Below are 114207 nucleotides of genomic sequence, written 5' to 3'. Positions count from 1 at the left end.
CGCCGCGGGCGGGGCAGTCTCGGTGGTCACGGCGCCACGTTACCGGCCAGCACCTGCCGTACGCCGTACCAGTGATATCCCGGTCCGCGTCAACACCGCTTTCGAACACATGTACGATAGCCGGCATGGCGGCAGCAGCGAGTTCCCTCGGCCGGTCCGGCGCTCTCGAGATCACCCGGCGGTTGGCGGCGATCTGCGGTCCGCCGTTCTCCCGGCTCGGCGGCGCGGCCGACGAGGTGGCGGGGCGGCGGGCGCGCTGGGTGGCGGTGCCGGGCGGCCCGCACGCCGCCGCCGAGGTGCTACGCCTGGCTGCCGCGCACGACCTGACGGTGGTTCCCCGGGGTGCCGGCACGAAGATCGACTGGGGTGCCACGCCCGTGCAGGTCGACATCATGCTCGACACCGGTCGGTTGGCCGGCATCGGTCACGAGCCGGCCGGTCCGCCGGTGGCCGAGGTGGGTGCCGGCACCCCGCTTCGAGCGGTGCAGGCCACGCTGGAGCGCACCGGGCAGCGGCTGGCGATGGATGCTCCGTCACCCGGCGCGACCCTGGGCGGGGTGCTCGCCGCCGGCGAGGCCGGCCCGCTGCGCCACCGCCACGGCAGCCCCTGCGACCAACTGCTCGGCGTCCGTTACCTCGCCGCCGACGGTGAGCTGGTCAGCGCCGGGGGTGGCGCACCCGGTCTCGACCTGGCCCGGCTGCTCTGCGGCTCCCAGGGTGCGCTCGGTGTGCTGGTCTCGGCGAGTCTGCGGGTGCAGCCGCTGCCGGCGAGCCGGCTCTGGGTGTCCCGCCCGGTGTGGACGCCGCTGGAGGTGCACGAGCTGATCCGGACGATCCTCGCCGCCCGACTGGAGCCGGCGGCCGTCGAACTGGACCTGCCGGGTGGCGCCCTCCGGCCACGTTCGCCGTACCCGCCCGGCCACCCGTCCGCGACGGCCCGGGAGCGTCACCCGTCGATGTCCGGCCGGGCCGGTGTCCCGTCCCGGGCGGGCAGCCTGGTGGTGCTGCTGGAGGGCGGTCCCGCCGACGTCACCGAACGCGCCGAGCGCCTGGTCGGCCTGCTGGACGGCGAGGCGACGATCGCCCACTCCGCGCCGACGTGGTGGCGTCGCTACCCGTTCGCTCCGGGCGACACGGCGCTGCGTCTGGAGGTGCCGATCGGCGATCTGCACGCCGCCGTCTACGCGCTACGCGACGCCACCGGCGCGCCGGTGCCGGTGCGCGGGTCCGCCGGGCTGGGCGTGGTGCACGCGGCACTGCCCGGAGCGTTGGCTCCCAGCCGCGTGGCGTCCATCCTGGCCGCCGTCCGAGGGGTGTTGCTGGCCCGGCAGGGCCGCTGCGTGGTGGTCTCCGCTCCGGCGGCCGTCCGCCAGGCCGTCGACCTCTGGGGCGACCTGGCCGGCCTGGCCCAGCTGCGTGAGGCCAAGGAGCACCTCGACCCGGAGCACCGGCTCGCCCCCGGGCGTCTCCCGGGCGGCCTCTAGGCAACTCGCCGCAGATCGCGGGTCCAGCTCAGTCCATCCACCACCTGGACCGACCTCGTCACCTGTACCGCAGGGGTGGCAATTCTGGGTGCGAACACAAACGAGACTGAGCGCTGTCTGAGCGGGAAGCGCCAGTGCCTACGTCAATCAGGGCCGCGGATCCGAGCCAGCTTTCAGCACCGCCAAAAACCCAGACCAGGCCGATCCTTCGAAGGCGAGCATCGGCCCACTGCGGTCCTTGGTGTCGCGTACGTCCACCCCATCGGTGGAGAATCGAACCTCGACGCAGGCCGCGTTGTTTGCACTCCGGGACGACTTGAACCAGCCCAGGTCCCGGTTGTCGTTGAGGGGAGTCACGTCATCTCCTTGGCAATCCGCCGGATCAGTGCCAGCGAGTCCGCCGAGCTTAACGCGCACTCCCGCGACTCCTCGAACGTCACCGAGTAGTCCGCCACCCTGGTCGACTGATCGATGATGTCGCTGGATGTCAGGATCTCCTGCCAGACCAGGTCAGGCAGCCGAGGCGATGGAAACGAAAGTATCTGAAACGGACCACCGAGCGCGGGGTGGGCTCCTGCCGTAAACGGGACGACCCGAACCTCAACTTGTTCGGGCCGTTCTGTTGCCAGCTGCGCCAGGTGCTCAAGCTGGGCGCGCATCACCGCAGGCCCGCCGATCTGTTGACGTAGTGCACCTTCGGCGACGATGGTGGTCAACCGCAGTGGATCCGCGGCATTCAACCGCTCCTGCCGAGCCATACGGACGCCGATTCTGCGCTCCATCTCGGTCAGTCTGACGTAGGTGTTGCCGCCACGGATCACGGCCCGTGCATAGTCCTGGGTCTGCAGCAGCCCATCGACCAGTTCGTTGCAGTAGCTGCGGATGTGCTGAGCACCTGCTTCGTAACCGAGGAACCGCAGGAAATCAGCCGGAAAGAGTTGGCCGTACTGGTGCCACCAAGCCCGTCGGCTGGCCGCGACCCGTAGCCCTTCCAACTCGGCCGCATCCGCGGAGTCGATCTCATAGATCTGCACGAGCTGACCCAGACGATTGGCCGGAAGCTTGACTCGCCCGGGTTCGGCCGCTACTACGCCGGGTTGGGCACCCTGGACGAGGATGGCGAGCCGTACAGGGCCACAGCGCACGAGGACATCGACTGGTCTGGCAGTGCGGTCCTGGTTCCGGTCTCGGGTCAGTAGCCCTTGAGCGACGGTGGCTGAGTCGATGACGCGTCAGGGAGACCTGCGGGCTTGGTCACCGCCACTCGGACCCTCGGGGTGCCAGAATGACTCCATGACCAGCGTGCTCGACCGCGAGATGTACACCGAGGCTGAAGCAGCCCGGCTGCTACGCATCCGTCAGTCGACCCTGCACTACTGGCTGGAAGGTGCCCAGGGGCCCAAGAAGGATTACAAACCCATCCTTCGCGACAAACCACGCCGGAGTCGCACCGTCACCTGGGCCGAGTTCGTCGAGGCAGGCTTCCTCCGCGAGTACCGGCGCACCCATAACGTGCCCATGGCAGAGCTACGCAAGTTCATCGAGCTTCTTCGCGAGCAGTTCGGGGTGCCCTACCCACTGGCGGACCGACGTCCCTTCGTGTCGGGCAAGAGCCTCGTCTTTGACGCGCAGACCGCAGCGGGCCTCGGTGTGGACTACTGGATGGTCACTGTCGCCGGTGACCAACTACTACTCACCACACCGGCGGACTCGTTCAGCCGCCGGGTCGATTGGACCGACAACATTGCGGTCGGCTACAGCCCCGACGCCAACTCCGATTCGCCCGTACGGGTGCAGCCTGATATCCGCTTCGGGAAGCCTTCGATCAAGGGGGTGAGCACCGAGGTCATCGGCGAACAACACGACGCGGGCGAGGACGCCGACAGCATCGCGGAGATGTACGCGCTCGATGCGAGCGATGTCGCATGGGCGCTGGCGTACGAGTTCTCGGTCCGAGCGACCACCCAGGCAGCGTGACCCGGGCCAAACCCGCGAGTGTTCGCTTCTATTTCGACGCTGACATTCGTGGCCTGGGAATCCTGCTGTCCACGATCCGGCCCGACGTCACCTACCCGGGCGACCCTGGCGGTGAGGTGCACAAGCGCGTACGACCACAGTGCCTCGTGGCGGATGTAGCGACTCCGGACGACGTCTGGATCCCTCAGGTGACCGAGCAAGGATGGTTGATCGTTACGCGGGACCGGCACATTCGCACCCGCCCTCGTGAGATCGCGGCCGTTCGCGAGTACGGCGCTCGAATGGTTGCCCTCACCGCCGCCGAAGCGACCAACACCTTCAGTCAGCTCGAAGTTGTCATGTGCCGTTGGCGCGACATCCTCAAGTGCCTCGACAGACCGGGTCCCTTCATCTGCACGGCGACCCGATCCACGTTCGACCAGTTGCCGATGTAACTGCTCTCGCCCACGAGAGCCGTCATCCATCGAACCAGCTGCGGCACCCTGCGGCGCTCAGGTCGCGTCGTTGCGGAGCACCAGGATGGCGATGTCGTCCCGGGGCGGCTCCACCGAAAAGTTGATCGCGACGGAGCGCAGCCGGGCGGCCACCACGTCGGCCGAATAGCCGGCCAAAGGTGCGGCCGCGTCCCGCAGGCGGTCCGTGCCGAACAGCTCCCGACCGCGCCGTCGCTCGGTGACACCATCGGTGTAGAAGATCAGCGAGTCGCCCGGCGCGAGCGTGATCTTCGCCGTTGGCGAGGTGATCGTGTCGAGCAGGCCGAGCGCGGTGCCGCCGGTGCCGACGAACCCCGCGCCGCCCGCACCGGCCAGCAGCACCGGCTGGTCGTGCCCGGCCAGGTGCAGCGACACGTCCAACGTGTCGCCCTGGCCCGGCCCGACCGCCGCCAGCGCCAATGTGCAGTATCGTCCGCCACCCCGCTCGACGAGCGTCTCGTTGAGCCGCGCCAACGCCTCCGGCAACGGTTTGCCGTCGCCGACCAGCACCCGGATCACGTCCCGGACCAGCCCGGTCACCGCGGCGGCCTGGACGCCCTTGCCCGAGACGTCACCGATCACCACCAGCCAACGCCCGTCGGGCAGCGGCACCACGTCGTAGAAGTCGCCCCCCACCTCCGCGTCGTCACCGGTCGGGACGTACTCGGCGGCGAAGCCGATCCCGTCCACGAGCGGCAGCACCGGCGGCAACAGGGACTGCTGAAGCGTCTGCGCCACGCGGCGGCGTTCGGCGTGGATGCGGGCGTTCTCGATGGCCAGCGCGGCCCGCCGGGCCACGTCCTCCAACACGGCCACCTCGTCCGGGTCGTGCCGGTGCCGCTGGTGCCGCCCCACCGCCAGGGTGCCGAGCCGCTGCCCCCGCGCGATCAGCGGGACCGCGAAACCCTCCATGGGCCCACCCAGGGGGATCTGCGCCGCGCTGCGGGACGCCTCGCGCAGGCGAGCCTGGATCGAATCCGGCCCGGTCTCGGCCAGCACCTTGTGCAGCTGCGGCAACATCGACTCGTCGGCGTGGCTGGCCGCCGCCAGCCGGAGCCGACCCCACTCGTCGGCGGTGTGCACCGCGCACCACTGGCCGAGCCGGGGCACCACCAACTGCGGCACCAGGGCCATGGTCAGGTCGACGTCCAACGACTGGGCGAGCAGCTCGCTTGCCTCGGCCAGGAACGTCAACCACACCTGCCGGCGGACGTCGGCCCGGCGCAGCCGGTCGTTCTCCAGGTGCAGCGACAGCCGCTCGGCGGTGAGCACCGCCAACGGCTGGGCGTACGCCGACGGCGCGGCGTCCAACTCCAGCTCCCCGGCGTACGGGCGGTGCACCGTGAGCGGCACCCGGAGCAGCTCACTGCCGGCGCGGGGCGGTCGGCCGAAGCGGGCCAGCACCTGGCGGCCCTGCCCGTCGCCCCGGTCCAGGCGGATCGTGCCGCCGGCCGCTCCCACCATCTCGGCGACCCGGCTGAGCAGGCTTGTGGCGAAGTCGGGCAGCGGATCGTCGGCGTACAGGTCGGGGGCGGTTTGCATGAGTTCGCTCATCGCGCTGGCGCTCGGCGCGGACCGGTCGGTGCCCACCTGGGCGCCGCCGGTGGTGTCCCCGGTCGGCGGGTCGGCGCCGGGGCGGTCCAGCCGGAACCAGACGCCCTTGCCGGTGGGCAGGTACGTGGTGCCCCAGCGGCTGGCGAAGTGGTCGACGAGCAGCAGACCGCGCCCCCGCTCGGAGACCTCGTCGATCTCGGTGGAGTCGTTGCGGGCGCCGACGGTCAGCTCGTCGCCCGAGCCGGGCGCGAAGTCGGAGACGGTGACGGTCAGCCCGATCTCGTCGGCGACGACCTCGATGTCCAACTCGGTGCGGGCGTGCTCGACGGCGTTGGTGGTCAACTCGGTGGTGAGCAGCAGGGCCTCGTTGGCCAGCTCGTCCAGGTGTGACTCGGTCAACACCGACCGGACCACGGCGCGGGCGGCGGCCGGCGTACGGCGGTCGGCTGGCAGGCGGACGCGCCGGGTCGCCCCGTCCCGGGCCCCGGCCGTCGCGGGCCCCGCCTCGGCTGACACCCTCGTATCCTCCACCGTTCCCCCACCGGGTGCCAAGCCGATCATCATCCGCGCGTCCTCTCCTCCCCGACCGGGAGAAAGGGTCCCTTGTCGGCGCTAACCGAACACGCTGCGTCGCGTTGCGTCCATGGGTGGCGTTGGCGAACTCTGCGAGGTGTGCGACCCCCGCGGCCAGGCTCGCGTCGATCGGGCGGATCGGACGGCGCTCGGGGTCACCTGGCGGGTCGCGCACCCTGGCACTACGGCGCGCGCGGGCACAATATGGGGTGCCGGTGTGTCCGCACGGACCGGCAGCCCCCGAGTGGAGCGAGGAATGATGACCACGGCGAAGCAGTCGGTGGCGGATCCGTCCGTGCCCGACAACGAGGCGCTCCTCGGTGAGTTGACCGAGGCACTGCGACGGATCGGTCACGGCGACCTGAAGGTCCGGCTTCCCCGCCGCGCGGGCGTGGCCGGTGAGGTGGCCGACGCCTTCAACGAGGTGGTCTCGCTCCAGGAGCGGCAGTATTTGGACCTGCGGCGGATCAGCCGGATCGTCGGTCGCGACGGCCGGCTCACCGAGCGGCTCGACGACGAGGGGTTGGACGGCTCCTGGGCGGAGGGGCAGCGGGCGATCAACTCGCTGATCGACGACCTGGGCCGGCCGACCACCGAGATCGCCCGGGTCATCGTGGCGGTCGCCGACGGTGACCTGTCCCAGCACATGGCGTTGGAGATCGACGGCCGGCCGCTGCGTGGTGAGTACCTGCGCATCGGGCGCACCGTGAACACGATGGTGGACCAGCTGTCGTCGTTCTCCAACGAGGTGACCCGGGTGGCCCGTGAGGTGGGCACCGAGGGCAAACTGGGCGGCCAGGCCAACGTCCGGGGTGTGGCCGGCACCTGGAAGGACCTCACCGACTCGGTGAACACCATGGCGTCGAACCTGACCGGCCAGGTGCGGTCGATCTCGCAGGTGGCGACGGCGGTGGCCAAGGGTGACCTGTCGCAGAAGATCACCGTTGGGGCGCGCGGTGAGGTCGCCGAGTTGGCCGCCACGATGAACTACCTCACCGACACGCTGCGACTCTTCGCCGAGCAGGTGACCCGGGTGGCCCGCGAGGTGGGCACCGAGGGCAAGCTGGGCGGCCAGGCCGAGGTGCCGAACGTGGCCGGCACCTGGAAGGACCTGACCGACAGCGTCAACTCGATGGCGTCGAACCTGACCTCCCAGGTCCGCAACATCGCGCAGGTCTCCACGGCGGTGGCGCGTGGTGACCTGTCGCAGAAGATCACGGTGGCGGCGCAGGGCGAGATCCTGGAGCTGAAGGACACCGTGAACACGATGGTGGACCAGTTGTCGTCGTTCGCCGACGAGGTGACCCGGGTGGCCCGTGAGGTGGGCATCGAGGGCAAGCTCGGCGGTCAGGCCCAGGTGCGCGGTGTCTCCGGCACCTGGCGGGACCTCACCGAGAACGTCAACCAGCTCGCCGGCAACCTGACCAGCCAGGTCCGCAACATCTCCCAGGTCTCCACCGCCGTGGCGAAGGGTGACCTGTCGCAGAAGATCACCGTGGATGCCCAGGGCGAGATCCTGGAGCTGAAGGACACCGTCAACACGATGGTGGACCAGTTGTCGTCGTTCGCCGACGAGGTGACCCGGGTCGCGCGTGAGGTGGGCACCGAGGGCAACCTGGGCGGTCAGGCGCAGGTCAAGGGCGTCAGCGGTACGTGGCGGGACCTGACCGACAACGTCAACTCGATGGCGTCGAACCTGACCAGCCAGGTGCGGAACATCGCCTCGGTGACCACGGCGGTGGCGAAGGGTGACCTGTCGCAGAAGATCACGGTGGACGCGCGGGGCGAGATTTTGGAGCTGAAGTCGACTGTCAACACGATGGTGGACCAGTTGTCGTCGTTCGCCGACGAGGTGACCCGGGTGGCCCGTGAGGTGGGCACCGAGGGCAAGCTCGGCGGTCAGGCGCAGGTGCGCGGTGTGGCCGGCACCTGGCGGGACCTGACCGACAACGTCAACTCGATGGCCTCCAACCTGACCGCCCAGGTCCGCAACATCGCCCAGGTCTCCACGGCGGTGGCGAAGGGTGACCTGTCGCAGAAGATCACGGTGGACGCGCGGGGCGAGATCCTGGAGCTGAAGTCGACTGTCAACACGATGGTGGACCAGTTGTCGTCGTTCGCCGACGAGGTGACCCGGGTCGCGCGTGAGGTGGGCACCGAGGGCAAGCTCGGCGGTCAGGCGCAGGTGCGCGGTGTGGCCGGCACCTGGCGGGACCTGACCGACGACGTCAACTCGATGGCGTCGAACCTGACCAGTCAGGTCCGCAACATCGCCTCGGTGACCACCGCCGTCGCGAAGGGCGACCTCTCCCAGAAGATCACCGTCGACGCCCAGGGCGAGATCCTGGAGCTGAAGTCGACAGTCAACACGATGGTGGACCAGTTGTCGTCGTTCGCCGACGAGGTGACCCGGGTGGCCCGCGAGGTCGGCATCGAGGGCAAGCTCGGCGGTCAGGCCCAGGTGAAGGGCGTGTCCGGCACCTGGCGCGACCTCACCGAGAACGTCAACCAACTCGCCTCGACGCTGACCACGCAGTTGCGGGCCATCGCCCAGGTGTCCACCTCGGTGACCCGGGGCGACCTGACCCAGCGGATCGCGGTCAAGGCCCAGGGTGAGGTCGCCGAGCTGAAGGACAACATCAACCAGATGGTCGTCACCCTCCGGGAGACGACCAAGAAGAACGCCGAGCAGGGCTGGCTGGACTCCAACCTGGCCCGCATCGGCGGTCTGTTGCAGGGTCAGCGCGACCTCGGCGAGGTCTGCCGCATGATCATGACGGAGGTGACCCCGCTCGTCGACGCCCAGCTCGGTGCCTTCTTCCTGGCCGACGACACCGACGGCAGCATGCGGCTGCGGCTGACCTCCTCCTACGGGTACGTGGCGCGGGGCCACGACGTCACCTTCGGGCCGGGTGAGGGGCTGGTCGGGCAGACCGCGCTCTCCCGCCGCACGATCCGGGTCAGCGCCTCCCCGGACAGCCGACTCACGCTGCGGTCCGGTCTGGCCGAGACACCCCCGTCCGACCTGGTGGTGCTCCCCGTGCTCTTCGAGGGCGAACTGCTCGGGGTGATCGAGTTCGCAAGTGTGTCGGCCTTCTCCGAGCTGCACCTCGCGTTCCTGGAGCGGTTGGTGCTCACCATCGGCATCGCGGTCAACACCATCCAGGCCAACCGGCGTACGGAGGAGTTGCTGGCCCAGTCGCAACGGCTGGCGCACGAGATGCAGGAGCAGTCGGCGGAGTTGCAGCGCACCAACGCCGAGCTGGAGGAGAAGGCCACCCTGCTCTCCGAGCAGAAGGGCAACATCGAGACGAAGAACCGGGAGATCGAGCTGGCCCGGTTGGGCCTGGAGGAGAAGGCGCAGCAGCTGACCAGGGCCTCGGCCTACAAGTCGGAGTTCCTGGCCAACATGAGCCACGAGCTGCGTACGCCGTTGAACTCGTTGCTGCTGCTGGCCCGCCTGCTGGCGGAGAACTCGGAGCAGAACCTCAGCCCGAAGCAGATCGAGTTCGCCCGGACCATCCACGGGTCCGGCTCCGACCTGCTGCGGCTGATCGACGACATCCTCGACCTGTCCAAGATCGAGGCGGGCCGGATGGACGTCGAGCCGACCGAGATCCGCTTCGCCGAGCTGCGCAGCTACGTCGAGCAGGCGTTCGCACCGCAGGCCGAGGAGAAGAACCTGGACTTCCAGGTACGGGTGAGCAAGGATCTGCCGCCGGCGTTGGTGACCGACGCGCAGCGGTTGCAGCAGATCCTGCGCAACCTGCTCTCCAACGCGGTGAAGTTCACCGACAACGGCGCGGTGACGCTGCGGATCGCCCCGGCGGCGGACAACGCGGTCTTCGACGTGCCGGCGCTGGCCAATGCCCAGCAGGTGATCGCGTTCACCGTGATCGACACCGGGATCGGCATCTCCGACGACAAGTTGTCGATCATCTTCGAGGCGTTCCAGCAGGCGGACGGCACGACCAGTCGCCGCTACGGCGGCACCGGTCTGGGCCTGTCGATCAGCCGCGACCTGGCCCGGCTGATCGGCGGCACGATCACCGTGTCGTCCGCTCCCGGTCAGGGCTCGACCTTCACGCTGTTCGTGCCGCAGGTGCTGGCCCCGGATGCCGTGGTCGCGCCCCAGCTCCCGTCGCCGCAGCGCGCCGGCCTGCCGTCGTCGCTGCTGATGCCGCCGCTGGAGTTGCTGCCGGAGCGGCCGGAGGCACCGGCGACCCGTCAGCTGGATGGCGCCACGGTGCTGATCGTGGACGACGACGTCCGCAACGTCTTCGCCTTGACCAGCGCGTTGGAGCTGCACGGGATGACCGTGCTGTACTCGGACAACGGGGCGGACGGTGTCCGCCTGTTGGCCGAGCATCCGGAGGTGGACATCGTGCTGATGGATGCCATGATGCCGGACCAGGACGGTTACGAGACCACCCGCCAGATCCGCCGCAACCATCGGTTCGCCGATCTTCCGGTGGTCTTCCTGACCGCGAAGGCCATGCCGGGCGACCGCGAGTCGGCGCTCGCGGCCGGCGGCAGCGACTACATCACCAAGCCGGTCGACCTGGACGACTTGATCGAGTTGATGTCGTCCTGGATCAACGGCAGCCGGACCGAGGAGACTTCGTGACCCAGATCGCCAAGGCGCTGCTCGTGGACGACCGGCGACAGAATCTGACGGCCCTGGAGGCGATCCTCCAGGGCCTGCCGGTCCAGTCCGTGGCGGTGGAGAGCGGTGAGGCGGCGCTCAAGCAGCTCCTCGTGGACGACTTCGCGGTGATCCTGTTGGACGCGCAGATGCCGGACATGGACGGCTTCGAGACGGCGAGCCACATCAAGCGCCGGGAGCGGACCCGGCACGTGCCGATCATCTTCCTCACCGCCGCCGACCGGGACGCCCAGCTCGCCCTGCGGGGCTACCAGGTGGGCGCGGTGGACTACCTGACCAAGCCGTTCGACCCGTGGGTGTTGCGGGCCAAGGTGTCGGTCTTCGTCGAGCTGTGGGTGAAGACCCGGCAGTTGGCCACCCAGTCGGACCTGGTGCGCGAGCGCGACACGCAGTGGCGGCGGCTCACCGACGCGGTCGACGAGGCGACCACGCTGCTCCGGTCCGACAACGTGGAGGCCCACGACCGGGCGGTCCGCATGCTGGAGCAGGCTCGCTGGGGCAACACGGCCTGACCCTCAGACCTCGCCGGGTCGGGTGTGGCCGGTGGCGGCCCGGCGGGCCCGCCAGCGCTCACCCAACGATTCGATCTCCTCCTGGACGAAGAGGAAGAAGTCGCGCATCTCGGCCACTCGTTCGCCGGCCGGGGTCGGTTTCGGGTCGCTCGGCCCGGTGCTCGGCGGGGCACGGAGGGGGAGGGTGCCGGGAGGGGCAGAGCGGGGCCGGGGGTTAGCCGGTGGGTTGGTCGTTGCGGATCATCAGGGCGCTGCGGAGGCCGGTGATGTCCAGGACGCGGATCAGGAAGTCGCCCACGTGGGTCAGCATCAGCAGGCTCTGCGCGTGGCTGGCCTTGCGGCTGAGCACGACCAGGGTGCCCAGGCCCTGCGAGTCGCAGAAGGTGACCCCACCCAGGTCGAGCACGATCCGCGGGGGTGGGTCGGCCAGCACCTCGTTGACGACCGTGGAGAGCTGGGCGGCCGTGAGCATGTCGATCTCACCGGCCAGGCGCAGCACTGCTTCGTCGCCCGTCCGGTGTAGCGTGATGGACAGTTCGGCACGATCCACCCGGTCAGCCTAGCGCGATCTGCCCGGCCCGGCCTGTTGAGGCCACGAGCCGCCGCCCATCGAGGTCACGAGCCCCCCGCGCTGCTGCCGCCGCCGCGACGCCAGCCCGGGGTGAGCCCGGTAACCCCACCGCGGGGTGGCTGCTGGTTGGCCGTGTGGCGCTGACACAATGGCGGCATCGTGACCGACATCTTTCCCGCCGGTTCCGGCCGTTACCCGGCCGACGCACCGGCCTCCGAGGCCCTGTTCGACCGCGCCCGCGCCATCGTGCCGGGCGGGGTGAACTCCCCCGTGCGTGCCTTCCAGGCGGTCGGCGGCACCCCGCGTTTCATGGTTCGTGGCGAGGGCCCGTGGCTGTACGACGCCGACGGTCGCCGCTACGTCGACCTGGTCTGCTCGTGGGGTCCGCTGATCCTCGGGCACGCGCATCCCGAGGTGGTGGCCGCCGTGCAGGCCGCCGCTGCCAGGGGCACCAGCTTCGGCACCCCCACCCCCGGTGAGGTGGAGCTGGCCGCCGAGCTGGTCGACCGGACCCCGATGGAGCAGGTCCGGCTGGTCAACTCCGGCACCGAGGCCACCATGTCGGCGATCCGGTTGGCCCGTGGCTTCACCGGCCGCTCCAAGATCGTCAAGTTCGCGGGCTGCTACCACGGCCACGTCGACGCGCTGCTCGCCTCCGCCGGGTCCGGCGTGGCCACCCTGGGCCTGCCCGACTCGCCCGGCGTCACCGGCGCGGCGGCCAGCGAGACGATCGTCCTGCCGTACAACGACATCCGGGCCGTCGAGGAGGCATTCGCCGCCGAGGGCCCGCACATCGCCGCGGTGATCACCGAGGCCGCCGCCGGCAACATGGGCGTGGTCGCCCCCCGCGACGGCTTCAACCAGCAACTCGCCCGGATCGCGCACGCGCACGGCGCCCTGCTCGTGGTGGACGAGGTGATGACCGGGTTCCGGGTCTCCCGCGCCGGCTGGCACGGCCTCGACGCCTCCGACGCCGACCTGTGGACGTACGGCAAGGTCATGGGTGGTGGCCTGCCCGCCGCCGCCTTCGGCGGGCGGGCGGACATCATGGCGCGACTCGCCCCGGCCGGCCCGGTCTACCAGGCCGGCACCCTCTCCGGTAACCCGCTGGCCTGCGCCGCCGGTCTGGCCACGCTGCGTCTCGCCGACGACGCGCTCTACCGCCGGCTCGACGACACGGCCGCCGTCGTGGGCAAGCTGGCGTCCGACGCGCTGGCCACCGCCGGGGTCCCGCACCGACTGTCGTACGCGGGCAGCATGTTCTCGATCTTCTTCACCGACGCCGACGTGGTCGACTACGACAGCGCCCGCACCCAGCAGGTGCCGGCGTTCAAGGCGTTCTTCCACGCGATGCTCGCCGCCGGCGTCTACCTGCCGCCGAGCGCGTTCGAGTCGTGGTTCGTGTCGGCGGCGATCGACGACGCCGCTCTGGAGCACATCGCCGCGGCGCTGCCCACGGCGGCGAACGCTGCGGCAGCGGCTGGGCTGGTCACGGGGGGTAAGAAACCTTGAGCAAGACAGTGGTCCACGTGCTCCGGCACGGTGAGGTGCACAACCCCGACCAGATCCTCTACGGCCGGCTGCCCGGTTTCCGCCTCTCCGAGTTGGGCGTGCAGATGGCCAAGGCCGCCGCGCAGGGCCTGGCCGAGCGGGAGATCGTGCACGTGGTGGCCAGCCCCCTGGAGCGCGCCCAGCAGACCGCCGAGCCGATCGCCGCCCAGTTCGGGCTGCCGGTCGGGGTGGACGAGCGGCTGATCGAGAGCGCCAACTGGTTCGAGGGCAAGAAGGTGTCCCCGGGTGACGGTTCGTTCCGCGACCCGCGTAACTGGTGGGTGCTGCGCGACCCGGTGACCCCTTCCTGGGGCGAGGCGTACCGGGTGATCGCCGAGCGGATGTTCGCCGCCGTGCACGCCGCGCGGGTCGCCGCCGAGGGGCGCGAGGCGGTGCTGGTGTCGCACCAGCTCCCGATCTGGACGCTGCGCCGCCACGTCGAGCGCAAGCGGCTCTGGCACGACCCGCGCAAGCGGCAGTGCGGGCTGGCGAGCCTCACCTCGTTCCACTTCGACGGCGCGAAGGTGGTGGGCATCGGCTACAGCGAGCCGGCCGCGCACCTGATCGCTCTCTCCGCGACAGCCCGGACGGCCAAGGGGGCCTGATGAACGCCCGGAGGTGGACCGCCGGCCTGCTCGCCACCGTCGCCGCGGTGGCGTTGGTCGGCTGCACGTCGAAGGGGCAGGAGAAGACCTGCGCGACGACCACCGACGGGATCATCGAGTGCGCACCGGACCAGCGCTCGGCACCTCCGAAACTCGCCGGTGAGCTGCTCGCCGGCGGCACCTACGACGTGAGTCAGGCACGCGGTCAGGTGGTGGTGATCAACTTCTGGGGCTCCTGGTGTGCGCCGTGCCGTGCCGAGGCCGACGACCTGGAAGCCGTCTACCAGGCCACCAAGGGTTCCGGGGTGACGTTCCTCGGCGCCAACGTGCAGGACGAGCGGGACAAGGCCAAGGCCTTCGAGGAGGGTCGGGTCACCTATCCGAGCCTGTTCGACCCGTCCAGCCGGACTGCGCTCGCCCTGGACATCCCACCGAACTTCGTCCCGGCGACAGTGGTGCTGGACCGCGAGGGCCGGATCGCGGTGGTGATCCGTCGTGCCGTGACGAAGGACGAGCTGATGCCCTTCGTCGAACGGATCGCCGCCGAGAAGCCGGCGTCGGGCTGATGGGCGAGACCTTCCGGGAGTTGGCCCTCACCGGGCCGCTGCTGCTCGCCATGGGCGCGGCGGCGCTCGCCGGCCTGGTCAGCTTCCTGTCCCCGTGCGTACTCCCGCTCGTCCCCGGTTACCTCTCGTACGTCACAGGTCTCGCCGGCGCCGACCTCGAAGGCCGACGTCCGGCGGCCGATCCCCCACCGCCCACCGGCGGTGTCGCCGTCAAGGAGCGGGTCGCGCGGGTCGGCGCGGTCAAGGGTCGGGTACTCGCCGGCACGCTGCTCTTCATCGGCGGCTTCACAGTCGTCTTCGTGGCCACCGCGATCCTCTTCGCCAGCATCGGCCGGGTCTTCTTCGACTACAAGCGCGAGTTGCAGATCGGCGTCGGCGTGCTGATCATCGTGGCCGGGTTGAGCTACCTCGGGATGATCCCGGCGCTGCAACGCGAGTTCCGGATCTCCCGACTGCCGTCGGCCGGGCTGCTCGGCGCGCCGGTCTTCGGCGCGGTCTTCGCCCTCAGTTGGGTGCCCTGCACCGGCCCCACGCTCGGCGCGGTGATGGGCATGGCCACCGCCAGCGGGCAGAGCGACCGCGCGGTGGTGCTCGCCGTGGCGTACTGCCTCGGGCTGGGGATACCGTTCATCGTCTTCGGGCTGGGCTTCGAGCGCCTGCTCGGGGTCTTCCGCGCCGTCCGGCGCAACAGCCGCTGGGTCACCCGGGTCGGCGGCGCACTGCTCATCCTGATCGGCCTGGCGCTGGTCAGCGGTGGGTGGCAGAGCTTCGTGATCTGGTTGCAGACCACCGTCGGGGTGGGCGAGGTGAGCATCTGATGACTGTCGTCGACGACCGGCCGGAGACCGTGGCGCCAGCGCCACGCCGTCGGCCGAACCGGCTGCTCGCGCTGCTGCGCAACTCGTGGCGACAGCTCACCAGCATGCGTACGGCGCTGATCCTGCTCTTCCTGCTCGCCGTTGCCGCGATCCCCGGCTCGGTGCTGCCGCAGCGGGGGATCAGCCCGGAGAAGGTCAACGAGTACTTCGTCGACCACCCGGACTGGGCCCCCCGACTGGACCGGATCGGCGCGTTCGAGGTCTTCGGCTCGGTCTGGTTCTCCGCGATCTACGTGCTGCTGTTCACCTCCCTGATCGGCTGCATCACGCCCCGCCTGCGCGACCACTTCCGGGCGTTGCGGGCCCGGCCGCCGGCCGCGCCGAAGCGGATGGCCCGGCTGCCGCAGCACACCGTGCTACCCGCGCCGCCGGGTGGCACCGCGGCGATCGTCGAGGTGCTGCGCAAGCGCCGCTGGCGCGTCGAGGTACGCGGCGACGAGGTCTCGGCCGAGAAGGGCTACCTCAAGGAGACCGGCAACCTGCTGTTCCACATCTCGCTGATCGCGGTGCTGATCGGCGTCGGGCTCGGCTCCTGGTACGGCTGGAGCGGCAACCGGCTGCTGGTGGCGGGCAAGGACAACACGTTCTGCAACACCCGCCAGCAGTACGCCGAGGCGAAGCTCGGCCCCCGGGTGGACAGCGCCGACCTGCCCCGCTTCTGCCTGCGGTTGGACGACTTCCAGGCCCGGTTCCTGCCGTCCGGCCAGCCGGAGTCCTTCAATGCCACGGTCACCGTCGACGGCCCGGACGAGCCGACCCGCCGCGCGGACTTCTCGGTCAACTCGCCGCTGCGGTTGAAGGACGCGAGCGTCTACCTGCTCGGCCACGGGTACGCCCCGGTGATCCGCTACACCGACCGGTTCGGCAACAGCCAACTCAGTGACGACCCGTTCCTCACCACCGGCGACATGGGTCTGACCAGCGAGGGGCTGGCGGCCTTCGCGGACGCGAACGTCGACCCGGCCACCGGCCAGCGCGCACCCGATCAGCAGATGGCGTTCACCGGCATCTACCTGCCCACGGCACCCGAGCAGGCACCGTTCGTGCGCTCGCAGTACCCGGCCGAGCGCAACCCGGTGCTGAACCTGGTCGCCTACCGGGGCAACCTCGGCCGGGACGCCGGTATCCCCGGCTCGATCTACCAACTCGACCAGCGGCAGGTGCGGACCGGCAAGGTGAAGGAGGTCGGCACCAAACTGCTCCGCAAGGGCGAGACCTGGACGTTGGACGACGGCTCCACCGTCGAGTTCCTGGGCACCGAGCGGTACGTCACCCTCTCCATCCGGCACGATCCCGGTGCGACCCCGCTGCTGTTCAGCTGCGCTGTCCTGCTGGTCGGGTTGATGGGCTCGCTGTTCGGTCGACGTCGCCGGGTCTTCTTCCGGGTGGTGCCGGGCGACCCCGCGAACGGATCTCCGACGGACGGTAGTAGCTTGATGGAGGCCGGTGGGTTGCCGCGCACCGACTATCCAGGGTTCGCCGACGAGTTCGCCCAGCTCGTGACCGCTGTCAGCGGTGCCGAGCGGGCTGGCACCGACGCTGACTCCAGCGACCGGGCCGGTGTGCGAGAAGGGACCGAGTGATGTCCGCGCTCTCCGACAATCTGGTGACCTTCGCGATCCTGACGTACCTCATCGCGATGATCAGCCACGCCGTCGAGTACGCGCTGGGCAACGCGCGTACCCGGGTCGCCGTGGCGTCGCCCGTCCGCGAGCTGGTGGGTGCGGGAGTCGGCGGTGGTGGCGGCGTCAGCCCGAAGTCACCCGCACCGGTCCCGCCGCCGGCCGGCGCTTCGGCGCGTCGGGCCCGAATCGCCGGCCTGGTCGCGGTGGGAGCCACCGCGCTCGCCGCCGTGCTGCACCTCGCTGCTCTGGTCACCCGCGGTCTCGCGGCGGACCGGATGCCCTGGGGCAACATGTACGAGTTCGTGCTCACGGTGACGTTCATCGGGGTCGCCGCCTGGCTCGTGGTGCTGTGGAAGCGGCCGTCGCTGCGCAAGCTCGGGCTGTTCCTCACCCTGGTGATGGTGCTGCTGGTGGCCACCGCCGAGCTGGTCCTGTACGTGCCGATCGTGCCGCTGGTGCCAGCCCTGAACTCGTACTGGTTCGTCATCCACGTCTCGACAATCGTCTTCGCGTCCGGCATCTTCCTGCTCGGCGCGGTGCCGGCGGTCGGCTTCCTGATGCGCAACGGGTACGAGCAGGGCAAGCGGAGCTTCCCGTACACCCTGGCGAAGCGGCTGCCCGGCGCGGTCGGCCTGGAACGGTTGACCTTCGCGCTGCACGCGTTCGCGTTCCCGGTCTTCACCTTCGCGGTCATCGCCGGCGCGATCTGGGCCGAGGCGGCCTGGGGTCGGCCGTGGGGCTGGGACCCGAAGGAGACCTGGGCGTTCATCTCCTGGGTGGTCTACGCCGGCTACCTGCACGCCCGCGCCACGCCCAGCGTCAAGCGCAACGTGGCCACCTGGCTCGCGGTGCTCGGCTTCCTCACCATGCTGATGAACCTGTTCGGCGTGAACATCTTCTTCACCGGCCTGCACTCGTACGGCGGGCTGGACTGATCCGGTAGGCGGCGGCACTGATCCGGTAGGCGGGCGCGCGGGCCGGTGGGCGGCACGCGGGCCGGTGGGCGGCATGCGGGCCGGCGGGCGACGTGGGCGGTGTGCGGGCCGGTCACGGCTCGCGATCCGGTTGCCAGGTGCGCAGGGCCCGCTCGACCTGGATGGTGATCTGGTAGGACACCTCGGGTAGGTCGGCCAGCTCGATCCGTTCGCCGCGCAGGGCCAATTGGGCGTGCAGCTCCCGGGCGACGGTGTCGCGCAGCTCGACCAGCAGGGGCGACAACCCGTCCGGGTCACCGACGACATAGGCGTCCGACATGCACTCACCCTGCTCTGACGCCCCGTCGATGCGCCAGGATCGGTGAGATGTGTCCGCCGGGCTTGACTCGGCCCAGGTCTGGGCAGTGGGGTGTCTCGCGCCCGGCTGTCCGCCCTTGATCGACTCGGGTTTCAGGAAGGCGCGGTGTCCGGCGGGCCGGATGCAACCGACTTCATGAAACCCGAGTGGATCCTGCCGTGGCGTAGTCGCGGTCAGCCTCCGAGCCAGCCCGGCACGTCGAGCCGGAACCAGTTGGCGGAGGCCATCGTGCGGAGGTCGTCCTCCATGGCGTCGACCCGTTCCGGGCCGAGGGTTTCGGCCCACTGTGCGCGTAGCCGGTCGAAGATCTCGGCCGAGCGACCCAGTCCGTCGGCACCGCGCGGGGTCACCCGGACCAGCCGGCGTCGGGCGTCGGTGGGGTCCTCGACCCGCTCCAGGTAGCCGACGGCGACCAGCCGATCGACGGTCTTGCCCGCGGCCTGTTTGGAGATGCCCAGCCGCTGGCCCAGCTCGGTGGCGGTGGTGCCGCCCGCGCCGACGGCCTGGAGCACGAACCCGTGCAGCGGTCGCAGCTCCGGATGCCCCTCCCGGGCCAGCTCGGCGTGCAGGTCGTCGATAAGCGTCTGGAAGCCGGCCAGCAGCAACAGCGGCAGCGCGAAGCCGGGGCGCGCGGGATCAGTGGTTGCCATGTTCGACAACCACGTTTACTATTTCGTCAACCACGTTGACTATCGTAACGTGCCCCGATCCAGACTCTGGAGAGCAGGTAACCATGTCCGTCTTCACCGCCCACACCGCTGAGACCGCACCCGCCGCCGCCCGTCGGCCCATCGAGGGAGTACGCGGCCGGTTCGGCTGGCTGCCCACCCCGGTGGCGCTGATGGCCGACTCGCCGCAGTTGCTCACCGGGTTCCTCACCGCCAGCACGGGCTTCGAGCAGACCGACCTCGCCCCGCTGGACCGGGAGGTGGTCATCCTGACGGTCTCCACCAGTCACGAGTGCCACTTCTGCGTCGCCCTGCACACCGGCAAGCTCACCCGACTCGGCGCGACCCCCGAGCTGATCACCGCGCTGCGTGCCGGCTCGGTGCTGCCCGAGCCGCGGTTGGAGGCGCTGCGCCGCTTCACGCTGGCCGTGCTCGACCACCGGGGTGCAGTGCCCGACGACAAGCTGGACGACTTCCTGGCCGCCGGCTACCAGCCCCGGCACGCGCTGGACGTGGTGCTCGGCGTCGGCGCGTACACCATGTCCACCTTTGCCAACCGGCTCACCCGGGCACCGCTCGACCCGCCACTGGCCCCCTACGCCTGGACGCCCACTGCCTGACCGAGGGCACCCGCGGACCCCTGCTCAGGCCGCCTGAAGGAAGTCGCGCAGCAGGGCGAGCATCTCGTCCGGGCGCTCCTCGTACAGCCAGTGCCCGCACTCCTCGATCACCTCGCCGCGCACGTCGTCGGCGTACCGGCGGACCTGCTCGGCGACCTGCCCGCCGAGGCTGGCCGCCGCGCCGACGGCCAGGACCGGCATCATCAGCTTCCTGTCTCGGTACGACGCGTTGTCAGCGATGTCCTGCTCGAACGCCCGGAAGTAGGCGAAGCTGGCCCGCAGATGTGCCGGGTCGCGCAGGTGACTCGCGAACTCCTCGATGTCCGGCGCGGCGATGCTGCCCTTGCGCACCATGAGGGCGTCGGTGAACCTGTCCACCCAGAGCGACTCCCGCCCCTTGACAAGTTCCTCCGGGAGCCCGTTGCCGAGAGAGAAGTAGCCGAAGTTCCACACCCCCGGCCCGGCCGCGGTGAGCGCGGGGAACGTGTAGATGCTCTCGTCGGGGATCGGCGCCTCGGTGAGCACCAGCCGACTCACCCGCTGCGGATGGGCGGCGGCATACGCGTACGCCACCATGGTCCCCAGATCGTGCCCGACCAGCCGCAGCTCGCTGACCAGGCCAAGTTGGTCGAGTAGTCCGTGCAGGTCGGCTGCGGCGGTCTTCTTGTCGTAGCCGTCGGCCGGGGCGTCGCTGCCCCCGAAGCCGCGCAGGTCGGGTGCGACCACGTCGAAGGAACGCCCCAACTCGGGCAGCAGGTGCCGCCACATGTACCAGCATTGGGGGTACCCGTGCAGGAGCACCAGTGGCGGGCCGGTGCCGCCCCGAACGTAGTTCATGGCGATCTGGCCGACCCGCGCCCGCTGCTCGCTGAACCCCGCCGGTACCCGCTCACCACTCATCGCCGCCCCCGTCCGCCCCTGCCCTACCCGTTCGACCGCCTGCCATGCCTGCGAGGTCTGGGCCTGGCCCTTGATCCACTCTGCTTTCAGGAAGTCGGGCCATCCCAGGCCATTCGACACCCCGATCTCCTGAACTTGGTCATCGCGAGCGTCACAGCACCCGGCTTGGGTCGCTCGGGAGCCGGTGCGGGAGACTGGGCGGTATGGCGGCTCGTGGCTTCCCGTACACCGATCTCAAGGACTTCCTCGCGGCGCTGGAGCGCGCGGGGGAGTTGCGCCGGGTCGACGTCCCGGTCGACCCCACCCTGGAGATCAGCGAGGTGGTCACTCGCACGGTGCGGGCCGGCGGGCCGGCGTTGCTTTTCGAGCGTCCGACTCGGGGCGAGATGCCGGTGGCGATCAACCTGTTCGGCACCGAGAAGCGGATGGCGATGGCGCTTGGCGTCGACTCGCTGGACGAGATCGGTGCCCGGATCGGCGCGCTGGTCAAGCCTGAGCTGCCGGTCGGCTGGTCCGGCATCCGGGAGGGCCTTGGCAAGGTCATGCAGCTCAAGTCAGTGCCGCCGCGCAAGGTGAAGACCGCACCCTGCCAGGAGGTCGTCTACCGGGGTGACGACGTCGACCTGAACCGGCTGCCGGGGTTGCAGGTCTGGCCCGACGATGGCGGGATCTTCCACAACTACGGGTTGACCCACACCAAGCACCCGGAGACCGGCAAGCGCAACCTGGGCCTGTACCGCCTCCAGCAGCACGGCCGCAACACCCTGGGCATGCACTGGCAGATCCACAAGGACTCGACGGCCCACCACGCGGTCGCCGAGCGGCTCGGGCAGCGTCTCCCGGTCGCGATCGCGATCGGTTGCGACCCGGTCGTCTCGTACGCGGCCAGTGCCCCGCTGCCCGGCGACATCGACGAGTACCTGTTCGCCGGGTTCCTGCGCGGCGAGCGGGTGGAGATGGTCGACTGCCTCACCGTGCCGTTGCAGGTGCCGGCGCACGCGCAGATCGTGCTGGAGGGCTACCTGGAGCCCGGTGAGCGGCTGCCCGAGGGGCCGTTCGGCGACCACACCGGCTTCTACACCCCGGTCGAGCCGTTCCCCGTGCTGCACATCGAGGCGATGACGATGCAGCGCAAGCCGGTCTACCACTCGATCGTCACCTCGAAGCCGCCGCAGGAGGACCACGGCCTCGGCAAGGCCACCGAGCGGATCTTCCAGCCCCTGCTCAAGTTGATGATCCCGGACATCGTCGACTACGACCTGCCGGCCGCCGGTGTCTTCCACAACTGTGCGATCGTCTCGATCCGCAAGCGCTACCCGAAGCACGCGCAGAAGGTCATGAACGCGATCTGGGGCGCGCACCTGATGTCGCTGACCAAGCTGATCGTGATCGTCGACGAGGACTGCGACGTGCACGACTACAACGAGGTCGCCTTCCGGGCCTTCGGCAACGTCGACTACGCCCGCGACCTGCTGCTCACCGAGGGCCCGGTGGACCACCTCGACCACTCGTCGTACCAGCAGTTCTGGGGCGGCAAGGCGGGCGTCGACGCGACCCGCAAGCTGCCCACCGAGGGCTACACCCGCGGTTGGCCGGAGGAGATGAGCATGGCCCCGGAGGTCACGGCCCTGGTCGACAAGCGCTGGAAGGAGTACGGGATCTGATGGCCGCCGCCGACAACCCCCGCGATCTTGCACTTTCGGTCCCCGATTCACCCCCTTCCGCCCCTTCTGCCCCGACAGAAAGTGCAAGATCGCGGGAGCGGGAGCGGGAGCGGGAGCGCGGGCGGGTGCGGGCTTTTCTGGAGCTGGTCAAGATCGAGCACTCGGTGTTCGCGCTGCCGTTCGCGTTTCTCTCCGCGTTGACCGCGATGCAGGTCAACGGTGGGCACGTGCGCTGGTGGGACCTGCTGCTGATCACTGTGGCGATGGTCGGCGCGCGGACGTTCGCGATGGCCGCCAACCGGATCCTCGACCGGCGGATCGACGCGCGGAACCCGCGTACCGCCAACCGGGAACTGGTGACCGGCGCGGTGAGTGTGCGGACGGCCTGGACCGGCGCGGCCGTCGCGGTGGTGGTCTTCCTCGCCGCCGCCGCCCTGCTCAACCCGCTCTGCCTGGTGCTCGCGCCGCTCGCCGTGGTGCCGTTGGTCGTCTACCCCTACGCCAAGCGGTTCACCAACTGGCCGCACGCCATCCTCGGGATCGCCCAGGCGGTCGGCCCGGTCGGCGCGTGGTTGGCGGTCACCGGCACCCTGGACGGCTCCTGGCCCGCGTGGCTGCTCGGCGCCGCGGTCGGGCTGTGGATCGGCGGCTTCGACCTGATCTACGCCTGCCAGGACTCCGAGGTCGACCGGGAGATCGGCGTGCACAGCGTGCCCGCGCGCTACGGTCGCCGCTTCGCGCTGCACGCCTCCACTGTCGCGCACGTGGTGACCTTCGCGCTGTTCATCTGGTTCGGCGGGCTGATCGGCCTGGGCTGGCTCTGGTGGATCGGGCTCGCACTGACCGCTGTGGCGTTCGGCTACCAGCACCTGGTGGTCACCCCGACCGATCTCAGCAAGGTCAACCGGGCGTTCTTCACCGCCAACGGGTTCGTCGGCATCGCGCTGTTCGTCTTCGCCCTGCTCGACCTGGTGATCCGGCTCGACCTGCGGCCCTGAGGAGGCTCGACCTGCGGCCCTGAGGCGGCCCGGACGGTGGATCCCGGGGGTGCGCACCAGCGGACCGGCCGGACCAGGCAGGCTGGGGGCATGCGCGAACCATGGGTGGTCGGGGTCTCCGGGGCCTCCGGCACGCCATACGCGGCGGCCGTTCTCGGGGGCCTGCTCGACGCGGGCGAGTCGGTGGACCTGATCGTGTCCCGGGCGGCACGGCTCACCGTGCTCGACGAGACCGGCCGACCGTTTCGCGACGGGCACTGGGCCGAGGATCTCGCCGGCTGGCTCGACCGGGACCTGACCGGAGCGGACGTGCGGCACTGGCCCGCCGGCGACCTGGCCGCCGGGCCGAGCAGCGGCTCCTACCGGGTACGTGGGATGGCCGTGGTCCCGGCCAGCACGGCAGCCTGCGCGGGCATCGCGATCGGGCTCTCCAAGGACCTGTTGCAGCGCGCCGCCGAGGTCAACCTCAAGGAACGGCGGCCGGTGGTGGTGGTCCCCCGGGAGACACCGGTGACCCGCAGTCACCTGGAGCACCTGATCGCGCTGCACGACGCCGGCGCGGTGGTGCTACCGGCCAGCCCTGGCTTCTACGGGGCGGGTGCGGCGGCCAGCGCCCAGCAGTTGGTCGACTTCGTGGCCGGCAAGGTGCTGGACGCGCTCGGCGTCCCGCACACCCTGTTCCGAAGGTGGGCCGGCCAGCTCGGCGCGGCCCGGAGCTGAGCTGACGCGCTTATCGCGCGTCATGCCGCCCGGTCGACCGAAGTGGGACGCGGACCGGACTGGTGTCCGGTCCGCGTGGCGTTGTCCGCACCAGTTCAGTACATGCCGGCGTTGGCCGGACCCGGCCCGGTGGATGCGGCCGGCCCCACATTGCGTGGCTTTCCGACCTCGTCCACCTCGTCCAGCATGCCCTCCCCCTCAAGCAGGGCCCGCACCTCGGATTCCCGAAACCGGCGATGCCCGCCTGGAGTCCGGATGCTTCCTATCCGGCCGGCCGCCGCCCATCTCGTCACAGTCTTCGGGTCCACCCGAAACAGCGCGGCGACCTCACCCGGTGTCAGCAGGCGATCTCCAGTGTCCACAGCCCCCTCCTCGCGTCGACGAAGCCCCTGGCTGAACACACTGCCCCCGGCTGGTGCGAGCCCAGAGCCGTCATGAGGGACGTATGGCAATTACAGCACCAGGAGACTGGCCTGTCCGCCAAACGCGAAAAATGCACTGACTGGGAAGTTAGTAAATGGTACGGGCGGAACCCCTGCCTTGACTGTCGGTTTGTGAACAGTTACCCACTGCTCCGTCCAACGGATGCCGAAGGCGTCGCGTTACGCGTAACCGGTTAAGGTCACTCTCCGTGGACGCCATCGACCTGAGCCTCGTCGACCTGCTGCGCGGCAACGCCCGCCTGTCGTACGCCGAGTTGGCCCGACAGGTGGGCCTCTCGGCCCCGGCCGTACACGAGCGGGTCGGCAAGCTGGAGAGCAGCGGCGCGATCCGGGGTTACCGCGCGGACGTGGAACCGGAGGCGATCGGGCTGGGCGTCACCGCGCTGATCGGGATCGTCGAAGACTCCGGCGCCGACAGCGACGACATGCTCGAGTCGCTGCGGGTGCTGCCCGAGATCGAGTCCTGCTACTTCATGGCCGGCGTGGAGTCGTTCCTGCTCAAGGCGCGGGTAGGCACGATCGCCGAGTTGGAGCAGCTGATCGTGCGGCTCAACCGGACCCCGGGGGTCGCCTCCACCCGCACCGCCATCGCACTCTCCACCAAATGGGAGAACCGCCCACAGCCGGTCGGTCCACCGGCGGCCTGACCGCCGCGTACCCCTGGGGATGCCGACCCGCGTCACATGCGGTCCGGGCCGCGCCGACCCCCGCTGGCCTGCTTGCTACGTTTCCCGCGTGACACATCACGACCGGTGCGACGCGGCCAGCCGGACCTGGGTGACGGAGGCCATCGCCGCCGTCGAGGCGGACGCGAACCGCTCGGCCGACACCCACCTGCTGCCGTTCCCGCTGCCCCGGGCATGGGGGATCGACCTCTACCTCAAGGACGAGTCCTCCCACCCCACCGGCTCGCTGAAGCACCGGCTGGCCCGCTCGCTGTTCCTCTACGGGCTCTGCAACGGCTGGATCGGGCCACGCACCACGATCGTCGAGGCGTCGTCGGGCTCCACGGCGGTCTCCGAGGCGTACTTCGCCCGGATGCTCGGTCTGCCGTTCATCGCGGTGATGCCCGCCTCCACCTCGCCCGAGAAGATCGCGCAGATCGAGTTCCAGGGCGGCCGGTGCCACCTGGTGGACGACCCCGCGACAGTGGTGGTCGAGGCGCGCTGGCTCGCGGAGGACTCCGGCGGGCACTTCATGGACCAGTTCACCTACGCCGAGCGGGCGACCGACTGGCGGGGCAACAACAACATCGCCGAGTCGATCTACGCGCAGTTGGAGCTGGAGCGGCACCCGATCCCGGCCTGGGTCGTGGTGGGCGCCGGCACCGGGGGCACCAGCGCGACAATCGGCCGGTACGCCAGGTACCGCCGACTCGCCACCAAGCTCTGCGTCGTCGACCCGGAGAACTCGGCGTTCTATCCGGCCTGGCTGGCCGCCGACTGGTCGGTGCGTACCGGAAAGGGGTCCCGGATCGAGGGCATCGGCCGGCCCACCGTGGAGGCGTCCTTCCTGCCCTCGGTGGTGGACCGGATGGTCCAGGTGCCGGACGCGGCGTCACTGGCCGCGATGCGCGCCGGGTCGGCGGTGCTCGGGCGTCGCGTGGGTGGCTCCACCGGCACCAACCTGTGGGGCGCGTTCGGCCTGATCGCCGGGATGCTCGCCGAGGGCCGGACCGGCTCGGTGGTCACCCTGATCTGCGATCCCGGTGACCGGTACACCGACACCTACTACTCCGACGACTGGGTGGCCGCCCAGGGCCTCGACCTGACTGCGCACCTGGCCGCCATCGACCGCTTCCTGGCCGGCGGAGCCTGGCCCGCCTGAACCGCCCAGCGGGGCCGGGCATCGCTCAGCGTGGGTCGATCCGTTCGGCCAGCCCGGGGTAGCGCACCACGTAGCCGCTGTCGTCCAGGTCGATGTCGGCAGTGAAGGTGCCGCTGGCGAACCGCACCCGACCCGGCCCGAGCCCGGTGTAGATCTGCTCGGCCGGCACCACCTCCAGGCCGGGCAGCAGCACCCAGGCGACGGTGATCCGGTGCGCCACGTCGGCCGGCTCGGCCCTCATCCGGAGCCGGTGGACCGGCAGGGTGTTGAACAGCGGTGAGCCGCTCAGGTCGACGTCGAGCGCGTCGGCCAGCCGGTCCGGGTCGTCGGTGCCCGGCAGACCGGCCCGGGGATGACCGGCCGCGACCAGAGCCTTGTCCAGGTCGCCCTGCTCGGCGGTCGTCACCCGCCACCGGCCCGCGGCACGCTCCAGCGTCACCCGGCGCAGCCAGCCGAGCCCTTCGGCCTCGACCTCGACCCGCGTGGTGGCCCAGTCCGGCGTGGTGGTCAGCTGGTAGCGGGCGGTCCAGGGGATCGGGTCCACGGCGAGCAGGGTGCCCCGGGCCGCCAACCCGTGGCCGTCGTCGAGCAGCACCTGCTCGCTGCCGGCGGTGTCCGTCCGGGACCAGAAGATCGACTTCGGCATGGTCGGCATGAGCCGGACGTTACGCGACCGGGCCGACATTGGCAGGGCATGCGCGAACGCCGCCGCGAAGCATGGGCTTCGCGACGGCGTTCGGTGGATCAATTCAGTGGGTACGCGCCGGCGGCCGCCCGCCGAAACCGCGCCGGTCGTCACGCGGGCGCTCGTCACGCGGCCGGTCGTCCCGACCACGGCTCTCCGGACGGAAACCGCCGCGAGTGTCCCGGTCACCGAAGCGCCGCTCACCGGTCGGCCGGTCGCCCCGGCCATCCCGGTCACCGAACTGCGGCCGGTCACCGAACCGACGCTCGCCCTGCGGACGGTCGCCGTAACCCCGGGTGTCCCGGTCGGCGTAGCGGCGCTCACCGGTCGGCCGGTCGCCGTAGCGGCGCTCGCCCTGCGGCCGGTCGCCGTACTGGCGGTCGCCCTGCGGCCGGTCACCGTACTGGCGGTCGCCCTGCGGACGGTCGCCGTAGCGGCGCTCGCCGGTCGGGCGATCGCCGTAGCCCCGGTCGCCGGTCGGCCGGTCGCCGTAGCCCCGGTCGCCGGTCGGGCGGTCGCTGTGGCGCCGCTCGCCGGTCGGGCGGTCGCCGTAGCGGCGCTCGCCCTGGGGACGGTCGCCGTACTGGCGGTCACCCTGGGGACGGTCGCCGTACTGGCGGTCACCCTGGGGACGGTCGCCGTACTGGCGGTCACCCTGGGGACGGTCGCTGTGGCGCCGCTCGCCGGTGGGTCGGTCGCCGTAGCGGCGCTCGCCGCCCGTGCGGTCGCCAAACCGGCGCGGGCCTCCGGACCGGTCGTCGAATCGACGCGAACCGCCGGAGCGGTCGCCAAAGCCCCGCGACTCCACCTCGACGCGAACCGGGACGCCGCTGGGCTCACGGGCACCGACCAGCTCGGCCAGTGCCGCGTCGCCGACCCGCACCCGGGTCTCGGCCGGCGCGACGCCAGCCTTCTCCATCATCGCCAGGGTGGTGCGGCGCTGCTTGGGCAGCACCAGCGTGGCTACCGCGCCGGACTCGCCCGCACGGGCCGTGCGCCCCGCCCGGTGCAGGTAGTCCTTGGGGTCCTTCGGCGGGTCGACGTGCAGCACCAGGGTGACCCCGTCGACGTGGATGCCCCGAGCCGCCACGTCCGTGGCGACCAGCACGTTCATCCGGCCCTCGCGGAACTCGGCCAACGTCTTGGTACGCATCCGCTGGGTCTTGCCGCCGTGCAGCCCGCCGGCGCGGACGCCGACCGCCGCGAGTTGCTCGACCAGCCGGTCCACCCCGAGCTGGGTACGGGCGAAGACCATCGTCCGGCCGTCCCGGGCGGCGATCGAGGCCGCCACCGGGAACTTCTCGTGCGGCGGAATCAACAGCATGTGGTGATCCATGGTGGACACCGACGCGGTGGACGGCGCCGTGGAGTGGGTCACCGGGTCGGTCATGAACCGCTTGACCAACGCGTCGACGTCACCGTCCAGGGTGGCCGAGAAGAGCAGCCGCTGGCCGTTCGCGGGAGTCTTCGCCAGCAGATCGGTCACCTCGGGCAGGAAGCCCATGTCGGCCATCTGGTCGGCCTCGTCGAGCACCGTGACCTCGACGTCGTCGAGCTGGCAGATGCCCCGCTCGATCAGGTCGCCGAGCCGGCCCGGGGTGGCCACGATGATCTCCACGCCGCGGCGCAGAGCGTCGATCTGACGGTCGTACGGAACACCACCGACGGCGGTCTTCAGGAAGATGCCGACGGACTTGCCCAGCGGCACCAGTGCGTCGTTGACCTGCATGGCCAGCTCGCGGGTGGGGACCAGGACCAGGGCGCGCGGACGCATCGGCCGGGCCCGGTTGCGGGTTGCCAGCCGGGCGATCATCGGCAGGCCGAAGGCGAGCGTCTTGCCCGAACCGGTCTGCCCGCGGCCCAGCACGTCGCGGCCGGCCAGCGCGTCCGGAACGGTGGCCCGCTGGATCTCGAACGGGCTGGTGATGCCCTGCTGCGCCAGCGCGCGGACCAGCGGCTCGGGCAGGCCGAGGGACGCGAAGCTGATCGGATCGGCGGTCGCCGTCGGGGCCGGCTCCGCCGGCTGGGCGGCGGTGTCGACCGGTGCGGTGCCGGTCTCGCTCGGGGAGGCGTCGAGCTGCTCCCGGGCGGTGTCGGTCGTCGGGGCCGGGTGGGAAACGGACGGAACAGTGCTGGGGTCAGCAGAGGTGGTCAACAAAAGCCTTTCGAGCGGGGCGCATCTTCGCGATGGCCTGCCGCGGCTGTGCCGCCGGATCGCCCGCAAGACCGCCCAGGGGCGCGCACCACGCGCGCCGGGTCAGTGATCTCCACCAGTGTACGGCGAACCGGCGAAGCCGCCAGCCGGTTGCCGGACGGTAGTGGGCGGACTCACCATCGTTCCCACCCGGCGACTCACCCGTTGAGCACGCTGCCCACCAGACCGTCCAGGGCGTCACCGGCGAGCAGTACGACCATGACGCTGATCGCCACCAGCAGCCCCAGAGCGGCGGCCAGGACGATCATCACCCGGGTGTTTCGGGACCGTTCGGCCGGACTGTCCGCCCAGCCCTGGGCCAGGATGTGCCCGGTCAGCGACCCGGAATTCTCCACCGCGTTGGCGGGCATCGCGATCGTGGCGAAGCCCGGCCCGTCGCCGCTGCCGTAGACGGTGCCGGCCAGGTCGGAGCCGCCGTCGTGCCGTCCCGCGCCGGCGTTGCCCGTGCCCCGCGCGACGAAGCCGCCGTCGTGCCGTCCTCCGCCGGTGCTGCCCGCCCGTTGTCCGGCCGAGTTCCCCGAAGGGCTGCCCGTGGACCCGGTCCCTCGCGAGTTTCCGCTGCCACTCCCACCCGGCTGGGGAGTGCCGGTGGTGGACGGCGGCCAGGTCGGCAGGGCCGGTGCCGGTACCACCGGCGGCGCGGAGACGGGTGCGCCGGCCCACCCGTCGCGGGATGTCGGGTGTGTCGTAGAGGCGGTGGACGCCCACCCGCCTGGCGCCGCGGAAACCGACGCGCTGGGTCGTACGCCGGGCGTGTCGATCATGGCCGGCGGTGGCGGAAACGGCGGTGCCGGCATCGGACCGGGCGGACTCGGTGGCGCGGGCACGGGCGGACCGGGCGGCGGCAGGGGCGGGCTCGGGATGGGCGGTGCCGGCGGGCCCGGGATGGGTGGCATCGGCGGGGGCGGCGGGGTCGGGGGACCCGGAACGGGCGGAACCGGACCGGGTGACGGCGTGGGTCGGGGCCCAGGCGTCGGCATCGGCTCGGGCGGGAACGGGCCCGGGGCTGGCGCGGGCTCCGGCTCGGGAGGCGACGGCTGGGTTGGCCCGGGGCCGGGTGGCGTGGGTGCGGGCTCCGGCTCCGGAGTCGACGGTGCCGACGGCCGGGCGGGATCGGGTGCCGGGTCGGATGATTCGGGACGCACCGGCGCGGCTCGGTATACGGCCGGCACGCTACGGGCGTCCGGGGCACCCGTGGCACCGGGGGTGGCCCGGCTGCTGCCGGGAACCGTGGCGCTGGCCCGGCTGCTGCCGGGCACCGTGGCGCTGGCCCGGGCGGGCCTGGTCGAGTCGTTGCGTTGCCCAGGCAACGAGACCCCGGCGGAGTCGGCCGGGCTGGCCGAGCCGGTCGGGCTGGCCGAGCCGGTCGGGCTGGCCGAGCCGGTCGGGCTGGCCGAGCCGGTCGGGCTGGCCGAGCCGGTCGGGCTGGCCGAACCGGCGGAGCTGGCCGAACTGGCCGAGCCGGTCGGGCTGGCGGCACCGGTCGAGCTGACGGAGCTGGCCGAGCTGGTCGAGCCGACGGACCCGCCCGGGCTGGCAGCACCGGTCAGGCTGGCAGCACCCGTCGGGCTGGCGGCACTGGCGGCACCGGCCGCACGGTAGGTGGTTGCGGTGACCGGGGCGCTGGCCGGCAGGTCACTGCGAAGAGCCCCGGCGGTCGCGACGCTGGCCCGGGCCCGGACGGGTGCGGCAGCCTGGTCCGGGCGGTCTCCGGCGGGTGCCGACTGGCCGGCGCTCGGGACGGTGACAGCGGCCTGTCCGGCACCCAATCTGGTGACTGCCGGCTGCCCGGGGGCCGGTTCTGTGGCGTTCGGTTGTCCGACCTCCGGCTGTCCGGAGTGCGGGCCGGGGACGTCCGCGGCGACGCTGCCGCTGTCGAGAGCAGCGTCGTCGGTGGTGGTGGCGTCGCCACCACCGACGACGGAGGCGTCGCCGGAGACCGGGCCGGCGTGAGGAGCGGCCGGGCTGGCGTCACGAGCGGCCGGACTGGCGTCAGGGGTGACCGGGCCGGCGTCAGTGGTGCCCGGGCCGGCGTGAGCAGTGGCCAGGTCGGCGTCACGAGTGGCCGGGTCGGCGTCAGGGATGGCTGCGGGGGCGTCGGTGCTGGACGCCGGGTCGGCGGTGCCCGGCCCTGACGGGTCGGGTTGGCCGACCACGGGGTCGACAGTCTGCGCCGGATCACTCTGCTCGGCCATCTCCGCCCTCCGTGCCATGCTCGCACCCGGACCCGTGACGTCGAGTCGGATGTGCCTGGTTGTCACGGTGCCACAGATCTTCCCGAGCGGACAGCCGGAGCCGGTCGTGGCGGATCAACCGGTGGCGCTGGGGCTGCCCGGCGAGCTGCCGCTGCCCGTCACGCTCGTGCTGGCCTTCAGTGTGGTCGTCGGTTTGATGCTGCCCGGCGCGCTGGTCGGCGCCGAGGGCAGGGTCGTCGGCGTGTTGTCGGGGGTGGGAGGCGGCGACGCGCTCTCGGTCGGCGTCGGCGACGGCGTCGGCGACGGCGTGGGCGTCGCGCTGCCGGTGGGCGTCGGGGTGGCCGACTCCGTCGGCTTCGTGGTCGGCGTCGTGGTCGGCGTCGGCTTCGTGCTCGGCGTCGGGTTGGGCGTCGGCTTCGTGGTGGGTGGCGTGACCGGCGGGGGCGGAACGGTCACGACCGGTGCCGGCACCGCGCCGATCACCCGGGTCGCGGCATAGAGCCGAGACCAGCTGACCACGGAGATCTTGACGACATCGCCGGTGGTGGGCGCCTGCACCATCTTGCCGTTGCCGATGTACATGGCGACGTGGTGGATCGTCGTCCAGCTGCTGCCGGAAGCGAAGAAGAGCAGGTCACCGGGGAGCAGCGCGCCCTGCGGGACGGTCCGGCCGCGGGTGGCGGCGTACTGGTCGCGGGAGACCCGCGGCAGGTCGAAGTAGTCGGCGCCCGGGGACCGGTACGCCGCCCACATCAGACCGGAGCAGTCGAACTGGTTCGGACCCTCCTCGGACCACTTGTACGGGTCACCGAGCTGGGCCAGCGCGTAGCGGACCGCGGCCATCGCCCGAGGGTGGGCGGCCATCCCGCTGACGTTCTGGTTGCTGACGTAGCCGGCGCCGTACTGCTGCTCGGCGGCCTCCTGCTGGCGTTCGATCTCGATCAGCTGGGCGGAGTTGTCCCGGCGCAGCTTGAGCAGACCCGCCTCGGCCGTGCGGAGTGCCGTCTCGCCCGTGGTGAACTCCGCCTCGGCGGCGGTGAGCAGCTCCTTGGCCTCGGTGTGTTTCTGGTAGGCGGCCTGCTCGGCGGCACGGGCGCGGGCCAACTCTCCGGCCACCCCGGTGGTGCCGCCCTCGACCTTCTCGCCGCGGGTGATCTGCTGCAGGCGGCTCAGCCCGCGGAGGTCCTGCGCGAAATCACCGGGCGGCAGTGCGGCGTCCGCCTTGACGGCGTCCGCGGCGGCGGCGTCGGCGGCCTGCTGGGCTTGGAGCAGGGCGTCCTGCGTGGTCGCGAGCGCCTTGCCGGCGGCATCGAGCTGGGCCTGCGCGTCTGTGCGTTTCTGGCGGCTCTTCAGCAGCGTCTCGCCGAGCGTGCCGACCTGGGTCTGGGCGGCGTAGATCTGGGCGGCCAGCGGGCCGGTGCCGATGGTGCCCACCGGCGGCGACGGAACACCGCCGAGGGGTGGGCCGCCGGGCAGTTGGGGCGCGCCGACGGCCGGCGGGCGGGCGCCGGTGTCCGGGATCGTCGTGGGTATTGCCGGATCGGCGTACGCGGGGGTGGCCATTACGGCGGCGGCGATTGCGCCGAGCAGGGCGGCCCAGAGCTTCGGACGCAGCACTGGCGAGATCACCGGGCTCCGTCGTCGCTGCCGTCGCCCGCGCCCGCTGTAGACCATTCCGCTCCCCGTCCGACTGCTCGTCGCCGCGCTCGGTGGGCGCGGCCGTCGGGACGGTACCAGTGTGTGTGTCCCGCCCCACCTTTGTTACTACCCCACCCTGGGACCGATGTCGATGCGTGGCCGGGTTACGGGAGCCTGAGAGTTCGGTGAGGTGGGTCGCTGTCGCCGACCGTGCCGCCGCGGTGCTCGCCCCTCCGACGTACGCTCGATCCGACCGCAGGTGGAAGGGACGTGCCATGGACGCCGGACTCAAGCGTGAGCTCGAAGCGAAGGTGTACGCCGGTGAGCGGCTGACCCGCGAGGACGGGGTCGCCCTCTACGAGAGCGACGACCTGACCTGGTTGGGGCGGCTCGCCCACCACAAGCGCACCGAGCTCAACGGCGACCGGGTGATGTTCAACGTCAACCGGCACCTCAACCTGACCAACGTCTGCTCGGCGTCCTGTGCGTACTGCTCGTTCCAGCGCAAGCCGGGCGAGAAGGACGCGTACACGATGCGCATCGACGAGGCGGTCCGCAAGGCCAAGGAGATGGAGGACGAGCAGCTCACCGAGCTGCACATCGTCAACGGCCTGCACCCCACGCTGCCCTGGCGCTACTACCCGAAGGTGCTGCGCGAGCTGAAGGCGGCGCTGCCCGACGTCAAGCTCAAGTGCTTCACGGCGACCGAGGTGCAGTGGTTCGAGAAGATCAGCGGTCTGAGCGCCGACGAGATCCTCGACGAGCTGATGGACGCCGGCCTGGAGTCGCTGACCGGCGGTGGCGCGGAGATCTTCGACTGGGAGGTCCGGCAGCACATCGTCGACCACGCCTGCCACTGGGAGGACTGGTCGCGCATCCATGCCCTCGCGCACCGCAAGGGCATGAAGACGCCGGCGACGATGCTGTACGGCCACATCGAGGAGCCCCGGCACCGGGTCGACCACGTGTTGCGGCTGCGTGAGTTGCAGGACGAGACCGGCGGCTTCGCGGTCTTCATCCCGCTGCGCTACCAGCACGACTTCGTGGACTCGGCGGACGGCAAGATCCGTAACCGGATCCAGGCGCGCACCACGATGGCCTCGCCGGCCGAGTCGCTGAAGACGTTCGCCGTGTCCCGGCTGCTCTTCGACAACGTGCCGCACCTGAAGAACTTCTGGGTGATGCACGGGCTGTCGGTGGCCCAGCTCTCGCTGAACTTCGGCGTGGACGACCTGGACGGCTCGGTCGTCGAATACAAGATCACGCACGACGCCGACTCGTACGGCACCCCGAACACGATGCACCGCGACGACCTGCTGCACCTGATCTGGGACGCCGGTTTCCAGCCGGTCGAGCGGGACACCCGCTACAACGTGGTCCGGGAGTACGACAAGGCCCCGTCGCTGGCCGAGCGCCGCGCCGAGCCGCAGCAGGTCTGGGCCTGAGCCACCACGTACCCTCGCAGTCGATGACCGAGAAGACTGGTTCCCAGCAGCAGGGCGGGTCCGAGCAGCAGGGCGGGTTTCCCCGCCGGGACGCCGAGGGGCGCATCCGTACCCTGGGTGATCTGCTCGGGGTGTGCCTGGCCGGCCTGGTCATCGGTGCGCTGGCGCTGGTGTTGTTCGACTGGGGGTTCGCCTCGATCGGCGCCGGCGACTTCGGCCACACCAACGGCTGGCTGGCCGTGATCCTGCCGGCCTGGTTGTTCTGGGACGATTTCCGGGCCTGGGAGTTCGGCGCGGCCCGGGTGGTGTCGGCGGTGGTCGCCGCCACCGTCGGGGTGGTCGTCGGGCTGCTGGTCGCCGGTCTGGTCGCCGGCCTGCCGCCGCTGCTGTCCGGGACGTTGGCGGCGGTGGCGTTCACGGTGGTGTACGCGACGGTCTGGTTCCCCGGTGTCCGCTGGCTGACCCGCCGGACCGGCTGACCGCGACCGCCCGCTGGGCGGATCGACTTTCCCGCCGACAGCGGCGGGCGACGGAGAGAACGGAGTGGTGCAGGTGAGCGCCGCGCTGAAGTACACGCTGGCCCGGATCGGGCTGTTCGTCGCCGTGCTGGCGGCACTCTGGCTCGTCGACCTGAACGTGTTCCTGAAGCTGATGTTGGCGCTGGCCTTCTCCGCGGCGCTCTCCTTCTTCCTGCTGCGCGGTTGGCGGGACGAGCTGGCGGGTGAGATGGCCACCGCCACCGAGCGCCGTCGCGCCGAGAAGGAACGCCTCCGCTCCGCCCTGGCCGGCGAAAACGAAGACCCCACCCCTCCCGCCCCCACCGAAGACCCCGACGCCCGGCGTTGATCATGAGGTTATTGCCACGACACGCCCCCGGGCGGTCGGGCAACAACTCCATGATCAACGGGGCGGGGCGGGTTACCAGTTGGTGGAGTTGGGGGCCTTGGGCCAGGGCTTTGAGAGTGGCTTGATCAGGTACGCGATGCCGCCGGAGCCGCCGGAGACGCCGCCGCTGGCGTTGGTGCGCTTGGTCCGCAGCCAGATCTGCTCGAACTGCGCACGCTTGTAGACGTTGCGCACCACGTCGTTGCTGGACGAGGCGGGGTCGTTGACGATCACGTCGCCGTCGGCGGTGAAGCCGACCACCACGAACAGGTGCCCGGAGGTGCCGTAGTTCGCCCCGTCCAGCTCACTGGCGAGGAAGGACTGGCTGGTCACGACGGGGATGCCGGCGGCGATGAAACGCTCCAGCTCGTCCAGTGAGTGCAGGCGGGTCACCCGACCCTCCAGCCCGGGGAAGCTGGCCGCGTACGCGGTGTTGAACGGCCAGTTGCCGGCCCCGTCGTACGCGTAGTCGAAGGTCATCCGGGCCGCGTGGTTGACCGTCGGGTCGGGGTAGGCCGGGTCCACCCAGGAGGTGTCGGCCGGCGACGGTTTGCGCCCCCAGTACTCGACGACCATCTCGGTGGAGGTGGGCGAGCACCACGCCTCGCCGCCGCCGTCGTACTCGGGGTAGTGCCCGGCGTGCACGTTCTGCGAGTAGCGCGGCACCGGCAACTCGACGCCCCAGGCGATGTGCCCGGCGCTCGGCGGAACGGTGAAGCGGTCCGGCACGGTGGAGCTCATCGCGCCGAGCATCCGGACCACCGGCGCGGCGGTCTGCCCGGGTGCCCGGTAGAGGGTCAGCCGCAGCTGGTACGACCGCAGCAGCACCCCGGCGTCGGCGTCGTCGATGCTGAAGGTGTCGGTCCAGATCGTCGACCAGGGGTCGCCCTGCGGCTCGACGCTTGTCCGCCTGATGTCGGTGTCGCCGGACGCCCAGCGACCCATGACGTACCACGGGGTCTGGTCGCCGCTGGTGTAGCTGCCCTGCATCTCCACCTGGATCCAGGTGCCGGCGGGGGTCTCCGCGTTCCACGAGGCGATCAACTCGGTGGCGTCGAACCCGATCCGGGTCACCGGCGAGGTCCAGGTGCCGTACTCCCAGGTGCGGGTGCTGCCGGTGTGGGGGTCGGCGTACTCGGTGGTGCCGGCGGGGCGGGCCAGGGTGAGGCCCGCTCGGGCGCCGGGCACCACGCGGGTGCCGGCTCGGCTGCCCCGGTGCCAGTCGGCGGGCCCGGACCAGTCCTGGAAGGTGATCTGCTCGTCGTGACCGCTGGCCGGCGGGCGGCCGGCCAGCGCGGGTGCGGTGGTGGCGAGCAGGGTGAGCGCGGTGATGCCGGCGAGGGCGCCCGCGCGCAAGCGGGATCTGGCCATGAGTGCTCCGCGGTGTCGAGAGGGGCATCGTCGCCTGTCAGCTTTCCGCCTGGAAGGAAGTTTCGCCAGATGTTCATGGATGGAAAATCATTGCCGCCATGATGATCCGCCTGGGATGGTCAAGGTAACGATCGATATTGATATGACCATGTGACAGGTGGTGAAGTGTCCTTCACCGAGCGGGATCTCCCGCCCATCGAGGAGGTAGTCCATGGCCCTCCGCACGCCCATCCCTCTCCGCCGCGTCCTGGTGCTCGCCGTCGTCACCGGGCTGGGCATCGTCACCGTCGCCGCGGGCCCGGTCGCCGCCCGCCCGGCACCGGACCGCACTGCCGAGCCGGCCGCCGCCGGCTACCGGGTGCTCGGACCTCGTACCCTCGCCGACCGCAACGCGGTGGCCCGCACCGGAGCCGCCATCGACTACTCCGAGCACGGGGTCCTGCACATCTCGGCGACCGCTGGTGAGGCCGCCGCGATCGGCAGGCTCGGCTTCCGGCTCGAACCGCTCGCCCCGCCGCCCAACGCCGAGCGCGGCGCCGGCGAGATCGGCACGACGGCCTTCCCGCCCGCCGACTCCAACTACCACGACTACGCGGAACTGACAGCCGTCGTGAACCAGGTCGTCGCCGACCATCCGGCGATCGCCCGCAAGATCAGCATCGGTTCGTCGTACGAGGGCCGCGACCTGATGGCGGTGAAGATCTCCGACAACGTCGGCACCGACGAGAGTGAGCCGGAGATCCTGTTCAACTCCCAGCAGCACGCCCGTGAGCACCTGACCGTCGAGATGGCGATCTACCTGCTCAACCTCTTCACCGACAACTACGGCGGCGACTCCCGGATCACCAACGTCGTCAACAGCCGGGAGATCTGGATCGTGCCGACGGTCAACCCGGACGGCAGCGAGTACGACATCGCCACCGGGTCGTACCGGTCCTGGCGCAAGAACCGGCAGCCCAACAGCGGTTCGTCGAACGTCGGCACCGACCTGAACCGCAACTGGGGCTACAACTGGGGCTGCTGCGGCGGCTCGTCCGGCAGCCCCTCGTCGGATACCTACCGGGGGCCGTCGGCGTTCTCCGCGCCCGAGACGCAGGCGCTGCGCAACTTCGTCAACGGCCGGGTGGTCGGCGGCGTGCAGCAGATCAAGGCCAACATCGACTTCCACACGTACTCGCAGTTGGTGCTCTGGCCGTACGGCTACACCACGGCGAACACCGCGGCGGGCATGAGCGCGGACCAGTACAACACCTTCGCCACCATCGGTCAGCAGATGGCGGCCACCAACAACTACACCCCGGAGCAGTCCAGCGACCTCTACATCACCGACGGGGACAGCCTCGACTGGATGTGGGCCACCCACAACATCTGGGCGTACACCTTCGAGATGTACCCCGGCTCGGCCGCCGGCGGCGGCTTCTACCCGCCCGACGAGGTCATCGGAGCGCAGACCTCGCGCAACCGGGAGGCGGTGCTGCTGCTCAGCGAGTACGCCGACTGCCCGTACCGGGCCATCGGCAAGCAGTCGCAGTACTGCGGCGGTGGTGGCGGCACCACGGTCTGGTCGGACACCTTCGAGACCGCCACCGGCTGGACCGTCAACCCGTCCGGCACCGACACCGCCACGCTCGGCGCGTTCGAGTTGGGTGCCGCCCAGGCGACCACGTCCTCCGGCGCCAAGCAGCTCACCCCGTACGCCGGGTCCAACGACCTGGTCACCGGCCGGCTGGCCGGCTCGGCGCCCGGTGACCACGACGTCGACGGTGGCGTGACGAGCGCCAGGTCCCCGGCGGTGACCCTGCCGTCGTCCGGCACCCTGACCCTGTCGCTGGCCTGGTACCTGGCGCACGGGTCGAACGCCTCGTCGGCTGACTACCTGCGAGTGAGCGTGGTGCACAACGGCGGCACCACCGCGCTGCTCACCCAGACCGGCGCGGCCAGTAACCGCAACGGCAGTTGGGCGGTGGCCAACCTCAACCTCTCGCCGTACGCCGGCCAGTCGGTCCGCATCCTCGTCGAGGCGGCGGACGCCTCCGGAGCCAGCCTGGTGGAGGCGGCTGTGGACAACGTCACCATCACGTCCTCCTGATCGGGGTGGGGCCCCGTCCCGCCCGACGGGGCCCCACCACCCGCTCCCGAGCCTCCACATCCGGGACATATGCCTCCCCGCGGCTGCCAGGGTGCCTCCCGAGGGCTGCCGCCGGGATCGACAAGCGCCGTTCGATCCTTGATCGATCCGGCACGTCCCGGCGGTGCGCTACCGTCTTAGCGACCAGTCCGCAGCGAAGCCGGTGCGAAACCCGGCGCTGTCCCGCAACTGTGATGCCCCACCCGGCCGGTGGGGACGAGCCAGGTCGCCTACGGATCGGTCGCGATACGCGCTCTCGAGGAAGGGCGCCTCGTGGGCGGGCGTACGAAAGTCCCTGTCGGCGAAGCACCACACTCCTCGACCGACAGGAGGCCCCCATGTTCAGACGTACCCCTCGGCTCTTCGCCGCGACCCTCGCGGTGGCCGCGCTCGCCCTCGGCGCCTGCGCCGAGAAGGCCGACGACAAGCCCAGTGCCGGCACCGCGGCCGCCACCTACCCGGTCACGGTCGGCGCGCTCACTCTCGACAAGCGCCCGGAGAAGATCGTCGCGCTGTCGCCCACGGCCACCGAGATGCTCTTCGCGATCGGCGCCGGCCCGCAGGTGACAGCCGTCGACGACCAGTCGAACTACCCGGCCGACGCGCCCAAGACCGACCTCTCCGCCTTCCAACCGAACGCCGAGGCGATCGCCGGTAAGAACCCGGACCTCGTGGTGCTCTCCGACGACCGCAACAAGATCGTCGACCAGCTCGCCAAGCTGAAGATCCCGGTCTACCTGACGCCGGCGGCGACCAAGCTCGACGACTCGTACCGGCAGATCACCGAGCTGGGCACGCTGACCGGGCACGCCGACCAGGCCGCCGACGTCGCCACCCGGATGAAGGACGACATCGCCAAACTGGTCAAGGACCTGCCGCAGCGTGCCGAGAAGCTCACCTACTTCCACGAGCTGGGCCCGGAGCTGTACAGCGCGACGAGCAACACCTTCATCGGCTCGATCTACAGCCAGGTCGGTCTGACCAACATCGCCGACCCGGCCGACGCGGACGGCAAGAACGCCGGCTACCCGCAGCTGTCCCAGGAGTTCATCGTCAAGGCCGACCCGGACTTCGTCTTCCTGGCCGACTCCAAGTGCTGCCAGCAGAACGCCGACACGGTCAAGGCGCGCAGCGGCTGGGCGGGGCTCACCGCGGTCAAGAACAACCGGGTGATCGCGTTGGACGACGACATCGCCTCCCGCTGGGGGCCGCGCGTCGTGGACCTGCTCCGGATCATCATCGACGCGGTCGCCAAGGTGCCCGCGTGACAGTCGTCCGTCGGTGACCGGGCCGCTGCCCGCGGCTCGGCCTGCCGGGCTGCGGATGCGCTGGCTGGTCACCGGGGTGCTCGCGGTGCTCGTCGCGCTCGTCGTCGGGGTGTCGCTCGGCCCGGTGAGCCTGCCCCCGGGCAGCGTCGCCGCCGAGCTGCTCAACCTGATCCCGGGGGTGCACCTCGACAGTGGGCTGACCGAGCGGGAGATCGCGATCGTCACCGAGCTGCGGCTGCCCCGGGTGGTGCTGGGCCTGCTCGTCGGCGGCCTGCTCGCCATGGCCGGCGGGTGCTACCAGGGCGTGTTCCGCAACCCGCTGGCCGACCCGTACCTGCTGGGTGTGGCCGCGGGCGCCGGCCTCGCGGTCACCGCGGCGATCGCCCTCGGCGGCGCCGGCCGGCAGGGTGCGATCTCCGGGCTGCCGATGACCATTCCGCTGGCCGCGTTCGCCGGGTCGCTGCTGGCCGTCACGATGACCTACGTGCTCGGCGCGGCCGGCGGGCGGGGCGGCTCGCCCGCGATGCTGATCCTGGCCGGGGTGGCGGTCTCCGCGTTCCTCTCCGCCGGGCAGACGTACCTGCTGCAACGACACTCCGACAGCATCCAGCCGGTCTACTCGTGGCTGCTCGGTCGGCTGGCCACTGCCGGGTGGCACGACGTGCTGCTGGTGTTGCCGTACGCCGCGCTGACCACGGTGGTGGTGCTGCTGCACCGCCGTGAGCTGGACGTCCTCGCCGTCGGTGACGACGAGGCGAGAAGTCTGGGCCTGCACCCGCAGCGCACCCGGTACCTGCTGATCGCCGCCGCCTCCCTGGGCACCGCGGCGGCGGTCTCCGCGACCGGGCTGATCGGCTTCGTCGGCATCATCGTGCCGCACACCGTCCGGCTGCTCGCCGGATCGAGTTACCGGGTGATCCTGCCGATGTCGCTGCTGTTCGGCGGCGCGTTCCTGGCGCTTACCGACGTGGTGGCCCGCACCGCCGCCGCGCCCTCCGAGGTGCCGATCGGAGTGGTGACCGCCCTGCTGGGCGGCCCGTTCTTCGTGCTCGTGCTGCGAACCGCCCGGCGGGCGCTCGCATGAGCCCCGAACCCACCGCTGGGCCGTCCGCCGCTCGGTCGGTCGACGGTGCTCGCTCGGTCGACGGTGCTCGCTCGGTCGACGGCGCTCGCTCGGTCGACGGCGCTCGGTCGGTCGACGGCGCTCGGTCGGTCGACGGTGTCGTGCCGGCCGTCGAGGTGCGCGGGCTGCACGTGAGCCTGGACGGCACGCCGATCCTGACCGGCGTCGACCTCACCGTCGCCGTCGGCGAGTGGGTCACCGTGATCGGTCCGAACGGCGCCGGCAAGTCGACCCTGTTGCGCGCCGTCGGCGGCCTGCTGCCCGCGCCGGGGGCGATCACCCTGTTCGGTACGGCGAGCGCCGCGCTGCGCCGTCGGGACCGCGCCCGGGTGGTGGCCACTGTGGCGCAGTCCCCGGTGGTGCCGCCCGGCATGTCGGTGCTGGACTACGTGCTGCTCGGGCGCACCCCGTACATCCCGGCGCTGGGCCGGGAGTCGACAGCCGACGTCGACGCCGCGTACGACGTGCTGCGGCGGTTGCACCTCACCGCCTTCCAGCGCCGCGAACTGGCCACCCTCTCCGGGGGCGAACGGCAGCGGGTGTTCCTCGCCCGCGCGCTCGCCCAGGGTGCGACGCTGCTCCTGCTCGACGAGCCGACGAGCGCGCTCGACATCGGTCACCAGCAGGAGGTGCTCGAACTCGTCGACCAGTTGCGCCGCGAGCACGGCCTGACCGTCCTCGCCACGATGCACGACCTCTCCCTGGCCGGCGAGTACGCCGACCGGATGGTCATGCTCGACGGCGGTCAGGTGGTGGCCGCCGGAACCCCGCCCGAGGTGCTGACCGAGCACCTGCTCGCCACCCACTACCGGGCCAGCGTCCGGGTCGTCCCCGGCACCCACGGCCCCCTGGTGGTCCCCGTCCGCCCCGCCCGCCCCGCCCGGCCCTGAGCAGGCAGGCGTTGGGTCAGGGGCCCAGGTCGATGACGGAGAAGAGGGCGCCCTGTGGGTCGCGTAGTGCCGCGAAGCGGCCCGCCGGGATGTCGCGGGGTGGGACCAGGATCGTTCCGCCCAGCTCGGAGGCGCGGGCCGCGGCGGCGTCCGCGTCGGTGACCGCGAAGTACACCGTCCAGTACGCCGGCAGGTCGGCCGGGAAGTCGTCGGCCAGCGGCGGCATCATCCCGGCCACGATCTGCGTCCCGAGCCGCCACCCGGTGTACGTCATCGGGCCCACCGCCTGGTCGTCGGGCTGCCAGCCGAACACCAGCTCGTAGAAGACCTTGGCGCCCTCGGGGTCGGGGGTGACCAGTTCGTTCCAGCTCATCGCGCCCGGCACGTTGAACACCTCGGCACCGGCCATCGCCAGCGGCTGCCACACGCTGAACGTGGCGCCCGCCGGGTCGGCGAAGACCGCCATCCAGCCTCGGTCGAAGACCTCGAACGGCGGCACGACCACCTGTCCACCGGCTCGTTCGACCCGGCCGGCGACCAGTTCGGCGTCGTCGGTGGCGAGGTACGTGGACCAGATGGGCACCTGGTCCGGGATCGCCGGCGGCCCGGCCCCGGCCACCGGCCTGCCGTCGAGCAGGAAGACCGTGTAGCCGCCCGCCTCGGGCTCCGGTGTGATCCGGCCGGTCCACCCGAACAGCTCGGGGTAGAAGCGCCGCGCGTCGGTCAGGTCCGGGGTGGCCAGGTCGGCCCAGCAGGGTGTGCCCGGCGGGACGGTGCTCACGGTCGAAGACCCCTCTCGGCCCGGGCGGCCACGGCGACCCCCTGCCGGAATCCTGGCACCGTCCCGCTGCGGCGCGGGGTGGAAACGGACGAATCGTCAGCTGAACCGGCGACCCTCGTCCCGTCGGTACGCCCAGGCGGCGAGCACGGCGAGCAGCACCACCCAGACGCCGAGCATGATCATTGCCAGAGGGTCGACGGTGTAGTCACCGACCGCCGACCACATCAGTTCGGCCGCGCCCCGGGTGGGCAGGAACGGCGCGATCGTCTCGATGAACCCGGGCGCGTCTCCCGGCGCGGAGAGCAGCCCACCGCCGAAGGCGAGCGGGAGGAAGACCACCTGGGCCACCACGATCGCGGCCTTGCTCGGCAGCGAGTAGCCGATGGCGAGCCCCAGCAGCGTGAACGGCACCGAGATGACGGCCACCGTGACGGCCGTCAGCAGGAACGCCGCCGGGGTGATCGTGGCCGCGGTCAGCGTCGCGCCGATGACCACGACCGGGAGCAGCGAGAGGTACGTCAGCGCCAGGCCGGCCAGTACCCGGCCCGCGAAGCGGGGTGCCGGCCCGGCCGCCAAGGTCCGGGTGTACGGGTTCCACGGCTGGTCGCGGTCCTCGGCGACGCCGACCCCGTACTGGAAGATGTTGGCGCTCATCACCGAGAAGGTGATCATCGACGCGGTGGCGAAGGTGGCGCCGGCCGCGTCGTCGCGGGCGAACGGCACCACGAAGAAGATCATGGCGGCGGCCGGGAAGAAGGCGCTGCCGACGACGGCCACCGGGATCCGGATGATCTCCAGAAGCTGGTAGCGGGCGTGGACCAGGGCGAGCTGCACGGTGGCCTCTCAGACGGTGGTGGGTTGGCCGCCGGCAGCGGCGGTGGTGGATTGGCCGCCGGCAGCGGCGGTGGTGGTGGGTGGGCTCGGGCTGGCGGGTTGGTCCCCGCCGGGCGCGCCCCCGCTGGTGATGGCGAGGAACGCCTCCTCCAGCGAGGTCGGCCGTACCTCCAGGTCGCTGAACGGGGTCCGGGCCGTGACCAACGCGCGGACCAGTTCGTCGGCATCTGTGGTGAGCAGGTGCAGCCGCCCGTCGATCCGTTCGCTGCGGACGACCCCGGGCAGGTCGGGCAGTTGGTCGGCGACCAGGCTGACCCGGCGTACGCCGACGATGCCGCGCACCGCGTCCACGGTGTCGTCGGCGAGCACCCGGCCCTGCCCGATGACGACCACCCGGTGTGCCAGCGCCTCCACCTCCTCCAGGTAGTGGCTGCTCAGCAGCACGGTGCCGCCGTCGCTGTGGAACGCGCGGATCGCGTCCCACAGGGTGTGCCGGGCGGCCACGTCCAGGCCGGTGGTCGGTTCGTCGAGCAGCACCAGCCGGGGCCGGCCGACGAACGCCAGTGCCACCGCCAACCGGCGGCGCTGCCCACCGGAGAGCCCACCGGTCTGCCGTCGGGCGAGATCACCCAGGCCGAACTGGTCGAGCAGTTCGCCACGGGGGACCGGGTCCGGGTAGTGCGCCGAGACGAAGTCGACGACCTCACCGACGCGCAGCGTGCCCGGCAGGCCGGTCTCCTGTGGGGTGACCCCGATCTGGCGACGGCTCGCCGGGTCGCGGGGGTCGCCGCCGTTCAGCTCGACCCGCCCCGAGGTGGGGCGGCGCAGACCCACCAGCAGGTTCATCAGGGTGCTCTTGCCGGCGCCGTTCGGCCCGAGGAGGCCGACCAGTTCACCGGCCCGGACTTCCAGGTCGACGCGGTCGAGGGCGAGGACGTCGCCGTACCGGCGGCTGGCCTGGTCGGCGCGAGCGAGGATCATGACTGCTCCTTCGACGGGGTGGGGTCGAGCAGGGCGCGAATGGTCTCCGTGTACTCCTCGAACGCCCGCCGACCCCGTCGGCTGAGCCGGACCAGGGTTGCCGGGGTGCGTCCACGGTGGGTCTTGCTGATCTCCACGTAGCCGGCGTCCTCGAGTTTGCGCAGGTGCACGGAGAGGTTGCCGGCGGTCATGGCGAGCAGTTCCTGCAACCGGGGGAACGCGATCCGGTCGCCGTCGCCGAGGGTGGAGAGGCTGGCGACCACCCGCAGCCGGGCCTGCGCGTGGATGACCGGGTCCAGTTCGGTCATGCCCGGTGCCACTGCCGCCGTCGGGCGATCGCGCCTGCGACTAGCATTCCGCCACCACCGGCCACCGCCACGATCAGCGCGTGCCAGCCCGGTCCGGCAAGGACACCGACCAGGTTGATCACGCTGACCCAGACACCCAGCCGGAACAGGTCCCGGTCCAGCCAGATCGCTCCGCCGGCCATGTGCAGCGCGCCGGTCAGCCCGACGGCGGTGGCCGACCAGAGCAGCGCGGCCAGGTCGTTCGGCAGGTGCTCGGAGATCCGGCCGAGCGCCGCGTAGACGCTCACCGGCCCCAGACCCCAGGCCCAGAGGTACCAGTGTCCGCGCCGGGCGGAGTCGCCGGTCACCTGCCCGTAGGCGCGCGCGCTGGCCGTCGCCTGGATCGCCGCCGCGACCAGGAGCAGTGCGAAGAGGGCGATCAGTGGCAGCCAGCTCGGCAGGTGGACAAGCGACCGCTCGCCGGGGGAGAACCGCAGGAAGAACAGCCCGAAGCCGACCAGCCAGGCGACTCCCCAGGGCCAGTAGAGCAGACGGGCGTCGGGATCGAGCCCGCGTACCGTCATGGACCGCTGCTCCTCGATCAGCCGGAGCGCCGCCGCGGCATCGGCTGGCGGCAGGTCGTCGTCGTGGTTCACGCAAAGAACTTTACGGCGCAAAGCCAAAGCGCGGTGTCCCCCGACGTCGCGCACGGGGTCACCGGCGGCATTGGGAAGTGCCTATGGTGGGGGCCGTGGCGGCTGACCGGTCGCACCGGCCACAGGGGAGGGTCCGTGTCGAGCCCGAGCAGCGAGCCGGAGGTCCTGACGGCGTTCGCCGCGGTGCCCCGAGGCCGGCGGGCGAGCTTTCACCGCTCCTTCGACGACGGGCACGCGCCCCGGCACGACCCGCACCGACCCGGCGGCCACGAGGGGCACCGATGACGCTCGACGGGAGTCACGCACGCCACGTCGAGGGGATCAGCCGACTACTACCGGCCGGAGAACGGGTGCGCGCGGTGGCCCGGGTCCGAGCCGGCGCAGGTCTGACCCCGGCGGCACCTCCGCAGCCGGCGGCGCCACCCGCGCCCGGTGGGCCGGGCATCCTGGGCATCCTGCTCAACGTGCTCTCACCCACCATCACCTTCGGCCGGGCGGACAACGCCGTCGACTGGCTCTTCTTCGGTGTCGGAGGTCGAGGCGCACCGGGTTCGCAGGCATCTCTGCTGCACCACGCCCTGACCGTGGCGACGACGGGGGCCGGCCTCCGGGACATCGTGCTGGGGGTCACCGACAGGCAGTTGCTGCTCGGCGCGACAGCACCGGTCGGGCTGCTGTCCAGCTCGGCGGCGGACGAACGGGCGCAGGCCGACATCGAGCTGCTCGGGTCGGTGCCGCGCACGACCGTCGCCGCCCGGGTCGGCCGGTACCGGTTGAACTGGAAACGGCTGCGGATCGACTTCGCCGACGGTTCGTGGCTGTCGTTCCACGTGCCGCTGGCGGACTCCACCCGCCCCCTGCGGGACGTCGCGGCGGCAGTGTCAGCCGACTGAGTCGCCGGCGAGCGTGCGGGCCGTGGCGGGTGACAGCCCGTCTGAGTCGCCGCCGAGCGGGGCGGGCAGCGGCTCGCGGTGCAGCACCGTCAGTCGGGACACCGCCCGGGTGAGCACCACGTACAGCCGGTGCAGCCCGCGCGGCTCGGCCGCGACGATCGCGGCCGGCTCGACCACCACCACCTGGTCGTACTCCAGGCCCTTGACCAGCGTCGCGGGCACCACGGTGACCCGCTCCGCGGCGGTCACGTCGTCGGCGGTCGCGGTCTCGACGCCGGCGGCGGCCAGCGCCGCGCGCAGCTCGTCGACCGCATCGTCCGCGGCGATCACGCCGACCGAGCCGTCGTAGTCCAGCGCCGCGCGCACCTCGGCCACCGTCTCCGCGACCAGATCAGTCACGGTACGCACATCCAGCCCGCCGTCGTGGCGCAGCGACTCGGCCGGCGGTACGTCCACCGCGAGTGCCGGGAGCAGCAGGTTCGCGAACGCCACCACCGCCGCGGGCACCCGGAAACCAACAGTCAACGGGACCACCACGGCGTCCGGCTTACCCAGGTGGGCGAGGGACTCCCGCCAGTCCGTCGCCGCCCACGGCGAGGTGCCCTGCGCGAGGTCACCGAGGAGGGTGATCGAGCCGTGTTCGCTGCGCCGGGCAATGGCCCGACACTGCATCGGGGACAGGTCCTGTGCCTCGTCCACGACCACGTGCCCGAACCCGGAGGGTCGCTCCAGCAGCCCGGCCGCCTCGTCGATCAACACCACGTCGGCGGCGGTCCAACGGGTCGCCTTCGCGGTGCGAGCCGGCTTCACCCAGCTGAGCAGCGCCTGCTCGGTGTCGCTGAGCAGCCCGTCCGCCGCTGCGGCGAGCCGGACCGGGTCGGCGAGCAGGCCATAGACCAGCCCTTCCGGGGCGAGCGCCGGCCAGACCGCGTCCAGGAAATCGAGCACCGGACGGCAGCGGCCCATCCGACGTAACCAGGCATCGCTTGGCGACTCCGCCCGACGCGCCTCGGCCTGTCGTTGCAGCAGGCTCACCACCCGTGCCCGGACCCGTTCCCGGCCCGTGCCGTACGGCAGCCCTTCCCGGCGGGTCTCCTCGACGATCCGGTGCAACGGCTCCAGCCCGATCCGCCACCGGAACGACCCGTCCGACACAGTGATCGAGTCGGTAGGTGTGCCGATCTGTGCCTGCACCGCGCGCTGCAACACCCGCGCCATCCGTACGTCGTGCTTGAGCACCGCGACCGCCGGTGCGTCGACCGCCCGAACCGGCACCCCGGAGATCAACTCCTCCACCGTGGCCTGCTCGACCTCCACCTCACCGAGCGCCGGCAACACCGCCGCGATGTACGACAGGAACGCCCGGTTCGGTCCGACGATCAACACACCCGCCCGCCGCAGCCGCTCCCGGTGCAGATAGAGCAGGTACGCGGCCCGATGCAGGCCGACCGCCGTCTTCCCGGTGCCCGGCGCTCCCTGCACACAGATCGAGTCGGCAAGGTCGGCTCTGACCAACTCGTCCTGCTCCGGCTGAATCGTGGCGACGATGTCCCGCATCGGCCCGACGCGCGGTCGCTCGATCTCGGCGGTGAGGATCCGGCTCGTCGTACCAAGCTCCTCGCCCCGATCGAGACGCTCATCCTCGAAGCTGGTCAGCACCCCGTTGCTGAACCCGAACCGCCGCCGGACCGCCACTCCCTGCGGATCCCGTGCACTGGCCTGGTAGAACGACCGGGAGACGGGTGCCCGCCAGTCCAGCACCAACGGCTCGCCGCGCTCGTCGGCGACGTGCCGCCGCCCCACGTGATATCGCCGACCGTCATGGCCAAAGGCGCTCGCACCCGCGCCGGGATCCGCACCGGAGCTGCCCTCGCTGCCGTCGGTGTCGGTGCTGTCGGTGTCGGTGCCGCCGGTGTCGGTGCTGTCGGTGTCGCTGCTGTCGGTGTTGGTGCTGCGGTGCGTAATGCTGTCATGGGCGGTGCTGCCTGGGTCCGCGGCGTCAGGGTCTGTGGATTCGGCGAAGTCGAGGCGGCCGAAGAAGAGTGGCGTGGTCGGGTCGTCGGCCAACTCGCTCACCCGTCGGGCCAGGGTGCGGCCGAGCGTCTCCGCCGCGTACGCGTCGCCGGCCACCTGGTCACCGGTGGCGAAGAGGGCTTCGGCGCGCTCCCGCATCCTTCGCAGTGCGGCCCGTGAGGCTGCCAGGTGTGCGCGTTCGGCGGACAGATCCGTGTCGAGGTGGGTGTCGATATCGAGTGCGGGCATGCTGACGTCCCATCGTTCACATCTGCTGCGCGCTCGCGTGTCCGGGGACGGATGGCCGGCCGCCCGGCGCGAAGACGTCCGTGCCGGTGCGGGTCACCTCGGCCGTCAAGCGGCCTGCAACCTTACGCTCTTCTCTCAGTCGCCACTACCGAATTACCCAGGGGGCCACCTGTCGGAGACGGCGTGTTGCCGGGCGGGGCGTCTCGCCCGAGCGGCGAGCCGCGACAGAACGACCTGGCCTTCTGGAGGGCGCCACCTGATGGCTTGGCGGGCGGCGGCTTGATCGCCACGCGGTCACCCAGCAACCCGGCGGCCTGCTGGCCTGGTGGCCTGCTGAGGTGCTGACGTGCTGGCCCGGCGGCCCGGCGGCCCGCCTGCCTGCGCGCGGCCTCGGGTGGTGTCGGCGTGCTCGGCGGCATCAGCATCGCCGGTGGTAGAGGTTGCGACGTGGCCTGCGTAGTGGGTCGAGCCAGCGGGGCGGAAGGAACTCGGGCCGGCCGTCCGCCGCGATGCGGACTGTCCAGTCGCCGCGGTGGACGAACCGGTGGTGGTAGCCGCAGAGCAGCACGGCGTTGCCCAGCGCTGTCGCCCCACCGTCGGCCCAGTGTCGGACGTGGTGACCGTCGCACCATCTCGGCGGTCGATCACAGCCAGGGAAGGCGCACCCGCCGTCTCGCAGCACCAGCGCACGCCTCAGCGGGCCGGTGAAGAGCCTCCGCTGGCGGCCGACGTCCAGGACCTGACTGTTGCCGCCCAGCACGGCCGGCAACAGGCTGGCGTCGCAGGCGAGCCGGCGGACCGCGCCAGGCGTGAGGCGTGCTCCGGTCTCCAATGTGCCGGCGCGTACGCCGTTGACCAGATCGTCGAGCGACACGGTCACCACGAGCTGAGGTCGGTCTCCGCCGCTGTCGGGCAACTGACCTGTGCGCAGCGCCAACCGACAGATCTCGCCCAGCGCGTCGGCACGGCGTTGACCAGGACTGCGATCATCGTGCTCGCCGGCCGGGGCGCAGAGCGGGTCGATCGCCTCACGTAGCAGGCTCGCGGTTTCGGTGTCGAGGTTTCCGCTGAGGCGTACCTGACCGTCTTGCTGCTCGGAGAGCGTGACGTGCCGGCGAGCCTCGGCCCGCTCGGTGGCCCGTTGCAGAGCCTTCAGCTCAGCCTGGTCGGCCAGATCCGGTGCGACGTGCGTGAGGACGCGCTCGCCGAGCCGGCTCAGGATGGTCGGGTCGAACCGGTCGGCCCAGGCGACAAGCAGTTGGGTGGCTCTGCCGGCCACCTCGGGACCGGCCTCCACGGGGAGGGCGGCGACCGTCTCGGCCACGACTCGGCCCTGCTCCACGGTGATGGCGCCGCTGAGCAGCGCGTCACGCACCGCTGCCGGCGCGGCGTCGACGGTGGCGGCGAGCTGGACCAGTTGGCGTGCGGAGCGACTGGAGAGCCGGAGCCGCTCCCGCAGCCAGACCGCGGTGGACGAGGCACCCTGGGCGACCGCCAGACCGCGGCTGTCCAACTCGCGGACCAGCCCGAGCTGAACGGTGGCCAGCCGCTGCGTCAGCACCTGGGTCGCGTCGAGAGCGGCGAGCAGCTCGTCGTCGGAGAGCCCCCACAACGCGGCCTCGGCACAGTCGTCGACCGCACCGCCTGCCTGCGCCAACGCTCCCAACATGACAACAGATTAGAACTGACGTACGACATTTTTCGTCGGCGTTGATCAATGGATAGGAGCCATTCTCCCGCCCATCAACTTGCCGTTGCGGGAGTGGCCGGGCTTCTGGTGGTACGACGCCCGGGCCAGGGCGTGACCCCCGGGGCGGTACGACGTGGGTGGCTGGTCGAGCCTGGCGGGGGTCGTCGACCGGGCGGATGCGGGCTTGGCCACTCCGGGCCGACCCGCCGAGCCGGACCCGAAGGCCGGGGATACGGTCGGGTCATGGCTGAGCGCATCGCACGCCCGCGGGTCGGGCACATCCAGTTCCTGAACTGCTTGCCGATCTACTGGGGTCTGATGCGCTCCGGTGCACTGCTCGACGTCGACCTGCAGAAGGACTCGCCGGACCGGTTGAGCGCGGCACTGGTTGCCGGCGATCTCGACATCGGCCCGATCACCCTGTTGGAGTACCTGAAGCACGCCGACGAACTGCTCCTCCTGCCGGACCTGGCGGTGGGTAGCGACGGACCGGTGCTCTCGGTCAACATGGTCTCCACCCGGCCCCTCGCCGAGTTGGACGGTGCCCGGGTGGCGCTCGGCTCGACCTCGCGGACCGGGGTGATGCTGGCCCAGTTGCTGCTCGCCGAGCGGTACAACGTGCGGCCCGAGTACTTCCGCTGCCCGCCGGACCTGACGCAGATGCTGCTTGAGGCCGACGCCGGGGTGCTGATCGGGGACGTGGCGCTGCGGGCGTACTACGAGGCGCCGCAGCGGGGGCTCATCGTCACCGACCTCGGGCAGGCGTGGCGGGAGTGGACCGGTCTGCCGATGGTCTTCGCCGTCTGGGCGGTGCGCCGCGACTTCGCCGCCGCCCACCCGGGGCTGGTCAAGGAGGTGCACGAGGCGTTCCTGCGCTCGCGGGACCTCTGCCTGGCCGAGCTGGACCAGGTCGCCGAGGCTGCGGCTCGCTGGGAGACGTTCGACGCGGAGACGCTGGCCACGTACTTCCGGACCCTGGACTTTTCTCTCGGTGACCGGCAGGTCGCCGGGCTGCGTGAGTGGGCCCGGCGAGCGGCCGCGATCGGCGAGGCCCCGGAGCTGCCGGACGGCGGCCCCGAGTTCTTCGCCGGCTGACCGGCGGGCCCCAGCCGCCGCGGGCCAACCGGCAGGCCCAGCCGCCGCGCAGAGAGCGCCAGGCTCCGGCTGACCGGCGGCGGGCCCCAGCCGCGGCGGCAGAGAGGCAGCCAGGTGACCTGCTACCGAGCCGGAGTAGCGGCTCAGACGCCGGGGCGCAGGAGTGCCTTGGTGACCTTCTCGCAGTTTTCCATGCCGTAGTCGTAGCCCAGGTTGATCGGGTACTTGAGCATCACGCCCATCGTCCAGGTGTCACCGATGGCCATGCAGTTGATGTGCATCTCCTGCACCTCGATCCGGTCGATCCACCCGTTCTTGATGGCGATCTGCTTCCGCTGGGCGGCCGGGAAGGCCTTGCGGATACCGAAGTCGCCGGCGCCGCGAACCAGCTTCATCTCGTTGAGCAGCCACTTGGTCCATTTCGGCCCCGCGGCCGTGCCGGTGGCGATGCAGTTGCCCATCCGGGCGGCGTCTCGGGGGGAGAGCGCCGTCTCGCTCCAGCCGCGGTCGGGGGCAACCTTGCTGTCGGTCAGCTTGCACATGGAGATCAGGCGCTTGATCGAGGCGGCCCCGCCGACCTGGTTGTAGAACTGCTGGGCCCGGGTGTTGTCGCTGTCTCGGATGATCAGCGTCGCGTCGGCGAGCTTCGCGTTGCTCGGGGTCTGGCCGGCGTCGGCCGCGCGACGGAGGTAGTCGGCGACGACCCAGGCCTTGATCATCGATGCGGTCGTGCTGGTCTCGCCCATGTTCTTGGAACCGATGATCTCCCCGGTGCGGCGATCCAAGACACTCCAGGAATACCAGCCCTCGATGTTCAGGTCGAGGTCCTTGGCGACGAACGGCAGCGGCTCAAGCGTCGGGGTGGGGCTCGGCGACGGCGAGGCCGGCTCGCGGGCGCTGCGGTTGGTGGGGTCACCCGTGGACCGGTCGCTGTCACTCGTGCCGTCACCCCACTTGGCGGCGGCAGTCGACTCGAACGGTGACCCGGGCAACAGCCGCAGCGACACCAGCACCAACCCGATCAGGATGACGGCGATGGCGACCAGCCGCAGCGGGGACGCCTCACCGCCGCGACGTTGGTCGGCCCGGCGACTGCCGGCCATCAGAGCTTCCCTACCGGCTGCTGCGGCACCTTGAGCGCGGCGCCGGGCTGCGGGGTGACCAACTGGGTGGCCACACTGGCGCAGACCTTCGCGCCGTAGTCCAAACCGCTCTTGACTGGATAGCGCAGCATCACCGCGAGACTCCATCTGCCGGTGACGGCGAGGCAGTTGACATGCCAGCTGCCGTCGTAACTGATCCTGGTCCACCCGTTCTTCATGCTGACCGGGCCCTGCTCGGTGATCGACTTCGGTAGACCGTCGATGATCCCCCACCGGCCACCGCCGGACGTGGGCCGCTGGTCCGTGGCCGCGGTGGTGCCCGTGACGTTGCTCATCTGCTCCAACACCCACTTGGTCCATTTCGGGCCGGCGGCCTTACCGTCGGCGATGCAGTCGCCGACCCGGACGGCGTCCCGGGGGGACATCTGGGTGTAGCTCCACCAACCCTCGCGCTTCGGCACGATGCCGGGCCTGGTGTCGGTCAGCCCGCAGATCTTGATGGCCCGCTTGATGACCGGCCCGACCTCCCCCTTTGCCGGCGACCGGTACGAGCCACCCGCGGCGAAGTAGACCTTGTCGGTGGCCCCGTCGTTGCTGTCGACGATGGCGATCCGAGCCAACTCCTTCAACGCTGCCGGCGGCTCCTTGTTGCCGAGCTGCCGGAGGTAGTCGGAGACGATCCAGGCCTTGATCATCGACTCGGTGGAGCTGGTCGCGGCCATGTTCGGCGACCCCGAGATCTTGCCGGTCTGTCGATCCATCAGCGCCCAGGAAAAGAAGTCACCCTGGAAGTTCACCGACACCGGACCGGCCGCGAGGGTGGGCGGCGGTGGTGGGGTGGGTGCGGGCGTGGCGACGCTGGAGGCACCGCCTGCGCCGCTGTCGTCACTGCCGAGCCGTGCGTACGCGGCGGAGCCCAGTAGGACGCCGCTCACAAGGACCGTCGTGACGACGAGCACCAGGGTCACGCGGGATCGCATGAGTGGGTGAGCTCCAGGTGTCAGGGCCGGGGGGGGCCGGCTTGTTGTCCGGACGGATCGGCGGATCGCCAGGGCCGGGGGAGATGGCCGCTGTCTCGGTTGGCAATCATCTGAAGCCGATCGGTGTGCCGGCGAAAGTCTACGTCCGGTTGGCTGACCTGCCAGGTTTCGACACCAGGCAAACTGCGATGAAGGCGGGATATGGGACCGCTATGAGGTTTTTGCAGTGTTTCAACTTTGTTTCGTGGCCTAAGTCACGGCCCTGCGGGGCCAGTCAGGTAGCACAAAGCGTTCATTCGATTACAGATCGGCCGTCCGGATTCCTATTACACCCCCCTGGTGCAACGCGTCGCAAGCTGTAACACTTGACAGCATGTATGGCAACGACTTCTCCGCCGCCGACGGCGCCTTCGACGGCGCACCCGACGGCACCCCGGACGAGGCGCCCGGCGGCCTGCTGGGCGAGGTCGAGGCCGCCGAGGCGGAACTACGCGCGGCAGCGGCGCGCGGGCGGCGTGGCGGTCCCACGCCCGACGAGGACCTTGCGGCGTACTTCGCCGAGGTGGTCGACGCCGAGCAGAAGATCGAGCCGCGCGACTGGATGCCCGACGCGTACCGCCGGACGCTGATCCGGCAGATCGCCCAGCACGCCCACTCCGAGATCATCGGCATGCAGCCGGAGGGCAACTGGATCAGTCGGGCGCCCTCACTCAAGCGCAAGGCGATCCTGCTGGCCAAGGTGCAGGACGAGGCGGGCCACGGCCTCTATCTCTACGCCGCCGCCGAAACCCTCGGCATCAGCCGCGACGAGCTGGTCCGGCTGCTGCTCGACGGCCGCCAGAAGTACAGCTCGATCTTCAACTACCCCACCCTGAGCTGGGCCGATGTTGGTGCGATCGGTTGGCTGGTGGACGGCGCGGCGATCGTCAACCAGGTGCCGCTGTGCCGTTGCTCGTACGGCCCGTACGCCCGAGCGATGATCCGGGTCTGCAAGGAGGAGTCGTTCCACCAGCGGCAGGGCTACGAGATCCTGCACACCCTGGCGCACGGCACCCCGGAGCAGCAGGCGATGGCACAGGACTCGGTGGACCGCTGGTGGTATCCGTCGTTGGCGATGTTCGGCCCGCCGGACGGCGACTCCACGCACTCCGCCCAGTCGATGTCCTGGAAGATCAAGCGTTTCTCGAACGACGACCTGCGGCAGCGTTTCGTCGACATGTGCGTCCAGCAGGCCGAGATCCTCGGGCTGCGCATCCCCGACGCCGACCTGCGCTGGAACGAGGAGCGGCAGGCGTACGACTACACCCAGCCGGACTACGACGAGCTGATGCAGGTCATCAAGGGCAACGGCCCGTGCAATCGGGAGCGGATGGCCCACCGGCGGGCCGCGCACGCCGACGGCGCATGGGTACGCGAGGCCGCCGCGGCGTATGCCGCGAAGCGGGCGCAACAGAAGGAGAAGGTGGCCGCGTGACGACCGAACACTCGCCGCTCTGGGAGGTCTTCGTGCGGGCGCGACGAGGGCTGTCGCACACCCACGTCGGCAGCCTGCACGCCCCTGATGCCGAGCTGGCCCTGCGCAACGCCCGGGACCTGTACACCCGCCGCCAGGAGGGCGTGTCGATCTGGGTGGTGCCGGCCGGTGCGATCACCGCGTCCAGCCCGGACGAGAAGGACGCCTTCTTCGACCCGGCGGCCGACAAGGTCTACCGCCACCCCACCTTCTACGAGGTGCCGGACGGGGTGGCCCACCTGTGAGTGAGCGGAGCGAGCGAACCAGCCAGCTCAGCAGCGGGGCGCTTCGCGTCGCCGCCGAGCGTAGCGAGGTGGTGGCGGGAAGTGAGCGGAGCGAGCGAGCCAGCCAGCTCAGCGGCGGGGCGCTTCGCGTCGCCGCCGAGCGTAGCGAGGTGCCGGCGTGAACGGGCCCTTCGACTTCGCCCTCGCCGTCGGCGACGACGCGCTGATCGCGGCGCAACGACTGGCCGAGTGGACCACCCGTGCGCCCGAGATGGAAGAGGACATCGCGCTTGCCAACATCGCCCTCGACCAGCTCGGCGCGGCGCGCCTGCTGCTGTCGTACGCGGGTGAGTTGGAGGGCGCCGGCCGCGACGAGGACGCGTTGGCGTACCTGCGTGACGACCGCGAGTTCCGCAACGCGCTCCTGGTCGAGCTGCCCAACGGTGACTTCGCGGTGACCATGGCGAAGCTGTTCTTCCTGGCGGCGTACCAGCTACCGCTGTACTCGGCGTTGGCCGGCTGTGCGGACGAGCGGTTGGCCGCGATCGGCGCGAAGGCGCGCAAGGAGTCGGCGTACCACCTGGACCACGGCGCGCTGTGGGTGAAGCGGCTCGGCGACGGCACCGAGGAGTCGCACCGTCGCATGCAGGCGGCCGTCGACCAGGTGTGGCCGTACACCCACGAGTTGTTCGCCGCGGACCCGGCGGCGCCGGTCGACCCGGCGGCCCTGCGGCCGGCGTTCGACGAGACCGTCGGCGCGGTGGTGGCCGAGGCGACGCTCACCCTGCCGGAGAGCGGTTGGGCCCCGGCCGGTGGGCGGGACGGCGTGCACACCGAGCACCTGGCCTACCTGCTCGCCGAGATGCAGGTGCTGCACCGCGCCCATCCCGGAGCGCAGTGGTGAGCGCGCGGACCGCGGGCCCGGCCGTCGTGACCGGCGGCACGGTGAGCGCGCGGACCGCGGGCCCGGCCGTCGTGACCGGCGGCAGGGTGAGCGCGCGGGAGGCCGCGGCCAGCGTCGTGGACCCGGAGATCCGGGTGATCACCATCGACGAGCTGGGCATCCTGCGGGCGGTCGAGGAGGACCCGGCCAGCGGTCGGGTCACCGTCACCATCACGCCGACCTACACCGGTTGCCCGGCGATGGACGTGATCCGTACCGACATCCGCCGCGCGCTGGCGGTCGCCGGCCACGCCGACGCCGAGGTCCGCACCGTCTACAGCCCACCGTGGAGCACCGACTGGATCTCCGCGGGCGGGCGGGCCAAGCTCGCCGCCGCCGGGATCGCCCCGCCGGCCCCGGTGCCCGCCACCGGTGTCGTCCCGTTGACCCTCGCGGTCCGGTGCCCGCAGTGCGGCTCGCCGGAGACCGAGCAGGTCAGCCGGTTCGGCTCCACCGCGTGCAAGGCGCTGTGGCGGTGCCGGTCCTGCTCCGAACCCTTCGACCACCTGAAGGCGCTGTGACTGTCACCATCACCCGCCCGGTCCGCCGGCGGCCGGTCTTCCACCAGTTGTCGGTCGCCGCCGTCGACCGGCTCACCGACGATGCTGTCGCGGTGACCTTCGCCGTACCCGAGGATCTGCGGGAGACCTTCGCGTTCCGCGCGGGCCAGCACCTCACCGTGCGGCGCGTGGCTGAGGACGGCACGGACGTGCGCCGGTCGTACTCGATCTGCTCCACCCCCGACGACCTGGCCCGGAACGGCCGGTTGCGGATCGGGGTGCGGGAGATCCCGGGCGGTGCGTTCTCGGCGTTCGCGTGCGGGGCGCTGCGTGGCGGCGACACGGTCGAGGTGCTGCCGCCGTTGGGCACCTTCACCACGGCGTTCGCGCCGGACCGGGTGCGGCACTACGGCGCGGTCGTCGCCGGCTCCGGCATCACGCCGGTGCTCGCGCTTGTCGCGACCGCCCTGGCCGTCGAGCCGGCCAGCACCTTCACCCTGGTGTACGGCAACCGCACGGCCAACACGGTGATGTTCGCCGAGGAGCTGGCCGATCTGAAGGACCGCTATCCCAGCCGGTTGCACCTGGTGCACGTGCTCTCCCGCGAGCAGGGTGAGTCGGCGCTGCTCTCCGGGCGGATCGACGCCGAGCGGCTGGGGCGGTTGCTGGGCACCATCGTGCCGGGCGACGTGATCGAGGAATGGTTCCTCTGCGGCCCGTACGCCATGGTGATCGACGTCCGGGACGTGCTGACCGCACGCGGCCTGCCCGAGGCGGCGGTGCACACCGAGCTGTTCCACGTCGACGCGCCACCCGAGCCGGTTCGCCGTCCTGTCGACCAGGCGGGTGCCGGGGCCGAGGTCACCGTCGTGCTGGACGGCCGGTCGTCGAGCTTCACGATGGGTCGCGAGGAGCGGGTGCTGGATGCCGCGCTCAAGGTGCGCGGCGAGCTGCCGTACGCGTGCAAGGGCGGTGTCTGCTCGACCTGCAAGGCGAAGGTCGTCGACGGGGCGGTCACGATGGCCCGCAACTACGCCCTGGAGCCCGACGAGCTGGCCGCCGGTTACGTCCTGACCTGCCAGTCCAGCCCGACCACCGACAAGCTCACTGTCGACTACGACGCGTGAGCGCGCCGAACGACCGACGGGCCGAACGGCAGTGGTAGGAGGCGCACGTGCCGGCGTTCGTGGGGCCGGTGCTCGCGGCGGAGCTGCGGGACATGTACGGCATCCGGGTCGAGGTACGTGAGAGCTGAGTAAGCCCGACGTCAGTCGTTGGGGCGGACGTGGGCGGTCCAGTAGGTGAGGTCGGAGCGGTGCTCGACCAGGGCGACCCGTTCGCCGCACGCCTCCTCGATCAGCTTGACCGCCTCGTCGAGGTGGGCCGGGTAGTGGTCCCAGTCGGTGTCGCGGAAGAGTTGCAGGCGGACCTCGCCCCGGTCGTCGCCGAGCGCCACTGCGGCTTCGGGTGGCACCAGCACCACTGTGTATCGACTCGCCTCTCGCTCCGCCTCCGTTGGGGCGGGCTCGTCCTCCCGTCCGCGCCGCCGGAAGCGGTTGATCACCGACGGGATCGGCCCGGGTGAATCGGCGGGATCGTATGGTCGCAGCCAGGCGGGCTGGTGGGTCCGGACGGGCATCGCAACCTTCGGGTAGCGAACGAATGCCAGCAACATTGCTTGCGATGGTTGCGGGTTCCTGAGATCAAGTCAATACTCAACGCGACGAGTCCATGCCGTCAGCGTGACGGCGGGACGGGAATCGACGCGGAGGATCAGGATGCCGAAGGCCAGTCAACCCACTGTCGTCGGTCGTGGACTCGGCGGCGAGCTACGCGACCTGCGGGAGGCGCGCAAACTGCCGCTGCGTCGGGTGGCTATCCGGCTGGGCTGGCAACCGTCCAAATTATCCCGGATGGAGACCGGCATCCAGGGCATCCTGGCCGCGGATGTCGCCTCGCTGCTGGTGATCTACGGCGTCACGGGGGACGAGCGGAAGCGGCTGCTCGGGATGGCCGAGCGGTCGGCCGAGACCGGTTGGTGGGAGGCGATCGGTGGGCTGTCCGACGAGTCCCGGACGCTGATCCGGCTGGAGGCCGAGGCGACAAGCGTCGTGAACTGGCAGCCGCTGCTGGTGCCGGGCCTGTTGCAGATCCCGGATTACACCCAGGCGCTGATGCGCAGTGGTGGCATCCCGGACGACGAGGCGCAGGGGCGTGTTGCCGCCCGGCTGGGCCGGCAGGCGATCCTGAGCCGGGCCACGCCGCCGACGCTGCACGCGCTGCTCGACGAGATGGTGTTGCGCCGGGTGCTCGGTGGCCACCGCGTCATGGCCCGCCAGCTTCGGCACCTGATCGAGGCCGCCGAGCGGCCGAACGTGACGTTGCAGGTGGTGCCGCTGGCGGTGGGTGGGCACACCGGGTTGGACGGGTCGTTCGCGCTCTTCGACTTTCCCCGCAACCGGTCCGTGGTCTATCTGGACCACAAGCTGGCCGGGCTGTTCCTGGAGGAGGCGCCGCAGGTGGCGCACTTCCGACGGGAGGCCGATAGGCTGGCAGAGGTGGCGCTGAGCCCCGTCGATTCGGTGGAGTTCGTTGCGCGGGTCGCAACGGAGCACGAGCGAGAGTGAGTCCCCGATGATCACTACGGAGCTGTCCGGCGCGACCTGGCGCAAGTCCAGCCGCAGCGGCACCAACGCCGACTGCGTCGAGGTCGCCGAGCTGACCCACGCGATCGCCGTCCGCGACTCGAAGGACCCGGCCGGCCCGGTACTGGCCTTCGACCGGGCCGCTTGGTCCCGGTTTGTCGGTCGGATGCCGTCGGAGCGCTCCTCCGGATGAACGGACGCGCGTCGGAGGGCCGGATGGGGCGACGCGGGAGTCGGAGCGCCCCAATTCCTTGTCCGTGAGCGACGGGCAGAGGTAGCCTGGCAAGTGCCAGGGGCAGTAGCTCTTTGGAAGTGGACCCGGCAGCCTTCCGGACGGTGGGTGGGCCGGGTCTCGCGTTTCCCGGACCTGGTCAGACCTGCCGCGTCTCTCTGACGACGCGCTGCACGGACGTCCTCCATCGTCCGCCCTTGGCCCAGCACCAGGCCACTGCGTCGGGAATGGCCAGCAGGCACTCCTCGTGGGCTCTCAGTTGGTCGTAACGCAGGTTGCCAGACGTCCCCGACTTCCTCACCTGCTCGAAGAGCAGACGCCGGTCGGCTTGGAATGTCGAATCGTCGCGCTCCAGGACGAGGCGCGCAGCGTTGATCTTCGCTGCGTGGTCCACGAGTTCGACGAGGCAGCCCTCGCGGGCCGCCCGGGGGTCGCGGTGTCTCCTCGCGTCGAAGATCACCGCATGGGCTGGCAGTGTAACGACAGCAGCGATTATCTGCCGACGTCGATCGTCTTTCTCCTTGTGGAAGTGGATGCGGCGCTGGCCAGGCAGAATCAGAGCGCGAACGGTTCGGCGGGCAGCGGCCAGGTCCGCCGGAAGCACGACCGCAGCCGCGACGAGAAGCCCTCGCTCCTTCGTCTCGTCCACGAAGACGTGCGCGTTCATGGCGTGTGGACCCTTCCTGTGGTGGTCGCTGACCCTGGCCTACGCGTTGAGGATGTCGCGGATTCGATCCAACCTCTGCTGAGGTGTCAGCCCCGCCGGGTTCTTGGTGCCGATGGCGTCGAGTTCCGCGCGTACATCGCAGTCGTCCGGCTGAAGCACGGCATCGATCACTCGTGCCCGCGGCCCGCCATCTCGAACGTAAATCCAGACCGTCTGCCACTGGCGCGGCTCGGCGTTGAGTTCGGCAGCGAGTCGCTCTGGCGGGAAGAAGCCGAGGCCTGCCGCTCTGAGTGTCTCGGCGATCTCCGCGAGGACCCAGCGGCCGAGCTTTCGGTAGCCCAACTCGTCCCGTAACTCGCCGAGAGTTGCTTGCGTTAGTCCGCCGTCGGCTCGACAACGGGCAGCGATGCTCGGAGCGGTATCCGTGTCGCTCATATCGCGCCTCCCTCAACCTCGACAGTATTTTCGGGACCGATGGCATAAGATGTCAACAGATTCTATATATTATATTTTGATCTTCAAAATATATAGCGAACGCCGTTGGGGGTCACATCAGCGTCCCCAGGTCCGCGCGACGAGTTGACGCCGACGTACGCTCGGGATGTGACGGTGAGCCGGGAGATCGACGACATCCTGCAGCGGGGCGCGGACGGCGGGCGGATCACGCCCGAGGAGGCGCTGCTGCTCTACACCGAGGCGCCCTTCCACGCGTTGGGCGAGGCGGCGGACGCGGTGCGTCGGCGGCGCTACCCGGACAACGTCGTCACGTACCTGATCGACCGCAACATCAACTACACGAACGTCTGTGTGACGGCGTGCAAGTTCTGCGCGTTCTACCGGGCGCCCAAGCACCAGGAAGGGTGGACCCACCCGACCGAGGAGATCCTGCGCCGGTGCGGCGAGGCGGTCGAGCTGGGCGCCACCCAGGTGATGCTGCAGGGTGGCCACCACCCGGACTACGGCGTCGAGTACTACGAGGAGCTGTTCTCCTCGGTCAAGCAGGCGTACCCGCAGTTGGTCATCCACTCGATCGGCCCCAGCGAGATCCTGCACATGGCGAAGGTCTCCGGTGTGAGCCTGGACGAGGCCATCGCCCGGATCAAGATCGCCGGTCTGGACTCGATCGCGGGCGCCGGCGCGGAGATGCTGCCGGAGCGTCCGCGGAAGGCCATCGCGCCGCTCAAGGAGTCGGGCGAGCGCTGGCTGGAGGTCATGGAGCTGGCGCACCGGCAGGGCATCGAGTCGACCGCCACCATGATGATGGGCACCGGCGAGACGCACGCCGAGCGGATCGAGCACCTGCGCATGATCCGGGACGTGCAGGACCGCACCCGCGGGTTCCGGTCCTTCATCCCGTGGACGTACCAGCCGGAGAACAACCACCTCAAGGGCCGCACCCAGGCGACCACGCTGGAATACCTGCGCCTCGTCGCGGTGGCCCGACTCTTCTTCGAGACCGTGCCGCACCTGCAGGCGTCCTGGCTGACGACCGGCAAGGACGTCGGGCAGCTCGCGCTGCACATGGGCGTCGACGACCTCGGCTCGATCATGCTGGAGGAGAACGTGATCTCCTCGGCCGGCGCGCGACACCGCTCCAACCTGCACGAGCTGATCGGCATGATCCGCTCGGCGGACCGGATTCCCGCGCAGCGTGACACCCTCTACAACCGGCTCGCCGTGCACCACACGCCGGCCGACGACCCGACCGACGAGCGGGTGGTCTCGCACTTCTCCTCGATCGCGCTCCCCGGCGGTGGCGCGGGCCGGTCCCTGCCACTTGTCGAGGTCAACTGACGCGGCTCGACGCCCGACCGTTCGGCTGATCGAGGCTCATGCTCCCGCCGGCCGGCCCCGGCGGTACGGGTGGTCCCGTCCGCCGCAGCGTCAGGCTGTCCGTCGCGGGGTGGTGGAGATGATCGTCGGCGGCTAGCGTCCCGGCTCATATCCGTCACCACCGGCGACCGGTGATTCAGCGCGATCGTGCTGGTGGCGGGTGGTCTGATGGTCGTTCGTGGGCTGTCCTCCATCGGCCCGTTGCGGGTCGTTCATATAACGCACGGCGGTACGGGCGGGATGGGTGACCATCCCGCCCGTACCGTCTGCCCACCCCGGGCCGGACGGATGAAAAGGGTCTCCGATGCTGGCGTGCGTGATCCACCTTCGATAACGTCCGCTCGTTCCGCAACCACTCTTACTTTCCCTACCCCCGGGGGACCGATGACAGCGTTCCACCGCTCGGCCCTGGCCCGCGCCGGCGTTGTGGCAGTGCTCGCGGCCGGTGGCCTGGCCGCCGTGGCCGCCCCGGCGCAGGCCGCCGACCAGGCCGATCTGGCTCTGACGCCGCTCAGCTTCGAGCTGGCCAAGGGTGTCAAGGCGGCCAAGGCCAAGCCGTTCAAGTTCCTGGTCGACAACACCCGGAGCACGGTCGCCGCCAAGGGCGTCAGCTACACCGTGGACACCAGCAACCTGCGCAAGAGCGTGGTCGGGGTCGTCGTGCCCAAGGGCTGCCAGGTGAAGGGCAAGACGTTCACCTGCCCGCTCGGCGACGTGCCGGCCGGCACCAGCGAGGACTTCGGCATTCCGCTGTTCTCCACCGGTGCGCGCGGCGAGGCCGGCACGCTGGTGGTCACCATCACCTCGGCCACCGCCGACCCCAAGAAGAAGGACAACAGGGTCGAGCACGACATCACCGTCGGCAAGCGCGGCTACGACCTGACCAGTTGGGTGCAGGACGTCCACGCGAACGTCGTGGTGAACGGCGTCCAGGGCGACGACCCCAACCTCCGGCCGGTCAGGCGTGGCGAGACGGTGCCGCTGGACTGGGCGGTCTACAACGACGGCAGCCGCAAGGCCACCGGCCTGTCCTACGTGCTCACGCTCCCGGTCGGGGTCACCTTCGCCACGCTTCCGGACACCTGCGTGTCGCAGACCTTCGCCGACGTCGCCCAGGCGCTCTGCCAGGACGACGGCGCGGTGATCAAGCCCGGTGAGTACTACACGGCGGACGTCAGGGTGACGGTCGGCGCGAACGTCACCGAGCCGGTGCTGCGGGTCGGCGAGCTCGTCGCGCAGGGTCTCGACGCCGCGACGGGTCAGGCCGAGGAGCGGCCCGAGGTGGCGACCAGCGCCCAGCGGAAGGCCTTCACCGAGGTCGACGAGGGAGACAACCAGGCGATCTTCGATGTCTTCGTCGACCTGAGCGCCCAGCCGACCCCGAGCCCCACCGTCACCCCGACGCCCACGGCCACGCCGACCCCGGGCGGGACGGCCACCCCGACGCCGGGCGGCACGCCCACCCCGGGCGGCACGGCGACGCCGGGCACGACCACGTCGCCAACTGCCGGTGGCTCCGGTGGTGGTGGTCTGCCGGTCACCGGTGTGCAGGTCGGCCTGATCGGTGGCATCGGTGGTCTCATCCTGCTGGTGGGCGGTGCGCTGCTGGTGCTCTCCCGTCGGCGCAAGGTCGTCCTGGTCGCCCCGAGCGACGAGAAGTCGACCGACTGACAGGTGACACGCTGACGAGGCGTCGCGACAACCGGTACGACGTGCGGGCGGGGTGGGTGACCACCCTGCCCGTTCGCGTCACCCCATGAGTGCCGGGTGGCGGGCGGCTGGCAGAGTGGAGGGGGTGAGCCGTTCCCCGCAGGGCCAGCGCGCCAGTCTGGACAAGCAGCCGCACGAGGTCGCCGCGATGTTCGATGGCGTGGCGGAGCGCTACGACCTGACCAACACGGTGATCTCCTTCGGCCAGGACCGGTCCTGGCGTCGGGCCACCCGGTCGGCGCTCGGGCTGCGGCCGGGCGAGCGGGTGCTGGACGTGGGCGCGGGCACCGGCGTCTCGACCCGGGAGTTGGCGCAGTCCGGGGCGTACGCGGTGGGGGCTGACCTGTCGCTGGGCATGCTGTACGCCGGCAAGCGGGTCCGTCCCGAGGTGCCGCTGCTGGCCGGCGACGCGTTGCGGCTGCCGTTCGCCGACGCCAGCTTCGACGCGGTGACCATCTCCTTCGCGCTGCGCAACGTCAGCGACACCGACGCGGCCCTGCGCGAGTTGGCGCGGGTCACCCGGCCGGGTGGACGGCTGGTGGTGTGCGAGTTCAGCACCCCGGTCAACCCGGTCTTCCGGACGGTCTACCTGTCGTACCTGATGCGGTCGCTGCCGGTGGTCGCCCGCTCGGTGTCGAGCAACCCCGACGCGTACGTCTACCTCGCCGAGTCGGTCCGGGCCTGGCCGGCGCAGGAGGCGCTGGCCGGACGGGTCGCCGCGGCCGGGTGGGGCCGGGTGGCGTGGCGCAACCTGACCGGTGGCGTGGTGGCCCTGCACCGGGGGATCCGCGAGTAGTCGGAGCGACCGACCCGGACATTGCTCAGGTTTCGTGAATATCGGGTTTTAGTCCACTTTGCCCCGTACGCTCGTTCGCATGACCGGAGTAGACCCGGCGGACCCGGTGGCCGCCACCGACGACGACGCGGCCGAACTCATCGCCCAGTTGCGCGCGTTGGCCGGAGCCGATCCGGTGGAGGTCCGGCAGGTGGTCGCCGAGGTGTTGGCGGCGCTGGACCGGGCAGCGGGTGGGGCACTCCGGGAGCATCTGCCGGAGGCCATCCGGGTCGATGCGGGCCTGGACGCACCCAGCCCGGCCTGACACTCGACCGCTGTGGACGATCATCGGCTGTCACATCGGCGAGTTAGGTACCCCTGATCCTGCGCAGGTATGACGCCGGTCATACACTCGTCCCGTCTGGCTTGTGAAGGATTTCACGAGCGTGCGGGAGGAGGCGCGAATGACCGCGGTGGAACACGACGCCGACGTCATCGTCGTGGGCGCCGGTCCCGGTGGGTCAGCGACCGCGTACCACCTGGCCCGGCACGGCGTACGGGTGCTGTTGTTGGAGAAGACCGAGTTCCCCCGGGAGAAGGTCTGCGGCGACGGGTTGACCCCACGCGCCGTGCGCCAGCTCATTCGGATGGGTGTGGACACCTCGCCCGAGGCGGGCTGGCTGCACAACCGGGGCCTGCGGGTCATCGGCGGCGGCGTCCGCCTGGAGCTGGACTGGCCCGAGCTGGCCAGCTTCCCCAACTACGGGCTGGTCCGCACGCGGCTGGACTTCGACGACCTGCTCGCGCAGCGGGCGGTGGCCGCCGGTGCCAAGCTGCGCACCAACGTCAACGTGTTGGGCCCGGTGCTCGACGGCGACGGCCGGGTCACCGGCGTCGAGGCGGAGGTCGGCCCGGGTAAGGAGCCGACCACCTTCCACGCCCCGCTCGTCGTCGCGGCCGACGGGGTCTCCGGCCGGTTCCCGCTCGCGCTCGGGCTGGCCAAGCGGGAGGACCGGCCGATCGGCGTGGCCGTCCGCCGCTACTACCGCTCGCCGGCCAAGCACGAGGACAACTACCTGGAGTCCTGGCTGGAGTTGCGCAGCAAGGACAGCGGCGACAACCTGCTGCCCGGGTACGGCTGGATCTTCGGCCTCGGTGACGGGCGGGTCAACGTCGGCCTCGGCGTGCTCAACTCGTCCTCGGCGTTCGGCAAGACCAACTACCGCCGGCTGCTCACCGACTGGCTCGCCAACACCCCGCAAGACTGGGGGATGACCGACGAGACGAACGCCGACGGTCCGATCCTCGGCGCCGCGCTGCCGATGGGCTTCAACCGGGTGCCGCACTACACCCGGGGTGTGCTGCTGGTCGGCGACTCGGGTGGCATGGTCAACCCGTTCAACGGCGAGGGCATCGCGTACGCGATGGAGTCCGGTGAGCTGGCCGCGGAGGTCGCGGTCCAGGCGCTCGCCCGGCCCGCCGGCCCGGAACGCGAGCGCGCGCTGCTGGCGTACCCGAACGAGCTGAAGGCCCGGCTCGGCGGCTACTACCGATTGGGTGGCATCTTCGTGAAACTGATCGGCCGCCCCGAGATCATGCGGATCGCCACCAAACACGGCATGCCGCACCCGACGCTGATGCGTTTCGTGCTGAAGCTGTTGGCCAACCTGACCGACCCACGCGGTGGGGATGCGATGGACCGGGTCATCAACGCGATGACGAAGGCCGCGCCAGCTGTCTGAGTAGGACGGCATCGGTGCTGGTCACGGCCCCGACGCTGACAAAGATCGACCCCCGCCGACTGCCACTGCGAGGGACGTGAATAGTGTGATTTTCGTCAAGCACCGAGGGCAGGGAAGGACGAGCAGGAGAAAACGATGTCGCTCTCGCCTTACGCACCGATCATCGGGCTGTTCGCCCTCGCCGCGGCGTTCTCGCTGTTCTCCGTCGGCGCCGCCCGCTTCGCCGGGCCACGTCGCTACAACAAGGCCAAACTCGAGGCTTACGAGTGCGGCATCGAGCCCAGCCCGCAGCCGGTCGGCGGCGGCCGGTTCCCGATCAAGTTCTACCTGACGGCGATGCTCTTCATCGTCTTCGACATCGAGATCATCTTCCTCTACCCCTGGGCGGTCACGTTCGACGCTCTGCCGATCTTCGGCTTCGTGGAGATGGTCCTGTTCATCGTCGCGGTCTTCGTTGCGTACGCCTACGTGTGGCGGCGCGGCGGCCTGGACTGGGACTGAGGAAGGAACGTCAGATGGGCATCGAGGAGAAGCTTCCCGCCGGCGTCCTGCTCACCTCGGTGGAGAAGCTGGTCAACTGGTCCCGGAAGTCGTCCGTGTGGGGCGCGACCTTCGGCCTGGCCTGCTGCGCCATCGAGATGATGGCCGCCGGTGGTCCGCACTACGACATGGGCCGCTGGGGCATGGAGGTCTTCCGGGCGTCCCCCCGACAGGCCGACCTGATGATCGTCGCCGGCCGGGTGAGCCAGAAGATGGCTCCGGTGCTGCGCCAGATCTACGACCAGATGGCCGAGCCCCGCTGGGTGCTCTCCATGGGCGTCTGCGCCAGCAGCGGCGGCATGTTCAACAACTACGCGATCGTGCAGGGCGTCGACCACGTCGTGCCTGTCGACATGTACCTGCCCGGCTGCCCGCCCCGGCCGGAGATGCTCATCGACGCGATCCTCAAGCTCCGCGAGAAGATCATGTATGAGCCGCTGGGCCCGAACGGCCGCAAGATGCTGGCTGCCCGTCAGGAGCGCGGCGACGTTCCGGTCGTGCCCTACGGCTCCATGCCCTCGTCGTACCGCAGCGACAAGGCCCGGCGTGCCGAGTGGACCCGGGCGGTCCGCGAGGGCCGCGAGGAGCAGCTGCGCATCGAGAACTGGATGAACGCTCAGAACCACCTCCACCCGCAGGCAGGCCCCAAATGACGTCACCCACGGACAAGCCCAACGACGGCGGCGTACCGCTGCCGGTGGTGCCGGCCGGCGCCACGAGTGGTGCCCCCGCCGAGTTGCCGCCGTCCAGCCCCGCCGGGCGCGGGATGTTCGGCAACCACGGCACCGGCGACGTGTCCGGCTACGGCGGCCTGGTCCGCCAGCGCCAACCCATCGAGGAGGCGCCCCGACCGTACGGGGGCTACTTCGACGAGGTCCGCGACGCGCTGGAGGAGGCGTACCCGGCCTTCGGTGACGCGATCGAGAAGGTCGTGGTCGACCGGGGCGAGCTGACCCTGCACGTCCGGCCGGAGCGGATCGCCGAGGTCTGCCAGGTGCTGCGCGACGACCTGGCGCTGCGGTTCGAGCTGTGCTCCTCGGTGTCCGGCGTGGACTACCTGGGTGCCGACGAGCGCCGCCTGCACGTGGTCTACCTGCTCACCTCGATGACGTACCGGCGGCGGATCCGGCTGGAGGCCGCGGTCTCCGTGGCGGCCCCGCACCTGCCCAGCGTGACGGCCGTCTACCCGACCGCGGACTGGCAGGAGCGGGAGGCGTACGACATGTTCGGCATCGTCTTCGACGGTCACCCCAACCTGACCCGGATCCTCATGCCGGACGACTGGGAGGGCCACCCGCAGCGCAAGGACTACCCGCTCGGCGGTGTCCCCGTCGAGTACAAGGGCGCGGAGATCCAACCGCCGAACGAGCGGAGGTCGTACCAGTGACGACGTCGAACTACGCCAGCGAGTACGAGACCGAAGAAGGCCGGGTCTTCACCGTCACCGGTGGGGACTGGGACACCATCGTCTCGGGCACCGACCCGATCAACGACGAGCGGATCGTCGTCAACATGGGTCCGCAGCACCCGTCCACGCACGGGGTGTTGCGGCTGATCCTGGAGCTGGAGGGCGAGACGGTCCGCGAGGCCCGGTCCGTCATCGGCTACCTGCACACCGGCATCGAGAAGAACCTCGAATACCGCAACTGGGTCCAGGGCTCGACGTTCGTGACCCGGATGGACTACCTCGCCCCGATCTTCAACGAGACGGCGTACGCCCTCGCCGTCGAGAAGCTGCTCGGCATCACCGACGACATCACCGAGCGGGCCACCACCATCCGCGTGCTGATGATGGAGCTCAACCGGATCTCGTCGCACCTGGTCTGGCTGGCCACCACCGGCATGGAGCTGGGCGCGATCTCGATCATGCTGTACGGCTTCCGCGAGCGGGAGTACATCCTCGACATCTTCGAGACCATCACCGGCCTGCGGATGAACCACGCGTACGTGCGGCCGGGCGGTGTGGCACAGGACGTGCCGGACGACGCGATCGTCAAGATCCGCGAGTTCCTCAAGATGATGCCGAAGAAGCTCAAGGAGTACGAGGACCTGCTCTCCGGTCAGCCGATCTGGACCGAGCGGACGAAGAACGTCGCGGTGCTGGACGTCACCGGCTGCGTGGCGCTCGGCATCACCGGGCCGGTGCTGCGCTCCGCGGGCCTCGCCTGGGACCTGCGCAAGACCATGCCGTACTGCGGTTACGAGAACTACGAGTTCGACGTGCCGACCCACCCCGACGGTGACGTGTGGGGCCGCTACCAGGTCCGGCTCGCCGAGATCCGGGAGTCGATGAAGCTTGTCGAGCAGGCCCTGGACCGGCTTCGTCCGGGACCGGTCATGGTCGCCGATCGCAAGATCGCCTGGCCGGCGCAGCTCGCCATCGGCGTGGACGGCATGGGCAACTCGCTGGAGCACGTCGCGAAGATCATGGGTCAGTCGATGGAGTCGCTGATCCACCACTTCAAGCTGGTGACCGAGGGCTTCCGGGTGCCGCCCGGCCAGGTGTACGTCGCCATCGAGGCGCCCCGCGGCGAGTTGGGCGTGCACGCGGTCTCCGACGGTGGCACCCGGCCGTACCGGGTGCACTACCGGGAGCCGAGCTTCGTCAACCTCCAGGCCCTCCCGGCGATGGCCGAGGGTGGCCTGATCGCCGACGTGATCGCCGGCGGCGCCTCTCTGGACCCGGTCATGGGGGGTTGTGACAGGTGAGTGCGAGGAGTGAGCTTGCGAGCCCCAGCCGCCCGCGCGAGGAGCGAGCGGAGCGAGCCCCGCAGTCGCGGGCAGACGGCGGCGCAGTCGCGAACGGAAGGCGGCTCTGATGACGACGACTTTCACTGACGAGACCCGGGATCGGGCGCGCGAGATCATCGCCCGTTACCCGGCGGACCGGTCCCGCTCGGCGTTGCTGCCGCTGCTGCACCTGGTGCAGGCGCAGGAGGGGTACGTGTCCCCGGCCGGGGTCGCGTTCTGCGCCGAGGTGCTGGGGCTGAACAAGGCCCAGGTCGGTGCGGTGGCCACCTTCTACACGATGTACAAGCGCAAGCCGACTGGTGACTTCCTGGTCAGCGTCTGCACCAACACCATGTGCAACGTGCTCGGTGGCCAGGAGGTCTACGACACCCTGTCCGAGCACCTGGGCGTCGGGCACGACGAGACGACCGGCGACGGCACGATCACGCTGGAGCACGCCGAGTGCCTGGCGGCGTGCGACTACGGCCCGGTGATGACAGTCAACTACGACTTCTTCGACCGCGTGGACCCGTCGACGGCGGTCGGTGTGGTCGACGAGCTGCGCGCGGGCGGCCGGCCGATGCCGACCCGGGGTGCCCGGCTCTGCACGCTCAAGGAGATGGCGGTGCAGCTCGCCGGTTTCGCCGACGACCGCGACGGCGCGGTCGCCGACGGCGACCCGGGCGAGCCGACCCTGCGCGGGCTGCGGCTGGCCCAGCAGCACGGCGTCTCGGTGCCGGGCTTCGACCCGAACACCCCGATCCGGAGCAAGGCGGAGGCGGACAAGGCCGCCGCCGAGGCGAAGGCGAAGGCGGAGGCCGCCAAACCGGCGCCCGTCGAGGCCAGCGCGGCCCCGGTCAAGGGCGGCGACGGGGCGTCCGCCCCGACCGGGGCAGCCGCGGTCGCCGAGCCGGCAGCTGCCACCGAGACGGCGAAGCCGGTGGATGCCGCCGGCAGCACCACGCGGGACGTCAAGGCACCGGACGACAAGTCGCCGGAGGTGCGCGCCGCCGAGACCCGGCAACCGGACGCGGGCACGGCGGTGCCGGACGCCCCGGGCACCAAGGTCCCGGCGGACAGCACCGCGCCCGAGCCGCGCGACGCGCGCTCGGCCGAGGCCGCTGGCGTGGCGGCCAACGCGCCGGCCGGCGACGGCAAGCCCGCCGGCGACGAGGCCGGGGCGCAGGAGCGCAACCTCACCGAAGCGAAGGCTGGTACGGACGCCGACGGCGCCGGTCCGGCGGACGCGAACGAAACGGGGGCCCAGAAGTGACCACTCCCCGCCCGGAGACCGTGGCCAAGCTGACGCCGGTGCTGACCAAGCGCTGGCTGTCGCCGGACGCCTGGCGCATCGGCACGTACGAGCAGCTCGACGGCTACGCCGCCCTGCGCAAGGCACTCAAGGCCCACCCGGACGACCTGATCCAGCTGATCAAGGACTCCGGGCTGCGGGGTCGGGGTGGCGCGGGCTTCCCGACAGGTCTCAAGTGGGGCTTCATCCCCCAGGGCGATGGCAAGCCGCACTACCTGGTGGTCAACGCCGACGAGGGCGAGCCGGGCACCTGCAAGGACCTACCGCTGATGACCCACGACCCGCACGCGCTGGTCGAGGGCGTGATCATCGCGTCGTACGCGATCCGGGCCAGCCGCGCCTACATCTACATCCGGGGCGAGGCGGTGCACGCCGCGCGTCGGCTGCGCAACGCCGTCCAGGAGGCGTACGACAAGGGCTACCTGGGCCGCAACATCCTGCGCAGCGGCTACGACCTGGAGCTGGTGGTGCACTCCGGCGCCGGGGCGTACATCTGCGGTGAGGAGACGGCGCTGCTGGACTCGCTGGAGGGCTTCCGGGGTCAGCCTCGGCTGCGCCCGCCGTTCCCGGCCACCCACGGCCTGTACGCGAGCCCGACGGTGGTCAACAACGTCGGCACCATCGCCAGCGTGCCGCCGATCGTGCTCGGTGGGGCCGACTGGTGGAAGTCCATGGGCACCGAGAAGTCCTCCGGGCCGATGATCTACTCGCTGTCCGGTCGGATCGTCAACCCGGGCCAGTACGAGTGCTCGATGGGCGTCACGCTGCGCGAGCTGCTGGAGCTGGCCGGTGGGATGCAGCCCGGTCACAACCTGCGGTTCTGGACTCCGGGGGGCTCGTCGACCCCGCTGCTCGCCGCCGAGCACCTGGACGTGCCACTGGACTTCGAGGGGGTGGCGGCGGCCGGCTCGATCCTCGGCACCACGGCCACCCAGATCTTCTCCGACCAGGACTGCCCGGTCTACGCGACGTACCGGTGGTTGGAGTTCTACCACCACGAGTCGTGCGGCAAGTGCACCCCGTGCCGCGAGGGCAACTACTGGATGGTCCGGGTCTACCGGCGGATCCTCGCCGGCCAGGGCACCCACGAGGACCTGGACACCCTGCTGGACACCTGCGACAACATCCTCGGCCGCTCGTTCTGCGGCCTCGGTGACGGCGCGACCAGCTCGGTGACCTCCTCGCTGAAGTACTTCAAGCAGGACTACCTCGACTACATCGAGGGACGTACCGCACCCAAGCTGTCGGAGAAGACCCTGGTAGGGGCGCACTGATGACCGACGTAGCCAAGCAGACCGAGACCGTCACGCTCACCATCGACGGCGTCGAGGTCACCGCCCCCAAGGGGACGCTGCTGATCCGGGTCGCCGAGCAGATGGGCACCGAGATCCCCCGGTTCTGCGACCACCCACTGCTGGCCCCGGCCGGCGCGTGCCGGCAGTGCCTGGTCGAGGTGGAGGGCCAGCGCAAGCCGGTGGCCTCCTGCACCCAGACCGTCGCCGACGGCATGGTGGTCCGCACCCAACTCACCTCGCCGGTCGCCAAGAAGGCGCAGGAGGGGGTGATGGAGCTGCTGCTGCTCAACCACCCACTGGACTGCCCGATGTGTGACAAGGGCGGCGAGTGCCCCCTGCAGAACCAGGCGATGTCCACCGGCCGCACCGACTCGCGCTTCCACGAGCACAAGCGGGAGTACGAGAAGCCGATGGCGATCAGCAGCCAGGTGCTGCTGGACCGCGAGCGTTGTGTCCTCTGCCAGCGGTGCACCCGGTTCTCCGAGGAGATCGCCGGCGACAAGTTCATCGACCTGATGGGCCGGTCGTCCGCCGAGGAGATCAACATCTACCGGGACGACGCGTACGGCGAGGAGGGCGACGCCGGCGACGTGCCGTTCAACTCCTACTTCTCCGGCAACACCGTGCAGATCTGCCCGGTGGGTGCGCTGACCGGTGCGCAGTACCGCTTCCGGGCCCGCCCGTTCGACCTGGTCTCCAGCCCGAGCGTCTGCGAGCACTGCTCGGCCGGCTGCGGGCAGCGCACCGACTGGCGGCGCGGCAAGGTGCTGCGCCGGCTGGCCGGTGACGAACCGCAGGTCAACGAGGAGTGGAACTGCGACAAGGGCCGGTGGGGCTTCCAGTACACCCGGGCCACCGACCGGCTGACCACTCCGCTGGTGCGCGACGAGCGCACCGGTGAGCTGCGCGAGGCGTCCTGGAGCGAGGCGCTCACCGTGGCCGCCGAGGGGCTGCACGCCGCCCGGGAGGGCGGGCAGGGCACGGCGGTGCTCACCGGCGGTCGGCTGACCGTCGAGGACGCGTACGCGTACGCGAAGTTCGCCCGGGTCGCACTCAACACCAACGACATCGACTTCCGGGCCCGGCCGGTCTCCCGCGAGGAGGCCGACTTCCTGGCCAGCTCGGTCGCCGGGGTCACCGACGTCACCTACACCGACGTGGAGAACGCGCCGGCGGTGGTGCTTGTCGGCCTGGAGCCGGAGGAGGAGTGCCCGATCCTCTTCCTGCGGCTGCGCAAGGCGTACCTGAAGAAGACCCTGACGGTGTACGCGCTGGCGCCGTTCGCCACCCGCGGCCTGGAGAAGCTCGGTGCCAAGCTGGCCCGGGTCGTGCCGGGCGAGGAGGCCAGCGTGCTCGCCGAGCACGCCACGGTCGCCGAGGCGCTGAGCGCGCCGGGCGCGATCTTGATCGTCGGCGAGCGGTTGGCGAGTGTGCCGGGCGGGCTCTCCGCCGCGGCGGACGTGGCCCGGCGTACCGGTGCGAAGCTGGCCTGGGTGCCGCGGCGCGCGGGTGACCGCGGCGCGGTCGACGCGGGCTGCCTGCCCAACCTGCTCCCCGGTGGCCGGCTGGTCACCGAGCCGGCCGCGCGGGCCGAGCTGGGTGAGGCGTGGGACATCCCGGCCGGGGTGATCCCGAGCCAGGCCGGTCGGGACACCGACGGCATCCTCACCGCCGCTGCCAACGGGCAGCTCGGCGCGCTCGTCGTCGGCGGTGTCGACCCGGCTGACCTGGCCGACCCGCGACTGGCCGAGTCCGCCCTGGACGCGGTGCCGTTCCTGGTGAGCCTGGAGCTGCGCCCCACCGCGGTGACCCGGCGGGCGAACGTGGTGCTGCCGATCGCCCCGGTGGCCGAGAAGGCCGGCAGCTTCCTGGACTGGGAGGGTCGGCTGCGCCCGTTCGAGGCGGTGCTGACCACCGCCGCGATGACCGACGGTCGGGTGCTCGACGCGCTGGCCGCGCTGCTCGACGTGCGGCTCGGCACCGCGGATGTGCCGAGCGTGCGTCGCGAACTGGGCGGGCTGCCGGCGACTCGTACGACTCGGCCGTCCACGCCGTCGGTGGCGCCGGGCCGGGTGCCGCACCCGGGCGCCGGGGAGGCCGTGTTGGCGACCTGGCACCAGCTCGTGGACCTCGGCAGCCTGACCGAGGGTGACGAGAACCTCGCCGGCACCGCTCGCCCGCCGGTGGTCCGGCTGGGCAAGGGCACCGCCGACGCACTCGGTGTCGCCGACGGCGACGCGGTCACGGTCGGCACCGACCGGGGGGCGCTGACCCTGCCGGCCGAGCTGACCGAAATGCCGGACGGCGTCGTCTGGCTGCCGACCAACTCACCCGGTTCGACCGTGCGACGCAGCCTCGGGGCGACGTCCGGCGCGGTCGTCCGGATCTCCGTCCCCGCGGCGAGCCCGGCAATCCCGGCCGGGCGTGCGGCGGCCGACGAGACCGGTCTCCCGGGTCCGCTCCTCAACTCCGGGGGTAACCAGTGAGCGCGAGGAGTGAACGAGCGCAGCGAGTGAGCCCCGCAGTCGCGAACGAAAGGTGGGCACCGTGAGTCCCCTTCTCGCCCAGGATCCGACGCTGGCCGACTTCGGTCGGGATCCGTGGTGGCTGGTTCTCGGCAAGATCGTCTTCGCGTTCGCCTTCGGTCTGCTGGCCACCCTGCTCGGCGTCTGGTTCGAGCGGCGTGTGGTCGGCTACATGCAGGTGCGGCCCGGCCCCAACCAGGTCGGCCCGTTCGGTCTGCTGCAGACCCTCGCCGACGGCCTGAAGATGGCCTTCAAGGAGGACATCCTGCCGAAGGCGGCCGACAAGGTCGTCTACTTCTTCGCACCGACCATCTCGGTGATCTGCGCCGTCACCGCCCTGTCGGTGGTGCCGTTCGGCCCGATGGTGAGCATCTTCGGCCACCACACGCCGTTGCAGGTCACCGACGTGCCGGTGGCGGTGCTGCTGCTGCTGGCCTGCTCCTCGATGGGCGTCTACGGCATCGTGCTGGGTGGTTGGGCCTCCGGCTCGACGTACCCGCTCCTCGGCGGTCTGCGGTCCAGCGCCCAGATGATCTCCTACGAGGTTGCCATGGGCCTGAGCATCGTGGCGGTCTTCATGACCGCCGGCACGATGAGCACCAGCGGGATCGTCGCCGCTCAGGGCGACGCCACCCGGCTGACCATCTTCGGCACCGAGATCCCGGCACCGGGCTGGTACGCGATCCTGCTGCTGCCCAGCTTCGTCATCTTCTTCATCGCCACCGTTGGTGAGACCAACCGGGCGCCGTTCGACCTGCCCGAGGCCGAGTCCGAGCTGGTCGCGGGCTTCATGACGGAATACAGCTCGCTGAAGTTCGCGCTCTTCATGCTCAGCGAGTACGTCGCCATGGTGACCATGTCCGCGGTCACCACCACGCTGTTCCTCGGCGGTTGGCGCGCACCGTGGCCGATCACGCTGTGGGAGGGCGCCAACTCCGGTTGGTGGCCGATGCTCTGGTTCTTCGGCAAGGTGATCGCGCTGGTCTTCGTCTTCGTGTGGCTGCGCGGCACGCTGCCCCGGCTGCGCTACGACCAGTTCATGCGCCTCGGTTGGAAGGTGCTGCTGCCGATCAACCTGGTCTGGATCCTGGTCCTGTCGGGCCTGCGGTCCATCGAGGACTGGGACTCGCGCGGCAAGGTCATCGCCGTCGGCATTCCGGCCGGCATCCTGCTGCTCGTCACGATCTTCTGGCCCAGCCGGAAGCCGAAGACGACGCCGACGACGCAGGAGCAGGTCGACAACCGGCCGTACGGGAGCTTCCCGCTGCCGCCGATGGATCTTCAGGTACCACCGAGCCCGCGCATCACGCGCGTGGTCGCCGAGCGGGAGCCGGCCAACATCGTTGCCGGCTCGGACTCCAGGGAGGTGTGACGTGGGCGCGATCACCGGAACGTTCAAGGGATTCGGTGTCACCTTCTCGCACATGTTCAGGAAGGTCGTCACGACCGACTACCCGTTCAAGCCGCCGGTGTCGGCGCCGCGCTACCACGGGCGGCACATCCTCAACCGGCACCCGGACGGCCTGGAGAAGTGCATCGGCTGCGAGCTGTGCGCGTGGGCCTGCCCGGCGGACGCGATCTACGTCGAGGGTGGCGACAACACCGACGAGCAGCGCTTCTCGCCGGGTGAGCGGTACGCCAGCATCTACCAGATCAACTACGCCCGGTGCATCTTCTGTGGGCTGTGCATCGAGGCCTGCCCGACCCGTTCGCTCACCATGAGTAACGAGTACGAGCTGGCCCGGGACAACCGGCAGGACCTGATCTTCACCAAGGAGCAGTTGCTCGCGCCGTTGCTGGAGGGCATGGAGCAGCCGCCGCACCCGATGCGGCTGGGTGACAGCGAGAAGGACTACTACATCGGCGCGTTGGACAACCCGGGCACCTCCGCCGGTGCGGAGACGTCGCCGATGGGCCCCGGCCGCTACCGGGTCGAGGAGCACCCCGGCGTGACGTTCCCGGGCGCCGAGCAGGCCGCCCAGCGGGCCGCGGCCGGCAAGGGAGAGCAAGCATGAACACGTCTTCGGTGCTCGCCGCCGCCGGTTCGGTCTCCGGCGGCGAGGCGGTCACCTTCTGGATCCTCGCCCCGCTCGCGCTGATCGGCGGGATCGGGATGGTGGCCGCGCGCAACGCCGTGCACTCGGCGCTGTGGCTGGTGTTGACCATGCTCTGCCTGGGCGTGTTCTACGTGCTCCAGGCCGGTCCGTTCATCGGCATGGTGCAGATCATCGTCTACACCGGCGCGATCATGATGCTCTTCCTGTTCGTGCTGATGCTCGTCGGCCGGGACTCCACCGACTCGCTGATCGAGACGCTGCGCGGCCAGCGGGTCGCCGCGATCGTGCTCGGCCTGGGCTTCGCCGGCCTGGTCGGCACCGGTCTCTACCAGGCACTGGACCGGACCAACGCGGTCGGCCTGGAGCAGGCCAACGCCGAGGGCAACGTGCAGGGCATCGCCCGGCTGCTGTTCACCAAGTATGTCTTCGCGTTCGAGCTGACCTCGGCACTGCTGATCACCGCGGCGGTCGGTGCCATGGTGCTGGCCCACGTCGAGCGGCGTAAGCAGGACAAGGTCGACCAGGTGTCGACCATGCGGGCGCGCTTCGCCCCGGGCAACTACCCCGGCCCGAAGCCGGGGCCGGGCGTCTTCGCGACCTCCTCCTCGGTGGCCACCCCCGCACGGTTGCCCGACGGCCGCCTGACCGACCGCAGCACCCCGGCGATCCTTCCGCAGCGCGAGCTGACCGCCGAGGAGACGGCTCTGAAGGGTACGGACCGGTGAGCGCGAGGAGTGCAGCGGAGCGGAGCCCCGCAGTCGCGAACGGAAGGCAAACCACGTAATGGGATCGTTCTTCTCGGTCGAGCCGACCTACTACCTCGTGCTCGCCGCGGTGCTGTTCACCATCGGCGCCGCCGGGGTGCTGATCCGGCGCAACGCGATCGTGCTGTTCATGTGCGTGGAGCTGATGCTCAACGCGGCCAACCTGACGCTGGTCACCTTCAGCCGGATCAACGGTGATCTCAACGGTCAGATCATGGCGTTCTTCGTGATGGTGGTGGCGGCGGCCGAGGTCGTGGTCGGACTCGCGATCATCATGTCCATCTTCCGGACGCGACGCTCGGCGAGTGTCGACGACGCCAACCTGCTCAAGTACTAGAGGGGTCCACCGGTGGAAGAGACTGTGGAATACGCCCAGGCCACGGGGCTGCTCGGGGGCGTCTGGCTGCTGGTGGCGATCCCGCTGCTCAGCGCGGCCATCCTGCTGCTGCTCGGCCGCCGGGCCGACCGCTGGGGGCACTGGTTGGGCGTCGCCGCCATCGGCGCCGCGTTCGTGCTCGGCCTGAGCTTCTTCTTCCAGCTGCGTGGCCTGGAGAACAAGTCGGTCGAGCTGAGCCTCTGGGACTTCATCGCGGTCGGTGACCTGCGCGTCGACTTCGGCCTGCTGTTCGACCCCCTGGCCGCGGTCTTCGTACTGCTGATCACCGGGGTGGGTTTCCTGATCCACCTGTACGCGGTGGAGTACATGGCGCACGACGCGGGCCGTCGCCGGTTCTTCGCGTACTTCAACCTGTTCGTCGCGGCGATGCTGCTGCTGGTGCTCGGCAACAACTACGTGATGCTGTACTTCGGCTGGGAGGGCGTCGGTCTGGCGTCGTACCTGCTGATCTCCTTCTGGACCGAGCGGCCGAGCGCGGCCACCGCCGGCAAGAAGGCGTTCCTGATGAACCGGGTCGGCGACGCCGGCCTGGCCATCGGCATCTTCATCATGTTCGCCACCCTGGGCACCACCCAGTACGACGAGGTGTTCAACGGTGTCGGTTCGCTGACCGGCACCACCGTGCTGGTCCTCGGTCTGTTGCTGCTGCTCGGCGCGGCCGGCAAGTCCGGTCAGTTCCCCCTGCAGGCGTGGCTGCCGGACGCCATGGAGGGCCCCACCCCGGTGTCGGCGCTCATCCACGCGGCCACCATGGTCACCGCGGGCGTCTACCTGATCGCCCGCTCCAACCCGGTCTTCTCCGCCAACACGACGCTCCAACTCGTGGTGGTCAGCGTCGGCGCGCTCACCCTGCTGATGGGCTGCATCATCGGCGCGGCCAAGGACGACATCAAGCGGGTGCTCGCCTGGTCGACGGTGAGCCAGATCGGCTACATGTTCCTCGGTGTCGGCCTCGGCGGCGGGGCGTACGCGCTGGCCATCGTGCACCTGCTGGCGCACGGGTTCTTCAAGGCCAACATGTTCCTGGGCGCCGGTTCGGTGATGCACGGGATGAAGGACCAGGTCGACATCCGCCGCTTCGGCGGGCTGTCGACGTACATGAAGGTCACCTGGTTGACCTTCATGATGGGTTGGCTGGCCATCATCGGCATGTTCCCGTTCTCCGGCTTCTTCTCCAAGGAGCCGATCATCGTGGCCGCCTTCGAGCGGGAGGACTGGACCGCCTGGCTCTTCGGCGGGGCGGCGCTGCTCGGCGCGGGGCTCACCGCGTTCTACATGACCCGGCTGTTCGTGCTCACCTTCCACGGTCCGAAGCGTTGGACCGAGGACATCGAGCACCCGCACGAGTCGCCGAAGCTGATGACCATCCCGCTGATCCTGCTGGGCGCCGGTTCCGTCGGCGCCGGTTTCCTGCTCTCCACGTCGGTGCCCGACTGGCTGACGGCGACCGCCGGGCTGGGTGGCGAGCACGCGGAGCACGAGGCGGTCCTCTCGCACGCCGTGATCACCACGCTCTCGCTGCTGGTGACCGTGCTCGGCGCGGGGCTGGCCTGGTTCCTGTTCCGGGCCGGCACGGCCACCGCACCGCAGCCGGCCGGGGTCCTGGTCACCGCCGCCCGGCGCAACCTGTACGCGGACGCGGTCAACGAGGCGATCTTCGAGAAGCCGGGCATCTTCCTCACCCGGGCGCTCGTCTACCTCGACAACCGGGGCATCGACGGGCTGGTCAACGGGCTCGCCGCCGCGGTCGGCGGTGGCTCGGGTCGGCTCCGGCGGATGCAGACCGGCTTCGTCCGCTCGTACGCCACCTCGATCCTCGCCGGTGCGCTGCTGGTGATGGCGGCGTTCCTGGCGGTGCAGGCGGGGTGGTTGGCGTGATCGACCGCAATACGCCCGCCCCCGCCGGCGGACCACGCATCCACGACGGAGGTAAGGCCGCATAATGTCCAACTTCCCGTTCCTCTCGGTGCTCACCGTGGCGCCACTGGTGGGCGCCCTGGTGGTGGCCTTCCTGCCGCGCCACCGGCCGGAGCTGGCCAAGCAGGTGGCGTTCGTCTGGTCGCTGCTCGTGCTGGTGCTCTCGGTGGTGATGTGGGTCAGCTTCAAGGCCGGCGGTGACCGGTTCCAGTTCCGCGAGTCGTACTCGTGGATCCCGGACTGGGGTGTCAGCTTCACCTTCGCCGCCGACGGCATCGCGCTGGTCATGCTGATGCTGATCGCGGTGCTGGTGCCGCTGGTGATCCTGGCGTCCTGGCACGACGCTGAGTCGTCGAAGCGGTCGGTGCCCGTCTACTTCGCGCTGCTGCTGGTCCTCGAGTGCACGATGATCGGCGTCTTCGCGGCCGCCGACGTCTTCCTGTTCTACGTGTTCTTCGAGGTCATGCTGGTCCCGATGTACTTCCTGATCGGCAGTTACGGCGGCCACCAGCGGCAGTACGCGGCGGTGAAGTTCTTCCTCTACTCGCTCGTCGGCGGTCTGTTCATGCTGGCCGCCGTGATCGGGCTGTGGGTGGTCGGTGGCAAGACCTTCGACTGGCAGGCGCTGTCGGAGGTCGACATCAGCACCGGCACCGAGCGGTGGCTGTTCCTCGGCTTCTTCCTCGCGTTCGCCATCAAGGCCCCGTTCTTCCCGTTCCACACCTGGCTGCCGGACGCCGGTGGCGCGGCCCCGGCGGGCGCCGCGGCACTGCTGGTCGGTGTGCTGGACAAGGTCGGCACGTTCGGCATCCTGCGCTACTGCCTGCCGCTGTTCCCCGAGGCGTCGAAGTGGTTCGCGCCGTGGGCGCTGGCGCTGGGCGTGATCGGCATCGTCTACGCCGCGCTGCTGGCGGTCGGTCAGAACGACCTCAAGCGGCTGGTGTCGTACACCTCGATCGCGCACTTCGGTTTCATCGGGGTGGGCATCTTCGCCTTCACCACCCAGGCCGGCACCGGCGCGGTGCTCTACATGCTCAACCACGGTCTGGCGACCGGCCTGCTGTTCCTGGTCGTGGGCATGCTCATCTCCCGGCGTGGTTCCGCGCTGATCAGCGACTTCGGTGGGGCCGGCAAGCTGGTCCCGGTGCTCGCCGGGGTGCTCTTCTTCGCCGGTCTCGCGTCGCTCGCGCTGCCCGGTACGGCACCGTTCATCTCCGAGTTCCTGGTGCTGATCGGCACCTTCACGGTGAACAAGCCGGTCGCGATCATCGCCACGCTCGGCATCATCCTGGCCGCCGCGTACGTGCTGTGGATGGTGCAGCGCACCACCCAGGGCACCCTCAACCCGACGCTCACCGAGGTCGACGGCATGCGCCGGGACCTCAACCTGCGCGAGAAGGTCGTCGTCGCTCCACTGATCGCACTGATCGTGCTGCTCGGCTTCTTCCCCAAGCCGGTCACTGACGTGATCAACCCGGCCGTCCAGGCGACCATGGACGACATCGGCAGAACCGACCCGGCCCCGTCGGTGGGCACCGTCCAGGAGGCGGCAAAGTGACCGATTTCGAACTGCCGTCGATCGACTACGCGGCGCTCTCCCCGATCCTGATCATGCTGGGCACCGCGCTGCTCGGCGTGCTGGTCGAGGCCTTCGTGCCCCGGCGCTCGCGGCACGTGGTGCAGTTGACGCTCGCGCTGGTGGCGGTGCTCGCGGCACTGACCATGGTGGTGCTCAACGCCGACGAGCGGATGATCACCGCGGGTCAGGCCATCGCGGTGGACGGCCCGACGCTGTTCCTCCAGGGCGCGATCCTGGTGCTGGCCGCGATGGCGCTGCTGCTGATCGGTGACCGCTCGGTCGAACTGGGCGGGGCGTTCGTCGCCCAGGCCGCGGTGACCGCCGAGTCGGCCGACGACCGGCGGCAGGCCGAGGGGCGCAACGGCCTCACCGAGATCTACCCGCTGACCACGTTCGCCATCGGCGGCATGCTGATCTTCGTGGCGGCGAACGACCTGCTGACCATGTTCATCGCGCTGGAAGTCTTCTCCCTGCCGCTCTACCTGCTCTGCGCGCTGGCCCGTCGCCGCCGCCTGCTGAGCCAGGAGGCGGCGATGAAGTACTTCCTGCTCGGCGCGTACGCCTCCGCCTTCTTCCTGTTCGGCGTGGCCCTGATCTACGGCTTCACCGCCGGTATGCCGGGTCGGGTGGCCGGCGTCGACTTCGCCACCATCGACGCGGCGGTGAGCGAGTCTCCGGCCAGTCAGGTGCTGCTCTTCGCCGGTATGGCGCTGCTCGCCATCGGTCTGCTGTTCAAGGCCGCGGCGGCACCGTTCCACGTCTGGACCCCGGACGTCTACCAGGGTGCGCCGACCCCGGTCACCGGCTTCATGGCGGCCTGCACCAAGGTCGCCGCGTTCGGTGCCCTGCTGCGTGTCTTCCACGTCGCGTTCGCCGACGCCACCTGGGACTTCACCCCGGTCCTCGGCGTGGTGGCGGTGCTGACCATGCTGATCGGCGCCGTGCTCGCGGTCACCCAGACCGACATCAAGCGGCTGCTCGCGTACTCCTCGATCGCCAACGCCGGCTACCTGCTCGTCGGTGTGCTGGCGCCGAGCCGCGAGGGGCTCGCCGGCACGATGTTCTACCTGGTCGCGTACGGCTTCTCGGTGCTTGCCGCGTTCGCGGTGGTGACCCTGGTGCGCGACGCCGACGGGGAGGCCACCCACCTGTCCCGCTGGGCCGGGCTGGGTCGACGCTCGCCGTTCTTCGCCGCCCTGTTCACCTTCATCCTGCTGGCCTTCGCCGGTATCCCGCTCACCAGTGGCTTCATGAGCAAGTTCGCGGTCTTCGGGCCGGCGCTGGAGGGTGGTCAGACCTGGCTGGTGATCGCCGGTGTGCTGACCAGCATGGTGCTCGCGTTCCCGTACCTGCGGGTCGTGGTGATGATGTGGCTCTCCGAGCCGGGCGAGTCCACCCCGACGGTCACGGTGCCCGGTGGGCTCACCTCCGCGGCGCTGATGATCGGTGTGCTGGCGACCCTGGTGCTGGGCGTCGCCCCGGCGCCGCTGATCGAGCTGGCCACCGGAGCTGCCGAATTCGTTCGATGACCGAGAGATCGACTACCGGGGGTTGGCGCGTGTTCACGTGCCGGCCCCCGGTGCGTATCCCCGGCCCGGAGCAGGTAGAACGGGTGTGGCATGGTTGATAGCGTGGTGAATCCGGCGGGCGAGCGTTCAGGTTCCTCCGGCTCCGGCGGTCGGCGGGGTCGGGCGAGCACGAGTCAGTTCGGTGCGCTCGGCCTGCACCTCGCCGATCCCCGTGTCGAGGCTTCCGTGCTCGGCGTGCTGGACACGGTCGAGGTCGAGCTGCGGGCCAGTGTGTCCAGTGCCGACCCGTTCGTCAGCGAGGCGGCCCGGCACCTCCTGGAAGCCGGCGGGAAGCGTTTCCGGCCGCTGCTGGTGGCGCTCGGCGCCCAGTTCGGCGACCCAGGTGCCGCGCAGGTGGTCCCGGCCGCCGTGGTGATGGAGCTCACGCACCTCGCCACCCTCTACCACGACGACGTGATGGACGAGGCCGCCGTGCGCCGGGGTGCGCCGAGCGCCAACTCCCGCTGGACCAACTCGGTCGCGATCCTGGTCGGCGACTACCTCTTCGCCCGGGCGGCGGACATCGCCGCCGATCTGGGCCCCGAGGCGGTCCGGTTGCAGGCACGCACCTTCGCCCGGCTGGTGCACGGTCAGATCGCGGAGACCGTCGGTCCGCGGGCCGACGACGACCCGGTGGCCCACTACCTGCACGTGATCGCCGAGAAGACCGGCTCGCTCATCGCGACGTCGGCCCGGTTCGGCGGGATGTTCGGTGGCGCCCCGGCGGAGCACGTCGAGGCCCTCGCCGGGTACGGCGAGACGATCGGTGTCGCCTTCCAACTCTCCGACGACCTGCTGGACATCGCCTCCGAGTCGGGGCAGTCGGGCAAGACGCCCGGCACGGACCTGCGCGAGGGTGTCCCGACGCTGCCGGTGCTCTACGCGCGCGCGGCGGACGACGCCGACGCGTCCTCGGTGCGTCTGCGGGAGATCCTGGCGACCGGTCCGCTGACCGACGACGCGCTGCACACGGAGGCGTTGGGGCTGCTGCGGGAGAGTCCGGCCCTCAAGCGGGCCCGGGAGACCGTCCGCAGTTACGCCGAGGACGCCCGCGCGCGGCTGGCCCCGCTCCCGCAGGGGCCGTCCCGCCGGGCCCTCGAATCCCTCTGCGACTACATAGCCGACCGCACCGGCTGACCCCCGCCCCTCAGCGGTGATCATGAGGTTATAGCTGCGACACGCCGGGGATCCGACGACAACCTCATGATCAACGGAGGTGGGCGGGGCGGGCGACCGGCTCGGGGCGGGCCGCGGTCAAGAGGCGACCGCCGACGAGCATGAGGGCGGCGGCGAACAGCATCGCCACCGCCGCCACGTTCCACATGGCGGGGTAGCCGAAGTGGGCGGCGAGGGGGCCGAGGCTCAGTGGGCCGAGGCAGCCGCCCGCGTACACCCCGGTCTGGGTGATCGAGGTGGCGGTGGCCGGCGACTGCGGGTGGAGTCGGACCACCGCGAAGTTCATCAGGCCCGGCCAGGCCCAACCCAGGCCGAAGCCGAGCACCACGCCAGCCACCAGCGGCACCGAGCCGGTCAGCGCGAGCAGGACCAGCCCGGCCGCGCCGACGACGAGCATCGCGGCGATGACGGCGATGTGACCGGTGTCGCGACGGTCGGCCAACCAGCCCGCACCGACCCGTGCCGTCATGCAGGCCGCGCCGCCCAGGGTCAGGGTGAGGCCGGCGAGGCCGGGCGAGAGGCCCCGAGCCGCGGCGGAGTCCACCAGGAAGGTGCCCAGCGCGTTGGCCGCCGCCGCGGCCAACGTCGCCGCCGCGCCGAGCACCACGAGCGCCGCCGTGGCCCGACCGGTGCGCGAGGCACCGGACGGTCGCGCCGGGTCGGGCAACTGCCGGGGTACGGCGGGCAGCGCCGTCAACGCGGCCACGGCGGCGGCCACGAACGCCCAGCGCCAGCCGACGGTGAGCGCGAAGGTGGGCACCGCCAGACCTGCCAGCAGGGTGGAGGCGGGGATGGCGGCCTGCTTGACGCCGAACGACAGGCCCTGCCGGCGGGCCGGCACGTGCTGGGCCAGCGCCGCGTTGCTGGCCAACTGGCCCAGCGCGTTCGCGGCGGCGCTGAGCGCCAGCAGGCCGACGAGCATCGGGTACGACCGGGCGAAAGCGGCCACGGCCAGCGTCGACCCGGCGGCCAGCAGGATGCCGCAGCGGGCCACCAGGGCCGGCCCGTACCGCTCGACAAGTCGGCCGGAGGGCACCGAGGCGAGCGCGCTGACCCCGAAGTAGACGGCCACGGCCAGGCCGAGGCCGGCCGGGGAAAAGCCGAGGTCGGTGCCCATCTGCACGGCGAGACCGCCGAGCAGGAAGACGGGCAGTACGCACGCCACGGTGGTGACGACCGCGCCGGCACTGGCCCGGACCGGGTGGGGTCGGGCGGCGATCGGGGCGGAGGTGGAGACGGTGTTGGTCATCGTCCGGCAAAGCTACGTGAACCCTGCTCGAACCACTCATGGTGACCGGGGGGGTACACGCTGTGGGTGATGATCTGGCATCCTCCACCCGAACAGGCATTTCGCAGTGGGCCTGTTTTTCATATGGTGTAAGTCCCCGGCGGCGGAGGTGGTTGTGCGCGACCCCTTGGCAGAACCTTCGGACCTGATCCGCAGCGTGTCCCGAGCGCTGCGGGTGTTGGAGTCGGTCGGTCGTGCCCCGAAAGGCCTGACCGTCAAGCAGATCGCCCGGCGGTGTGAGCTGACCGTGGCCACCACCTACCACCTGGTCCGCACGCTCGCCTACGAGGGCTACGTGATTCGTCGCGAGGACGGCACGTACATCGTGGGGTTGGAGGTGGCCGACCGCTACCGGGAGTTGGTGACCGCCTTCCGGGGGCCGCCGGTGGTGGGTGAGACGTTGCGGCGGGCCGCTCTGGACACCGGCTACAGCCACTATCTGGGTCGCTTCGTCGGCGGGCAGGTGGCCATCACGGCGGTCGCCGAGGGGCACCGCTCGCCCTACCTGGAGGATCTGGTCCCCGGCTTCGACGAGGGGGCGCACGCGACGGCTCTCGGCAAGTCGCTGCTCGCCACCCTCACCGTCGACCAGCGCTACCGCTATCTGCGGGAGTACGGCATGCGCCCGTTCACCAGCGCCACGCTGACCACCACCGAGGCGTTCGAGGCCGACCTGGCCGCCGGCGACCGGCGCGGCATGCAGTTGGAGATGGGGCAGTTCCGTCAGGGGGTGGCCTGCGCGGCGGTGCTCGTCGCCCCGGACAAGGACATGGAACGCCGCGTCGTGCTGGCCTGCGCGTTGCCGGCCAGCGAGATGATGACCTCCGCCCGGGTGGTCCGCGCCAAACTGCTCACGGTGGCCCGTAGCGTCGCTGACGGCATCGCCGCCGACTCCTGACCCCAACCGACGACGAGAGGCCCTCTCCCGGGCTGGGAGAGGGCCTCTCGTGGCGGTCCAGCGCCGGACCCGCCAGTGAGGTGACGTTCAGCGGCCCGCCGGCCGCGGTGGCACCGTCAGCTGCCCACCGGGCCGCCGTCGAGGCGCCAGGTGACCACCACGCCCGGCTTGGCGTAGTCGCCGTCGGGCCAGTTCGAGGCCGGGTTCTCCACCGAGGCGCCGGTGATCTCACCCGGGTGCTGCACGGCGACGAAGACCGAGCGGTTGTCGCCGGTGATGAACGGCCCGCAGGTCTCCGCCCCGAGTGGCACGGTCAGGAACTGCTTGAGGTGACCCCGCTCCGGGCCCTCCACGGCGGTGGCGAACAGGCCGTCGTTGCTGCCCAGCGCGTTGCCGTCGGTGGAGATCCACAGGTTGCCGGTGGCGTCGAAGGCGACGTTGTCCGGGCAGGAGATCGGGGAGACCCGGGTCCTGTCGTACCCGGCGAAGAAGGTCGACGGGTCGGTCGGGTCGCCGCAGACGATCGGCAGCGACCAGGCGAAGGTCTCGGCCGTGTTGTCGTTGCGGTCCTCGACCAGTTCCAGGATCTGCCCGTGCTTGTTGGCGTTGCGCGGGTTGGCCTCGTCGGCCGGGGCCTTGCCAACCTTGCCGCGGTCGGTGTTGTTGGTCAGCGCCACGTACACCTTGCCGGTGAGCAGGCTCGGCTCGACGTCCTCGGGGCGGTCCATCTTGGTCGCGCCGACCTTGTCACCGGCGATCCGGGTGAAGGTGAGCACGTCCGCGGCGGTCATCCCGTCGACGAACGACCGGTTGCCGCTGACCAGCCTGATCCAGCGGCCCCGGCCGTTGAACGCGCCGTCCGTGGGGAGCTGGCCCGAGCCGTCGATCTCGGCGGCGCTCGTCTCGTCGAGCTTCGCCACGTAGAGCGTGCCGGACTCCAGCAGGGTCAGGTTGTGCTTGCGGGCGGCCCAGGAGTTGCCCTTCAGGAACTTCTTGTCCGAGACGAACTTGTAGAGGTAGTCGAACCGCTCGTCGTCGCCCATGTACGCGACCACGTGACCGTCCTTCGCGACGATCACGTTCGCGCCCTCGTGCTTGAACCGGCCCATCGCGGTGTGCTTGCGCGGGCGGCTCTCCGGGTCGAACGGGTCGATCTCGACGACCCAACCGAACCGGTGCGCCTCGTTGGGGTGCTTGGCCAGGTCGAAACGCTCGTCGGCGCGCTCCCACTTGCGGCTGCCGCTGGGGTAGCGGCTCGCGGTGCCGATGCCGTAACGGTCCAGCTTCGGCTTCAGCTCGGCCGGGGCGGCGTCGGCGCCCACGAAGTACTGGTTGAAGTTCTCCTCACCGGAGAGCACCGTGCCCCACGGGGTCACGCCACCGGCGCAGTTGTTGAGCGTGCCGACGACCGTACGACCCTTGGGATCGGCGGCGGTCTTCAGCCAGGCCGAGCCGGCGGCCGGGCCGGTGAGGTCGAACTTGGTGCTCAGCGCGGTGACCCGCCGGTTGTACGGCCGGCGGCCGTTGTCGACCGGCTTCCACTGCCCGGTGCCCGCGACCCGTTCCAGTTCCACCACCGACATGCCGTGGGCGGCCATGGCGGTGCGCAACTGCTCGACGGAGAGCCCGTCCAGGCCGGGGAAGCCCGGGAACATCAGGTCCTCGTTCGTGTACTCGTGGTTGACCACGAGCAGTGCCCGCTTGCCCTGCTTGTCCAGCGGCAGCACGCCCACGAAGTCGTTGTTGTAACCGAACTGCTTCGACTGTGCCGCGGCGCTCTGGTGGTGCAGGTCGAACTCCGGCGCGCCCGGCAGCACCGGGTCACCCCACTTGATCACCACGGCGTGGTCGTAGCCGTTCGGGACGACAAGGGTGTCCAGCTTGTTCGGTGGGATCGGCTTGAAGGTCAGCGCGCCGTTGCCGACGCCGGTGCTGGGACGGCCGAAACCGAAGGCCTCCGGGACGTCCGGGGTGGTGGGGGCCGCCATGGCCGGGGCCGCACCGGCCAGCGCACCGGCAGCCGCGCCGCCGAAGCCGAGGACCAGCGCACCGACCGCGCCGGCCCGGACCACGCCGCGTCGCGAGACCTCCGCGTTCACCACGTCTCCGAAGTACGCGTTGTCGGAGGTGTTCGGCACCGGGTGGTCACAGGCGTTTCCGCAGCGGTACAGGCAGGTCATGGCGTCACGGCTGCCGTGGCGGGAGCCGGTCAGCAGCGGGAGCAGCCGGGGGCGGTCGCTCATGGGGGAAGCCTCCAGAGAAGTCGGTGGCACGACAGGCGGCGTACCAGCCGGACGCTAGGAGGACGCGGTGAGCGCACGTCGGCCACGATGTGAACCGGGCGTGAACACCTTCGTGGACGCAACCGGTCTGACCTCGGTCTGAACCGTTCGGCGTGACCGCACGTATTTCCGAGCGGACGCACCGCCGGACGCGCGCCGGAAGCGAGGAGACCGCCATCAGCGACCACGACGCCCAACTGCTGCGCGCGCTGCACGACGAGCACGCAGAGGCGCTGTACGCCCATGCTCTGCGGTTGGTCAACGGTGACCGGCAGCGCGCCGAGGACCTGGTGCAGGAGACGCTGCTGCGGGCCTGGCGCCACCCGGAATCCCTCGACCCGCGGCGTGGTTCGGTGCGGTCCTGGCTCTTCACCACCGCCCGTAACCTGGCGATCGACGCCTGGCGGCGGCGCTCCACCCGGGTCGGCGAGGTCTTCACCGACGATCTTCCCGAACCAGCCGAGGCTGTCGACGAGGCCGAGCGGGCAGTGGAGGCGTGGACCGTCGCCGAGGCACTCAACCGGCTCAGCCCGACCCACCGCGAGGTGCTCATCGAGTGCTTCTACCAGGGACGATCGGTGGCCGAGGCGGCGTCGCGCCTGGGCGTACCGCCGGGGACCGTGAAGTCCCGCACCCACTACGCGCTGCGGTCTCTACGGTTGGTGCTGGCCGAGATGGGGGTGACGGGATGACGCAGTGCGAGTTCGCGTACGACGACGGCGCGTACGTGCTGGGCGCTCTCGCCCCCGCCGAACGGGCGGCCTACGAGCGGCACCTGGGCGGCTGCGCCTCCTGCCGGGAGGCGGTCGCCGAGATCGCCGTCCTGCCCGGGTTGCTCGGGCGCCTCGATCCGGCGGGGTTGGAGCAGATCCTGCCGCCGCCAGCCCCGCCCCGGGCGCCCGCGCTGCTTGAGGAGGCCCGGCGCCGCAGGCGTCGGGAACGCGCCGCGGACCGCCGACGGTACGCGCTGACCACGCTCGCCGCCGCCGGGCTGGCCCTGCTGGTGGGTGTGGGCACCGCCCTGGTGCTGCCCCGGCCCGCCGGCCCGTCCGGCCCTCCGGTGGCGCAGGGCAGCACGCCCGCACCACAGGTGTCGATGGTCCCCATGCGACCGGTGGCCAACACCGGGCCGGTGCACGCCGACATCGGGCTCACCGGCACCAAGTGGGGCACCGAGGTGACCATGCGCTGCGGCTACGACACGCGGACGAGCTACGGCAAGGCGTACCCGTTTCGGCTGGTGGCGCGCGGCCCGAACGGTGCCAGCGAACAGATCGGCTCCTGGTTGGCGGCGCCGGGCGACGCCCTCCAGCTCAACGGTGCCACCAGGTTCACCGCTGCCGAGCTGGTGAGCGTGGAACTCCAACGAATCGACGGCACACCAATCCTCACCTACGCAGTCCCCTAACCGGGGTCGGGTTACGGGGTGGGGATGGGGGTTTGGGGTTGGGTTTGGGGTTTGGGTTGGCGGTTTTGGCGGGCCTTGCCGACGGCGTCGGCGGTGAAGACGATCAGGGCCAGCCAGACCAGCGCGAAACCCACGAGGCGGGCTGGCGGCATCGGCTCATGGAAGATCAACACGCCGCAGCCGAGCTGAAGGATGGGCGCCAGATACTGGATCATGCCGAGGCCGCTCAGGGGCAGCCGGTTGGTCGCCCCGGCGAACAGGAGCAGCGGGATCGCCGTGGCCGCACCGGCCAGCACCAGCAGCGCGGTGTGCCCGGCCGAGACGTGCCCGAACGTCGACTCGGCACGACTCGTGAGCCACCCCAGGTAGCCCAGCGCCGGCAGCGCCAGCACCGCCGACTCGACGAACAGGCCCTCCGCCGGTGGCAGCCCGAGGCGCTTCTTGACCAGGCCGTAGCCGGCGAAACTGAACGCCAGGGTCAACGCCAACCAGGGCAGTCGACCGTAGTCCACGGTGAGCACCGCGACCGCCGACGCGCCGATCCCCAGCGCCACCCACTGTGCCGGGCGTAGCCGCTCCCGCAGCACCGTCACCCCGAGCAGCACCACGACCAGCGGATTGATGAAGTAGCCGAGCGCGGTCTCCACCACCCGGTCGGAGTTGACCCCGTAGATGTACGCGCCCCAGTTGACGGCGATCAGCGCGGCGGCGGCGACGACCCCGGCCACCGCCCAGGGACGTCGCAGCAGCGCCCGCAGGAAGCCGACGTTGCGCAGCGCCGCCAGCAGCAGCGCCACGAAGACCACCGACCAGACGATCCGGTGGGCCAGGATCTCCAGTGGACCAGCAGGTCGCAGGAGCCTGAGATAGAGCGGAAAGAAACCCCAGATCAGGTACGCGCCGAAGCCGTAGAGGTATCCCAGGCGGAGTGGCGTCACCCCTCCACCGTAAGGGGCGTATCGACGCTTTGCTCCTTTCCCGTGATCGGGGTCACCGGTACGCGCCGGTCGAGCTGCATCCACCGCTCCGGCGCGTCCAGGGGCGTGAAGCCCACCCGCGCGTACACCTCGTGAGCGTCGTTGGTGGCCAGCAGGATCCGGCGTACGCCGAGGTCGTCCAGGTGGTCGCGGATCGCGGCGACGAGCCAGCCGCCCAACCCGCGGCCCCGGGCGGCACGGTCGACGTACACGTCGCAGAGCCAGGCGAAGGTGGCGCCGTCGGTCACCACCCGGGCCACCGCCACCTGCCGGTCGTCCTCGGGTCGGTAGACGCCGAACGGCAGCGAGCCGGCGAACGCTCGCGCTGTGGTCTCCCGGTCCCGGCCGAGCGCCCAGTACGCGTCGGTGGACAACCAGAGATGGATTAGGGCCAGATCGAGCCGGGCAGGGTCGGTGCTGAGCAGATGGCCGTCGGTGCGGGTCAGCGAGAACACGCTGCGACGCTAGCCGCCGCGGTGGGCGACCCGGCCGGCCAATTCCCAGATTCTGGTCATCGGCCGGCCGTGGTCGTCGCCCCGAGGGGGCGGGTCGGTGTTGGCCCGCGGGCGGTCAGTCCCGGTCGAGGACGGCGCCGAGGATCCAGGTCACGATGCTCACGAACAGCGCACCGAGCACGGCGGCCGGCCAGAAACCGTCCACCGTGAACGGCAGCCCGGCCTGGTCGGCGATCCAACTGGTGAGCAGGAACAGCAGCCCGTTCACCACCAGCGCGATGAGACCCAGGGTCAGCAGGTAGAAGCCGCAACCGACGGTCTTGATGACCGGCTGGAGGACCGCGTTGACCACGCCGAAGATCACCGCCACCAGGAGCAGCGTGGTGACCGTCTCGACGGCGGAGTCCGATTCCAGCGAGATGCCGGGGATGAGAAGTGTGGCCAGCCAGAAAGCCAGCGCTGTGCTGGCCAGCCGAATCAGCAGACCTTTCAGGAAACCCATGGCGGGGATCGTGCCACGGACCCCGTACCGGTGTAACCCGGCGGTTGACCATCGGTGTGGATCAGCCGCGCGCCGGCCGCCCGATCAGTTGCGCCTCGATCGGCGTGGGGGAGAGCAGCGCCCAACGCAGCGCCCTCCGGTTGACCACGGCGACCATGTCGTCCCGGATCCGGGTCAACCACTCGGCCGAGCCGCCCAGCCCCAGGGCTGCGCCGGCCAACGCGGCCTCGGCGGCGTCCAACGGTTGCAGCAACGCGAGGTCGGCCCGGCTCAACGCGTCGACGTCCGCGGGGGTCAGCTCGTCCCGTACGACGAGGGTGGCCCGCCACGGCGGACCCGGCTCGGCCTCGGCCGTCACCGGGCCGGCGTCGACGACGAGCAGCAACGGACGCAGGGCGGTGCCCACCCCGTCGGCGACCGGTCGACCTGGCGGCAGCAACGGGATCGTCCCGCCCGGCGCGCCCACCCCCCGGACGAACGGCTCCCAGGCGCGCGGCCGGGTGGTCTGCACCACCACCAGGGCGCCGAGGGCCAGTGCGCGCAGGGCCACCAGCTGGGCGGCACGCACCCCACCGACCAGCAGCACCCGGGTGCTCTCCGGCCGGAAGAGTCGCACGGTGACGGCTCGGCCGTGCCGGTTCGTGCCGACCATCATCCCCGCGTCGCCCAGCGTCAGCTCCCAGTCGTCCATCGCGGAGCGTTGCTGCGGCCCGGGTGTGGTCAGCGCCAGTGGCAGCGTGGCGGCCAACCCGTGCAGGTGTGCGCCGTCGAGACGTCGCAGCTCCCCGCCCAGGTCGGTCACCAGACGCTCCAGCGCCTCGGTGGCCGCGGTCAACTCGGTCGCCGTCGCGGCGGCCAGGCGTACGGTCAGCTCGGTCGGCGCCGGCCCGGCACCGCTGGTCGGCGACGGACCCGCGGTGATCGACACCGTCGTCGCGGTCGCCGGCAGCGCGAGCATCCGGGGCACCAGGCGCCGCCCACCCGCACCGCCCGCCTCCGGCCACCGGACCAGCCGGAACGTGGCCTGGATCAGGGCGCCGGACCGGAGTGTCGGCCAGGACTCCCGTACCGGATGGCCGTCGTGGTGGGCCAGCTCGGCCAGGACCCGCAGCGCGGCCGGTACGCCGAGCGGCCGCGCGGTCAGCGATCCGAACCGGCGGACGATGCGGCGGACCGTCCCGGCGAGCACCCGGCGCAGGTCCTCCGCAGACCACCCGTCCACCCGCAGCACCCGGACCGCCACCACCGCCCGCTCCCGTCCGGCGAGCCGCCCGTCGGTGAGCTGCCGGTACGACGTGCCGGCCGTGCCGGCAGCCGGGACCGGTGCGGGTGCGCCGGCGAGCAGCAGCTGGACCCGCAGCGGGGGCATGTCCGGCCCGGCCGTGGGCAGCAACGCCGATGGCGGGGGAATCGCCTGGGACACGTCGCCGAGCAGGTCACCGGGGTCGCCGAGCTCCAGGAGCGCCACCATGCCGGCGGTGTCCTCCAGCACGGCGGCCGGACCGCCGGTCAGCTCCGTGGAGCGGACGACGGTGCCGGGAGCGACCAGGTCGAGCAGGCCGGCCGCGCCGGCCGGGCCGGCGAGCGCCCGACGTCGGGTCAGGTGCCCGACGGCGGTGCCCAGCCACTGGAACAGCCACCGGCCCCGGAACCGGACCCCGACGGTCGCCACCAGCAGCACGGCTACCAGTGCGGCCGCGACGATGACCGGCGCGGGTCGGCCGAACGCAGCGAGGACGAGCGCCGCCGCGACCTGCGCGGTCACCAGTTGCCCGGCCCACACCCCGGCACCGGACCGCCGATCGGACCAGGCACGGCGGTCGGACCAGGCACGGCGGTCGAGGGGGGACCGGCGGCCGGGTGTGCGCGGACCGGCGGAACCCGGGCTGCCCTCGGCGGGTCGGTCCGACCCGGCCGGCTCGCCCGGCCCGACTGCTCGTGCCGCAGGGCTCGGCCCGGACCCGACCGGGGTCGCCGGGTGCGGCCCTCCGGTGGTGATCGCCGGCACCGTGCCTCCTCGACCAGTGGGAACCCGGGTCGGGCGTCCGGCCGCCCTACGGCGGCCCGTCACGCGCCGCGACGTGGCTGCGGCACATCGTAAGCGACCGATGGCTCTCGCGGTTGTCCACAGGGGAGAAGGGTGGGGTAGCCGAACCGCTACGAGGCCGCTACCGTCAGCCACGAAGTCATCGCTGACCCGCGTCTCAGTGCTCGACGACCGGGCCAAGCGAACGACGCGTTCACAGGGCGCGTCGAGGGCCAAAGGTGCGATCAGGGAGACGAGGTGACGTCCGGGTGTCCCAGACCCAGGCAGAAGCCGCGGTGATGCAGCAGACCGCCGCGAAGTTCGAGCAGGTTGACCAGTCGTTGCAGTCCATGCTGACCGGCCTGCTGGCCGAGCTGCAGGTGTTGCAGCAGGCCTGGCGTGGTGCTGGTGGCCGCTCCTTCGAGCAGGTCAAGCAGCAGTGGTCAGAGGACCAGGCGGCGCTGCACCGGGCGCTGCGGGAGACCGCCGGGGCGATCCGCACCGCCGGCCGACAGTACGACGTCTCGGACGACGAGGTGGCCAGCCGGGTTGCCGGCACCAATCGCGGCGGCATCCAGCTGCCGCTCTGATCCCGCTCGGGAGGGAAATCCGATGGACCATGGTGTGCTGGTCGTCAACTTCGCCGCGCTCCAACAGGCCGGCGCGGACATCCAAAAGGCGCTGAACACGCTCGACTCGCAGCTCGGCCAACTCGAACGAGACGCTGCCCCGCTGGTGGCGGGTTGGACGGGCGAGGCCCGTCAGGCCTACGAGCAGCGGCAGGCGCGGTGGCGGTCCGCCTCGCAGGATCTCCAGGCGATGCTGCGGGACATCAGGTTGGCGGTGCACGACTCGGCCACCGACTACCTGGACACCGAAAAGAAGAACACCGGGCTGTTCCAGTGACCGCGGCCGGCCGGGAGAGCTGACCGTGTCCCGGTCCGCTGCCCGGCCGCCGCGGGTCGTCGGTCCGGGCGGTCAGCTTCCGGAGTCAGGCCGGGTCGGCCGGGCGCCAGCGTCGGCGGGCGCCACGGGGCAACACCAGGGCGAGCAGCGCCACGGTGACTGCCGTCGTGCCGACCGCCGCACCGACCAGCAGGGCCCGCTCCCGCGCGGTCGACCGGCGGGCCTGGCGGGCGAGCAGCGCCGGGTCGGCCCGGTCGTCGGCGAGCACGGCGACCGGACGAGGGCCGGCCGCGCGGTCGCCGCTGGTCTCGGTGACCGCCCGGTACGGGTTCAGCACGCCGGCACCGTACCCGCCGCCGTGGCCCGTTCCGGGAGCTGGATCGGCGGTAGCGATGATCCGTGCCGCCACCTGGGCAGCTGTCAACTCGGGCCGGTACTCGCGCAGCAACGCGGCGGTGGCGGCCACGAACGGTGCCGCGTAGCTGGTGCCCTCGGCCTGACGATGGCCCGACCCGGGGGCGGCGGTCAAAACCTCGCTGCCCGGCGCGACCAGGTCGACGTACGATCCGGTCTGCGAGAAGGTCGCCCGCCCACCGTCGGCGCCGATCGCCCCCACGCCGAGCACCCCGTCGTAGGCGGCGGGAAACGGTCGGGGATCCCCGCCGTCGTGCAGGTTGCCAGCGGCGGCCACCAGCACCACGTCCCGGTCCTGGGCATACCTCACGGCAGCACGGACCTCCGGATCGTCGGCATACAACACCACCGACAGGTTCACCACGTCCGCGTCGTGGTCGACGGCCCACCGAATGGCCTGGGCGAACTCGTCGGCGCCGACCGTACGCCCCGACTCCCGCCCCTGCACCACCTGCTGCTCACTCACCCGCACCGGCATGATCCGGGCACCCGGTGCCAGACCGCGGAAGGCGACTCCGGGTTGGGGTGCCGCCGCGATGATGCTCGCCACGCCGGTGCCGTGCCCGGCGCAGTCGCGACTGCCGTCGCCGCCGGGGTCGAGCAGGTCGGTGCCGGTCAGCACGCGTCCGGCCAGTTGGGGGTGCACCCGGTCCACCCCGGAGTCCACCACCGCGACTGTCACTCCGGCACCGGTGGCCAGTGGCGCGAGGCGGGTCGGGTCGTACCGTTGCTGTGGCCACGGCGCGGCCGTGACCGGCCGGACAGGGGCGAGGGGGGTCGCGCACGCCGGTGCCGTCCGGATCCTGGCGGTGGCGGTGGCGGTCGGGAGGGCCGGCACGGTCAGCAGGCTCGCGGCCAGACCTGCGAGGACCGGGCGCATGATCGATCGGGACATCGACAGCCTCCGTATCGTGTCGGCTCCGGGACGGGATGTTATCGCCTTGCCCGCGCCCCGGCAGACCGCCGCCGGCCAGCCATTGTGATCTTGATACCACCTTGTAGGTTGTACGCGATACCTGTGGCCTGTTCTCGGAAGGGGAGGTGGCCGTGACCGAATGGGAGCCGGCCACGGAGGCCGAGGTGGCGATGCGCGACGCGCTGCGCGCCAACGACCAGGAGCTCTACTTCCGGCTCCTGTCCCGCACCGATCTGCTGCTGCCGGTCTCCGCGCCGGCGCAACCCGGCCAGGCACCCCCCGGCTGGGGCACCTGGACCACCGGTGGCCGGACACACGTGCTGGCCTTCACGTCCGCCGCCGCACTGCGGGCCTGCCTCGGTGAGCACCCCGGCAGTAACCGACGCGTGCCCTTCGCCGACCTCGCGGTCGGCTGGCCCAACCAGGAGTGGTGGCTCGCCGTCAACCCGGGTCTGCCGGTCGAGGGCTACCTGCCGGCGTGGTTCGTGTCGCAACTCTCCCGGGGCGACGTGCGCCTGCCTGGCCGCACCATGGGTGCCCGCGCTCGGCTGGAGCGGGCGGAGACCCTGGCCCGCACCCGCACCGGCGCACCGGGCCGGGACACCACACCAGCTGCTGGAGCACCTCCCGCGATGGGCGCGACGCCGTCCGGGCCAGCCCCGGTCCCACCTGCCGCGGTCGCGCCTGGCGCGGTCCCACCTGCTGCGGTCCCGCCTCCGCCGTTTCCCCCTGCCGCGGTCCCGCCTGCTGCGGTCCCCCCGGCTGCGGTCCCGCCGGCCGCGGTTCCGCCTCCGCCGTTCCCCTCTGCCGCGGTCCCGCCCCGCAGGGCCGCGTGGGGTCCGACGCCCCGGGCGGCGGGCACCCCGCCGATGCCCGGCCCGGCGTCGCGGACGCCGGGCCCCGCCGAGCCGTCGCGCCGACCTGGCCAGGATGACCTGCCCGCCGCCGGTCACCGGCACCCGAGCGGCCCGCCGCAACCAGGCGCGGCTGGCGCCGGCCCCCCGCCCCGCACCGGTCGGTCGTCCCGGTTCGTACCGTTGGCGCCCGCCGACCGTCCCGGTGCCGGCCCGGCCGAATCCCCCAGCCCCGGTCGGCCGGCCGAGTCCTCCGGCCCGGGTTGGCCGGCCGAGTCTCCCGGCCCGGGTTGGCCGGCCGAGTCTCCCGGCCCGGGTTGGCCGGCCGCGAATCGGCCGAGCGACGTCGACGGCCCGGCCGCCGGTAACGGCAACGGCGGCCCCCAGCCCCCGCGGCGCTCCTTCTTCGAACCCACCACCGCCCGGGACCGGGCGTCCGACCCCACGCCGGGCGGGGGTCGCCCCGCCGACCGCGCGGCCCCACCGACTCGATTCGGGCGGGGCAGCCAGCCCTTCCCACGTCGCCGCCCGGCCGACGCGTCGGCCGGGGAGGCCGCGACACGCGCCTTTCCGATGACGGACCCGGACGCCACCCGGCCGCTGCGGCGGCCGACCGGCGACCTCGGTGCGTCCCGCGGGGTCCGCGCGCCGGCACCGGCTGAGGAGATCACCCAGCCCCTGCCACCGCGCAGACCCGACCCGATGGCGGAGGAACCCACGCGCGCCTTTCGGCTGACCAGCGAGCCGCCGACGAGCGCAGCGGCGGAGCGGCCCGGCCCGGCCGCGGAGCAGACCCAGGCGATCCCACGCGACCGGCCGAGCCGATTCGGGCCGGTGGAAGAGCTGTCGGTGTCCGCCGCGGAACCGGTCTCCAGCCCGCCCGCACCGCGTCGCGGCTTCACGCCCATCGTCATCGAGGGCACCATCATCGAGTCCCGCGACCTCACCGACCCGGTCGAGGCCAACGGCCTGTTCGACGCGGCCCGGCAGCCCCGCCCCGCCGAGGCCGCCCCGCGACCGTTCGACTCGGCGCACTCCGGTCCGGACCTGTTCAGTCCGTCGTCGTCCAGTCCGAGCCGATCCGGTCCCGCGTCGTCCAACCCCGGTCCGAGCCCGTCGGTGCCACCCACCAGTGGTGGGCCTGCCGCGGACGGTCTGGTCGGTGCCGGCACGGGCGGCGGGCACAGCGATGACCGCGGTGGCGTCCCGGTCAGCGGCGAACGCACCGACATCGACGGCTCGTCGGTCGACGCGACCGACGCGGATCGGGTCGGCAGTGGTGTGACCGCGACCGGGGACGGCGTCGGGCAGTCGCCGCCCGTCGACGAGCCGGCCCCGGTCGAGTTCGAGCCGGCCAACACCGTCGAGGAGGACCTGCTCGGTGCCGCCGGTGCCGGCAGCACTGACACGTTCCTGTCCACCCTGCTGCTGGCTCGGGTGCTGCTGCCGGCGGCACCTGATTCGGTGCCGGGCAGCCGCCCCGGTGACGCGGGTTTCGTCTGGCGTACGGCGCAGCTCGACGGTGAGACGTACGTGGTGGTCTACACGTCGCCGGAGCGCCTCGCCGACCACGTCGAGGGCGACGTCACCACCGTCGGTGTGAAGTTCGCCCAACTGATCCGGCGGTGGCCGGACGAGGACTGGTCGTTCGCCGTGAACCCGGGCACCCCGGTCGGTGCCAAGCTGCCCGGGGAACAGATCGTCGCGTTGGCCAACTGGGCCGCCGAGGTGGGGCTCGGTGACGACCTTGAGGTGGACCCGGAGGAAGCGCCGGCCGTGGCGGAGCCCATCGCCCGCCCCCGGTACGCTCCGGCGGCGGTCGACCCGGCCCGACCGACAGTCATGCAGAAGGCGGTCGCGCCCAGCCAGCTCGCGTACTACCTGGATCGGGGGTACGACCGGGTCTCCGGCTTCGTGCACCGGGCCGGTGAGCTGGCCCACCTGACCACGCCCGCGCAGGTGCACGACGCGCTCGGCCTCAGCTACCCCGGATCGCCGTTCGCCCGCGATGCCGAGGAGATCTACGTGTTGCGCTGGCCGGCGCACCGCCCGAGCCTCTACCGGATCCCGTACGGCGGTCAGAACGAGCCGGCGATGCGGGCCATGGAGGGCTGGGTCATCGAACGCCCGCCGTTCCGGGGCAACGGCTTCGCCCCGGGCGAGAGCAGCGACGTGGTCGCGGAGTTCAAGGTGGACAGCGCGCGCCTCCCGCACGGCACGCAACTCTGGCGGATCGGCGCGGACGGCACCGAGCGGGTGGTCGCGGAGCTCGACACCGACACGGTGGTCTGGCGACGGGTCGGTGAGGCGTGATGCGCGACGGTTACGTGGCCCGGTGGCAGGGCCGGGAATACCAGGCCAGCCCGGATGGCGACAACATCCGCCTGTACCAACCCGAGCCGGGGGAGGGTTTCGAGGAGGTCCGCGCGGGTCGGTACGTCCGGGTGCTGCCGGCGACCGAGGTCGAGGACCTGGCGTACGTGCGGACCACCTGCACCTGGCAGGGGCAGCCGTTCATCGTGCTCGGCGAGCATGACGCCTGGTTGCGGGTGGAATACACAGGTGGCCGCTGGCCGGTGGCCGAGGCGATGCGGCTGGAGGTCTTCGACTTCGGCGTCTACCAGGGTTGGGCTCCGGCCTCCGAGGTCACCGACCTGCGGGAGCAGCGGGTCTGAGCGGTCAGCTCTTGGCCCAGCGCAGGATCTCGCCGAGCACCAACTCCGGCGCCTCCAGGTGCGGGAAGTGCCCCACCCCGTCGAGCAGCCGCCACTCGTACGGGGCGACGACGTAGCGCCCGGAGCCCAGGGCGGTGCGCGGCAGGGAGGCGGGGTCCAGCGCGCCGTGCAGTTGCAGGGTCGGGGTGGCCAGTGGCTTCTGCATCAGGCGGACGAACCGGTACCCGTGCAGCCGCAGCAGTGAGCGGAACGCCCAGCGGTAGCCCTCCAACGCGCAGAACGCGGCCTGCGGGATGCACATCGCCTCCCGGCACCGCTCGGCGTACGCGTCGAAGTCCGGCCCGTCGACCCAGTGTGGCCCACCCCAGCGGCGCAGGATCTCCGCGACGGCAGCCGCGCCATCGCGGGTCAGTACGTGCTCGTAGCGGGGGAGTTGGAATTTCAGCGCGGGGGTGGAGGCGGCGAACTGCCCGCGTGGGTCGGCGAAGATGCCGGCGCGCAGGCGCAGCGGGTGCGGTGCCCCCAACACCACGAGCCGGCGGACCAGGGCCGGGTGGAACGACGCCACCGTCCAGCCCACCATGCCGCCGACACCGCTGCCCACGATCGTCGCCGAGCGTTCACCGAGTGCGCGGATCAACCCGGCGATGTCGGCCGCGAGGGTGTAACCGTCGTACCCCCGGGGTGGTTTGTCGCTGGCGCCGTAGCCGCGCAGGTCGACGGCGACCGCCCGGAAGCCGGCGTCGGCGACCGCCGGGAGCATCCGGTGCCACGCCCACCAGTGCTCCGGGAAGCCGTGCAGGAAGAGCACCATCGGCCCGGTGCCGGCCTCGACCACATGGAACCGGGTGCCGTTGGCGCCGACGAAACGGTGCGTCCACGGCCCCTCGGTGAGGACACGGGACTCGTCGACGACTCCGCCGCGCTGGTCGGTCATGGCAGACAGCCTAGGACCCGGTCACCCGCGACGGCCCTGGTGGTCGCGTTGAACAGGGAGAAGCCCGGGATGTCCCCTAGCGACACGTTGGTGCGGGTCGGCCGCGTCAGCGGGTGCCGATGCCGGCGCGAACCCCGCTCGGCGGGACGAGCACGGCGCGGCCGGCTGGACAAAGGGCGGGGGGGGGGGGGGGGGGGGGGGGGGGGGGGGGGGGGGGGGGGCGCCCCCCCGCCCCCCCCCCCCCCCCCCCCCCCGCTGGGTGGTGCGGGATCGTCGGTCAGAAGATCCGGATCTTCATCGAGGTGCCGTCCTGCTCCAGAACCTTGATCTTGACACCGGTCGCGGGGAGCTTGACGCCGTGGTTCGGCAGCTCCTCGTAGAAGTACTTCTTGGTGTCGTCGAACAGGGGCTGGGCAGCCTCACCGCGGATGTACTGCGGCTGGCTGTTGAGGCGCAGGGTGAACGAGTCGGCCTTCTTGAGGCTGAACGGCGCGTCGTAGACCTGGATCCGGGCCCGCCACGGAGCACCGGTCAGGTTGTAGATCGGCTCCGGGCGCGAGTCGATGTACAGGTTGCGACCCTCACCCGGGTGACCACCCGGGTTGGCCTCCGACGCAGGCGCGGTGTTGTTGTCGGAGAACCGGGTGTTCCAGTACGAGATGAGCAGGCCCTCCTGGTACGCGTAGTGGTCCACCCAGTCCGGGCGGGTGTTCGCGTAGCCGAAGAAGTACGGGCCGGTCTTCAGGTACTTGTCGTACGAGACGTACGACCGGTTGCCGGCGATGTAGAAGTTGTCGAACAGCCGGGTGTAGGTCGCACCGACCACCTGGAAGTCCTCCAGGGCCCAGCCGGCGTCGGTCTCGGCGCCGTCGCTGAACACGGTCTGACCGTCGGCGGTCACGGTGATCGCGTCACCGAAGAAACCACCCTCGGAGACGCCGCCGTCGGTGACGTAGTGCAGGCGAACCTGCGCCGCCTTGCCGGCGACCGCGGTCAGCGGGATGTTGATGTCGACCCAGGTGCCGTTGCTGCTGCCGGAGAGGGCCGGGCGGCCTGCGCCGTCGACGCCGATCGGCTGGCCGTTGGCCGTGCCGTCCAGGTCGATCCAGCTCTTGCCGCCATCCGTCGACGCCTCGAAGTAGAGGTAGTCGTAGTTGGATTCGATGCTGTACTTGCCCTTGAGCGACAGCGCCGCGGACGACTTGCCGGTGAGATCGAACGTCCTCGTCATACTGCTGTCGAGGTCGTCCTCGTTACCGGAGAAATACTGTTTGGAGCCTTCGACAGGTGCGCCGTAGTTGAAGGTGTACTCCCGCTGGGGCAGCACCACCACGGCGGCCTGCGCCTTCTCGGAGTTGTACTCCTGTGGACCGAGGTCCACCTTCTTGTCCTGGCCGGCCACGATCACCTTGTAGTCGAGCCAGCCGAGCTGGAGCTTGTTCCACGCGCCGAGGTCGCCGCCCCGGTCGCCGATGCCCGCGTCGTTCTTGGCACCGAGCCGGCTCTGGGCCATCAGGGTCCAGTGCTCGTTGTTGTTGTCCCCGGGTCCGTAGTCGTCCGGCAGGCCCAGGTCGTGGCCGTACTCGTGGTAGAAGACGCTGCGGCCGCCGTTTTCCGGCTGGATCGTGTAGTCGCGGATCCAGACGCCGGTGTTGCCGATCTCGGTGCCGCCGATCGGGAAGTTCGGCGGGCCGACGGGCGAGCTGTTGAACGCCGACCAGCGGTGGCTCCAGATGGCGTCCTCACCCTGCTGCGGGTCACCGTCGGCCTGGTCGCCGCCGGAGTGGACGATCTGGAAGTGGTCGATGTAGCCGTCCGACTCGTTGAAGTCGCCGTCACCGTCGTAGTCGAACCGGTCCCACTGGTCGAAGGACTTCATCTCCTCGGCGATCTGCGCGTCCGTCCGACCCTTGGCCTTCTGGTCGACGACCCACTGGTTCGCGGCGTCGCGGATCAGGTTCCAGGTGTTGGAGCAGACGTTGTCGGCGCAGACGGCCCGGTCGTCCCGCGGGTCGATCGGCTGGCCGGGCAGCGGGTCCGGGATCGGGTCGTCGGAGCGACCGTAACGGGCCTCGTTGTACCGGACCTTGACCCAGTCGGTCACCTCACCCTCGACGGTGTAGCGACCCGAGGACTGTGCCTCGTAGTACTGCTTGAGCGACTCGTCGCCCGGGTTGGTGCCGAAGTAGATCTGGCGGAAGTGCTCCGGGCTGAAGTCCGGCTGCCAGATGGTGGAGTTGTCTACGGCCCGGTTGGGCTCGGGGATCTTGTTGTGCAGCGGCCCTTCGAACGTCGACGGACCGGCGATGTCCGGGTTCATGTCCTTGTCCGGGAAGGACGGGTGCCGCTCGTCACCGAACTCGGCCAGGATCACGAAGATCTTGTCGGTCCGCTCACGCTCAAGCTCGACGTACTGATCCTGGGTGGCCTGAGCGCCAGCGGCGGAGCGGGCGTTGCCGTTGGTGGCGGCCTTGCCGACCTCGCCGACCTTGACGACAGTGCTGCCGTTGCGCTCGATCGGCTTGCTGCGACCGCTCAGCACGTCGCTGAGACCCTGCTCACGCAGGGCACGGCGCTTGTCCTCGAGCTTGTCGGGGAGCTCATCCTTCAGTGCCTGCGGTTCGGCAGCGGCGGGTGCTGCTACCGGCAGTTTGGGCTGAGGCGCCGCCGAGGCGGACGGGCCGAAAGCCAGGCCTGTCGCCGTCAGTGAGAGCCCGAGCAGACCCACTGCGACTTTGCGCACGTGGTACCTCCGGTGTGAGGGAACCGGCCCAACGGGGGTAGAGGCCGGTGGGAGATCGATCCCACGAGTGGGACCAATGGTGAACATAGTTACTGCTGGGACGGGTGGGAAGACGAACGCGTCGATTTGTTGCAAGATTTTGTTGGGAATGCTTTCCACCGTCACACCCCAACGCTTCATCAGCCACGTTGACCAGCGGAGGCTCGGCCACCCCCGGATTGCAACGACGTATTTCGATCAATGTGATCGATGTACGACAGTGGGGCCGGAGGCGTCTCCGCCACCGGCCCCACCAACACCGCTGAAATCAGTTACCGCTCAACCGGACGACTACTTCTTCGCCGGGGTGACGAAGATCGTGGCGGACGAGTTGTCCTTCGCGGTCTTCTTGACGGTGAGCGACACGCCGTAGTTCACGCCCGCGTCACCGGGGTTGCCGGTGCCCAGCACGATCGCGCCACCGCTCAGGGTCACGCCGTAGAACTCCGGCGCCGGGCTGCCGTCCGGGTGGGTGACCCGGGTGGTGTACGGCGCGTTGTTCCGCGACGGAACGACCACCGACGCGTCGTTGTCCCGGGCGTACGGAGCCCCGTCCCGCATCTCGATACCCGGGTACCAGGTCTTGGCGTCGGTGAAGGACTTCACCGGTGCCTGCGCCTTGAACTTCGTGCAGTACGCGCTGTACGGCTCGCCCGCCGCCTCCAGGCACTCCGTGAAGGGGTACGTCTTCTGGAGGCCGAAGGCCGCGTTGGCCGACTGCGGACGGCTGGGCAGGTTGTCCGTCACCGACGGGTCCTTCACCGCCGCCTCGCCCGTGCGGCGGTACGGGTCGAAGTGCGAGTCGACGATGAGCAACCCGCCCTTCGCGCCATAGCTGGGCAGGGCGGTCATCTGCCCGGTGACGTGGTTGACGTCGCCGAGCGCGGTGTCCCGGTACCAGAGCAGCATGCCCGGCGCGTTGTAGGAGATCCGGTCGACCTTCCACGCCTCGTGCGAGTAGATCGTGTCGTACGCGTACTTCAGGCCCTTGTCGAAGCCGTCGAAGTTGCGCCACTCGGCCAGGTAGTACTGCGCGTGCACCTCGGTGCCGCTGGAGACCTTCCAACCCCCGCCGGAGGTGTCGACGAAGGTGCCGCCGGTGGCGGTCCAGCCGTTGTCACCGCCCTCGACGTCGTCGCTCCACGTGGTGGCGCCGCCGCCGGTGACCGAGAAGTCGTCGACGAACCAGTTGCGCTCCTCGAACGCCTCGTCGGTGGCGAGACGCAGCCGCACCTGGACGGTCGTCCCCGCGTACGCCGACAGGTCGACGTAGTCGTGACGCCAGCCGTTGGTGCTGCCGGTCAGGCCGTACTTCTTGCCGCCGAAGTCGTTCATCCGGCCGTTCGGGTCCGGGTAACCGTCGGGCGTGGTGACCACGGTGCCACCCTCGGCGTACACCTTCTGCTCGGTCCAGGTCGTGCCGCCGTCGGTGGAGAGCTCGACGAAGCCGTAGTCCCAGTCCTCCTCGATGATGTAGTTGTTCCACATCCAGAACTTCGAGTCGGCCGCCGCCGGCACGTCGACCGAGCGGCTCAGCTTGACGTCGGCCCACTCCTGGTCGTTGTTGCTGTGCCACATCTTGGTGCCGCTGTGCGGGGTGGCCAGCGTCGTCACCTTGTCCGGCAGGTCGACCTTGATGCCGTCCTCGGAGTCGATAGGCGTCCGCGAGGTCTGCCCGAGCTTCACCTCGCGCGGGTTGGACCCTGGGCGGATGGTCAGCGGGTCGGCCCAGCCGAGCACCCACTTGTCCCAGATGCCCATGTGCGTGGGCAGCGCCTGGAAGATCTCACCCGAGTGCGAGCCCGAGGCCATCAGGTCCCAGAAGTCCACGTCGGAGTCGGCGTTGCCGGACGTGTCGTAGAGGTCCGGCAGGCCCAGGTCGTGGCCGAACTCGTGGGCGAAGACGCCGACGCCGGCGTCCTCCGGCTGCACGATGTAGTTCGACGCCTTCAGGTTGGTGCCCGGGATGGTGTAGCCACCGGCGACCGTGGAGGAGTGCGCCCACACGGCGTAGACGCCCTCGGCGCCGCCACCACGGGACTTGCCCTGCCCGGCGTGCACCAGCACGAGGTGGTCGATCACGCCGTCCGGCTCGTAGACGTTGCCGTCACCGTCGCGGTCGGCCTGGTCCTCGATGTCGTAGTCGGCCCACGGGAACGTCGGGTCCTTGGCGACGAGCGCGTCGATCGCGTCGGTCGCCAGGCGGCCCGCGCCGGCCGGGTTGTCCGGGTGGCCGTTCATGGACTGCTCCCGGCCGGGAACCCACGCGCCGGTCTCGTCCTGGAAGCAGCGGTTGGCCGCGTACCAGCCCTCCGAGTGCGGCACGGTGATCCACGGGCTGGCCTGCCCGTCCACCGTGTACGCGTTCTTGGACATCTCCAGGTACATGTTGTGCATGGTGCGACCAGAGAGGTCGATGCCCTTCTTGCCGTCCGGGCCCTTCAGATCCTTGCGGACCCGCTCGGTGATGCCCTTCTTGCTGTACAGCATCTTGTTGTAGTGCGACGGCGAGAAGTCCGGCACCCACATCGAGTTGTTGTCCTCGTGCGGCAGCCGCGACGGGTCCGGGATCTTGTTGTGCTTCGGCCCGTTCTGCACGGTGCCGGGCACGCAGGTGCGGTCCTCGAACACCGTCTTCGGGACCATCACGCCGGTGAAGTCGTCGTTGGCCTTGTCGTTGAACTCGACGAGCAACGTCAACAGCTTCGCCGTCTGCGTGGTCGGCGCCCTCTTGAACTTGCGGGGGTTCTGACCGGTCTTCAGCGACTTGGCCTCGTCCTTGGCCAGCTGCCGAGCGGTCACCGGGTTACCCCGAGCGTGCTTCTGGTCGAACTCGCGCGCGGACTCCACGGCAGGGGTGTAGACGCCGCCCTTGCCCTTCACCTCGCGGCCGGTGGAGTCCTTCTGCACCTCGGGCTCGGCGTAGTTGATGTAGTACTCATCGGCGCCGATCACCGCCCGGGGCGTCGGGGACGCCGACTGGGCTGCCGCGCTGCCGGTCACGGTCAGTGACGTGGCTGCGAGGGCGATGGCGGGTAGCGCGACGAGTAGCCGTCGGCGCGACCCGGACTGGGGTTTGTGGTTCATGCCGCTCCGTTTCTCGGGCATGGGGAGGAGGACATGGGGTCGCTCGACCGTCGATGTGACAGGTGTCGAACTCTCCCAACCTGCGTGAACCTAAGTCACAACCGGCTGAAAGGACAGTGGTGGCCCGCCGTCTGTGGCCGTTTAGCCGCTGTCGGGTCGGCCGACCGACCGATGTGACAGCGGCGCGTCGGTGTGAGTCGTACCCGTAAGAAATGACGGAGGGTGGCGGTCCGCACGGACCGCCACCCTCCGGTGTGTACGCCTGCCGTCAGTCCTCGTCGGACTTGGCCCCGCTCATCCCCGAGGAGATCAACTCCATCACCGACGAGTCCTGCAACGTGGTCACGTCACCGAGCGACCGGTTCTCCGCGACATCGCGCAGCAACCGGCGCATGATCTTGCCCGAGCGGGTCTTCGGCAGCTCCGGCACCAGCATGATCTGCCGCGGCTTGGCGATCGGCCCGAGCGTCTTCGACACGTGGTTGCGCAGCTCGGCGATGAGCTGCTCACCCGCGTCGCCGGCGATGTCGGTGCTGCCGCGCGGAATGGCGAACGCGACGATGGCCTGCCCGGTGGTCGGGTCGGTCGCACCCACCACCGCCGCCTCGGCCACCGACGGGTGCGACACCAGCGCCGACTCCACCTCCGTGGTGGAGATGTTGTGCCCGGACACCAGCATCACGTCGTCGACCCGGCCGAGCAGCCAGATGTGCCCGTCGTCGTCCTTCTTCGCCCCGTCACCGGCGAAGTACATGCCCTCGAACCGGCTCCAGTAGGTCTCGATGAACCGGTCGTCGTCACCCCAGATGGTGCGCAGCATCGACGGCCACGGCTCGCGCAGCACCAGGTAACCGCCACCACCGTTCGGCACCGACTGGCCCTGGTCGTCCACCACGTCGGCCACGATGCCCGGCAGCGGGGCCATCGCCGACCCCGGCTTCGTCGCCGTCACCCCCGGCAACGGGGAGATCATCATGGCGCCCGTCTCGGTCTGCCACCAGGTGTCGACGATGGGCAGCGCTCCGCCGCCGATGAACTCCCTGTACCACATCCAGGCCTCGGGGTTGATCGGCTCGCCGACGCTGCCGAGCAGCCGCAGCGACGACAGGTCGTGGCCGGCCGGAATGTCCTCGCCCCACTTCATCATCGTGCGGATCAGCGTCGGCGCGGTGTAGAGGATGCTGACCCTGTACTTCTCGACGATGTCCCAGAACCGGCCCTTGTGCGGGGTGTCCGGGGTGCCCTCGTACATCACCTGGGTCGCGCCGTTGGAGAGCGGGCCGTACACGATGTAGGTGTGGCCGGTGACCCAGCCGATGTCGGCGGTGCACCAGTAGACGTCCGTCTCCGGCTTGAGGTCGAAGACCGCGTGCGTCGTGTACGACGCCTGGGTCAGGTAGCCGCCGGTGGTGTGCAGGATGCCCTTCGGCCGGGCCGTGGTGCCGCTGGTGTAGAGGATGAACAGCGGGTGCTCGGCGTCGAACGGCTGCGCGGTGTGCTCCGCCGACGCGGTCTCCACCGTCTCGTGCCACCAGTGGTCCTTCGCCGACCAGGCCACCTCCTCGCCGGTGCGGCGGACCACCAGCACGTGCTCCACCGACGGGCAACTCGCCACCGCCTCGTCCACCGTCGGCTTCAGCGCCGACGGCTTGCCCCGCCGGTAGCCACCATCGGCGGTGATCACCACCTTGGCACTGGCGTCCTGGATCCGGTTGCTCAACGAGTCGGCGGAGAAGCCGCCGAAGACCACACTGTGCGCCGCGCCGATCCGGGCGCAGGCCAGCATCGCGACCGCCGCCTCCGGGATCATCGGCAGGTAGATCGCCACCCGGTCGCCGGCCGTGACACCCAGCTCGGTGAGCGTGTTCGCCGCCCGGCAGGTCAGCTCGTGCAGGTCGGCGTACGTGATGGTCCGGGTGTCGCCCGGCTCGCCCTCCCAGTGGATGGCGACCTTGTCGCCCCGGCCCGCCTCGACGTGCCGATCCAGACAGTTGTACGCGACGTTGAGCTGCCCACCGACGAACCACTTCGCGAACGGCGGGTTCGACCAGTCGAGCACCTCGTCCCACTTCTTCGACCAGGCCAGCCGGTCGGCCTGCTTCGCCCAGAAGGCGAGCCGGTCGGCCTCGGCCTCGGCATAGGCGTCGATGGTGACGTTGGCGTGCGCGGCGAGTTCGGCCGGCGGGGGGAACTGGCGCGTCTCGTTCAGCAGATTGGCCAATGCCTCGCTCATGCCGTGACTCCTCGTCCTCGGGTGACCTGCGTCTCGCTGGGCCTGAGGGTAGTCGCGGGTCCTCCGGGCGGCGACCGCTGCCCGCCCCGTCGCGCCGAGCGGCCCCCGCCGCGCGCCCGACGGCCTCCCCACCCGGGTCGCCGCACGTGGCACCGTGATCGACACGGGTTCCTTGAAGTCGGGGTGTCCAGGCCAGGCGGACACCCCGCGGTCGTTGCCCGTGTCGCCTTGATCGACACCCGTGTTGACCTTGCTCGCAACGGGCGTCGGCCTGAACGGGGTGCCGGGGCGCGTGGTCCGGGTCGCGCTGCGGCCGGGTGCGCCCCGCCGGGTCGGGCCGGGTCGTTAGCGTGACGGGGTGACCACCGACCCGCTCGCGCCCCTGCTCGCGCTCGCCGACGTCCCCGCCGCCGTCGAGCGGGCCCGGGAACGATTCGACCAGGCGCTCGGGCACCGGGCGCTGCGCCGGCACGGTGGGCAGGTCGCCGCCGAGGTCAGCCTCCGCTCCGCGGTGGCCAGCGCCGCCCTTGAGGGGGCCGTGCACGAACGCGAGGCGGTCCGGGCCGGCACCGTGACCGATCCGGTGCTCCAGGGAGCCCTGCGGGTCGCCGGCGCACTGCCCAGCCTGAGTGACCTGTGGCCGAAGGCGCCCCGCCAGGCTCTCGCCAAACTGCACGTGCTCGCCGCGCGCGACATCGTGCCGGAGGCAGAGCTGGGCCGCCCGGTGGCCGATCCGGTGGTCGCCACCCGGCTGGACGGGCTCGCCGGGCTGGTCGCCGGTGGCACGAAGGTCTCCCCGCTGGTGCTTGCCGCGGTCGTCCACGGAGAGCTGTTGAACCTGCGCCCGTTCGCCGGGCCGTCCGGCGTGGTGGCCCGGGGCGCCGCCCGGCTGGTGCTGCTCGCCAGCGGCCTCGACCCGCGCGGCCTACTCGCCGTCGATGTCGGGCACCGCGAGCGCGAGCCCGAGTACGTCGGTTCGGCAGGTGCCTTTGCCACCGGCACCCCGGACGGACTGCGTTCCTGGCTACGCCACTACATGTCGGCCGTCGAGGTCGGCGCCGACCAACTCACCGCCATCGGCGACGAGATCCTCACCGCCACCTGAGCGGACCCCCTGCGCCGCGCCCCTGCGCCGCGCCCCTGCGCCGCGCCCCTGTGCCGCGCCCCTGTGCCGCGCCCCTGTGCCGCGCCCCTGTGCCGCGCCCCTGTGCCGCGCCCCTGTGGCGTCGATCATGCAGTTGTGGTGGGCCGCAAAAGGCGCCAATCGGTCGAAGATGCCCACCACGACTCCATGATCGACGCGAGAGTGGGTGGGTGGCGTGGGGGTGGGGTGGTGGTTAGGCGGTGGTGGCGGCGGCGCGGGTGCGACGGTGGCGGCCGTACCAGGCGATCCCGATCGCAACGCCCACCCCGACGCCCAGGGCCGCCGCGGCCACCGGGACGGCGGGTCGTTCCCGCAGGCGGCGGCCCAGCGGGATCGGGTGCCGGAACTCCAGGACCGGCCAGGCGTTCTCCGAGGCCAGCTTGCGCAGCTGCCGGTCCGGGTTGACCACACTCGGGTGCCCGACGCACTCCAGCAGAGGACGATCGCTGTACGAGTCGGAGTAGGCGTACGAGTCGGCCAGGTCGTAACCCCGGGCGGCGGCCAGCTCGCCGACCGCCTCGACCTTGCTCGGACCGGCCGCGTAGAACTCGACCTCGCCGCTGTACCGGCCGTCCCGGACCGTCATCCGGGTGGCGATCACGTCGGTGACACCGAGCAACTCGCCGATCGGGCGGACCATCTCCTCGCCCGAGGCCGACACCAGGACCACGTCCCGCCCGGCCGCCTGGTGCTCCGCGATCAACACGGCGGCTTCGGCGTACACATAGGGGTTGATCAGCTCGTGCAGTGTCTCCGCGACGATCTGGCGGACCTGCTCCACCTGCCAGCCCTTGCAGAGCGCAGCCAGATAGTCCCGTGTTCGGGCCATGGTCTGCTCGTCGGTGCCGCCCAGCCGGAACATCAGCTGCGCGTACGCCGACTTGACCACGTCACGCCGGGTGATCAGCCCGTCCCGGTAGAACGGCCGACCGAACGCCAGGGCGCTCGACTTGGCGATGACGGTCTTGTCCAGATCGAAGAAAGCGGCACTTCGGCCCACGGCGCGAAAGTCTAGCCGGATGGTCTATCGTCGGCGGGTGCCCGGGGGCAGGCCACCCGTCCAGGACCTGCCGGCTGGCACCATTAATCCCGCTCTGCGTGATCACGCTCACACTCTGCGAGGAGATTTTCGCAGTGAGTGGGGTCGACACCACTCGACGTGACGGGTCCGCTCAGGCAGACTTGTCCGTACGACGAGCTTTCACATCCTCGAAACAGACAAGCCCTCAGCGGTTGCACCCCCCGTGGCCGCTGAGTGGTTCGGCTCGACCCCCCCGGAGCCGAACCTTCGACGACCCCCGTCTCCCCCCGACGGGGGTCGTCCCTTTCCCGTGGGAGCGTGCCACCGTGGTCGCCCGGCCCGTCCAGAGCGTCCGGGGCGTTGTTGCGCGGCCGGAGGCAGTAGAGCCGTCGGGGGTATGCGCGGACTGGTTGAGCATCGTGAATGCCTGATCAGGGCCTTCATGTATAGAGCCTCGGCCGTGGCTCTCGCACGTTTGTGGAGTAGGTGATGGTGTGTCGCATGTTTCGGTAGGCGGAGTGCCGCAACGGGAGGCCGAGACGACGACGAGCGGAGCCCGTGGTCAACGGGGCCACTGATGGGGGAGGCATCGGGACCGTTCGTCTACTTCCCGATGGTGTACAGCCGCTGTGCGGAGGTCTCGGCTGGTGCCGCACGAATCGCGGCGGAACACGGCCTGGTCTGCTTCGATCCGCAGTTGGGTGTGCTTCGGCCCGCCCCTGACGAGCTGTAGGAACCGTCGACCGCTCCCAGGACACCGGGTGCCGTGGGTGTTGGGTGGCAGTAGTGCACCCGCAGCCGAGAAGTCCGTAGTGCGGAAGGGCCTCCGGCGCCAGCCCCAACCATGGTGAAGGCGGCCGGTGCACCGCCACGCCATCGTCAGTCGGTCTTCAGTGGACGCCGCACCGTCGTGTCGCGGAGAGGTGCAGCGCGTCGACGCGTACCGGTGGCCTTGAATAGCAACGCCACGGCGACCGCGACGTTCGTCGCCCCATTGCGGCCGCTCGTGGACGCTCCGGGGGCGGATGTACGCCCGGTCGGGTGTAGGCGCCCGACTGCCGCGGTGCCGGCGCATCCGGATGGCCGCCAGCGCTCCTGTGGAAATACGACGCCGTGCCGGGCGATCACGGTTGAGCCGTGGTCGACGTCCGGCCTCGCGTGCGTCGCCACAAGCGGAGCGGCCACCGCCGGCCAGACCTGGCGGTGACTCACCGCCGAACTGTAAGTCTTTCGGATAAGTGGTATCGGGTTGTCGCTGCAAGCTGCGGTCGGGGCGGCAGATCGTGACTAATATCCACATTGATCCGAAAAGCAGGCATCTCTTGGTAAACCGCCTTCTCTGGATAGCTCACTCCCATACGCTGCAAATTGCCCGATAAGTGACGGTAAGTCATTGCAAAGTAGCTCTGGGTGTGTCCGGGGTGGCTCTCTGGAGGGGTCATGAGCAACGACCGACGGCTGCAGCGCGCCCTGAAGCATGGACGCGCCGCTTCAGGGCTGAGTTCTGCCCTACTGGTAGTCGGAATGACGGGCGGACCTGCAGCCGCAGCGCGGCCCGAGGAGGCGACATCCTCTGCCCGGGGCGTGCACGTAGGCACTCCGGGCCCGCTTGGGCAGTACGGCGGGTGGCCGTCGTCCTGGTCGACAGTCCGCCAGGACGGCGGCGATCTTGATTCGTCGGACCAGTTCCCGGGGACGTCAACGGACTGTGGCCCCCAGGGCTGGCAGGGCCCGTGGGGTAAACACGACGAGGGCAAGCACCCGTACCCTCACGATTCGCATGGTCCCAAGGGCACTCAAGGCCCGCAGGGCGACACCGGCGCTCAGGGTGCGCAGGGCTTCCAAGGTGCCCGAGGCGACATTGGCGCTCAGGGCAACACCGGCGCGCAAGGCGACAGCGGCGCCCAAGGTCCCCAGGGAATCGAGGGTGCCCAGGGGGCAACGGGCGCTCAAGGTGTTCAGGGCGCGCAGGGTGAGTCCGGCGCGCAAGGTGCTCAGGGTGCGCAGGGCGGTGTGGGCTCTCAGGGTGCTCAGGGGTTCCAAGGCGCGCAGGGCGATGCAGGCGTTCAGGGCGCGCAGGGTGAGCAGGGTGTGGCCGGCGTTCAGGGCGCCCAAGGGTTCCAAGGTCTCCAGGGCGAGACAGGTGCTCAGGGCGACGTCGGGGTTCAGGGCGCTCAGGGTGCGCAAGGTGTTGAAGGTGCGCAGGGGGACGCCGGCGCGCAGGGAGCTCAGGGCGCCGTGGGCGCGCAGGGTGCTGAGGGTGCGCAGGGCGAGGCCGGTGCTCAGGGTGCTCAGGGCAGTGCGGGTGCGCAGGGTGCTCAAGGTTTCCAGGGCTCCCAGGGCTTCCAGGGTGACGCGGGGGCTCAGGGCGCACCGGGTGCGCAGGGTGGCACCGGCATCCAGGGCGCTCAGGGTGCGCAAGGCGTCCAAGGTGCGCAGGGCGAGGCCGGTACGCAGGGTGCGCAGGGTGACGCCGGTGTTCAGGGTGCGCAGGGCTTCCAGGGCGACACGGGCGCCCAGGGCGCTCAAGGCAATGTCGGAGCGCAGGGTGAAGCCGGTGTCCAGGGCGCGCAAGGTTTCCAGGGCTTCCAGGGCGACACGGGTGCCCAGGGCGACGCTGGCGTTCAGGGCGCGCAGGGTGCTGTCGGAGCGCAGGGTGATGCCGGCGTTCAGGGTTTCCAGGGTGACGTGGGTGCTCAAGGTGCTCAAGGCGACAGCGGCGTCCAGGGGGCGCAAGGCGCTCAGGGTGATGCCGGCGTTCAGGGTGCGCAAGGTTTCCAGGGTTTCCAGGGCAACACGGGTGCGCAGGGCGCTCAGGGCGACACTGGGGTTCAGGGCGCGCCAGGCGATGCTGGGGTTCAGGGTGCTCAGGGCAACGTCGGAGCGCAGGGTGAAGCCGGCGTTCAGGGTGCGCAGGGCGCTGTTGGTGCTCAGGGTGAAGCCGGCGTTCAGGGTGCGCAGGGCTTCCAGGGCGACGTGGGTGCGCAAGGTGCTCAGGGCGAGACCGGCGTCCAGGGCGCGCAAGGCGCTCAGGGTGACGCTGGCGTTCAGGGTGCGCAGGGCGCTGTTGGTGCTCAGGGTGATGCTGGCGTTCAGGGTGCGCAGGGCTTCCAGGGCGACGTGGGTGCGCAAGGTGCTCAGGGCGAGACCGGCGTCCAGGGCGCGCAAGGCGCTCAGGGTGATGC

104 protein-coding genes (1 of these 104 running past the window's edge) are annotated in these 114207 nt (G+C 70.8%); 65 read left to right on the top strand and 39 right to left on the bottom strand.

What is annotated here, in order from left to right; translation table 11 throughout:
- A protein-coding gene (locus ACGFIQ_RS14210) for a S9 family peptidase (RefSeq protein WP_393243561.1) crosses the window boundary here: on the bottom strand, nt 1-30 show its 5' portion. The gene continues 2067 nt to the left of window position 1, outside the view; only the first 30 of its 2097 coding nucleotides appear in the window; it begins with the start codon at nt 28-30; its stop codon lies off the left edge, out of view.
- 95 nt (nt 31-125) lie between these two features.
- Here ACGFIQ_RS14210 and ACGFIQ_RS14205 point away from each other — a divergent pair, with 95 nt between their 5' ends.
- Nucleotides 126-1484, top strand: coding sequence for an FAD-binding oxidoreductase (locus ACGFIQ_RS14205; RefSeq protein ID WP_393243559.1), 1359 nt, complete (start codon nt 126-128; stop codon nt 1482-1484).
- Between the two features lie 147 nt (nt 1485-1631).
- Here ACGFIQ_RS14205 and ACGFIQ_RS14200 read toward each other — a convergent pair whose 3' ends face one another.
- Together ACGFIQ_RS14200 and ACGFIQ_RS14195 are read right to left on the bottom strand one after the other, a co-directional pair.
- The gene (locus ACGFIQ_RS14200; RefSeq protein ID WP_393243557.1) at nt 1632-1841 is read right to left on the bottom strand and encodes a DUF397 domain-containing protein; all 210 of its coding nucleotides are present in this window, start codon (nt 1839-1841) and stop codon (nt 1632-1634) included.
- Complete coding sequence (locus ACGFIQ_RS14195) at nt 1838-2518, bottom strand: DUF5753 domain-containing protein (protein ID WP_393243555.1); 681 nt, start codon at nt 2516-2518, stop codon at nt 1838-1840. The genes ACGFIQ_RS14200 and ACGFIQ_RS14195 overlap by 4 nt, the downstream gene beginning before the upstream one ends.
- A 259-nt stretch (nt 2519-2777) precedes the next feature.
- Here ACGFIQ_RS14195 and ACGFIQ_RS14190 point away from each other — a divergent pair, with 259 nt between their 5' ends.
- Together ACGFIQ_RS14190 and ACGFIQ_RS14185 are read left to right on the top strand one after the other, a co-directional pair.
- Complete coding sequence (locus ACGFIQ_RS14190; RefSeq protein ID WP_393243553.1) at nt 2778-3461, top strand: DUF433 domain-containing protein; 684 nt, start codon at nt 2778-2780, stop codon at nt 3459-3461.
- Nucleotides 3458-3895: a hypothetical protein gene (locus tag ACGFIQ_RS14185; protein ID WP_393243551.1), complete on the top strand. Its 438-nt coding sequence runs from the start codon at nt 3458-3460 to the stop codon at nt 3893-3895. The genes ACGFIQ_RS14190 and ACGFIQ_RS14185 overlap by 4 nt, the downstream gene beginning before the upstream one ends.
- Nucleotides 3896-3952: 57 nt before the next feature.
- On the opposite strand, the gene ACGFIQ_RS14180 is transcribed toward ACGFIQ_RS14185, so the two are convergent.
- On the bottom strand, nt 3953-6004 hold the full coding sequence (locus tag ACGFIQ_RS14180) for a SpoIIE family protein phosphatase (protein WP_393243549.1): 2052 nt from the start codon (nt 6002-6004) through the stop codon (nt 3953-3955).
- A 316-nt stretch (nt 6005-6320) separates the two neighbouring features.
- On the opposite strand from ACGFIQ_RS14180, the gene ACGFIQ_RS14175 reads away from it, so the two are divergent.
- Both ACGFIQ_RS14175 and ACGFIQ_RS14170 read left to right on the top strand, forming a co-directional pair.
- Nucleotides 6321-10688, top strand: a complete 4368-nt coding sequence (locus tag ACGFIQ_RS14175) for a HAMP domain-containing protein (RefSeq protein WP_393243547.1) — start codon at nt 6321-6323, stop codon at nt 10686-10688.
- Complete coding sequence (locus ACGFIQ_RS14170; RefSeq protein ID WP_357068745.1) at nt 10685-11239, top strand: response regulator; 555 nt, start codon at nt 10685-10687, stop codon at nt 11237-11239. Before ACGFIQ_RS14175 ends, ACGFIQ_RS14170 begins: the two co-directional genes overlap by 4 nt.
- Nucleotides 11240-11453: 214 nt before the next feature.
- On the opposite strand, the gene ACGFIQ_RS14165 is transcribed toward ACGFIQ_RS14170, so the two are convergent.
- Nucleotides 11454-11789 (bottom strand): STAS domain-containing protein, encoded by a 336-nt coding sequence (locus tag ACGFIQ_RS14165; RefSeq protein ID WP_007454492.1) that lies wholly within the window; start codon nt 11787-11789, stop codon nt 11454-11456.
- 180 nt (nt 11790-11969) lie between these two features.
- Between ACGFIQ_RS14165 and hemL the strand changes: the two genes are divergently transcribed.
- From hemL to ccsB, 6 genes are read left to right on the top strand one after another with little or no spacing between them, the layout of a single operon-like run.
- Complete coding sequence (hemL, locus tag ACGFIQ_RS14160) at nt 11970-13322, top strand: glutamate-1-semialdehyde 2,1-aminomutase (RefSeq protein WP_393243545.1); 1353 nt, start codon at nt 11970-11972, stop codon at nt 13320-13322.
- Nucleotides 13319-13966 carry a histidine phosphatase family protein gene (locus tag ACGFIQ_RS14155; RefSeq protein ID WP_357068734.1) on the top strand — a complete coding sequence of 216 codons (648 nt, stop codon included), beginning with the start codon at nt 13319-13321 and terminating at the stop codon, nt 13964-13966. The genes hemL and ACGFIQ_RS14155 overlap by 4 nt, the downstream gene beginning before the upstream one ends.
- On the top strand, nt 13966-14532 hold the full coding sequence (locus ACGFIQ_RS14150; RefSeq protein WP_393243543.1) for a TlpA family protein disulfide reductase: 567 nt from the start codon (nt 13966-13968) through the stop codon (nt 14530-14532). Before ACGFIQ_RS14155 ends, ACGFIQ_RS14150 begins: the two co-directional genes overlap by 1 nt.
- Nucleotides 14532-15350 (top strand): cytochrome c biogenesis CcdA family protein, encoded by an 819-nt coding sequence (locus ACGFIQ_RS14145; protein ID WP_393243541.1) that lies wholly within the window; start codon nt 14532-14534, stop codon nt 15348-15350. The genes ACGFIQ_RS14150 and ACGFIQ_RS14145 overlap by 1 nt, the downstream gene beginning before the upstream one ends.
- The gene (locus ACGFIQ_RS14140; protein ID WP_393243539.1) at nt 15350-16993 is read left to right on the top strand and encodes a cytochrome c biogenesis protein ResB; all 1644 of its coding nucleotides are present in this window, start codon (nt 15350-15352) and stop codon (nt 16991-16993) included. The genes ACGFIQ_RS14145 and ACGFIQ_RS14140 overlap by 1 nt, the downstream gene beginning before the upstream one ends.
- Nucleotides 16993-17970, top strand: coding sequence for a c-type cytochrome biogenesis protein CcsB (ccsB, locus tag ACGFIQ_RS14135; RefSeq protein WP_393243538.1), 978 nt, complete (start codon nt 16993-16995; stop codon nt 17968-17970). The genes ACGFIQ_RS14140 and ccsB overlap by 1 nt, the downstream gene beginning before the upstream one ends.
- A 112-nt stretch (nt 17971-18082) precedes the next feature.
- Here ccsB and ACGFIQ_RS14130 read toward each other — a convergent pair whose 3' ends face one another.
- Together ACGFIQ_RS14130 and ACGFIQ_RS14125 are read right to left on the bottom strand one after the other, a co-directional pair.
- On the bottom strand, nt 18083-18289 hold the full coding sequence (locus ACGFIQ_RS14130; RefSeq protein WP_393243536.1) for a hypothetical protein: 207 nt from the start codon (nt 18287-18289) through the stop codon (nt 18083-18085).
- 212 nt (nt 18290-18501) lie between these two features.
- The gene (locus tag ACGFIQ_RS14125; RefSeq protein ID WP_393243534.1) at nt 18502-18978 is read right to left on the bottom strand and encodes a MarR family winged helix-turn-helix transcriptional regulator; all 477 of its coding nucleotides are present in this window, start codon (nt 18976-18978) and stop codon (nt 18502-18504) included.
- Nucleotides 18979-19061: 83 nt separating this feature from the next.
- On the opposite strand from ACGFIQ_RS14125, the gene ACGFIQ_RS14120 reads away from it, so the two are divergent.
- The gene (locus ACGFIQ_RS14120; RefSeq protein WP_393243532.1) at nt 19062-19616 is read left to right on the top strand and encodes a carboxymuconolactone decarboxylase family protein; all 555 of its coding nucleotides are present in this window, start codon (nt 19062-19064) and stop codon (nt 19614-19616) included.
- Nucleotides 19617-19640: 24 nt separating this feature from the next.
- On the opposite strand, the gene ACGFIQ_RS14115 is transcribed toward ACGFIQ_RS14120, so the two are convergent.
- Nucleotides 19641-20516: an alpha/beta fold hydrolase gene (locus ACGFIQ_RS14115; RefSeq protein ID WP_393243530.1), complete on the bottom strand. Its 876-nt coding sequence runs from the start codon at nt 20514-20516 to the stop codon at nt 19641-19643.
- Nucleotides 20517-20719: 203 nt separating this feature from the next.
- Between ACGFIQ_RS14115 and ACGFIQ_RS14110 the strand changes: the two genes are divergently transcribed.
- From ACGFIQ_RS14110 to ACGFIQ_RS14100, 3 genes are all read left to right on the top strand, one after another.
- On the top strand, nt 20720-22180 hold the full coding sequence (locus ACGFIQ_RS14110) for a menaquinone biosynthesis decarboxylase (RefSeq protein ID WP_393243528.1): 1461 nt from the start codon (nt 20720-20722) through the stop codon (nt 22178-22180).
- A complete protein-coding gene (gene mqnP / locus ACGFIQ_RS14105; protein WP_393243526.1) occupies nt 22180-23178 on the top strand; it encodes a menaquinone biosynthesis prenyltransferase MqnP in 999 nt (332 codons plus the stop codon). The genes ACGFIQ_RS14110 and mqnP overlap by 1 nt, the downstream gene beginning before the upstream one ends.
- Before the next feature lie 90 nt (nt 23179-23268).
- Nucleotides 23269-23898, top strand: coding sequence for a UbiX family flavin prenyltransferase (locus ACGFIQ_RS14100; RefSeq protein ID WP_393243524.1), 630 nt, complete (start codon nt 23269-23271; stop codon nt 23896-23898).
- A gap of 95 nt (nt 23899-23993) precedes the next feature.
- Here ACGFIQ_RS14100 and ACGFIQ_RS14095 read toward each other — a convergent pair whose 3' ends face one another.
- Nucleotides 23994-24260 carry a BldC family transcriptional regulator gene (locus tag ACGFIQ_RS14095; RefSeq protein WP_007454516.1) on the bottom strand — a complete coding sequence of 89 codons (267 nt, stop codon included), beginning with the start codon at nt 24258-24260 and terminating at the stop codon, nt 23994-23996.
- A gap of 269 nt (nt 24261-24529) precedes the next feature.
- On the opposite strand from ACGFIQ_RS14095, the gene ACGFIQ_RS14090 reads away from it, so the two are divergent.
- Entirely contained in the window at nt 24530-24988 is a 459-nt protein-coding gene (locus ACGFIQ_RS14090; RefSeq protein WP_393243522.1) for an Lrp/AsnC family transcriptional regulator, read from the top strand.
- An 88-nt stretch (nt 24989-25076) separates the two neighbouring features.
- Entirely contained in the window at nt 25077-26168 is a 1092-nt protein-coding gene (locus ACGFIQ_RS14085; protein ID WP_393243520.1) for a PLP-dependent cysteine synthase family protein, read from the top strand.
- Nucleotides 26169-26193: 25 nt separating this feature from the next.
- Here ACGFIQ_RS14085 and ACGFIQ_RS14080 read toward each other — a convergent pair whose 3' ends face one another.
- From ACGFIQ_RS14080 to ACGFIQ_RS14070, 3 genes are all read right to left on the bottom strand, one after another.
- Nucleotides 26194-26814, bottom strand: a complete 621-nt coding sequence (locus ACGFIQ_RS14080) for a putative glycolipid-binding domain-containing protein (protein ID WP_393244016.1) — start codon at nt 26812-26814, stop codon at nt 26194-26196.
- 103 nt (nt 26815-26917) lie between these two features.
- Entirely contained in the window at nt 26918-29008 is a 2091-nt protein-coding gene (locus ACGFIQ_RS14075) for a DEAD/DEAH box helicase (RefSeq protein ID WP_393243518.1), read from the bottom strand.
- A 197-nt stretch (nt 29009-29205) separates the two neighbouring features.
- Nucleotides 29206-29700 (bottom strand): hypothetical protein, encoded by a 495-nt coding sequence (locus tag ACGFIQ_RS14070; RefSeq protein ID WP_393243516.1) that lies wholly within the window; start codon nt 29698-29700, stop codon nt 29206-29208.
- A gap of 562 nt (nt 29701-30262) precedes the next feature.
- Here ACGFIQ_RS14070 and ACGFIQ_RS14065 point away from each other — a divergent pair.
- Nucleotides 30263-30670, top strand: a complete 408-nt coding sequence (locus tag ACGFIQ_RS14065; protein WP_393243514.1) for a hypothetical protein — start codon at nt 30263-30265, stop codon at nt 30668-30670.
- A 707-nt stretch (nt 30671-31377) separates the two neighbouring features.
- On the opposite strand, the gene ACGFIQ_RS14060 is transcribed toward ACGFIQ_RS14065, so the two are convergent.
- Nucleotides 31378-32937: a C40 family peptidase gene (locus tag ACGFIQ_RS14060; protein ID WP_393243512.1), complete on the bottom strand. Its 1560-nt coding sequence runs from the start codon at nt 32935-32937 to the stop codon at nt 31378-31380.
- 239 nt (nt 32938-33176) lie between these two features.
- Between ACGFIQ_RS14060 and mqnE the strand changes: the two genes are divergently transcribed.
- The 3 genes from mqnE to ACGFIQ_RS14045 all read left to right on the top strand — a co-directional run bounded on the left by mqnE (nt 33177) and on the right by ACGFIQ_RS14045 (nt 35192).
- Entirely contained in the window at nt 33177-34346 is a 1170-nt protein-coding gene (mqnE, locus tag ACGFIQ_RS14055) for an aminofutalosine synthase MqnE (RefSeq protein ID WP_393243510.1), read from the top strand.
- A 23-nt stretch (nt 34347-34369) separates the two neighbouring features.
- Complete coding sequence (locus ACGFIQ_RS14050; protein WP_393243508.1) at nt 34370-34825, top strand: hypothetical protein; 456 nt, start codon at nt 34370-34372, stop codon at nt 34823-34825.
- A 73-nt stretch (nt 34826-34898) separates the two neighbouring features.
- Nucleotides 34899-35192, top strand: a complete 294-nt coding sequence (locus ACGFIQ_RS14045; RefSeq protein ID WP_393243506.1) for a DUF4229 domain-containing protein — start codon at nt 34899-34901, stop codon at nt 35190-35192.
- Nucleotides 35193-35264: 72 nt separating this feature from the next.
- On the opposite strand, the gene ACGFIQ_RS14040 is transcribed toward ACGFIQ_RS14045, so the two are convergent.
- Entirely contained in the window at nt 35265-36602 is a 1338-nt protein-coding gene (locus ACGFIQ_RS14040; RefSeq protein ID WP_393243504.1) for a C39 family peptidase, read from the bottom strand.
- A 211-nt stretch (nt 36603-36813) separates the two neighbouring features.
- Between ACGFIQ_RS14040 and ACGFIQ_RS14035 the strand changes: the two genes are divergently transcribed.
- From ACGFIQ_RS14035 to ACGFIQ_RS14020, 4 genes are all read left to right on the top strand, one after another.
- Nucleotides 36814-38691 (top strand): M14 family metallopeptidase, encoded by a 1878-nt coding sequence (locus ACGFIQ_RS14035; RefSeq protein ID WP_393243502.1) that lies wholly within the window; start codon nt 36814-36816, stop codon nt 38689-38691.
- A 377-nt stretch (nt 38692-39068) separates the two neighbouring features.
- Nucleotides 39069-39998, top strand: a complete 930-nt coding sequence (locus ACGFIQ_RS14030; protein WP_393243500.1) for an ABC transporter substrate-binding protein — start codon at nt 39069-39071, stop codon at nt 39996-39998.
- Between the two features lie 55 nt (nt 39999-40053).
- Complete coding sequence (locus ACGFIQ_RS14025; protein ID WP_393244014.1) at nt 40054-41082, top strand: FecCD family ABC transporter permease; 1029 nt, start codon at nt 40054-40056, stop codon at nt 41080-41082.
- Nucleotides 41079-42011, top strand: coding sequence for an ABC transporter ATP-binding protein (locus tag ACGFIQ_RS14020; RefSeq protein ID WP_393243498.1), 933 nt, complete (start codon nt 41079-41081; stop codon nt 42009-42011). The genes ACGFIQ_RS14025 and ACGFIQ_RS14020 overlap by 4 nt, the downstream gene beginning before the upstream one ends.
- A 16-nt stretch (nt 42012-42027) precedes the next feature.
- On the opposite strand, the gene ACGFIQ_RS14015 is transcribed toward ACGFIQ_RS14020, so the two are convergent.
- The 5 genes from ACGFIQ_RS14015 to ACGFIQ_RS13995 all read right to left on the bottom strand — a co-directional run bounded on the left by ACGFIQ_RS14015 (nt 42028) and on the right by ACGFIQ_RS13995 (nt 45550).
- Nucleotides 42028-42792 (bottom strand): VOC family protein, encoded by a 765-nt coding sequence (locus ACGFIQ_RS14015; RefSeq protein ID WP_393243496.1) that lies wholly within the window; start codon nt 42790-42792, stop codon nt 42028-42030.
- Nucleotides 42793-42888: 96 nt separating this feature from the next.
- Nucleotides 42889-43626 (bottom strand): ABC transporter permease, encoded by a 738-nt coding sequence (locus tag ACGFIQ_RS14010; protein ID WP_393243494.1) that lies wholly within the window; start codon nt 43624-43626, stop codon nt 42889-42891.
- A gap of 9 nt (nt 43627-43635) precedes the next feature.
- Nucleotides 43636-44607 (bottom strand): ABC transporter ATP-binding protein, encoded by a 972-nt coding sequence (locus tag ACGFIQ_RS14005; protein ID WP_393243492.1) that lies wholly within the window; start codon nt 44605-44607, stop codon nt 43636-43638.
- Nucleotides 44604-44915, bottom strand: a complete 312-nt coding sequence (locus ACGFIQ_RS14000; protein WP_357068679.1) for a transcriptional regulator — start codon at nt 44913-44915, stop codon at nt 44604-44606. Before ACGFIQ_RS14000 ends, ACGFIQ_RS14005 begins: the two co-directional genes overlap by 4 nt.
- The gene (locus ACGFIQ_RS13995) at nt 44912-45550 is read right to left on the bottom strand and encodes a transporter (protein WP_393243491.1); all 639 of its coding nucleotides are present in this window, start codon (nt 45548-45550) and stop codon (nt 44912-44914) included. Before ACGFIQ_RS13995 ends, ACGFIQ_RS14000 begins: the two co-directional genes overlap by 4 nt.
- Nucleotides 45551-45685: 135 nt before the next feature.
- Between ACGFIQ_RS13995 and ACGFIQ_RS13990 the strand changes: the two genes are divergently transcribed.
- On the top strand, nt 45686-45835 hold the full coding sequence (locus ACGFIQ_RS13990; RefSeq protein WP_393243489.1) for a hypothetical protein: 150 nt from the start codon (nt 45686-45688) through the stop codon (nt 45833-45835).
- On the top strand, nt 45832-46443 hold the full coding sequence (locus ACGFIQ_RS13985; RefSeq protein WP_393243487.1) for a hypothetical protein: 612 nt from the start codon (nt 45832-45834) through the stop codon (nt 46441-46443). The genes ACGFIQ_RS13990 and ACGFIQ_RS13985 overlap by 4 nt, the downstream gene beginning before the upstream one ends.
- Here the strand turns inward: ACGFIQ_RS13985 and ACGFIQ_RS13980 are convergent.
- Nucleotides 46432-48705 carry a HelD family protein gene (locus ACGFIQ_RS13980; protein WP_393243485.1) on the bottom strand — a complete coding sequence of 758 codons (2274 nt, stop codon included), beginning with the start codon at nt 48703-48705 and terminating at the stop codon, nt 46432-46434. The genes ACGFIQ_RS13985 and ACGFIQ_RS13980 overlap by 12 nt on opposite strands.
- A 418-nt stretch (nt 48706-49123) precedes the next feature.
- A complete protein-coding gene (locus tag ACGFIQ_RS13975; RefSeq protein WP_393243483.1) occupies nt 49124-50374 on the bottom strand; it encodes a DUF222 domain-containing protein in 1251 nt (416 codons plus the stop codon).
- Between the two features lie 264 nt (nt 50375-50638).
- Between ACGFIQ_RS13975 and ACGFIQ_RS13970 the strand changes: the two genes are divergently transcribed.
- The gene (locus tag ACGFIQ_RS13970; protein WP_393243481.1) at nt 50639-51490 is read left to right on the top strand and encodes a menaquinone biosynthetic enzyme MqnA/MqnD family protein; all 852 of its coding nucleotides are present in this window, start codon (nt 50639-50641) and stop codon (nt 51488-51490) included.
- Nucleotides 51491-51633: 143 nt separating this feature from the next.
- Here the strand turns inward: ACGFIQ_RS13970 and ACGFIQ_RS13965 are convergent, their stop codons facing one another.
- Both ACGFIQ_RS13965 and ACGFIQ_RS13960 read right to left on the bottom strand, forming a co-directional pair.
- Nucleotides 51634-52593 carry a serine hydrolase gene (locus ACGFIQ_RS13965; RefSeq protein ID WP_393243480.1) on the bottom strand — a complete coding sequence of 320 codons (960 nt, stop codon included), beginning with the start codon at nt 52591-52593 and terminating at the stop codon, nt 51634-51636.
- Complete coding sequence (locus ACGFIQ_RS13960; protein WP_393243478.1) at nt 52593-53573, bottom strand: hypothetical protein; 981 nt, start codon at nt 53571-53573, stop codon at nt 52593-52595. The genes ACGFIQ_RS13965 and ACGFIQ_RS13960 overlap by 1 nt, the downstream gene beginning before the upstream one ends.
- Before the next feature lie 373 nt (nt 53574-53946).
- On the opposite strand from ACGFIQ_RS13960, the gene paaA reads away from it, so the two are divergent.
- The 6 genes from paaA to paaE all read left to right on the top strand — a co-directional run bounded on the left by paaA (nt 53947) and on the right by paaE (nt 57880).
- Nucleotides 53947-55047: a 1,2-phenylacetyl-CoA epoxidase subunit PaaA gene (gene paaA / locus ACGFIQ_RS13955; protein ID WP_393243476.1), complete on the top strand. Its 1101-nt coding sequence runs from the start codon at nt 53947-53949 to the stop codon at nt 55045-55047.
- Nucleotides 55044-55331: a 1,2-phenylacetyl-CoA epoxidase subunit PaaB gene (paaB, locus tag ACGFIQ_RS13950; protein WP_355027413.1), complete on the top strand. Its 288-nt coding sequence runs from the start codon at nt 55044-55046 to the stop codon at nt 55329-55331. Before paaA ends, paaB begins: the two co-directional genes overlap by 4 nt.
- Nucleotides 55328-55492 (top strand): hypothetical protein, encoded by a 165-nt coding sequence (locus tag ACGFIQ_RS13945; protein WP_393243474.1) that lies wholly within the window; start codon nt 55328-55330, stop codon nt 55490-55492. The genes paaB and ACGFIQ_RS13945 overlap by 4 nt, the downstream gene beginning before the upstream one ends.
- Nucleotides 55489-56214 carry a 1,2-phenylacetyl-CoA epoxidase subunit PaaC gene (paaC, locus tag ACGFIQ_RS13940; RefSeq protein WP_393243472.1) on the top strand — a complete coding sequence of 242 codons (726 nt, stop codon included), beginning with the start codon at nt 55489-55491 and terminating at the stop codon, nt 56212-56214. The genes ACGFIQ_RS13945 and paaC overlap by 4 nt, the downstream gene beginning before the upstream one ends.
- A gap of 86 nt (nt 56215-56300) precedes the next feature.
- Entirely contained in the window at nt 56301-56774 is a 474-nt protein-coding gene (paaD, locus tag ACGFIQ_RS13935; RefSeq protein WP_357068955.1) for a 1,2-phenylacetyl-CoA epoxidase subunit PaaD, read from the top strand.
- Entirely contained in the window at nt 56771-57880 is a 1110-nt protein-coding gene (gene paaE / locus ACGFIQ_RS13930) for a 1,2-phenylacetyl-CoA epoxidase subunit PaaE (RefSeq protein WP_393243470.1), read from the top strand. The genes paaD and paaE overlap by 4 nt, the downstream gene beginning before the upstream one ends.
- 140 nt (nt 57881-58020) lie before the next feature.
- On the opposite strand, the gene ACGFIQ_RS13925 is transcribed toward paaE, so the two are convergent.
- Nucleotides 58021-58227, bottom strand: coding sequence for a hypothetical protein (locus ACGFIQ_RS13925; protein ID WP_393243468.1), 207 nt, complete (start codon nt 58225-58227; stop codon nt 58021-58023).
- 304 nt (nt 58228-58531) lie between these two features.
- On the opposite strand from ACGFIQ_RS13925, the gene ACGFIQ_RS13920 reads away from it, so the two are divergent.
- Together ACGFIQ_RS13920 and ACGFIQ_RS13915 are read left to right on the top strand one after the other, a co-directional pair.
- Nucleotides 58532-59380, top strand: a complete 849-nt coding sequence (locus ACGFIQ_RS13920; RefSeq protein WP_393243466.1) for a helix-turn-helix domain-containing protein — start codon at nt 58532-58534, stop codon at nt 59378-59380.
- Nucleotides 59381-59387: 7 nt separating this feature from the next.
- Nucleotides 59388-59591, top strand: a complete 204-nt coding sequence (locus ACGFIQ_RS13915; RefSeq protein WP_393243464.1) for a DUF397 domain-containing protein — start codon at nt 59388-59390, stop codon at nt 59589-59591.
- 178 nt (nt 59592-59769) lie between these two features.
- Here the strand turns inward: ACGFIQ_RS13915 and ACGFIQ_RS13910 are convergent, their stop codons facing one another.
- Nucleotides 59770-60297, bottom strand: coding sequence for a hypothetical protein (locus tag ACGFIQ_RS13910; protein WP_393243463.1), 528 nt, complete (start codon nt 60295-60297; stop codon nt 59770-59772).
- Between the two features lie 39 nt (nt 60298-60336).
- Nucleotides 60337-60732, bottom strand: a complete 396-nt coding sequence (locus tag ACGFIQ_RS13905) for a hypothetical protein (protein WP_393243461.1) — start codon at nt 60730-60732, stop codon at nt 60337-60339.
- A 168-nt stretch (nt 60733-60900) separates the two neighbouring features.
- Between ACGFIQ_RS13905 and mqnC the strand changes: the two genes are divergently transcribed.
- The 20 genes from mqnC (at nt 60901) to ACGFIQ_RS13805 (ending at nt 84178) form a co-directional block, all read left to right on the top strand.
- The gene (gene mqnC / locus ACGFIQ_RS13900) at nt 60901-62091 is read left to right on the top strand and encodes a cyclic dehypoxanthinyl futalosine synthase (RefSeq protein WP_393243459.1); all 1191 of its coding nucleotides are present in this window, start codon (nt 60901-60903) and stop codon (nt 62089-62091) included.
- A gap of 423 nt (nt 62092-62514) precedes the next feature.
- Nucleotides 62515-63801 (top strand): LPXTG cell wall anchor domain-containing protein, encoded by a 1287-nt coding sequence (locus ACGFIQ_RS13895; protein ID WP_393243457.1) that lies wholly within the window; start codon nt 62515-62517, stop codon nt 63799-63801.
- Between the two features lie 124 nt (nt 63802-63925).
- On the top strand, nt 63926-64636 hold the full coding sequence (locus tag ACGFIQ_RS13890; RefSeq protein WP_393243455.1) for a demethylmenaquinone methyltransferase: 711 nt from the start codon (nt 63926-63928) through the stop codon (nt 64634-64636).
- Between the two features lie 79 nt (nt 64637-64715).
- A complete protein-coding gene (locus tag ACGFIQ_RS13885; protein WP_393243453.1) occupies nt 64716-64940 on the top strand; it encodes a hypothetical protein in 225 nt (74 codons plus the stop codon).
- 139 nt (nt 64941-65079) lie between these two features.
- Nucleotides 65080-66357, top strand: coding sequence for a geranylgeranyl reductase family protein (locus ACGFIQ_RS13880; RefSeq protein WP_393243451.1), 1278 nt, complete (start codon nt 65080-65082; stop codon nt 66355-66357).
- Nucleotides 66358-66492: 135 nt separating this feature from the next.
- Nucleotides 66493-66858, top strand: coding sequence for an NADH-quinone oxidoreductase subunit A (locus tag ACGFIQ_RS13875; RefSeq protein ID WP_110565037.1), 366 nt, complete (start codon nt 66493-66495; stop codon nt 66856-66858).
- Between the two features lie 14 nt (nt 66859-66872).
- Nucleotides 66873-67550, top strand: coding sequence for an NADH-quinone oxidoreductase subunit B family protein (locus tag ACGFIQ_RS13870; protein WP_030486262.1), 678 nt, complete (start codon nt 66873-66875; stop codon nt 67548-67550).
- Nucleotides 67547-68284: an NADH-quinone oxidoreductase subunit C gene (locus tag ACGFIQ_RS13865; RefSeq protein ID WP_357068634.1), complete on the top strand. Its 738-nt coding sequence runs from the start codon at nt 67547-67549 to the stop codon at nt 68282-68284. Before ACGFIQ_RS13870 ends, ACGFIQ_RS13865 begins: the two co-directional genes overlap by 4 nt.
- A complete protein-coding gene (locus tag ACGFIQ_RS13860; protein ID WP_393243450.1) occupies nt 68281-69606 on the top strand; it encodes an NADH-quinone oxidoreductase subunit D in 1326 nt (441 codons plus the stop codon). Before ACGFIQ_RS13865 ends, ACGFIQ_RS13860 begins: the two co-directional genes overlap by 4 nt.
- Nucleotides 69607-69715: 109 nt before the next feature.
- Nucleotides 69716-70900 (top strand): NADH-quinone oxidoreductase subunit NuoE, encoded by a 1185-nt coding sequence (nuoE, locus tag ACGFIQ_RS13855; RefSeq protein ID WP_393243448.1) that lies wholly within the window; start codon nt 69716-69718, stop codon nt 70898-70900.
- On the top strand, nt 70897-72213 hold the full coding sequence (nuoF, locus tag ACGFIQ_RS13850; RefSeq protein WP_393243446.1) for an NADH-quinone oxidoreductase subunit NuoF: 1317 nt from the start codon (nt 70897-70899) through the stop codon (nt 72211-72213). Before nuoE ends, nuoF begins: the two co-directional genes overlap by 4 nt.
- Nucleotides 72213-74720 (top strand): NADH-quinone oxidoreductase subunit G, encoded by a 2508-nt coding sequence (locus tag ACGFIQ_RS13845; RefSeq protein ID WP_393243444.1) that lies wholly within the window; start codon nt 72213-72215, stop codon nt 74718-74720. The genes nuoF and ACGFIQ_RS13845 overlap by 1 nt, the downstream gene beginning before the upstream one ends.
- Nucleotides 74721-74781: 61 nt before the next feature.
- Nucleotides 74782-76131 (top strand): NADH-quinone oxidoreductase subunit NuoH, encoded by a 1350-nt coding sequence (gene nuoH / locus ACGFIQ_RS13840; protein WP_393243443.1) that lies wholly within the window; start codon nt 74782-74784, stop codon nt 76129-76131.
- A 1-nt stretch (nt 76132) separates the two neighbouring features.
- Nucleotides 76133-76774: an NADH-quinone oxidoreductase subunit NuoI gene (nuoI, locus tag ACGFIQ_RS13835; RefSeq protein WP_393243441.1), complete on the top strand. Its 642-nt coding sequence runs from the start codon at nt 76133-76135 to the stop codon at nt 76772-76774.
- Nucleotides 76771-77541 (top strand): NADH-quinone oxidoreductase subunit J, encoded by a 771-nt coding sequence (locus ACGFIQ_RS13830; RefSeq protein ID WP_393243439.1) that lies wholly within the window; start codon nt 76771-76773, stop codon nt 77539-77541. The genes nuoI and ACGFIQ_RS13830 overlap by 4 nt, the downstream gene beginning before the upstream one ends.
- 58 nt (nt 77542-77599) lie before the next feature.
- Nucleotides 77600-77917, top strand: coding sequence for an NADH-quinone oxidoreductase subunit NuoK (nuoK, locus tag ACGFIQ_RS13825; RefSeq protein ID WP_238684800.1), 318 nt, complete (start codon nt 77600-77602; stop codon nt 77915-77917).
- Nucleotides 77918-77929: 12 nt separating this feature from the next.
- On the top strand, nt 77930-79855 hold the full coding sequence (nuoL, locus tag ACGFIQ_RS13820) for an NADH-quinone oxidoreductase subunit L (RefSeq protein WP_393243438.1): 1926 nt from the start codon (nt 77930-77932) through the stop codon (nt 79853-79855).
- A gap of 64 nt (nt 79856-79919) precedes the next feature.
- Nucleotides 79920-81452, top strand: a complete 1533-nt coding sequence (locus ACGFIQ_RS13815) for an NADH-quinone oxidoreductase subunit M (protein ID WP_357557423.1) — start codon at nt 79920-79922, stop codon at nt 81450-81452.
- Nucleotides 81453-81505: 53 nt separating this feature from the next.
- The gene (nuoN, locus tag ACGFIQ_RS13810; RefSeq protein ID WP_393244012.1) at nt 81506-83002 is read left to right on the top strand and encodes an NADH-quinone oxidoreductase subunit NuoN; all 1497 of its coding nucleotides are present in this window, start codon (nt 81506-81508) and stop codon (nt 83000-83002) included.
- A gap of 90 nt (nt 83003-83092) precedes the next feature.
- Nucleotides 83093-84178, top strand: a complete 1086-nt coding sequence (locus ACGFIQ_RS13805; protein WP_393243436.1) for a polyprenyl synthetase family protein — start codon at nt 83093-83095, stop codon at nt 84176-84178.
- Nucleotides 84179-84248: 70 nt separating this feature from the next.
- Here ACGFIQ_RS13805 and ACGFIQ_RS13800 read toward each other — a convergent pair whose 3' ends face one another.
- Entirely contained in the window at nt 84249-85466 is a 1218-nt protein-coding gene (locus tag ACGFIQ_RS13800) for an MFS transporter (protein WP_393243434.1), read from the bottom strand.
- A gap of 154 nt (nt 85467-85620) precedes the next feature.
- On the opposite strand from ACGFIQ_RS13800, the gene ACGFIQ_RS13795 reads away from it, so the two are divergent.
- Complete coding sequence (locus tag ACGFIQ_RS13795) at nt 85621-86403, top strand: IclR family transcriptional regulator (RefSeq protein ID WP_393243432.1); 783 nt, start codon at nt 85621-85623, stop codon at nt 86401-86403.
- A gap of 116 nt (nt 86404-86519) precedes the next feature.
- Here the strand turns inward: ACGFIQ_RS13795 and ACGFIQ_RS13790 are convergent, their stop codons facing one another.
- Nucleotides 86520-88646: a PhoX family protein gene (locus tag ACGFIQ_RS13790; protein ID WP_393243430.1), complete on the bottom strand. Its 2127-nt coding sequence runs from the start codon at nt 88644-88646 to the stop codon at nt 86520-86522.
- Between the two features lie 215 nt (nt 88647-88861).
- On the opposite strand from ACGFIQ_RS13790, the gene ACGFIQ_RS13785 reads away from it, so the two are divergent.
- Together ACGFIQ_RS13785 and ACGFIQ_RS13780 are read left to right on the top strand one after the other, a co-directional pair.
- Nucleotides 88862-89377, top strand: a complete 516-nt coding sequence (locus ACGFIQ_RS13785; protein WP_393244010.1) for a sigma-70 family RNA polymerase sigma factor — start codon at nt 88862-88864, stop codon at nt 89375-89377.
- Nucleotides 89374-90093 carry an anti-sigma factor family protein gene (locus ACGFIQ_RS13780; RefSeq protein ID WP_393243429.1) on the top strand — a complete coding sequence of 240 codons (720 nt, stop codon included), beginning with the start codon at nt 89374-89376 and terminating at the stop codon, nt 90091-90093. The genes ACGFIQ_RS13785 and ACGFIQ_RS13780 overlap by 4 nt, the downstream gene beginning before the upstream one ends.
- Before the next feature lie 11 nt (nt 90094-90104).
- Here the strand turns inward: ACGFIQ_RS13780 and rarD are convergent, their stop codons facing one another.
- The 4 genes from rarD to eccE form a co-directional block, all read right to left on the bottom strand.
- Complete coding sequence (rarD, locus tag ACGFIQ_RS13775; RefSeq protein ID WP_393243427.1) at nt 90105-91031, bottom strand: EamA family transporter RarD; 927 nt, start codon at nt 91029-91031, stop codon at nt 90105-90107.
- Entirely contained in the window at nt 91028-91525 is a 498-nt protein-coding gene (locus ACGFIQ_RS13770; RefSeq protein ID WP_393243425.1) for a GNAT family N-acetyltransferase, read from the bottom strand. Before ACGFIQ_RS13770 ends, rarD begins: the two co-directional genes overlap by 4 nt.
- 115 nt (nt 91526-91640) lie before the next feature.
- Entirely contained in the window at nt 91641-92027 is a 387-nt protein-coding gene (locus ACGFIQ_RS13765; protein WP_355027384.1) for a phage holin family protein, read from the bottom strand.
- A 61-nt stretch (nt 92028-92088) separates the two neighbouring features.
- Nucleotides 92089-94035 (bottom strand): type VII secretion protein EccE, encoded by a 1947-nt coding sequence (gene eccE / locus ACGFIQ_RS13760; RefSeq protein WP_393243423.1) that lies wholly within the window; start codon nt 94033-94035, stop codon nt 92089-92091.
- A 287-nt stretch (nt 94036-94322) separates the two neighbouring features.
- Between eccE and ACGFIQ_RS13755 the strand changes: the two genes are divergently transcribed.
- Complete coding sequence (locus ACGFIQ_RS13755) at nt 94323-94643, top strand: WXG100 family type VII secretion target (protein WP_357068596.1); 321 nt, start codon at nt 94323-94325, stop codon at nt 94641-94643.
- Between the two features lie 22 nt (nt 94644-94665).
- A complete protein-coding gene (locus ACGFIQ_RS13750) occupies nt 94666-94959 on the top strand; it encodes a WXG100 family type VII secretion target (RefSeq protein WP_393243421.1) in 294 nt (97 codons plus the stop codon).
- A gap of 85 nt (nt 94960-95044) precedes the next feature.
- Here the strand turns inward: ACGFIQ_RS13750 and mycP are convergent, their stop codons facing one another.
- The gene (gene mycP, locus ACGFIQ_RS13745; RefSeq protein WP_393243420.1) at nt 95045-96268 is read right to left on the bottom strand and encodes a type VII secretion-associated serine protease mycosin; all 1224 of its coding nucleotides are present in this window, start codon (nt 96266-96268) and stop codon (nt 95045-95047) included.
- 152 nt (nt 96269-96420) lie between these two features.
- Here mycP and ACGFIQ_RS13740 point away from each other — a divergent pair, with 152 nt between their 5' ends.
- The gene (locus ACGFIQ_RS13740) at nt 96421-99456 is read left to right on the top strand and encodes an SseB family protein (RefSeq protein WP_393243418.1); all 3036 of its coding nucleotides are present in this window, start codon (nt 96421-96423) and stop codon (nt 99454-99456) included.
- Nucleotides 99453-99818 carry a hypothetical protein gene (locus ACGFIQ_RS13735; RefSeq protein WP_393243416.1) on the top strand — a complete coding sequence of 122 codons (366 nt, stop codon included), beginning with the start codon at nt 99453-99455 and terminating at the stop codon, nt 99816-99818. The genes ACGFIQ_RS13740 and ACGFIQ_RS13735 overlap by 4 nt, the downstream gene beginning before the upstream one ends.
- A gap of 4 nt (nt 99819-99822) precedes the next feature.
- On the opposite strand, the gene ACGFIQ_RS13730 is transcribed toward ACGFIQ_RS13735, so the two are convergent.
- From ACGFIQ_RS13730 to acs, 4 genes are all read right to left on the bottom strand, one after another.
- Entirely contained in the window at nt 99823-100755 is a 933-nt protein-coding gene (locus tag ACGFIQ_RS13730) for an alpha/beta fold hydrolase (RefSeq protein ID WP_393243414.1), read from the bottom strand.
- 277 nt (nt 100756-101032) lie between these two features.
- A complete protein-coding gene (locus tag ACGFIQ_RS13725; protein ID WP_393244008.1) occupies nt 101033-103483 on the bottom strand; it encodes an immune inhibitor A domain-containing protein in 2451 nt (816 codons plus the stop codon).
- A 345-nt stretch (nt 103484-103828) separates the two neighbouring features.
- Entirely contained in the window at nt 103829-106624 is a 2796-nt protein-coding gene (locus tag ACGFIQ_RS13720) for an immune inhibitor A domain-containing protein (RefSeq protein ID WP_393243412.1), read from the bottom strand.
- A gap of 268 nt (nt 106625-106892) precedes the next feature.
- On the bottom strand, nt 106893-108857 hold the full coding sequence (acs, locus tag ACGFIQ_RS13715) for an acetate--CoA ligase (RefSeq protein ID WP_393243410.1): 1965 nt from the start codon (nt 108855-108857) through the stop codon (nt 106893-106895).
- Nucleotides 108858-109215: 358 nt separating this feature from the next.
- On the opposite strand from acs, the gene ACGFIQ_RS13710 reads away from it, so the two are divergent.
- Nucleotides 109216-109962 carry an oxidoreductase gene (locus ACGFIQ_RS13710; RefSeq protein ID WP_393243408.1) on the top strand — a complete coding sequence of 249 codons (747 nt, stop codon included), beginning with the start codon at nt 109216-109218 and terminating at the stop codon, nt 109960-109962.
- Between the two features lie 232 nt (nt 109963-110194).
- Here ACGFIQ_RS13710 and ACGFIQ_RS13705 read toward each other — a convergent pair whose 3' ends face one another.
- A complete protein-coding gene (locus ACGFIQ_RS13705; protein ID WP_393243406.1) occupies nt 110195-111001 on the bottom strand; it encodes an HAD family hydrolase in 807 nt (268 codons plus the stop codon).
- A gap of 598 nt (nt 111002-111599) precedes the next feature.
- Here ACGFIQ_RS13705 and ACGFIQ_RS13700 point away from each other — a divergent pair.
- A complete protein-coding gene (locus ACGFIQ_RS13700) occupies nt 111600-111755 on the top strand; it encodes a hypothetical protein (protein ID WP_393243404.1) in 156 nt (51 codons plus the stop codon).
- A 965-nt stretch (nt 111756-112720) separates the two neighbouring features.
- Here the strand turns inward: ACGFIQ_RS13700 and ACGFIQ_RS13695 are convergent.
- Nucleotides 112721-114207 (bottom strand): hypothetical protein (locus ACGFIQ_RS13695; RefSeq protein ID WP_393243402.1); only part of this gene is annotated, 1487 nt, incomplete at its 5' end.

This window comes from Micromonospora sp. NPDC048898 (assembly GCF_043198035.1).
Lineage (GTDB): Bacteria > Actinomycetota > Actinomycetes > Mycobacteriales > Micromonosporaceae > Micromonospora.
The sequence above is the reverse complement of the archived record's forward strand: the minus strand, read 5'-3'. Positions and strand labels throughout refer to the sequence as shown.

Coding starts and splice junctions, on each gene's coding strand:
- ACGFIQ_RS14205 (WP_393243559.1), top strand. CDS start 126: ATGGCGGCAGCAGCGAGTTCCCTCGGCCGGTCCGGCGCTCTCGAGATC.
- ACGFIQ_RS14190 (WP_393243553.1), top strand. CDS start 2,778: ATGACCAGCGTGCTCGACCGCGAGATGTACACCGAGGCTGAAGCAGCC.
- ACGFIQ_RS14175 (WP_393243547.1), top strand. CDS start 6,321: ATGACCACGGCGAAGCAGTCGGTGGCGGATCCGTCCGTGCCCGACAAC.
- ACGFIQ_RS14150 (WP_393243543.1), top strand. CDS start 13,966: ATGAACGCCCGGAGGTGGACCGCCGGCCTGCTCGCCACCGTCGCCGCG.
- ACGFIQ_RS14145 (WP_393243541.1), top strand. CDS start 14,532: ATGGGCGAGACCTTCCGGGAGTTGGCCCTCACCGGGCCGCTGCTGCTC.
- ACGFIQ_RS14140 (WP_393243539.1), top strand. CDS start 15,350: ATGACTGTCGTCGACGACCGGCCGGAGACCGTGGCGCCAGCGCCACGC.
- ccsB (WP_393243538.1), top strand. CDS start 16,993: ATGTCCGCGCTCTCCGACAATCTGGTGACCTTCGCGATCCTGACGTAC.
- ACGFIQ_RS14130 (WP_393243536.1), bottom strand. CDS start 18,289: ATGTCGGACGCCTATGTCGTCGGTGACCCGGACGGGTTGTCGCCCCTG.
- ACGFIQ_RS14125 (WP_393243534.1), bottom strand. CDS start 18,978: ATGGCAACCACTGATCCCGCGCGCCCCGGCTTCGCGCTGCCGCTGTTG.
- ACGFIQ_RS14120 (WP_393243532.1), top strand. CDS start 19,062: ATGTCCGTCTTCACCGCCCACACCGCTGAGACCGCACCCGCCGCCGCC.
- ACGFIQ_RS14115 (WP_393243530.1), bottom strand. CDS start 20,516: ATGAGTGGTGAGCGGGTACCGGCGGGGTTCAGCGAGCAGCGGGCGCGG.
- ACGFIQ_RS14110 (WP_393243528.1), top strand. CDS start 20,720: ATGGCGGCTCGTGGCTTCCCGTACACCGATCTCAAGGACTTCCTCGCG.
- mqnP (WP_393243526.1), top strand. CDS start 22,180: ATGGCCGCCGCCGACAACCCCCGCGATCTTGCACTTTCGGTCCCCGAT.
- ACGFIQ_RS14100 (WP_393243524.1), top strand. CDS start 23,269: ATGCGCGAACCATGGGTGGTCGGGGTCTCCGGGGCCTCCGGCACGCCA.
- ACGFIQ_RS14080 (WP_393244016.1), bottom strand. CDS start 26,814: ATGCCGAAGTCGATCTTCTGGTCCCGGACGGACACCGCCGGCAGCGAG.
- ACGFIQ_RS14060 (WP_393243512.1), bottom strand. CDS start 32,937: ATGGTCTACAGCGGGCGCGGGCGACGGCAGCGACGACGGAGCCCGGTG.
- mqnE (WP_393243510.1), top strand. CDS start 33,177: ATGGACGCCGGACTCAAGCGTGAGCTCGAAGCGAAGGTGTACGCCGGT.
- ACGFIQ_RS14050 (WP_393243508.1), top strand. CDS start 34,370: ATGACCGAGAAGACTGGTTCCCAGCAGCAGGGCGGGTCCGAGCAGCAG.
- ACGFIQ_RS14040 (WP_393243504.1), bottom strand. CDS start 36,602: ATGGCCAGATCCCGCTTGCGCGCGGGCGCCCTCGCCGGCATCACCGCG.
- ACGFIQ_RS14035 (WP_393243502.1), top strand. CDS start 36,814: ATGGCCCTCCGCACGCCCATCCCTCTCCGCCGCGTCCTGGTGCTCGCC.
- ACGFIQ_RS14030 (WP_393243500.1), top strand. CDS start 39,069: ATGTTCAGACGTACCCCTCGGCTCTTCGCCGCGACCCTCGCGGTGGCC.
- ACGFIQ_RS14025 (WP_393244014.1), top strand. CDS start 40,054: ATGCGCTGGCTGGTCACCGGGGTGCTCGCGGTGCTCGTCGCGCTCGTC.
- ACGFIQ_RS14020 (WP_393243498.1), top strand. CDS start 41,079: ATGAGCCCCGAACCCACCGCTGGGCCGTCCGCCGCTCGGTCGGTCGAC.
- ACGFIQ_RS14005 (WP_393243492.1), bottom strand. CDS start 44,607: ATGATCCTCGCTCGCGCCGACCAGGCCAGCCGCCGGTACGGCGACGTC.
- ACGFIQ_RS14000 (WP_357068679.1), bottom strand. CDS start 44,915: ATGACCGAACTGGACCCGGTCATCCACGCGCAGGCCCGGCTGCGGGTG.
- ACGFIQ_RS13985 (WP_393243487.1), top strand. CDS start 45,832: ATGACGCTCGACGGGAGTCACGCACGCCACGTCGAGGGGATCAGCCGA.
- ACGFIQ_RS13980 (WP_393243485.1), bottom strand. CDS start 48,705: ATGCCCGCACTCGATATCGACACCCACCTCGACACGGATCTGTCCGCC.
- ACGFIQ_RS13975 (WP_393243483.1), bottom strand. CDS start 50,374: ATGTTGGGAGCGTTGGCGCAGGCAGGCGGTGCGGTCGACGACTGTGCC.
- ACGFIQ_RS13970 (WP_393243481.1), top strand. CDS start 50,639: ATGGCTGAGCGCATCGCACGCCCGCGGGTCGGGCACATCCAGTTCCTG.
- ACGFIQ_RS13965 (WP_393243480.1), bottom strand. CDS start 52,593: ATGGCCGGCAGTCGCCGGGCCGACCAACGTCGCGGCGGTGAGGCGTCC.
- ACGFIQ_RS13960 (WP_393243478.1), bottom strand. CDS start 53,573: ATGCGATCCCGCGTGACCCTGGTGCTCGTCGTCACGACGGTCCTTGTG.
- paaA (WP_393243476.1), top strand. CDS start 53,947: ATGTATGGCAACGACTTCTCCGCCGCCGACGGCGCCTTCGACGGCGCA.
- ACGFIQ_RS13920 (WP_393243466.1), top strand. CDS start 58,532: ATGCCGAAGGCCAGTCAACCCACTGTCGTCGGTCGTGGACTCGGCGGC.
- ACGFIQ_RS13915 (WP_393243464.1), top strand. CDS start 59,388: ATGATCACTACGGAGCTGTCCGGCGCGACCTGGCGCAAGTCCAGCCGC.
- ACGFIQ_RS13910 (WP_393243463.1), bottom strand. CDS start 60,297: ATGAACGCGCACGTCTTCGTGGACGAGACGAAGGAGCGAGGGCTTCTC.
- ACGFIQ_RS13905 (WP_393243461.1), bottom strand. CDS start 60,732: ATGAGCGACACGGATACCGCTCCGAGCATCGCTGCCCGTTGTCGAGCC.
- ACGFIQ_RS13895 (WP_393243457.1), top strand. CDS start 62,515: ATGACAGCGTTCCACCGCTCGGCCCTGGCCCGCGCCGGCGTTGTGGCA.
- ACGFIQ_RS13885 (WP_393243453.1), top strand. CDS start 64,716: ATGACCGGAGTAGACCCGGCGGACCCGGTGGCCGCCACCGACGACGAC.
- ACGFIQ_RS13880 (WP_393243451.1), top strand. CDS start 65,080: ATGACCGCGGTGGAACACGACGCCGACGTCATCGTCGTGGGCGCCGGT.
- ACGFIQ_RS13875 (WP_110565037.1), top strand. CDS start 66,493: ATGTCGCTCTCGCCTTACGCACCGATCATCGGGCTGTTCGCCCTCGCC.
- ACGFIQ_RS13870 (WP_030486262.1), top strand. CDS start 66,873: ATGGGCATCGAGGAGAAGCTTCCCGCCGGCGTCCTGCTCACCTCGGTG.
- ACGFIQ_RS13865 (WP_357068634.1), top strand. CDS start 67,547: ATGACGTCACCCACGGACAAGCCCAACGACGGCGGCGTACCGCTGCCG.
- nuoE (WP_393243448.1), top strand. CDS start 69,716: ATGACGACGACTTTCACTGACGAGACCCGGGATCGGGCGCGCGAGATC.
- ACGFIQ_RS13845 (WP_393243444.1), top strand. CDS start 72,213: ATGACCGACGTAGCCAAGCAGACCGAGACCGTCACGCTCACCATCGAC.
- ACGFIQ_RS13830 (WP_393243439.1), top strand. CDS start 76,771: ATGAACACGTCTTCGGTGCTCGCCGCCGCCGGTTCGGTCTCCGGCGGC.
- nuoK (WP_238684800.1), top strand. CDS start 77,600: ATGGGATCGTTCTTCTCGGTCGAGCCGACCTACTACCTCGTGCTCGCC.
- ACGFIQ_RS13815 (WP_357557423.1), top strand. CDS start 79,920: ATGTCCAACTTCCCGTTCCTCTCGGTGCTCACCGTGGCGCCACTGGTG.
- nuoN (WP_393244012.1), top strand. CDS start 81,506: ATGCTGGGCACCGCGCTGCTCGGCGTGCTGGTCGAGGCCTTCGTGCCC.
- ACGFIQ_RS13805 (WP_393243436.1), top strand. CDS start 83,093: ATGGTTGATAGCGTGGTGAATCCGGCGGGCGAGCGTTCAGGTTCCTCC.
- ACGFIQ_RS13800 (WP_393243434.1), bottom strand. CDS start 85,466: ATGACCAACACCGTCTCCACCTCCGCCCCGATCGCCGCCCGACCCCAC.
- ACGFIQ_RS13790 (WP_393243430.1), bottom strand. CDS start 88,646: ATGAGCGACCGCCCCCGGCTGCTCCCGCTGCTGACCGGCTCCCGCCAC.
- ACGFIQ_RS13780 (WP_393243429.1), top strand. CDS start 89,374: ATGACGCAGTGCGAGTTCGCGTACGACGACGGCGCGTACGTGCTGGGC.
- ACGFIQ_RS13765 (WP_355027384.1), bottom strand. CDS start 92,027: ATGGGTTTCCTGAAAGGTCTGCTGATTCGGCTGGCCAGCACAGCGCTG.
- ACGFIQ_RS13750 (WP_393243421.1), top strand. CDS start 94,666: ATGGACCATGGTGTGCTGGTCGTCAACTTCGCCGCGCTCCAACAGGCC.
- mycP (WP_393243420.1), bottom strand. CDS start 96,268: ATGTCCCGATCGATCATGCGCCCGGTCCTCGCAGGTCTGGCCGCGAGC.
- ACGFIQ_RS13730 (WP_393243414.1), bottom strand. CDS start 100,755: ATGACCGACCAGCGCGGCGGAGTCGTCGACGAGTCCCGTGTCCTCACC.
- ACGFIQ_RS13720 (WP_393243412.1), bottom strand. CDS start 106,624: ATGAACCACAAACCCCAGTCCGGGTCGCGCCGACGGCTACTCGTCGCG.
- acs (WP_393243410.1), bottom strand. CDS start 108,857: ATGAGCGAGGCATTGGCCAATCTGCTGAACGAGACGCGCCAGTTCCCC.
- ACGFIQ_RS13700 (WP_393243404.1), top strand. CDS start 111,600: ATGGGGGAGGCATCGGGACCGTTCGTCTACTTCCCGATGGTGTACAGC.